Origin of the sequence: Sutcliffiella deserti (assembly GCF_020037475.1) — a bacterium.
Lineage (GTDB): Bacteria > Bacillota > Bacilli > Bacillales > Bacillaceae_I > Sutcliffiella_A > Sutcliffiella_A deserti.
In genome coordinates, this window is the sequence record NZ_JAIQDB010000002.1 from 403701 (window position 1) to 519043 (window position 115343).

Here is a 115343-nt window from a genome sequence, read left to right on the forward strand (position 1 = left end):
CTGTGGATGAATTTGTGAAAAAGTCGAGTATTATTATGTACAGTCAACAGGCATTGAAGGATAATGTGGATAAGATTGCCGCCTTTGCCCGTCTTGAAGGACTTGAGGCACATGCACGAGCGGTAGAAGCCAGATTTAAAAAGGAGAAAGATTCCGATGACAAGAACAGCGAATATTGATAGAAATACCAATGAAACACAAATAAAATTAGGGTTCACAATTGATGGTGAAGGAGCGGCAAAGCTTGATACACCGGTGCCTTTTATGACTCATATGCTCGATCTCTTCACAAAGCATGGACAGTTCAATCTTAATCTAGAAGCAAAAGGTGATGTGGATATCGATGATCACCACACAACAGAGGATATCGGGATTTGCCTCGGAATGGCGCTCAAAGAAGCACTTGGGGATAAGATGGGGATAAAACGCTATGGAAATGCTTTTGTGCCAATGGATGAGGCGCTTGCACAAGTGGTTGTGGATTTAAGCAATCGGCCGCATCTGGAAATTAGAGCGGAGTTTCCAAGCCAAAAAGTAGGCACCTTTGATACAGAACTAGTACACGAGTTTTTATGGAAGCTAGCACTGGAAGCTCGAATGAACCTACATGTGATTGTTCATTACGGAAGCAACACCCACCATATAATAGAAGCTATTTTCAAAGCGCTTGGCAGGGCCTTAGACGAAGCGACGACCATTGATCCTCGTGTAAAAGGAGTGCCATCAACGAAAGGAATGTTATAGGATGATAGGCATCATTGATTATGGGATGGGCAATTTGTATAGTGTGAGCAAGGCGCTTGAGCGCATGGGAGTCGGTTATACTATTTCGAATAGCCGTGAAGTACTGGCACAAGCAGATGGATTAATTCTTCCAGGAGTCGGATCCTTCCGAGATGCCATGGCTATTTTGCAAGAAACAGGATTGGATGCTTTTATAAAAGAGGAAGTAAAAAGCGGAAAGCCTTTACTTGGAATATGTCTTGGAATGCAGCTATTGTATGAAAATAGTGAGGAAAACGGGCAAACAGAAGGATTAGGATTACTTGAGGGCAAAGTGGTTCGTTTTCGCGGTACTACGGCGGATGAAGAAAGCTATAAGGTGCCGCATATGGGATGGAATAAGCTCAGATTTACCAAAGACTCTCCTCTTTTAAAAGGGTTAGTTGAGGATTATGTTTATTTTGTGCATTCCTATTATGTTTCTTCCTTTTCGGAAAAAGAGCTGTTGGCAAGCAGCCTCTATGATGTAATTGTACCGGCTGTGGTCGGAAAAGAGAATGTCTTTGGGACGCAGTTTCACCCCGAAAAAAGCAGTGCGGCAGGGTTAGCGATATTAAAGAACTTTGTCAGCTTGGTAGAAAAGGGAGAGAGATAGGATGAGTTTTACAATATATCCAGCAATCGATATGCGTGGCGGAAAATGTGTCCGGTTGTTGCAAGGCGATTATACGAAGGAAACAGTATACGGTGATTCCCCGTTTGAGATGGCAAAAAGTTTTGCAGATCAGGGTGCAGAATGGATTCATATGGTGGACTTGGACGGTGCAAAGGCAGGTACTCCTGTTAATAGTGTGTATGTACTTCAGGTTGCGCATGAACTTCCTGTGAAAGTGCAAATAGGCGGCGGAATTCGTAATGAACAAGATGTAGAATTTTATCTTTCCCAGGGTGTGGACAGGGTTATTTTGGGCAGTGCTGCAATTCAGGATCCTGATTTTGTACGCAGAATGTTAGCGCAATATGGCGAGAAAATTGCCATCGGATTGGATGCGAAGGATGGGTATGTCGCAACAGAAGGCTGGGTTGAGACGTCCACGATAAAAGCGACCGTTTTAGGACGCGAGCTTGCAGATGCAGGAGCAAAAACCTTTATCTTTACAGACATTGCAACAGATGGCATGCTATCTGGCCCAAATGTGGAGGCAACAGTGGAATTGGCTAGTGAAACTGGTGCTTCTGTCATTGCATCTGGCGGAGTGAGCTCAATGGAGGACCTTGAAACACTTCGAAAGTATACAAACAGTGGAGTATCAGGTGCCATTGTCGGCAAAGCAATCTATACAAATAAAATATCCCTTGCACGTGCCTTAAATGAGGTGAAATAACGATGCTAACCAAGAGGATTATCCCATGCTTAGATGTCAAAGAGGGTCGTGTGGTAAAGGGGATACAATTTGTTGAACTAAGAGATGCTGGTGATCCAGTGGAACTGGCGGCATTTTACGATCAGGAAGGGGCAGATGAGCTAGTATTTCTTGATATATCTGCTTCCCATGAAGGCCGCGAGACAATGGTGGAAGTGGTAGAACAGGTCGCAGGTAAACTGGCGATTCCCTTTACCGTTGGAGGCGGAATCAATACAATTGAAGACATGAAGCGATTGCTTCGTGCAGGTGCAGATAAAGTTTCGTTAAATACAGCTGCCTTATTAAATCGTGAACTAATCAAATCAGGGGCAGATTATTTTGGCTCGCAATGTATTGTGGTGGCGATTGATGCAAAATACGATGAAACGCTTGGAAGCTGGCGCGTGTACACTCATGGTGGACGCCGGGAAACGGAATGGGAAGTTGTTGCATGGGCCAAAGAAGCGGTTCGTCTTGGAGCAGGGGAGATTTTGCTCACAAGCATGGACAGCGATGGGGAGAAAAAAGGCTTCAATCTGGCGCTAACCAAAGCAGTAAGCTCAAACGTGAGCGTTCCGGTTATCGCTTCTGGTGGAGCCGGCGAGGCCTCTCATTTTTTGGCTGCCTTTGAAGAAGGAATGGCAGATGCTGCACTTGCCGCGTCCATCTTTCATTATAAAGAAACGTCTGTGAGCGAAGTAAAAGCATTTTTAAAAGAAAAGGGGGTCCTTGTTCGATGAAGAAAGAAGCACTAATTGCAACGATTCGTTTTGACGAAAAAGGACTTGTACCTTGTATTGTTCAGGATAATGAGAGTAAGAAAGTTTTAACGCTTGCCTATATGAATGAAGAATCGCTGCTAAAAACAGTAGAAACGCGTGAAACCTGGTTTTGGAGTCGCTCGCGTGGGGAGCTATGGCATAAAGGTGCAACAAGCGGAAATACCCAGAGAGTGGTCGAAATGCGTTATGACTGCGATCAGGATGCTGTGCTATTGCTGGTTACGCCTTCTGGACCCGCATGTCATAAAGGAAAAGATTCCTGTTTCCATGAGGTGATCCTTGAGGGAGACAAAAGCAGCTCTCCTCTTTCCATACTCGCCACGTTAGAAACACTAATTCAAACACGACAGAAAGAAATGCCAGAAGGCTCTTACACCACCTACCTATTTGAAAAGGGTGTAGACAAAATACTGAAAAAGGTTGGGGAAGAAGCTTCCGAAGTAATCATTGCTGCCAAAAATCGTGACAAAGAAGAGCTAACATGGGAGGTCGCCGATCTACTTTTCCATACGATGGTTCTGCTACGTGAACAGAATGTTACGATGGCAGACGTGCTTGCGGTGTTAGAGGAAAGACATACAAAGCAAGGCAAGGAATAGAAGAAAAGTGTTTTTCTAGTGGAGTGATCGTTCTAGAGAGACACTTTTCTTATTTTATTAAAAATGAAGGATCTGTTAAAGATGAGAGTTGGTTATTAGAGCTTCTCTAGCTGCTGATTGGAGCAAAAGACGTAGACTCCTGCGGGAGGTAGCGGCAGGCTGGAGACCCCGCAGGCATGGCCGAGGAGGCTCCAGCACCGCCCCGCGGAAAGCGAAGTCTTTTGCGGAAATCAGCAGCGGTGTATAAAATGCCTACTTACAAGCATTCTTTTAACATAGGAATTTTCAATCAAACGTTTGATTAAACGCAAAGCAAAATATAAGCGCCACATGGCTTGAAGAGGTTAGAAAAAAAATCAACTTTATAAAAAACTATCCTAATAGATTTTCAGGCCGATTGTTTCTATTTGTCGCAAAAAGGGAGGGTAGGAAGGTTTCTGTCACGAAGAGTTATAGAGACATAGAAAATTTCAAACAAACGTTTGTTTAAGAGACAAACGAAATGTAGGAGTAAGAAGAGGTTGCGGCACTATGTTTAAAATTAACTTTTTGAAAAGCTATTCTAATAAAAGACGCTAGGTTGGCGTTGGTTGAGTTTCATTATTTCCCATCTGTTCTTCGTGTGCGGAACTGTGTTATACTACGAACGGTAAAGAATGTTTTGATGGAGGCTATAATGGGAAAGAATCCGAATTTAAAGAAGGAAGTTACTAAGGTGATCCCATTTGCGCAGAATGGGGATTATTTTTTTCAGAAGGGTATCCGCGCTTATCGGAAGCGGGATCTATATAAAGCGAGAAAGTGGCTGCAGCGAGCAGAAGAGATGAAGCCGAGTGATGCTGCTGTTTTAAGTCAGCTTGCCATTGTCTTGACGGAGCTTGGTGACTACCAGCGTTCCAATGAATTATTTATGGAAATACTAGATAAATTAGAGCCTGACATGCATGATTGTCATTATTTTATAGCAAATAATTTTGCCTACCTAGGATTATTTCAGGAATCAAGAAAGCACGCTGAGGAATATTTAACGATGGATCCTGAAGGTGAATTTGTAGATGATACAGAAGATCTCCTCGATTTGTTGGAACTTGATGCGGACGAAGCGGAAGATTATGTATTAGGTCAGGATCAGCTGATTGTCATGCAGGAGGAGGCTCGGAATCTTCTCGAAAATGGGGAATTGGATGAAGCGCTGGCTCTGTTGGAAGAAATTATTGAAGAGTATCCGCATTTTTGGTCCGCTTACAATAACTTAGCTCTCGCTTATTTTTATAAAGGTAATCTGGCAAAGGCACGTGATGTACTGGAGGATGTATTGGACAAAAATCCAGGAAACTTGCATGCATTATGTAATTTACTCGTATTTTACCATTATGAAAACAATCAAGCGGAGATGCTGGTGCTTGCGGCAAGACTGGAAAAAGTTACGCCTATCCTTGTGGAGCACCGTTATAAACTTGGTGCGACATTTGGTCTGATTGGGCGTCAGGATCTCGCTTTCAAATGGATGCGTTCCTTACAGCGCAACGGTTTTCAAGGAGACAGTACCTTTTATTACTGGCTTGCTAATGCTGCGTATCACACGTCACACTTTACGGTAGCAGAACAGGCGTGGGCAAAAGTACTGGAACTTAGTCCAGATAAAGTTGGTACGGAACCTTGGAAGACAACTACGGATGCAGATGTAGAGCTAGAAGAGGCTAATCAGTTTTATAAGATATTTAATTTGCGCTTTTCCAAGAGTACGACTGTAAAAAGTGTGTTAGACCAGCCATATGCAAGTGAGTTTGTACGAGAGTTTGCCATGTTCACCTTGTTAAATAAAAAAGATGTTTCATCAATCATTGCCAAAGGCTCTGAAATCGCCCACCTGTTGAAACAAAATGCGACTGAACAAACGGTAAAAGAGTGGTTTGTGGTATTTTCGAAAGCGATAAAAGAGTCCTTAACTCTTACCAATGCATCAGCTTGGGCAAGTGCCTTCCATTATGCTTGGAGCAAAAATAATGGCTATGCGGTTTCGCAAAAAGAAATATCGGAGCAATATAATGTCTCCGTCAGCACAATAAGGAAATATGTTCAGAAAATAGAAGAGATCATAGCCAAGCTATAGGAAAAAGCCGAAACTGTTGTTAAATGTTTCGGCTTTTTGAATGGTTAAATTAATGTATCATTGTTGTGAGCAAAAAGTTGGACGCAGAACTAGTCTGTTATATAGGATAGTAACTGGGAATACTTTTATTTAGATGTATTCTTATTAACAAGGCTCTTTTCAATATCATTGTTGCTTTTAAATTATGCTTTCTTAAAAATAGGATGAAGGAAGTTTTTGAAAACTTTTTATTAAATAGTGACGTAAAGTCTTAAAGGAGTGGACAACATGACAGAAGAAAAAATCTATGATGTAGTAATTATTGGAGCAGGACCTGCAGGAATGACTGCGGCAGTGTATACTTCACGTGCAAACTTAAGTACGTTAATGATTGAACGTGGAATGCCTGGTGGGCAAATGGCCAATACAGAAGAGGTAGAAAACTATCCTGGCTTTGATCATATTTTAGGACCTGAACTTTCCACGAAAATGTTTGATCATGCGAAAAAATTTGGTGCGGAGTATGCGTACGGTGATGTAAAAGAAGTGGTAGACGGCAAAGAATATAAGACCATTCATGCAGGAAGTAAATCGTACAAAGCCCGTTCTGTCATTATTTCAAGTGGAGCGGAATATAAAAAAATCGGTGTTCCTGGTGAAAAAGAATTGAGCGGCCGAGGCGTTTCTTATTGTGCGGTATGTGATGGAGCATTTTTCAAAGGAAAAGAGCTTGTTGTTGTTGGTGGAGGAGACTCTGCAGTAGAAGAGGGAGTCTACTTGACTCGTTTTGCTTCAAAAGTTACGATTGTTCATCGCCGTGATGAGCTTCGCGCACAAAAGATATTGCAAGATCGTGCCTTTGATAATGACAAGATCGATTTTATCTGGAATCATACAGTAAAAGAAATCAATGAAACAGATGGCAAGGTTGGAAGTGCAACGCTTGTAAGCACAGAGAACGGGGAAGAGCAAGAATTCAAGACAGATGGTGTCTTCATTTATGTAGGAATGCTGCCATTGACAAAACCATTCCTGAACCTTGGCATCACGAATGATATGGGCTATATTGAAACAAATGACCGCATGGAGACGAAAGTTCCTGGTATCTATGCTGCAGGAGATATTCGCGAGAAAACATTGCGCCAAATTGTTACTGCCACAGGCGATGGAAGTATTGCCGCCCAAAGCGCCCAACATTATGTGGAAGAGCTTGTTGAAGAATTAAAAACACAAAAAGCAGAGAATAGTTAAAGCTAGTGTTGAGGATTTAGGAATAATGGACTATTTTGTCGAATTATAGAAATATCCTCTTAACAAAACCGTAACTATGCCTTAACGTCACTGTAACAGCACTGCAACAATAATGGGTTATTATATAAGTAGTAATTGACCCCCTTTTATAAATATATTTGATGGCACGGGTACCCTTTTCCCGTGTCCTTTTTTTGTCCTTATTCCCGATCCATTCGATTGATAGGTTTTCTTACATGAGTGTTCTATATGAGGTTCTTGCTATGCTATACTAGAAATGTAAAGCGTTTACATACTAATTGTGGAATCGATACCTATATCCTGAATTAAGATGTTCGGTAATTTGTAGAACTTAACAGTGTCTTATTGTAACTATTTAAAGTAAAATAGAAATGATACACTTGGCTAATTTTATTTTTTAGGCTTTTAAAAGAAAGTCAGCTAAGAGATTGAGGTGAACAAATCGTCATGCAGAGAGTTACGAACTGTGTGTTAGTGCGTGATAACAATGTGTTATTACTGCAAAAACCTAGACGGGGCTGGTGGGTAGCACCCGGAGGTAAAATGGAACACGGGGAATCCGTTAAAGATTCCGTTGTCCGTGAATATCGTGAAGAAACAGGCATATATTTAAAAAATCCTACACTTAAAGGTATTTTTACTTTTTTAATACAAGAAGGCGATCAAATTGTTTCAGAGTGGATGATGTTCACATTTTTGGCTACCGAATTTGATGGTCAAAATGTGAAAGAGTCTGAAGAAGGAACGGTTGAATGGCATAAGGCCGACGCGATTTCAGAGTTGCCGATGGCTCCTGGAGATTATCATATTTTAGATTATTTGATAAAGGGAACCGGGATGCTATACGGAACCTTTACGTATACACCAGATTTTGAATTATTGTCCTACCGTCTTGATCCCAATTAGTAAGGAGTGGTAATAGCATGAGTTCAGGTACGAGCAGTGAAGTGGAATTAGTCATTATAACTGGGATGAGTGGGGCTGGTAAAACGGTTGCTATTCAAAGCTTAGAGGATTTAGGCTTTTTCTGTGTAGACAATCTTCCCCCTACCCTGCTTCCAAAGTTTTTAGAACTGATGGAGGAATCCGGGAGCAAGATGAATAAGGTTGCCCTTGTCATGGACTTACGTGGCCGCGAGTTTTTTGATAGCTTGTTTGAAGCACTCGATGATATCTCTGAACTATCCTGGGTAACACCACAGATATTGTTCTTGGATGCAAAGGATTCCGTTCTTGTTACTCGATACAAAGAAACGAGAAGGTCCCATCCTTTAGCAAAAACAGGATTGCCGCTTGAAGGGATTGAGCACGAGCGTGAGTTGTTGGAAGAATTAAAGGGCCGAGCTCAACTGATTCTTGATACATCCAACTTAAAGCCGCGGGAGCTAAGAGAGAAGATCCTCAAACAATTTGCAACACACTCCAAACAAACTTTCAAGGTGAATGTACTATCTTTCGGGTTCAAATATGGAATTCCCATCGATGCCGATTTAGTCTTTGATGTGCGTTTTCTCCCGAATCCACACTATATTGACCATATGAGACCAATGACGGGATTGGATGGAGAAGTGTCATCCTATGTACTGAAATGGTCCGAAACGCAAAAGTTTATTGAAAAGCTTACAGACTTACTAAATTTTATGCTTCCTTATTATAAGCGAGAAGGAAAAAGCCAATTGGTTATTGCCATCGGGTGTACGGGAGGTCAGCACCGATCGGTCACACTGGCAGAACACTTCGCAAAGCATTATAAGGCTGATTATGATACGGTCATTACACATCGAGATATTGAAAGACGAAAGGATAAGCATTGATGAATCACAAAAAGCCTCCAAAAGTCGTGATTATCGGCGGTGGCACAGGCTTACCTGTGCTGCTGCGTGGATTAAAACATTATGATGTAGACATAACAGCTGTCGTGACTGTAGCAGATGATGGAGGTAGTTCGGGAAGATTGCGGGATGAGTTGCATATTCCTCCCCCGGGTGATGTCCGGAATGTATTAGCTGCTTTATCTGATGTCGAACCATTAATCGAGGACCTTTTTCAGCATCGCTTTAATTCTGGAAATGGATTATCCGGGCATTCACTTGGTAACCTTCTATTAGCTGCAATGACAACGATTACCGGGGACTTTGTCCATGCAATTCGTGAGATGAGCAAAGTGCTGAATGTCAGAGGAAAGGTTTTGCCTGCTGCAAATCAGAGTGTTGTTCTTCATGCAGAGCTTGAGGATGGCACCGCTGTTTCCGGCGAATCCAAAATTCCCTCTCATGGGAAAAGGATAAAGCGAGTTTTTCTAACACCGGAGAACGTGGAACCCTTACAAGAATCAGTAGACGAAATTAATCGTGCGGATTTGATTATTATAGGTCCAGGCAGTTTGTATACGAGCATCCTCCCTAATCTACTTGTTCCTAAAATTGGGGAAGCTGTTTGTCAATCGACTGCAAGGAAGGTTTATATTTGCAACGTAATGACACAGCCGGGTGAAACCTTGAATTATACAGCAAGTGATCATGTAAGAGCTTTAAACGATCATCTGGGAAAAAGCTTTATTGACACTATTTTAGTGAACGAAGAGGACATTCCAGATGAAATAAAAGATCGCTATAAAAAAGAATCTGCGACACCTGTTGTGTATGATATCCCTACCCTCAAAAGCCTGGGCTTAGAAATTGTCCATGATAAAATCATTCGCTATGAGGACGGATATATAAGGCATGATACTCAAAAAGTAGCAGCACTATTGTATAAAATGCTTGAGTCAAAAAAATAGAAAAAAATGCAAACGGATGCATGTATACGGTGGGTAGAAGTTGAGGAGTTTCCTAATGTAGATTTCTTCATCGCTCTCCATCTTATGTCGATTCACTAGGAGGTGATTAATCGTGTCCTATGCCTCTGAAACTAAAAAAGAGCTAACAACAATTGAAGTTAAAGATTGTTGTGTAAAAGCAGAGCTTGCTGCGCTTATTCGGATGAACGGTTCATTATCCTTCTCGAACAAGAAACTGATCCTCGACATTCAAACGGAAAACGCTGCAATTGCCAGAAGAATCTATACCTTAACGAAGAAATTGTACGATGTTCGTGTGGAGCTTTTAGTCAGAAAGAAAATGCGTTTGAAAAAAAATAATGTTTACATTGTTCGTTATGCAGAGCAGGCTCACTATATTTTGGATCAACTAAAGATCCTTAAGGATGGCTTTACTTTTGTACGCGATATTTCACCAGAACTGGTCTCCAAAAAATGTTGTAAACGTTCGTATTTAAGGGGTGCTTTTCTTGCTGGAGGTTCTGTCAATAATCCAGAAACCAGTTCCTATCATCTTGAGGTATTTTCGCTCTATCATGATCACAATGAATCTTTATGTGAATTAATGAATATGTTTCACTTAAACAGTAAAACATTGGAACGAAAAAAAGGATTCATTACCTATCTCAAAGAGGCGGAGAAGATTGCCGACTTTTTAAGTATTATTGGCGCTCATCAAGCTCTGCTGAAATTTGAAGACATTCGTATTGTCCGAGACATGAGGAATTCGGTGAATCGCCTTGTAAATTGTGAAACAGCTAATCTTAATAAAACAATTGGAGCAGCGATAAGGCAGGTTGAAAATATCCGCTTCATTGATGCAACGGTAGGACTTCATATTCTACCAGATAAATTAAGGGAAATTGCCGAACTTCGCGTCACTTATCAAGACGTAACATTAAAAGAACTAGGGGAAATGGTTTCTAGTGGAACGATTAGTAAATCCGGAATCAATCATCGCCTGCGTAAACTGGATGAAATCGCTGATAAGCTGCGATCTGGTGAAAAGGTTTAATTAAAAATAAATAATAGATAGAAAATAGAGGAGGAAATAATAATGGTACAAAAACAAGTAGATGTTCTATTGAAAACTGGATTACAAGCACGCCCAGCTGCCCTATTCGTTCAGGAAGCTAATCGCTTTTCTGCCGACGTATTTTTAGAAAAAGACGGCAAAAAGGTGAATGCGAAAAGTATAATGGGTCTCATGAGTTTAGCGATTAGCTCTGGTACAACGATTACGTTAATTGCGGAAGGTCATGATGAAGAAGATGCCATTGCGGCGTTAACTAAATATGTTCAGCAGGAGAGCTGAGAGAAGAGTGAGGATGCCGTGGGGTGTCCTTTTTTTGTTGGGGTGTAGTTGTAACTTTGAATTATGTGAGGGGGAGTAGCGCTTAAGACCGGGGCGCAGACCCCTTTTTTGGTTGGTGGAGTTTGTGGGAGGAGGGCTTAGGTTGGTTTGGTTTTGGATGGAAATGGTAATTGGGGTCAGGCCCCATAGGTAGGGTGGGGTGTTTGTGGGGGAGGGTCGTTGGATACGGGGAGTGGTATTTATTTTGGGTTTTTGGTTCTTTGAATTTTGGTTTGGTTGGTAATTTAGGTTTAAAAAAGCCCTGACTTTTGTCAGGGCTTTGGGGTTGTTATTTGCTTTGGTTGGTGATTACTTTGTCTACTAGGCCGTATTCTAGGGCTCTTTCAGCTGTCATGAAGTTGTCGCGGTCTGTGTCGCGTGCGATTACTTCGATTGGCTGACCTGTTTGTTCGGAAAGAATTGTGTTTAGTTTATCACGTAGGAATAGGATGCGTTTTGCAGCAATTTCAATTTCAGTTGCTTGCCCTTGTGCTCCTCCTAGTGGTTGGTGAATCATGACTTCACTGCTTGGAAGTGCAAAACGTTTGCCTTTTTCACCAGCAGCAAGTAGAAATGCTCCCATGGAAGCGGCCATCCCTACACACATTGTACTTACATTAGGTTTAATGAAGTTCATTGTGTCATAGATTGCCATCCCTGCTGTAATAGAACCACCTGGGCTATTAATGTAAAGCGAGATATCCTTCTCTGGGTCTTCAGCAGCTAAGAATAGTAATTGAGCAACAATGGAATTGGAAACATTGTCATCAATCGCACTACCAAGCATAATAATACGGTCTTTTAAAAGTCTAGAATAAATGTCGTACGCACGCTCACCGCGGCTAGTTTGTTCAATAACTGTAGGAATTAAGTTCATCTCACTTTTCCTCCTCATAATTAGGTATTGGTTGGATCAGGTTCTTATGTATTAAATTCTGTAACATATCAAGTTGTTACAAGATTCAGTGCAAACCTAGTTCCATTCGGTAATAAGTCTAAATCTTTATGTACTTTTATCATACATATAAGGTCAATAATGGTCAAATAAAAACCATCGCAAAAAACCCTATTTTTCTCTATGTACTAATCATATCCATTCTACTTAAAATATAAACTTCTTCAACATTTTGAAGTCCGTTTTCAAGGAACGTAATAAACCAATAACAAATCAGCCTAAAAAAAAGCGGAAATAAAATAAAAACCCAGTGCGCATGACACTGGGTGAGTAATTGTGTTTTATGTAAATGTGGCGCGCTCGGAGGGATTCGAACCCCCGCATGACGCGGTACCGGAAACCACCGCTCTATCCCCTGAGCTACGAGCGCTAAATGACATATTATCTTATGTCCATAGGCTATTATAGCTTGTTATTATACGACAAGCAAGTATAAAAATAGATTACAAAGCTATATTTAGCACAATGTAAAATACTTAAAACAACTTGTGTCTAGGTAATCGAGCGAAAAACCCTAAAAATAGATATTATGTAATATTCAATAGTCTTATGAGACCTAAGTATAATCCATACCGTGCCCCAGCTGTTGATTGGAGCGCAAGTCGTAGACTCCTGCGGGGGAAGCGGAGTTAGGGAGACCCCGCAGGCAAAGCCGAGGAGGCTCCCAACCCGCCCGCGGAAAGCGAAGACTTGCGAGGAAATCAACAGCGGTCTACAAAGAAACTTCTAACAAAACAATGTTAAAGCATAACCCTAAAAAATGTAACCCCCCTGTAACATAAAATCTCCCAACTTCCTGCATTACCGCCCTAAAGCGAGCGTATATTGATAAAGGATATAGCTTCCAACATTTTTCGATTTAAAAAACCAGGATTCTCATGTACAATAAGAAGGCGCTTACATTCAAGAGTTGGAAAGGTTCCAGGTATTAAAACAGACAGCAAGATAGGGTGTTAGCGTCCGTTATCCGACAAAAAGTATGGTGGGATGTCGGACGGTTGCACCCAAAAGACCGGAGGGAGAATGAACATGAAGCAAACAGTTGGTTTGTATCAAGAGCAAACGCTCAAACTTGCGATGACACAGGAGTTAAAGCAAGCGATCACCCTGTTACAGTATTCTTCACTGGAATTACTCGACTTTTTACAAGAGCAATCTCTAGAAAATCCTCTTTTGGAACTAAAAGAGTGGGAATCACCAAGGGAGTTGGCTTCCTCCAGAGTACAAAGGGAGAAGCGCAGGAAAAGTGGAGCAAAACATCATCTCATCTCTATTGAAAACTACAGTAAATATGGGGAAACACTTCATCACCATATCCACCAGCAGCTATTAGACATTCCTGTCACACCGAGGGAGCGGCGGTTCATTAAGCGCATCGTTGATTATGTAGATGATAATGGATACATTCAGGAAGAAGTTCCGGCCATTGCTCAACAAGTTAAAGCATCGACAGAGAATGTCGAAAAAGCCATTTCCCATATCCAATCGTTGGAACCTGCTGGTCTTGGAGCGAAAGATTTAAAAGAATGTTTGTTGCTACAGCTAAAAAGGCTATCGGAACGTAAGCTCTTGGCAGAAAAGATAGTCACCGAGGACTTTCTCCTTTTTGCGGAAAAAGCGTGGAAAACTTTAGCGAAACGTCATCAAATCACCTTACAGGAAATCCAAGCTATTCATGATATCATTGTAAAATTAAACCCGCGACCAGGGAATCTTTATGAAACGACGGAAAAACCAAAATATATCATTCCTGATCTCATCGTTCACCAACTGCATCAGCAATTTGTTGTTTCTTTAAATGAAGAAATTGTTCCCCAACTAACCATCAACAAGGAATATAATGCTAAGCTAAAAGGGAAACATGAGGTAGAGAGTTATTTGCAGGAAAAACTTCAGCAGTGTCAGTGGATTGTGAAGAGCATGGAGCATCGAAAGCTTACCCTAGTCAAGGTCATGGAAAAGATTGTAGAAGCGCAGCGAGGTTTCTTTTTAAATGGTCCAGCATTTATGAAGCCACTAACATTAAGGGATATTGCAGAAAAGTTAGGAGTTCATGAATCAACGGTGAGTCGTGCTACAAAAGAAAAATACGTGCAAACGCCATATGGATTATATGAATTGAAGTATTTCTTTGGTCAAAGCTTGATAGGGCAATTTGAGGAAGAAACTTCAACAAAGCAGGTGCAGCAAATGGTAGAAGATTTGATTAAAGCCGAGGATAAACAAAAGCCTTTATCCGATCAAATGCTGACAAACCTGCTGCAAAAGCAGTATCATATATCTATCTCAAGAAGAACGGTTGCGAAATACCGTGACCTTTTGAACATTCCAACCTCTTCGATGAGAAAGCGGTTTGACTAGAAAGGGCTGTTGAAATGAAAGTAATATTCTACACAAAGGTGGATTGTCCTCTTTGTGATAAGGCGAAACGTGTGTTAAAGGAGCTGCAAGAAGAGGTAGCTTTTACAATAGAAGAAGTGGATATTTATCAGAATGATGCTCTTTTAGAAAAATACCAGATTATGATTCCAGTAGTGGAAGTAGAGGATGAAATTCTTGGATACGGAATCATTCATAAAGAAGAGATAAGAAAACGCTTACTTGAAAAAACCGTGTAACCCTAGTTGCATAAGGGTTTTACCTTTGTTACAATGAACTTGTAGCAAGGGGTGTTTTTTTTACCGCTACTGGGACATAATATGTCATAGCGGGACGTTTTTTGTCCATATAGGTAAAATTCACCTTTAAAGGGGAAGCTATTATGAAAAAAATCATGGAAGTACAAAAGAAATTGTTACCTGATCTTCTTTCGGTTATGCAAAAGCGCTACGAAATATTAAGATACATACGGCTAATGCAGCCCATTGGAAGAAGAAGTTTATCAGGAAGTCTTGGATTAAGCGAGCGTGTCTTAAGAAGCGAAGTTGACTTTCTTAAGAAACAGAACCTTCTGAACGTTAGTGTTGCCGGCATGACGTTAACACCTGAAGGGGAGGCGCTGACGAAGGAACTTGAGGAAATAATGAAAGAGGTTTCCGGTTTAACGGTTCTTGAAGCGGGAATAGAAGAAAAGTTAGGGATATCAAAGGTTGTAGTCGTTCCAGGTGATAGTGACCAATCCCCTTGGGTTAAAAAAGAAATGGGCCGAGCTTGTGTGAACACCATGAGAAGACGGTTCCATGAACAGAATATCATTGCCGTTGCAGGTGGGACAACAGTCTCCTGTGTAGCAGAAATGATGACACCGGACGCTAAAAACCGTAATCTCTTATTTGTTCCTGCTAGAGGCGGACTTGGAGAAAAAGTGCAAAACCAGTCAAACTCCATTTGTGCTTCAATGGCCGAGAAGGCATCCGGCGATTACCGCTTGCTTCATATTCCAGATCAACTGAGTCATGAATCCTACCAATCGATGATTGCGGAGCCATCTATAAAAGAAGTGATCTCTTTAATAAAAAATTCTAGTATGGTTATTCATGGTATTGGAGACGCTAAAATGATGGCAGAGCGCCGTAAAACAGCTCCTGAGGATATGGTGAAGATTGAAAGCGGCCTTGCAGTTGCAGAAGCTTTTGGCTATTACTTTGACCAGTCAGGCGCAGTTGTACACAAGGTTCAAACAGTAGGAATGCAATTGGCAGATTTGGAAAAAATAGAATGTGTAATTGCGGTAGCAGGTGGAGCGTCAAAGGCAAAAGCAATACGAGCTTATTTAAAAAAAGCACCCCATACGATCCTTATTACGGATGAGGGAGCGGCAAAAGAGTTAATTAGGGAGTAAAAACCCTTAATAAAATATACATTTATCTTTACCATTCTAAGGAGGAAATTAACATGACAGTAAAATTAGGTATTAACGGTTTTGGACGTATTGGACGTATGGTTTTCCGCGCAGCATTAAACAACTCTGAGGTAGAAGTAGTAGCGGTAAACGATCTAACAGATGCTAACATGTTAGCTCACCTTTTAAAATATGACAGTGTACATGGCAAACTTAACGCTGAAGTAAAAGTAGACGGCGACAACTTGGTTGTTGACGGCAAAACAATTCAAGTATCTGCAGAGCGTGACCCAGCTAAACTTTCTTGGGGCAAACTTGGAGTAGATATCGTTATCGAATCTACTGGTTTCTTCACAAAGCGTGCAGACGCTGCGAAGCATTTAGAAGCTGGTGCAAAGAAAGTAATCATCTCTGCTCCTGCATCTGATGAGGATATCACAATCGTAATGGGTGTAAACGAAGACAAGTACGATGCGGCTAACCACAACGTTATCTCTAATGCATCATGTACAACGAACTGTTTAGCTCCATTTGCAAAAGTGTTAAACGACAACTTTGGCATCAAGCGTGGAATGATGACAACTGTTCACTCTTACACAAATGACCAACAGATCTTAGACTTACCACATAAAGACTACCGTCGTGCTCGTGCAGCAGCGGAGAACATCATCCCAACTACTACAGGAGCTGCAAAAGCAGTATCTCTAGTATTACCTGAACTAAAAGGTAAATTAAATGGTGGAGCGATGCGTGTTCCAACACCTAACGTTTCCCTAGTTGACCTTGTAGCAGAGCTAGACAAGTCTGTAACAGCTGAAGAAGTAAACGCAGCGTTCAAATCAGCTTCTGAAGGTGACCTAAAAGGAATCCTTGGCTACTCTGAAGAGCCACTTGTTTCTGGTGACTATAATGGTAACCCAGATTCTTCTACTATTGATGCACTTTCTACAATGGTAATGGAAGGCAACATGGTAAAAGTAATTTCTTGGTATGACAACGAAAGTGGCTACTCTCACCGTGTTGTTGACTTAGCTGCATACGTTGCTGCTAAAGGACTATAATACTAAATTAGGTTTTAACTTGGAGAAACCAGCCAAGCAACATATAATAGTAAGTGAAAGAAAAGGGGAACGGGGAACATGCCCCTTTCCCTTTTCTCTTGTTTTACACAATTTCCTAAAAAGGGAGGCCGTTTAAGATGAACAAAAAAAGTATTCGTGACATCGATGTAAAAGGGAAACGCGTATTTTGCCGTGTGGACTTTAATGTACCGATGAAGGCTGGTACTGTTTCGGATGATACCCGTATTCGTGCTGCACTACCAACCATTCAGCATTTAGTTGACCAAGGAGCAAAGGTACTGCTTGCAAGCCATTTAGGCCGTCCAAAAGGTGAAGTGGTAGAAGAGCTGCGCTTAACTGCAGTGGCAACTCGTCTGCAAGAGCTTTTAGGTAAAAATGTGGTAAAAGTGGACGAAGCATACGGAGAGACTGTGAAAACGGCAGTGGACGCTCTAAATGAAGGAGACGTTCTTTTACTAGAAAACGTACGTTTCTATCCTGGTGAAGAGAAAAACGATCCGGAGCTTGCTGCATCTTTCGCAGAGCTTGCAGATGTGTATGTGAATGACGCATTCGGAGCGGCTCACCGTGCCCATGCTTCAACTGAGGGTATTGCCAAACATCTTCCGGCAGTGGCAGGTCTCCTTATGGAAAAAGAATTAGAAGTTCTAGGAAAAGCACTTTCCAATCCAGAACGCCCATTTACGGCAATTATCGGTGGAGCGAAAGTAAAAGATAAAATCGGTGTGATTGAAAACCTATTGAACAAGGTGGACAATATTATCATCGGTGGCGGACTTGCTTACACTTTTATCAAGGCAAAAGGCTATGATGTAGGGAAGTCTCTACTAGAAGAAGATAGAATCGATCTAGCGAAATCATTCATGGAAACAGCGAAAGAAAAAGGTGTTAACTTCTATATCCCAGTGGATGTAGTAGTAGCAGATGATTTTTCAAACGATGCAAACACAAAAATTGTTCCGATTGAAGAAATTCCAAGTGATTGGGAAGGCTTAGATGCTGGACCTAAATCTCGTGAGATTTATACTGAAGTTATTAAAAAATCAAAACTTGTTATCTGGAATGGACCAATGGGAGTATTCGAATTAGAAGCATTTGCTGGTGGAACAAAGGCGGTAGCACAAGCGCTGGCAGAAGCAACCGATACATACTCTGTCATCGGTGGAGGAGACTCAGCAGCTGCTGTTGAAAAATTCAACCTTGCAGACAAAATGAGCCACATCTCAACTGGTGGCGGCGCGTCACTTGAATTTATGGAAGGCAAAGAGCTTCCAGGTGTCGTGGCGTTGAACGATAAGTAAAATAAGTGGAAGCGCCAAATGGGGCGTGGACTCTTAGTAGAATAATCCTAACTTGAAAGGAAGGATCTTATGCGTAAACCAATCATTGCTGGTAACTGGAAAATGCACAAAGTACTTTCAGAAGCAACAAGCTTTGTGAAGGAAGTAAAAGGACTAGTTCCTTCTACAGACAAAGTAGATGCCGTTGTTTGTGCACCTGCTTTATTTTTAGAACGTCTAGTAACAAATGTGGAAGGCACAGATTTAAAAATCGGTGCACAAAACATGCATTTCGAGGAAAGTGGAGCTTTTACAGGCGAAACGAGCCCTGAAGCACTTAAAGACTTAGGTGTAACTTATGTTGTAATAGGTCACTCTGAGCGCCGTGAGATGTTTGCAGAAACAGATGACACGGTAAATAAAAAGGTATTAGCAGCCTTCAAGCACGACTTGTATCCAATCGTTTGCTGCGGTGAAACATTAGAAGAGCGTGAATCTGGTAAAACAAACGATATCGTTGGAGAGCAAGTGAAGAAAGCTTTAACCGGCTTAACAGCGGATCAAGTAAAATCAGTTGTTGTTGCCTATGAGCCTATCTGGGCAATTGGTACAGGTAAATCTTCTACAGCGGAAGATGCAAACGAAACGTGTGCACATATTCGTAGTGTCATCGCTTCTGAGTTTGACCAAGCAGCAGCAGATGCCGTTCGTATTCAATATGGCGGTAGCGTAAAACCTGCCAACATCTCAGAGTACATGGCACAATCTGATATCGATGGAGCGCTAGTAGGTGGAGCAAGCTTAGAGCCACAATCGTTCTTACAGCTTTTGGAGGCAGGTAAGAATGAGTAAAAAGCCAGTAGCGTTAATCATCTTAGACGGTTTTGCACTACGTGGAGAAAAAATGGGTAATGCCGTAGCGCAGGCGAAAAAACCGAACTTTGATCACTTCTGGGAGGCTTACCCTCATGCGCAGTTAACTGCCTCGGGTGAAGCGGTTGGTCTGCCGGAAGGACAAATGGGTAACTCCGAGGTTGGCCATTTGAACATCGGAGCCGGTCGAATCGTATACCAAAGCTTAACCCGAGTAAATGTATCGATTCGCGAAGGCGATTTTTATGAAAATCAAACCTTCGTTAATGCCATCAACCATGCAAAAGAAACAGGAAAAAATCTTCATATATTCGGTCTGCTTTCCGATGGTGGAGTGCACAGTCATATTCAACATCTTTTCGCGCTGTTAAGATTGGCAAAAAAAGAAGGTCTTGAACGAGTATACATTCACGGATTCCTTGATGGACGTGACGTAGGTCCGAAGACAGCTCCACAATTTGTGGAACAGTTAAATGAAGAGCTGCTCAACTTGGGTATCGGTGAAATTGCCACAATTTCTGGCCGTTACTATTCCATGGACCGTGACAAGCGTTGGGATCGAGTGGAAAAATCGTACCGCGCGATGGTATACGGTGATGGACCAGCATACTCCAATGCAATGGAATGTGTTAATGACTCTTATAACAACGGTATCTTTGATGAGTTCGTTCTTCCATCGGTTATGACAAAAGAGGATGGCAGTCCTGTTGCAACAATTCAGGATGACGATGCTGTCATTTTCTACAACTTCCGACCAGACCGGGCGATTCAGATTTCGAATACGTTCACAAACAAGGATTTTCGTTCCTTTGACCGTGGACCACATCATCCGAACAACTTGATGTTTGTATGTTTAACTCATTTCAGCGAAACCGTTGATGGCTACGTAGCCTTTGAACCGGTTGGATTGGACAATACTTTAGGTGAAGTGCTGTCACAAAACGGCTTAAGGCAATTACGTATTGCGGAAACGGAGAAATATCCACATGTTACCTTCTTTATGAGTGGAGGTCGTGAGGAAGCCTATCCAGGTGAGGAACGGATTCTTATCGATTCTCCTAAGGTAGCCACCTATGACCTGAAACCGGAAATGAGTGCCTATGAAGTAACAGAGGCGCTTGTCACCGAGATTGAAGCAGACAAGCATGATACGATTATTTTAAACCTTGCAAATCCTGATATGGTAGGGCATTCCGGAATGCTCGAGCCAACGATTCAGGCTGTGGAAGTGACAGATCAGTGCTTAGGAAAGATCGTAAGTGCAATTCTTAAAAAAGATGGTGTAGCCATCATCACAGCAGACCACGGTAACGCCGATGAAGTCGTAACGACAGAAGGTAACCCAATGACTGCTCATACTACGAACCCTGTACCTGTGATCGTAACGCGTAAAGGTGTAGAGCTTCGTGAAGACGGAATCTTAGGTGATCTTGCTCCAACAGTGTTAGACTTACTAGGAGTGGACAAACCAACAGAAATGACAGGTACTTCATTAATAAAAAAATAACTTTTAGATGAAAAGGAGAAACAAACATGCCAATTATCTCTGATATTTATGCACGCGAAGTCTTGGACTCCCGTGGTAACCCAACAATCGAAGTAGAAGTTTACACAGAATCAGGTGCATTTGGCCGCGCATTAGTGCCAAGTGGTGCATCAACTGGTGAATACGAAGCAGTAGAACTACGTGATGGCGACAAATCCCGTTACCTTGGAAAAGGTGTGCAAACGGCGGTTGACAACGTAAACGAGCAAATCGCTCCTGAACTTGTAGGAATTTTCGACGTACTTGAGCAAGTGGCAATTGATGAAGCATTAATCGAACTTGACGGTACAGAAAACAAAGGAAAACTAGGTGCAAACGCAATCCTTGGTGTATCCATCGCAGTTGCTCGCGCAGCAGCAGATTTCCTTGAAGTTCCTTTATACCAATACTTAGGTGGATTTAACGCAAAAACTCTTCCAGTACCAATGATGAACATCATCAACGGCGGAGAGCATGCAGACAACAACGTAGACATTCAGGAATTCATGGTAATGCCTGTTGGAGCAGAAAACTTCAAAGAAGCTCTACGTATGGGCGCTGAAATCTTCCACGCTCTTAAATCAGTATTAAGCGCAAAAGGTTTAAACACTGCTGTAGGTGACGAAGGTGGATTCGCTCCAAACCTAGGATCAAACGAAGAAGCACTTCAAACAATCATCGAAGCAATCGAAAAAGCTGGCTACAAACCAGGTGAGCAAGTAATGCTTGCAATGGACGCTGCAGCTTCTGAGTTCTACAACAAAGAAGACGGCAAATACCATCTAAAAGGTGAAGGCGTTGTCTACACATCTGCAGAAATGGTAGACTTCTACGAGAAGATGGCAGACAAGTACCCAATCATCTCCATTGAAGACGGCCTGGACGAAAACGACTGGGAAGGCTTCAAACTTCTAACAGAACGTATCGGAAACAAGGTCCAACTAGTAGGAGACGATCTTTTCGTAACAAACACGAAAAAATTAGCAGAAGGTATCGAACGCAAAATCGGTAACTCGATCCTAATCAAAGTAAACCAAATCGGTACACTTACTGAAACATTCGAAGCAATCGAAATGGCAAAACGCGCTGGCTACACTGCAGTAATCTCTCACCGCTCTGGTGAAACAGAAGACAGCACAATCGCCGACATCGCCGTAGCAACAAACTCCGGCCAAATCAAAACAGGTGCGCCATCCCGTACAGACCGCGTAGCAAAATACAACCAGCTTCTTCGTATCGAAGACCTGCTTGGAACTACCGCTCGCTATGATGGATTAGCATCTTTCTACAACTTGAAGAAGTAATAATTGCAGGGACCCGGCTTTGGCTGGGTTCTTTTTTCTTGGAAAAGAAAAAAACTAAAATAAAAATTACCTCAAGTAACTTTTATTAAAAGAAGTAAACCCAAAACCCAAACTACCTCAAAAAACTATCATCTAAAGCCTAAAAACCCGCACCAAAACTAAGAGCCAACGAGCCCCCAAGGCTCGTCGCTACCCCACCCCAAAATAAACCCCCGCCAAAAAAAAAACTTCCAAGTTATTCAAAACTACAAAATGCCTCAGAATTTATCAACTATCACTGCCTGGGGTCTGACCCTCCCAAAAAATAAACACAACACTGTACTACGCCCCAACCCAAACTAAGTACTACAAACAAAGCGAGGGTCTGACCCCGGTCTTGAGCATCCCCCAACCAAACCACAATACAATTTCCCAACCTCCCCCCTCGCATTTCCTCTTGTCCACCTTGTCATTTTGTGGTACATTTAATTTAATGATATTTGTGCGTTCGCAGGAGGTGTAGTTACATGACGATCTTATTAACTGTCTTACTTATTATCGTAGCATTGGCTCTTATTACAGTTGTTCTACTTCAATCAGGTAAAAGTGCAGGTCTTTCAGGAGCAATCTCCGGTGGAGCGGAAACACTTTTCGGAAAACAAAAAGCACGCGGCCTTGACCTGGTTCTACACCGTGCAACAGTTGTTCTTTCCGTGTTATTCTTTGTGCTAACACTGACAATTGCATATTTTGCTTAATAAATAAAACCACTTTTCCGTTTGGGAGAGTGGTTTTTTTATACAAAAAAAGCCCTGATCACTTACTAACCAAGGCTTCCTCATTTTTGCTCTGCATTTCCTGGAGGAAGAATTTAATCTCATCTACTGATAACCCATAATCTTGCGCCATAGCAATCAATTCAATCCACTCTACATCAAGTTCATTGTTCAAGCTCCTCTTCCTCCTTACCGGTATTACCTTGCTTTTTCATCCCTTTCCATTTCTGGAATTCCATGTAATCCTTAAAATGTATGAAATCCTCCTTGCTCATCCCCTCGGCAATCGCGCGCTGCACCAAACGCCTCCATTCATCATCAAGTGTATGCGAATGACGTCCCTCTAATTCCTTTGAAGGCCCCCTACCTAAAAGATACTCGATATCGGTTCCCAGGGTAGCAGAGATCTTATGTAAATATTGCATAGAAGGATTAGTTTGAAGATTTCGTTCCAAATAACTTAAATAAGACTTAGAAACTCCAGCCAACTCCGCCAACTCACTTAAAGAATAACCCTTACTCTTACGTAATTTCCTCAATCGCTCCCCAAGCATCATCTTCCCCTTTGTTCAACTATGACATATGTTCATTATATAGCACAATTAATTCTTTATAAAAAACGAAATAGTAAGATAATTGAAGATAATGGGAGATAAACTAACAATGATGTTCTTTATTAAGAAAATTTGGACGAATTTGAGGTTTTTCAATGTGAGATAGGTGTTTTATACTACGTATTGTAGAGTTCGTTAAAGAGAACGATAATAAACGCAAAAAACTTAGTTAAAGGAAGTGGAGTAAATGAACCATAAATTCTCCAACTTCGTTCTTAATAAAATACATAAAATTAAAAGTTTACTAAAGAGAACGGGTGAGGGAGGGATACTTATTAGATACTTGAGAATAAAGAGATTTAGAAATAAAGAGAAAAAACTGATGATTTTATCTCAGGTAATAGCAATCTGGTATTTCACCATACTCACTACTAATTATTTAACATCAGATACTGGTGCTCGTTTTAATGATGTAGAAGTTATTGAAAACCAACTACATGCAAAGTGGGATGTTGGAGAAGAACCTCCAGAAGATAATGATGAGTGGGATAAAAGCTCATTAGACTTTGATAATTCGGAAGCCTGGGCTGAAAGTTGTGATATATACACCACGATATTTAATGCAGGTGACAAAGCTAATACAACCTCAACTTGGCGATATTACGTTTATAAAGTAGTAGATGGTAGGGAGGTTGGAGAACCTGTTGCTACTGGTATTGTTCCTACAATACAAAGTGGGGAATCGGGGATAATTAAATCAGAGGTTACTGAAGACGGTGAGTACAAATTCAGAGTAAGAAGACCTCTAGATCATCCTGCGAAAAATAATCCAAATGAAGACGGATATACATTCATTGGTTGGAGTGAAAAAGTAGAGGTGTCTGGATGTGCGGCTCAACAAGAAGATGATGAAATTAACAATCCGCTTCCAGAAGAAGATATTACTTCACCATCTGAAGTAATTAATTTATCTACAAACGAGGCTAACGATATTATCACTTTAACTTGGGAAAATCCATCAGATGAAGATTTTAGTCACAATAAGGTGTATAGAAATAATGATACAAATCCAATAGAGGATAATATTTCAAATGGGATATTTCAAGATAGCGACATTATAGCAGGTACAGAGTATATCTATAAAATTACCTCGGTTGATTTAGCAGGTAATGAATCTAATGGAACGACTTTTACAATTACGACACAAAGTGATATTGAAACTGTGGAGCCTCTAAGCGAAGTTAGTGATTTTAAATGGATACAAAATGGAGAAAGTGCAAATGTAGATATTTCTTGGGTGAACCCAACCGATGAAGAATTTAGTCACACTATTTTATACAAAAATGGTGAAGGAGTAGTTGATGGTAACCAAAGCAGTTATAAGGACAAAGGATTGACAAAAAAACAGGACTATATTTATAAGATTGTAACAGTAGATAATGCTGGAAATGAATCAGAGGGCATTACAATAACTGTAAATCTAGAATAAGTAATAGGGGTGGTGGTTTTATGAAATCAAAGAAACTATTAAAAATAATGAGTAATGTTATCTCGACAGTATTATTTTTAACATTAATATTTATGGTGTTTGTAGTAATATCATCAAAAGCGTCAGGTGGAGAACCACATGTATTTGGTTATCAGCTCAAAACCGTACTATCAGGATCCATGGAACCAGAGTTTAATACGGGATCAATTATCTCAATTAAACCGGTAGAGGATGCTGTTAGCTTAAAAGAAAATGATGTTATTACTTACATGCAAGCAGATGGATCGGTCGTTACCCATAGAATTATTGAAGTTGTAAACAACGGGGAACAAACGATGTATCAAACTAAAGGGGATAATAACGCTGACTTAGATGGTCAACTAGTATTACCTCAAAATGTAGTAGGTATATATACAGGATTCACTATTCCATTCTTGGGATATTTTATAGAATTTGCTAAATCAAGTAAAGGAACTGCGACACTCTTAATAGTTCCTGGTCTACTACTCCTTGTTTATTCAACATTCTCAATAACAAGTGCTATCAAAGATCTTGATAAATTAAGTAAAAAGGCAACGAAGGAAGAAGAGCTAAACAAACCAGCTTAAATTGGTTGTTCCCCTTTGAATAATTATTCGAAGGGTTCAATATAAAAAACTACATACCTCATAAAATATGAGGGGGAAACGGGAGGACGAATAAAAATGAGTATTAAAAAGAAAATTGGTATGGGTGTTGCATCCGCAGCACTAGGTTTATCATTAGTCGGTGGGGGAACTTGGGCAGCATTTAATGATACTGCTACTATTAATAACCATTTCGCAGCAGGCACTTTAGATTTGGAAGTTGGGAAAAATCATCCTAGTCACAAAATGAACTTTGATTTAGCTAATATGAAACCTGGAGATAGTGTACAAAGAATCTTCAAATTAAATAATGCTGGAAGTATTGCAATCAAAGAAGTGTTGTTAAACGTTACAGCAGATAGCTTTATCGATGGTAATGATGGAGCTTTAAACGGTGATAACACTGCTATGATGGAATATCTTTCTCAATTTGTTATCGATTTTGCATCTGTTGATGGAGAATCTACAAGTTGGGAACCAAGAAATAACGTATTTAATGGGGAAGTTACATTAGCTGATCTTGTAAATGGTGATATGAGTAAAGTCAGAGCCGCCTATCATGCTACAGATGGAACAGATCGAATTAACTTAGCTTCTTTAGTTACTGCTGATGCTGATTATAGAGGGATTCCTGTAACTCCTGAAGATTCTGATGCAGTATTTATCCAAATTACATTTAAGAATGACCTAACCCGAGTTGGTGGGGATTACTCAGAATTTGTTCAAAACAAATTCCAGGGCGACAGTGTTAACTTCTACTTTAACCTTGAGGCTACTCAATGGGCGGGTGTGGAAGTAGATACTAATGATCCAAACGGTTCTGTAAACAATGGAATTCAAGGTTCAGCTGATGACACAACAACACCAACAACTCAGCCAACAAATCCTTCAACTGGAACGCCAGCTCCTGTACATCAAGGGAATGAAGTAGTGGACGAGAATAACAGAGACTAACTATTGAATGATTTTTACAGAAAAGGTGGGACTCCCCACCTTTTCTATATTAAATATATAATTCTAAGGAGTTTTCAATATGAGAGTAATAACTCTTTTACTCATTCTATTATTGGTTCTTTCAACCAATGCGTTTGCTGAACCTAATTCTAATCTTGAAATAGACTTGTCGACGGAACCTTATAGTATTCTTTTTCACTTAAATAATATTAAACCTGGAGACTCAGTTACAAGGGAACTTATTGTTGAAAATAATGGAAGTAAGGATTTTAAATATTTGTTTACAAATCGGTTTATGAATGGATCGGAGAAACTTTATAATGAACTACTTTTAAATGTTTCAGTTTCAAAGAGTGTCCTGTTTGAGGGAAAACTAAAGGACTTTGAAAAGCTAGATTCTAGACCTTTAAAAACTGGCTCATCTGAAGAACTAACCTTTAGAATTGAAATCCCCTACGAACTAGGAAACGAGTTCCAAGGTTTAAATAGTGAATTCCAGTTTAAGCTATATGTAGAAGGAACACTAGGCGGTGTCCTCCCGGTTGATAATAAGCTGCCAAATACAGCAACAGAAATATTCAATTTTATAGTTATTGGTGCTGGAATGTTCTCTTTAGGTACTTTGATCTTTTTCTACCAAAAGAGAAAGAAGCGTGTTGTGAAAACCAAAACTTTCAAAGAGAAAGTAATTGGACCTTGAATGTTCAATTTGGATATCAAGGTCTTTTTATTAAATGCTATCAAATTTTAAAGGAGAGATATTAAATGTACACTAAAACCTGCCCCATCTGCACTCGAAATTCCTACAGCTCCTGCGAAATCCACCATTGGTCCTGCCCAACTTGCTCCGAAGATCTCACTATTAAAAAGGCATTCATCCCTACAAACATCATTTATCAACCCAAAATCTTGAAAAGTAAAAAAATTACTCTAACAGTTACAAACTATAAATTCGATAAAGTAATATAAAAAAGCGCCGATGCATCCGCACCAGCGCTTATTTCTTTTCATCTTGATTTATCTTCCACTTATTGAACTCAAGAAATTCACGAAACTGATCCTTCGTAACCCCAGAATCCATGGCTTCTCTTACCAAAGTAGTCCATTCTCTATCCATGTTTTCTTTATATTCGTTATCATCTTCGTCATGCAGAAGGGTATTCACCGATACTCCTAGGACTGATGAAACTTTTTCTAGAAATTGTACAGATGGGTTGGATTGTAAGTTTCGTTCGATTGAGCTTAAGTAGGATTTTGCTACTCCAGCGCGTTCTGCTAGTTCTGACATTGATAATTTTCTTTGTTCTCTATATTTTTTAATTCGTTCACCAATCATGGCTTTCACCTTCCTATCATGCATTATTATAGCATATAACGAAGGGGTTGTTAGCTATTTAGAACAAAATTACATATGATAATTGAAAAAATCAGAGGTTTTTATATGTAGAGTTTGAAAAGTTATGTAAGAACTCTCTAATTTCATCTGAACTTATACCCATATCAAGGGCATCACCAATTAATTCCATCCACTCCTTATCTAAATTTTCAGTTAAATTAGTCAACGTTTTCTCCATCCTTTTCCCTCCTAAAATACTTTGGTATTTCAGGCAGCCCAGCCATCCTGGTAGATTATCTAATATCCTACTACGTTAGATCTGTAGACTTTGCGTCCTTGTTTTTCAACAAGTTTGCCTTTTACTGTTGTGGATACATACAACTTTGGTATTACTACCAACGACCTTCCTATACTCCAAATTTATTATAATTTAACTATTTATGGAATGTTGCAGATTGATGTCGAATCCCTTAAGTTATTTTAAAAAAGTTCTTTGAGGCATATGACACATGTTAGTAAAGGAGAAAAGTCGTATAAATTAGTTATTGGTATAGATATTTTCGGGCAGAATAAACAATATTATTTTTTACAAAAAATTTATTTTTGTCGATATCTGTGGCCAAACCAACAAAGTGTAAAGTTCAACCTAGATCGAAAAAAATAAGTAGTTAAAGCAATAAAGAGACCTAGTATAAAGATAGACAGCCATGCTAAATAATATGATCTTTTGATTTGAATAAATGGCAACTTATGTTTTCACTGCCCACCCTGTGTATTGAAGTGGAAGGTGATTGACTCCAGCGGGAGATAGCGGTAGACGGGAGACCCCACAGGCGCAGCCGAGGGATCCCGCCCCGCCCCGCGGAAAGCAATCACCTGAAACGGAAAGCAACAGGGAGTTCAAAGGTAACCTTCGATACTAAGGGTTGTATTTAAGCAGGATAAAACCTTCAACAACCTCTCCACCTACTCTTTATGGTAAAATGTTCTTTTCTAGTCTAATTGTAGCTGATAATGAAAAAGGCTATTTTCACACAGCTTGATGTTTTTATATAAGCTATTGAAAAGAAGCCCTATAAAAAGAGTAACATACTATAAATAGCATACATAGAAAGGATAGGTTTAAATGAATGTGAAGTTGCCAAAGCCATTTACCTTTGAAGGAGGAGATCGTGCAGTGCTGATGCTGCATGGATTTACCGGGAACTCTGCGGATGTGAGGATGATGGGCCGTTATTTAGAAAAGCGCGGATATACGTGTCATGCACCTCAATATAAGGGGCATGGTGTACCGCCAGAAGAATTAGTTCATACGGGGCCTGAGGACTGGTGGAAAGATGTAATGGGAGCTTATCAATTCCTGAAGGGTAAGGGGCATGAAAGCATTGCTGTCGTAGGACTTTCGCTTGGAGGCGTATTTTCCTTGAAATTGGGTTACACTGTACCTGTCAAGGGTATTGTGCCTATGTGTGCACCAATGTATATAAAAAGTGAAGAAATAATGTATCAGGGTGTACTCGAATACGCGAAAGAATGGAAGAGGCGTGAAGGAAAAGACCCTGAGCAAGTCGAAAAAGAAATGAAAGAGTTTGAAAAATCACCGATGGGTACGTTAAAGGCACTTCAAGGATTGATTGCAGAAGTCCGCGACAATGTCGATATGATATATTCCCCGACGTTTGTGGTACAGGCAAGACATGACAATATGATTAATACCGATAGTGCCAATATTATCTATAATGAGGTAGAGTCAGAGGGGAAAAAAATCAAGTGGTATGAAGAGTCCGGTCATGTGATTACGCTTGATAAAGAGCGGGACCAATTGCATGAAGATGTTTATGAGTTTTTAGAGGGACTGGATTGGTAATTATATAGTTAAATATGCAATAAATTTTAATTTACTGTCTAGCTACAGCGGCTAGCTCCTAGTGTGATAAACTGTTTTCTTCAAGAGGTCAAAGCCGACCACATGCAGATATCATCTTATACCTATCGGAGCTGAACAAGCCGCTATCGCTTTTCAACTAAGGAGGGTTATTTAATGGAAGAAATCGTTCAGCAACATGTACAAAAGCTTCTATCCTATATGAAGGAAGAGGCATACAAACCGTTGACTACCAAGGAGCTTGAAGAGGCTTTTGGAATTAAGGATTCGGAGGAATTTAAGGATTTTGTAAAAGCGCTCGTTCATATGGAAGACCAAGGGCTTATCGTTCGAACTCGCAGTAATCGCTATGGGTTACCGGAGAAAATGAATTTAATCAGAGGGAAAGTGATTGGCCACTCGAAAGGCTTTGCTTTTGTTATGCCTGAGGAAGCGAATATGGATGACGTGTTCATCCCACCGAACGAATTAAACAATGCGATGCATGGTGATATCGTTTTGGTTCGAGTAAACCAAAAAGCTTCCGGAGACTCGCGCCAGGAAGGTACAATTATCAGAATTGTCGAACGTGGGGTAAAGCAAGTTGTAGGTACATATACCGAAAGCAAGAGCTTTGGCTTCGTAATACCTGATGATAAGAAAATGGCCAATGACATTTTTATTCCGAAGGCTGCGAGCAATGGAGCGGTGGAAGGTCATAAGGTAGTAGTGAAGCTTGTTACGTATCCAGAGGGGCGTTTAAGTGCTGAAGGGGAAGTTATCGAAATTCTTGGTCATAAAAATGATCCTGGAGTAGACATTCTTTCTGTTATTCATAAGCATGGACTGCCACAGGAGTTTCCAAAAGAAGTGTTAGATCAGGCGAATGCTGCTCCAGATGAAATTGATGAAAAAGACCTTGCAGGAAGACGTGACCTTCGTGATCAGGTGATCGTGACGATTGATGGCGCAGATGCAAAGGATCTTGATGATGCGGTTACAGTAACAAAACTGGACAACGGCAATTACAAGCTTGGTGTTCATATCGCCGATGTAACGCACTATGTAACAGAAGGTTCTCCACTAGACCAAGAGGCGCAGGAACGCGGAACAAGTGTCTATTTAGTAGACCGAGTGATTCCGATGATTCCACACCGTCTGTCCAATGGAATCTGCTCGTTAAACCCTAAAGTGAATCGTTTAACGATGTCTTGTGAAATGGAAATCAACACTGCTGGGGAAGTTGTAAAGCACGAAATTTTCCATAGTGTTATCAAAACAGCAGAGCGAATGACTTATACCGATGTGAAAAAAATCTTGGTTGATAAGGACGAAGAGGTAATCGCGCGTTATGAGCCATTGGTTCCAATGTTTCAGTTAATGGAAGAACTAGCAGGGGTGCTTCGTCAAAAGCGGATGACACGTGGTGCGATTGATTTTGATTTTAAAGAATCAAAGGTAATTGTGGACGAAGAAGGAGCACCAACGGATGTAGTTCTGAGAGAACGTTCCGTTGCCGAGCGTCTCATAGAAGAGTTTATGCTTGTTGCCAACGAAACGGTTGCCGAACATTTCCACTGGATGAATGTACCGTTCATCTATCGTGTGCATGAAGATCCTAAGGAAGAAAAGCTGCAGCGCTTTTTTGAATTTATAACAAACTTCGGATATGTTGTAAAAGGGAAAGGAAATGCTATTCATCCTCGTGCCCTTCAAGAGGTTATTGAGGCGGTTCAAGGAAAGCCGGAGGAAATGGTTGTTTCCACTGTCATGCTTCGCTCCATGAAGCAGGCAAAATATGACGAGGAAAGCCTAGGACACTTTGGACTTTCTACAGATTATTACACCCATTTTACATCACCAATCCGACGTTACCCGGATTTAATTGTCCATCGTCTAATTCGAACGTATTTGATTGAAGGCAAGCTGGATCATACCACAAAGGAAAAATGGAATGAAAAATTACCAGCCATTGCTGAGCACTCCTCCAATATGGAGCGTCGAGCGGTAGATGCCGAGCGGGAAACAGACGATCTGAAGAAATCCGAGTATATGCTTGATAAAATCGGTGAAGAGTACGATGGTATCATCAGCTCTGTCACGAATTTCGGAATGTTCGTTGAGCTTCCAAATACAATTGAAGGACTTGTCCATGTCAGCTATCTAACAGATGATTATTATCGTTATGACGAGCGCAATTACGCGATGATCGGAGAAAGAACAGCAAAAATTTATCGTATTGGTGACGAAATTACGATTCGTGTAGTGAACGTCAACAAGGATGAGCGTTCGATTGATTTTGAAGTGGTCGGCATGAAAGGTACGCGCAGACCCGATACAAAAACAGCTCCACGTGTGATTCAAAGCGATCGTAAGAAGCCTGCCAAGGGACGTAGTCAAAAACGCAAACAGGAAAGCGACATTGACGACATCCAAATCGGCTGGAGCACACAAGGACCTGACAAGAAAAAGAAAAAATCAAAGCAGTTTTTCGAAAATGCGCCAAAGCAAAAACGCACCAAAAAGAAAAAGAGATAAAGTCACAAGAAGAAGAGGGCTAGTGTTAAAGCTCTCTTTTCTTGTAGAACCCTCGTAAATTTGGTAAAATATTCACTACTGCAAGAAGGGGGAGATACAGCATGCCAAAAGGGGAAGGCAAAGTCATAAGCCAGAATAAAAAAGCAAATCATGACTATGCAATCGAACAAACCTATGAAACGGGAATGGTCCTGCAGGGTACAGAAATAAAGTCCCTTCGTAAAGGCCGGGCCAATCTAAAGGATTCCTTTGCACGCGTCCAAAACGGTGAAGTGTTCCTGCATAATCTTCATATAAGCCCATATGAACAAGGAAACCGTTATAACCATGATCCGTTACGTACAAGAAAACTGCTTCTTCATCGCAAACAGATTAATCAATTGATTGGGCTAACGAAAGAAGAAGGCTACGCGCTCGTACCTTTAAAAATCTATTTAAAAAATGGCTATGCCAAACTATTAATTGGATTAGGTAAAGGGAAAAAGAAATACGACAAGCGTGAAGATCTTAAAAAGAAAGAAGCAAAGCGTGATGTGGAAAGAGCATTCCGCGAGCGTCAAAAGGAATAGTTCTTCTCTTTTTACAATAACTTACAATTGCAAAGTTAGACAGATATGCTATAATGAAGTTGTCGCTGATAGCCGGTGGCACTTTGATAATTGAATAGCTAACTTATTAGCCTAATTATCTTTCCCGTTAACACCTCGAAAAGTGCTTGTTGATTTAAACTTCAACAGGGACATTTACAATCGAGGGGACGTTACGGATTCGACAGGGATAGTTCGAGCTTGGGTTGCGAGTCGAGGGGATCGTCCTCGTCAAAACGTCAAAGCCAATAATAACTGGCAAACAAAACAACAACTTCGCTTTAGCTGCGTAACAACAGACTATAGCGGTTCCTCCCTCCATCGCCCATGTGGTAGGATCAGGGACTCACTCTAAGTGGGCTACGCCGGAGATCACCGTCTGAGGTCAAAGGAAGAGAACAACCAGACTAGCTGCTAAAAAGCCCGTTGATAGGCTGATTAGTTAGCGAAATACTAATATATCAACTACACTCGTAGACGCTTAAGTGGCGATGTTTCTGGACGTGGGTTCGATTAATTATTAGTCGCCTTGTATGGCAACATACAAGTGAAAATCTGGCTTTATCGGTGAAACCTAAGTCGCGCATATTGTAGCGATAAGGCAATGCCGAGCGGTATGTGGAGTAATCCAACAGCCGTGTATCGACTCATAGGTTGCCACATCTGTGGTAATACTAGGATGCGAAATCTCTGGTTGCAATAGCAACTAAAAAATACGGTTCGCATAATACGCCAGAGGGCCTCCTTACCGAGGTTCAAGATATAGTCAGTGCCATGACGAAAGCATGGAACAGCATGTCCCACCGTCTCCATTTTAAAAGTAAAAGACCGCACATCATGTGTGGTCTTTTTTATTTAGAGTTTAAAAAAGTGATCTTCAAAAGAAAGTTTCAGCTTTAAGTCACAAGCATTATATTTTCCGTTCCTTTTTGTAACCTTATTATAGTTCTCTAAAATAAATTTAGCCCTCTCCCTTTTTACATTAACCCTCAAAAAAGGGTAAATATGTTCTAACAATAAGAATACTTCACTCTTAATCTTAACGTTTAGAGTAAAAGAGTCTTTGTGTTTTTCTGGATTATAATTCTTTTTATTTATTATTGTTCCGCCTGCTAAGGATCTTATATATTCTAGTAGTTCGTAATCAGTGGAAGATATGGTAATACAAGGCCTTCTGAATTCACTTATATGCATCCTTGATAAAGTAATACTTCCTTCTCCATCAATAATCCCAGCAATATAAGCAGCTTCCAATCTTGCATAACATCTCCTCCTAATTTTAATTAAGCACCAACATATTCATTAAAACCGTTATACTACTTCCAATTAATATACACAAAAAGGGGGCCCTTCCCAATGAATTTCTAAAACAAAACCGTCACCCTCACTGGTGCAGCTAACGGCATCGGGAAAAACATTGCTAAGACATACATCAAAATCTTCTATTTTGCAAAAGAATAGGACGATATCGTTTAAATAACCGTTGCTTGGGGTTAAATGCAGGATTCACATTGTTTTTTGAGAAAGGGGGATTTGAGTTGCTTGTGAGGAAAAAATTTCTAAGCGCTACAAGAACAAAATTCTTGGAGCGCTTTCTTCAATTGTTATTGTGGTTTCGTGTAGTTCAAATCCCACTTCACACCAAAGGGATCTTGTACGCCTCCATACTTTGCACCCCAGAATGTATCTTGAAGCTCCATCAGTACATTGCCGTTTTCACTTAGGCGTGCGTATAGCGTATTGATTTGTTCTTCGCTTTCCATTTCCAGCATAAGAGAAACGTTGCTGCCTACTTCGACTGTTTGTCCTGGGAAGCAGTCGGAAGCCATCAAAGTCAGGTTTCCTTTTTCAAAACGAGCATGCATGACTAGGTTGTCGACTTCAGGTGGAGTAGGGAAGTCTGCTTCGCCAAAGGTCTGGATCCCCACAATTTCACCTTTAAACACCTCTTTATAAAATTCAAGGGCTTCTCTTGCATTTCCGTTAAACGATAAATAAGGTACGGCTTGATGCTTCAAGTTCAACACTCCTTCAATTGAATATGTACTGACTCTTTCATTATATTTTGGTGCTGATAAAAAGTAAAGAACATACGTTCGACAAATAATAATAAGTTTTTAATTACTCTTAAAGTTTAATGTAGAAGTTGTGATGGTTTCTAGCAGTTGAATGGAGCCAAAAGGCGTAGACTCCAGTGTGAGGTAGTGGTAGACCGCAGTCGAAGCCTGAGGTCGCTGAAGGTCTCCTCCGGGAAAGGAACAGGAGTTTCCAAAAGAACCAACCTATTCCCATAGTAGAGTAGTAAAAGTCTTCCCCTAAGGATTGGAATGGCAGGTTAGAGGGTCCCTTTTACCGCTCATGGATAAGCGAACAACTAAAACAGAATGAAACAGGGAGTTCAACCAGTAATCGAATATTTTTCACCATCTAGGTTTAACCTCATTTACTTTGTGGTAACTAGATTTTATGACTTAATTTATTACATACATAGGAGGAAAGTTAATTGAAAAAGCTATCATTCTTTATTACTTGCATGCTTATTATTTCAATGATTACTGGTTGTAGTTCTTCTAGCAATAGCGCCGCTGAGGCGGAAGCGCAGGAAGGTAAAGTGGTTTTGGACTTTTGGACCTTTTGGGGGTCTGAAACAAGAAGACCTATTATTGAAAAAATTATTACCGATTATAACGAGTCCCAGGATGAAGTGTATGTAAAGCATACTTTCCTGCCATGGGGAGATATATGGACGAAAAACCTGGTTTCCATTGCATCTGGAAAGCCAGCAGACGTGATTGTTAATGACATCAATTCGGTTGCACATCGTGCGGAAAATAATCAGGCATCTGAACTGACTGATTATGTGGATGATGAGTTCAAAGAGCAATTTTACCCTCATTTATGGGATATGGTAGAGACGGATGGGAAAACTTTTGCTGTACCGTTTACTACAGATACGCGAGTACTTTTTTATAATAAGAAAGCATTCGAGGAAGTAGGATTAGATCCTGATTCTCCTCCAGCTACTTGGGAAGAACTGGAGGAATATGCGAAAAAGCTTGATGTAAAAGAAGGAGACCGCTATGAGCGAATCGGTTTCTATCCTCTATGGGGAGGCATGGGAGCAGACTCATGGATGATTAATGCAGATGATGGACAAGGCCTGATCGAAGATGGAGAAGTTTTCATTAACACCGAGAATAAAGCAAAAGGGCTGCAGTGGGTGTTAGACTGGCGTAATCATTATGGCAGTAAAAATGTTGATGCTTTTAGTGCCGAATTCGGAAGTGAGCAAGCGAATCCGTTCATCTCAGGTAAAGTAGCGATGTGGGTAGATGTTGGAACGTTCTATACACAAATTCGTGATTATGGACAAGACATGGAAATCGGTGTTGCGCCAATTCCGGCAGCAGAGGAATCGACAGGCAATTGGAGTGCCGGCGGTGGATTTGTGGTGGAAGTTCCTGAAGGTTCCGATAATCCAGAGGAAGCGATGGATTTTATAAAATATTTAACGGGTCCTGAGGCACAGAAGTATTGGGCAGAGAAAAACTACGACAATGTAGCAAACATTGAAGGATCTGAAGCGGCATTAGAAGAGCTTGATGGCCAGGAAAAAGAAGTGTACGGTTTTATGATTGAGAACCTCGAATATACACAGCTATTCCCGGTTCCTGTTGATTATCCGGACTATTTGGACCAAGTTAATCCGGTCATTGATCAGGTGTTATTAGGTGAAGTAGAGCCTGAGGATGGCCTGGAAAAAGCGGAAGAGTCTGTGGAAAAAATAAAAAGAAATTAATAATAAAGCTAAAAAAGAAAGTGGGGCTAGGCCTTGCTTTCTCTCTTTTGTTTTTTCTATAGGGGATATGAGGAGTGAAGCTGGATGAGGGTGAATCAAACAGGAGCCGCAGGAAAATCCATTACAACCGAGATGAATCACGAAAAAAAAGGAATTATCAGAGCGAGAAGAGGGAAGGTTTCCAGAAGCAAAAAGGAAAATCTGATGGGCTACTTGTTTATTAGTCCTTGGTTGATCGGTTTTTTTGGTTTAACTCTTGGACCAATGCTTTTTTCGCTATACGCAAGTTTCACAGATTATAATATAACATCCAAAATGAATTTTATCGGATTGGCAAACTATAAAAAGATGTTTACGTTTGATGATCTCTTTACGGTGTCTTTATGGAATACATTGTATTATGTGGCATTCACTGTTCCGCTAACGACCATGGGGGCAATTTTGATTGCAGTATTACTTAACCAGAGGGTAAAAGGGATTAATGTGTATCGCACAATCTTCTATTTACCTGCAGTTCTTTCTGGTGTAGGTGTATATTTTCTGTGGATGCAAATGCTCAGCCCTTCCACTGGTCTTGTGAATACAGTGCTTGCCTGGTTTGGCATTGCAGGTCCGGCCTGGTTATTTGATCCTGAATGGACAAAACCTGCCTTGGTACTGATGAAAATGTGGAGTGTTGGCGGCGGAATGCTGTTGTACCTTGCAAGCTTACAGGGAGTATCGAATCAAATGTATGAGGCTGCTACACTAGACGGAGCAAATGTTTGGCATCGGTTTCGTTACATTACAATCCCAATGATCAGTCCCATCATTTTCTTTGACATTGTAACAAGCACAATTGGGTCTTTCCAGGTTTTTCAAGAAGCATACGTGATGAGTGAGAGCGGTAATGGTGGTCCTGCAAATTCATTATTGTTCTATAATTTACATATGTGGAAGAATGCCTTTGAAATATTTGATATGGGGTATGCATCTGCGATGGCTTGGGTATTATTCTTAATTGTTCTTATACTAACTGTGTTCCATCTTTATATCAGTAAAAAATGGGTGCATTATGAAGGGGGGCATGGGAGATGAGTGAGGCAGTTAAGCCAAAATGGTACAAAACAACTACCTTCACTTCCTCGCTTAAAAAGTGGGTAGTGTCACTTATTTTAATAGCAGGAAGCATCCTGTTTTTATTGCCGCTTTGGTGGATGATCTCCACTTCTTTAAAGTCTCCACAGGAAATTGCGCAATACCCGCCAAGTTTTTGGCCGGATGAATTTTTATTTTCAAACTACCTTGAAGCTTGGCAGACTGCCCCATTCACAAGGTGGGCGTTGAATACTTTGTTTGTTGCAGTAGTTGGAACGATAGGTGCGGTACTAGTTAATTCTTTGGTTGCCTATGGTTTTGCGAAGATTCGTTTTAAAGGAAGAAATGTTTTATTCGTCATTATCCTTGCTACCATGCTGATTCCAGGCTTTGTGACCATGGTACCGCAGTACATGTTATTTTCAAAATTAGGCTGGGTGAATACCTATTTACCTTTAATTGTTCCTGCCTTTTTCGGTAGTGCTTTTTTTATTTTTCTTTTACGACAATTTATGATGACAATCCCGAATGAGTTGATGGAGGCCGCAATTCTGGATGGAGCAGGCCATCTCCAAATTTGGTGGCATATAATGATTCCGCTAACAAAGCCTGCCCTTATCACTGTAGCAATCTTTTCGTTTAATGGCGCCTGGAATGACCTGCTTGGGCCATTGCTCTATTTGAATGATGAAAATTTGTACACCTTACAGATTGGTTTACAAACGTTCAAAGGATCGGTTCAGACGCAGTGGCATTACCTGATGGCCATGTCTGTCACGGTACTTATGCCTGTTGTCGCGTTATTCTTTTTCTTCCAGCGTTATTTTATCGAAGGATCGAATCTTTCTTCAGGTACAAAAGGGTAAAGATACTGAAAAGGGCAATCTCCTAGGAGGCTGCCCTTTGTTAGATTATTCTTTTTCTGGAACTTTCAAATGAAGTGGTGGAGGAATTAACCAGGCTTTATTTTTATTAAGCTTTAACATTTTTGCCCCAAATTGGGCTTTGGTCATGTGAAACTGCCCGAACATAAGGGCAACATCTTCTCTTATTGACTGTCCGATAATGCCGCTGCATGTCACTAGAGCTTTAGCGACATCCATTGAGACTGTTGCACTAATTTCAGGGTCATTGAATCTTGCACCGACTGGAATATCCTCGAGCTTTGCAACGGGACGTTCCGGTGGAGCTGGTGGAAGACCAATTCCGTTCGCTTTTAATAATTCTGCAATCTGTTGCGATTCATTTTTCATTCCTTGAATTGCCTCTTCTAATAATTTCTTCAAATCCTCATCACCAGTATGGTTAATGAATGTTTGATAGCCAGCTACTAGACCATTGTTGGTGGAAAGGTAGGTCCAAATTCCAAAGACTTCCCCATAATGTAACGGCTCATCTTGAGGATTACCATTTAAAATTCCCATAACGACACTCCTTATATCAGATAGATTCATGTGTATCTCCCCGGGTTAGTTGATATCTAACATTTATTAGGATGTGAAAATTTCGTAATAAAATACATGTTTGTAATGAAGCTGAATTTAGTTTTAACCAAAAAGTACTTTATATGCCTGAATACCGAAATACAGGCCAAAGCCAATCATCGAGACGGAGGATAAAATGGAGATGATAACAAGCAGATTAGTGCTTAAAAGTTTTCGTGCTAGGCTGGATATGGTTGCCATCGTAAAGTCCCACAAAAGAATTCCTGCTATAATGGCGAGGCTATAGATAATTAGCTGTGATTCCGAAAAGGTTGCTGCTGTTTTTGCGAGCACAGAACCATAAATTCCTAGCCAAAAAAGAATGGTTAATGGATTGGAAATCGACATGAGAAAACCGGTAGAAAAGGATTTGATCAGAGATGCTTTTCCTAGCGAGCCTTTGATGATGTTGGTTTTTCCTGTCGAAAGTAAGCTTTCGATTCCAGTATAAGAGAGAACAAAGAACCCAAATAGCCATAGAAAGGTCTTGATAAAGGGGGAATCAATAAAATTAATCAGACCTAAATAGACCATTGCCATATAGAGGACATCGGCAATTAATGCTCCAACGCCAAATATCCATGCATGAAAAAAACCATATCGTATCCCCTTGTCCAATTGTGCCGCATTCACCGGTCCTATAGGAGCAGCAAGCGAAACTCCTAACAGTACATAAGTAAAAATAGAGTTCATAGTCTACCTCCAAATTTGTATCTCCTACATCTTATTCAGAGGGGCCAGCTTGTACGACAACTATCTAAAAAAAGAAAACCCTGCTCTTTTTAGCAGGGTTAATTGTTTAGTCCTTGCTTAATGCAGTTATTGCTGCCTGTGTTTCTTGTAGGTTTCGTAGCATTTCTCGCGCGTGCTGCAACTGTATTGTCTCTTCCTTACTATAGTTGCTATTAGCCGACCATACATTCGTGAACCAAGGCTTGGGCGTTAGCTAGCAGCACATGGGCATGCTGTAATTCCTGGGGACCATTATGTGATTGAGCGTGGTAAACGGCATCTTGCGCGTGGGTTACTGCCTCTTTAACTTGAATAACATTTGCGTCCATATTCTTCCCTCCATAACTGCTATTGGTATTATTGTGAATGCTAGGGGTTTTTTTATTCATGTAATCAATCTATATATAATGAGCATTCTAAAGATGAGTAGTGAAAAAAATTAAGAAAAGGTAGGGAGGTGGAAAGAATGGCCAACCGTAAAAAAGAAACGAATAGCACTGAAATTGCAGGAAGAATATACGAAGTAGAGGATTATAAGCGCCAAGATCAACTGTCCCAAGGATTAGCAGAAACACATGAACAGGTGAGTGATGCCTATATGGCAGGAGAAACATTCCAGGAACCGAAAAATAAAAAATAGGCTCTGTAAAAGACGAGGGTTGATAATAAGAGCTTCTCCAGCAACGCCCCGCGGATAGTGTAGTCTTTTGAGCAAAATCAACAGCGATGTTTAACTTAGCCTAAAAATAAAAGTAGAGGGAACCATCTCTCTGCTTTTTTCTCATTTTTTTAGTACGGTACTCTATTTTTGTAAACGGGTAAGAAAAAAGCTATAATTCTTTAAAACCGTTACAAAGGAGAGGAGCATTATATGGACTTTCAAGACAAAGTAGTAATCATAACAGGTGCTGCAAATGGTATTGGTAGGGGGATAGCACAAGAGTACGCCAAAAAAAGCGCCATCATCGTGTTGGCTGACCTGGATATAGAAGCTGGTAAAGAAGTTGAAAAGGAGCTTAAGGAGAAAGGAACAAAAGCACTCTTTGTGCAGACGGATGTAAGTAAGGACGTGGATATTGTCCATCTCATTAGCAAAACAATGGAACAATTTCAACGGCTTGATATTCTAATTAACAATGCAGGGATAACGAAATTCCAGTCTCCTTATGATTTGAGTATCGAGGATTGGGATCTTGTGATAAATACGAACCTCCGTAGCGTATTCTTAGGGTCAAGAGAAGCTGCAAAACACATGAGGGAAAATGGCGGCGGTGCAATTGTGAATATCGCTTCTACACGTTCGGCCATGTCAGAGCCCAACTCAGAAGCCTATGCAGCCTCAAAAGGCGGAATCGTAGCAATCACGCATGCGCTTGCAGCCTCCTTAAGTGAAGACATGATAACCGTGAATGCTATTTCACCTGGATGGATTGAAACAGGAGACTATTCAAGCTTAAGAGAAAAAGACCATGAACAGCATCTCTCAAAAAGGGTCGGCAAGCCATCGGATATTGCCAAAGCATGCTTATATTTAACAGACAGTGAAAATGATTTTGTTACAGGAACCAACCTGATTATTGATGGGGGAATGACCCGTAAGATGATATATGAGGGATAAGATGAATAAAAAAAGAAGCTCATCTTGTATAAAATGAGCTTCTTATTTTTCTGGCTTTAGAACTGTTCTTTGCAACGCTTCACCAGTAGCTTCGTTTTCCATAAACATATATCGCTTTTCATCCACTATAAACCGTCCATTTTCCATATACTTGACGGATCTTCCTTGGCTTTCCAATCTTTTTAGAATTGCATTTATATAGTCATCCTGATTAACATTACTTTCTTCAAAGTCTAAAATTATATGGTCTTGTTTATAGCCCATCCACCAATTAAAAAAGAAGAGGAATCCTATCCCGAATATTAATGCAATGATAAACTCCATATTCCAGCACCCCCACTTACAATGTATCTTTTTTAAATAGCTTTTACTAAAGGATGTTTTTTTAAACTAGCAAAACGAAGAAATCTTTCACCTGTGATGAAAAATTAGGGGCAGTTTAACGCCGCAGTTGATCTCCACGAAAGGCTTCGCGTCCGCGGGGTGCTTGGGAAGCCTCTTCGGCTGCGCCAGCGGGGTCTTTTTCCTAACCACTACCTCCCTGCAGGAGTCTCCGTTTTCTTACCGATCCACAGCTGGGAACTTAAAATTGCATGTTGCTTATTTAAAACAGAAATCCATCGGCTGGCAAAGGAATACCTATCTACTCATGGGATCTTCATAAGATAACAGGCACTTTATACACCGCTGTTCCTCTTCACGAAAGGCTTCGCGTCCGGCGGGGTGCTTGGGAAGCCTCCTCGGCTAAACGCCTGCGGGGTCTTCCCAAAGCACTACCTCCCGCTGGAGTCTCCGCCTTTCGTTCCGATCCACAGCTGGGAACCAAAAGTTCAATAGGTGGTCATTAAGGTCCTTTAAACCGACTCACATATATAAAACTTAGAATTCTATATAAAAACTGATTACTATAATCAAGGGGGGAAATGACCTAATATCTAAAGTGTTTTCCCCTGTGTATTGAAGTGGAGGGTGATCGACTCCAGCGGGAGATAGCGGTAGACGGGAGACCCCACAGGCGACGCCGAGGAGGCTGCCGCACCGCCCCGCGGAAAGCGATCACCTGAAGCGGAAAGGAACAGGGAGTATCAGATCCACCCTACCTATTACCAAGACAGTATTTAAAGATGCCGCGATATATTCAAATAAGAGTAGGGCCTAATATCTAAAGTGCTCCACCCTGTGTATTGAAGTGGAGGGTGATCGACTCCTGCGGGAGATAGCGGTAGACGGGAGACCCCGCTGGCAACGCCGAGGAGGCTCCCGCACCGCCCCGCGGACAGCGAGCACCTGAAACGGCAAGGAACAGGGAGATTCAGAAGTAACCGACCTAATATCAGGAAGTGTTTAAAGATGTCGCAACATAATCAAAATAAGAAAAAGTCCTAATATATAAGGTGCACCGCCCCGCGGAAAGCGAGCACCTGAAACGGAAAGGAACAGGGAGATTCAGAAGTAACCTACCTAATATCAGGAAGTGTTTAAAGATTTCGCAACATAATCAAAATAAGAAAAAGTCCTAATATATAAGGTGCACCGCCCCGCGGAAAGCGAGCACCTGAAACGGAAAGGAACAGGGAGATTCAGACGTAACCTACCTAATATCAGGAAGTGATTAAAGATTTCGCAACATAATCTAAATAAGAAAAAGTCCTAATATATAAGGTGCACCGCCCCGCGGAAAGCGAGCACCTAGAACGAAAAGGAACAGGTAGTCAAACTAGCACTAAACTTTTAACAGAGTTGAGCTAGCCGAAACAAAGTCGGAATATTTCAATCTAGTTCGGACATAAACATTGTAAACGCTTTACTCTCGTTTTATAATAGAGGGGTATTGAAGCACAATTAAAACCTGAGCTCCTTTATGGGAACGTTCCCATATATGGACAAGCCGTTAAAGTGGTTAAAAAATAATTTAGAAATATTTTATTGAACCCTTGTGTTTCTTGACCTTTATTTAATAGAACATTAAAGGGTCCTTAGGTGCCCATGGATAAGTGAACACCTGAAACAGAAAGCAATAGGGAGTAAGACGAGAATCTAATTTTATTTTGAGTATACATGAAGGGAGAAATATAAAATGATAAAAGTTACAGTGTGGAACGAAAACCGTCACGAACAAACAAACGAAAAAGTTAGAGAGGTCTACCCGGAAGGAATACATGGTGCCGTCTCTTCATTTTTAAAGGAAAATGGCTTTGATGCAGGTACAGCGACATTGGACGAAGCGGAGCATGGTTTAACGAAAGAAGTGCTGGATAATACGGATGTATTGGTATGGTGGGGCCATGTGGCACACGACGAAGTAAGCGATGAAATCGTTAACCGTGTAAAAAATAGAGTATTAGATGGTATGGGCTTGATTGTTCTGCATTCTGGACACTTCTCAAAGATCTTCAAAACATTGATGGGTACGACATGTGACTTGAAATGGAGAGAGGCTGACGAAAAAGAAAGAATCTGGGTTGTTTCTCCAGGTCACCCGATTGCTGAAGGCATTGGCGAGCATATCGACCTTGAAAGAGAAGAAATGTATGGCGAGCATTTTGATATTCCAGATCCAGATGAGCTTGTTTTCATTAGCTGGTTTGAAGGCGGAGAAGTGTTCCGCAGCGGCTGCACCTATAAAAGAGGAAAGGGAAAAGTGTTTTATTTCCGTCCAGGACATGAAACCTATCCAACTTATTATAACGAAAAAGTGCAAAAAGTTATCTGCAATGCAGTAAACTGGGCAAAACCGACAGAATCTGGACCAGTATATTACGGAAATGCAAAACAATTAGAAGAAATTAAAAGTAAATAATAAGGGGGACTTACAAATGAAAAAATTACGAGTTGGAGTTGTAGGATGCGGAAGCATCGCGAAACACCGTCATATTCCAGAATACCATGCGAATAAAAACGTTGAACTTGTGGCTTTCTGTGATGTCGTAAAAGGGCGTGCAGTAGAAGCATCAGAGCAATATGGTGGAACTGCCTATGAAGATTATAAAGAGATGATTGACCGCGAAGAACTGGACATCGTAAGTGTTTGTACACCGAACTATTTACATGCACCAGTTTCCATTTACGCATCAAAAGCAGGAAAGCATGTGTTATGTGAAAAGCCGATGGCGACTTCAAAAGAAGAAGCGGACGAAATGATTGCAGCGGCAAAGGCTTCAGGTAAAAAGCTGATGATTGCCCACAACCAACGTTTTGTTCCTTCGCATCAGAAAGCCAAACAACTTCTTGAGAGTGGCGAAGTAGGAAAAATCTACAGCTTCCGAACAGCTTTTGGCCATCCAGGACCTGAACGATGGAGTGTGGATGGTAAAGATAGCTGGTTTTTCCGTAAAGAACAGGCATTTATTGGAGCAATGGGGGACCTTGGTGTACATAAATCCGACCTTTTGCGTTATTTATTAGGAGAAGAAATCGTTGAGGTTGGAGCTTTTATCGAAACTTCTGCGAAGGAAAATACGGATGTGGACGATACTGCGGTATGTGTATTAAAAACAGAAAGCGGTATTATCGGGACGCTTGCTGCAAGTTGGTCTTATAAGCGTGAAGATAACTCGACGATTATTTATACTGAAAAAGCGGTATTACGCTTAGAGGATGATCCGACCCATTCATTGGTCGTTCAATATGCAACAGGCGAAACGGTTCGCTATGAATTAGGGAAGATTCAAAGCAATGACAGTGATGGACAAACTGGCTCTCACGTGATTGATCATTTTGTTTCTAGTATTATTGATGATACGGAAGTATTAGTAGATGGAAACGAGGGCAAAAACTCGTTAGTAGTAATTTTGGGAGCGCTAGAGTCCAACGAAACAAAACAAATTGTTAACTTAAAAAATGAATTGAACTAAAGATTTAGTTAGAGTAAAAGAGGAGTGTGAAAACTGATGAAACTTGGCGTATTTACCGTTCTTTTTGCAAATAAATCCTTTACTGAAATGCTTGACTATGTGAAAAGTGCTGGTCTGGATGCAGTAGAAATTGGTACTGGAGGATATCCAGGAAACAGTCATTGTCCGATAGATTCTTTATTGGAGGATGAAAGTAACCGAAATCTTTATATGGAAGAAATTCATTCGCGTGGCTTACAGGTAAGTGCATTTAGTTGTCACGGTAATCCTATTGCCCCTGATAAAAAGTTTGCTCAAGAGTCTCACGAAGCATTAATAAAATCGATTGACCTTGCTCATTTGACGGGTGTTCCGGTTGTGAATTGTTTTTCTGGTGTCCCAGGTGACCATGAAGAGGCAAAAGCTCCGAACTGGCCTGTAGCACCTTGGCCCAATGAATTTAGTGATGTTCTGAAATGGCAGTGGGAGAATAAGCTTATTCCATACTGGAAAGAGGTTGGGAAGTACGCAGAAGAACGTAATGTGAAAATCGGTATCGAGCTTCACGGTGGTTTTCTCGTACACACCCCACATACCCTCTTGAAATTAAGAGAATTGACTTCGGATGCCATTGGTGCAAACTTAGATCCAAGTCATCTTTGGTGGCAGGGAATCGATCCTGTGGCAGCAATAAAAATCTTAGGTTCCAAGGGTGCAATTCATCATTTTCATGCAAAAGATACCTATATCGATCAGGATAATGTTAACATGTACGGTCTGACGGATATGCAGCCTTATGGAGAAATCCAAAAGCGTGCATGGAGCTTCCGTTCGGTTGGATGTGGCCACAATGTACAAGAGTGGTCGGATATGATGAGTGCATTGCGTACCTACGGATATGATTATGTTGTTAGCATTGAGCATGAAGATCCAATCATGTCGATTGAGGAAGGGTTTTCCCGCGCAGTTTCCAACTTGCAATCGGTATTAATCAAAGAACAACCATCTGAAATGTGGTGGGTTTAAACTTTTAAGAGTTAATCAAAGGAAGCTTCTTTTGGTTAGCTCTTTTTTGCTAGATTCGTTAAAATGTTACTATAAAAACAAGAATGGCTTATGAAAATATTGGAGGAGTGGTATTCATGAAGCATAAAATTGCAGCACAGCTATACACAGTGCGAGAACTATTAGAGGCGGATTTTCCTGGAGTATTAAAAGAAATTAAAGAAATGGGTTATGCAGCGGTGGAATTAGCAGGAATGCACGGGCATGATCCTAGAGAAATCGCTTCCGTACTAAGGGAATTAGATTTACAAGTTGCGGGAATGCATGTGAGTCTTGAAAGTTTCCGCAAAGAGCTCTCTAGAGTTTTAGAAGAAGCAGAAATTTTTCAAACAAAAAATTTAATCTTACCGTATTTAGAGGAAGAAGATCGAACGGTGGAAAGTTATACTGCTATAAAGGCAGAGTTTAATGCGCTGGCAGAGGAACTAAAAAATCAAGGCTACCGTATATGCTATCATCATCATGATTTTGAATTTGAGACAAAGATTGAAGGAAAGAGCGCCCTGGAATATTTATTGGAGCCTACGCAAGACAATCTTATCTTAGCAGAATTAGACGTGTACTGGTTAGAAAAAAGTGGAAAGGAAATTCTTCCTTTTCTCGAACGTTATGCCAATAGAATACCAAATATTCACTTGAAGGATATGGCAAAGGGTAAGGATAAATCCTTTGCGGAAGTTGGTACAGGGATTATTGCCTTTGAACCTATTTTGCAATGGGGAGAGAAGAACGGGGTGGAATGGTATGTTGTGGAACAAGATATATGTGCAGGAAACCCGCTTGACAGCCTAAGGACTAGTATTAAATATCTGCATTATTTAATTGATCAACAAAACTAAATCTTCAATATAAAAGAGGTTCGTTTCATCGAACCTCTTAAATTTAATCTTGTGAAGACAAGAGGCGATGGTTTTTTTGAAATTCTTTTAGGGCAAAGATAATTTGTTCCTCAAATGCGTCCGAAATCAATGCTACTCCGTAATGATAGGAAGGATAGACTTTCTTTTGCCACATAATATTCCCTATCAATGGTATTTCTCTGCTGCCGATGATAATCTTCATAGAAATTTCGACAAGCTGATTGGAAGGGATGTTCAGGTCACACTGCATCCTTAATCCGCTGGGGCTGATATCTAACACCTGTGCTTCCCCCTCAGAGGAGGCAATGGTCTTTCCATTCATTCTACTTATAAAAAAGACACCTTTCACAGGTATTCCAAATTCATAACGAAACGGCTCATTCCGCTTATACTTCATCTATACTCCTCCATACATATACATAAAACAACCTAATAAAAACAAACTAACAAGATAACTTCGACGTAATTGTTGAAATTCCTGCTGGGGTCTGGCCCCTCAGGAAAGTTTTTTATACAAGAGTTGACAAAATACCTAAGGGGGTATATTATAGGGTACATAGTGATTAGCCGCGGGGCCAGACGCTGCGGTAGATGATGGTTGGAGGTTAGATGTTTATGGAGTATAACAATCAGGTGAAGAACCGTTTGAAGCGAGCGGAAGGACAGATTCGTGGTGTGCTTCATATGATGGAGCAGGGTGAAGATTGCCGTGATGTGGTGATGCAATTGAATGCTGCGAAAACAGCCATTGATCGTGCAATTGGAGTCATCGTTAGCACAAATCTTGAAGAATGCGTCCGTCAGAATGTACTCAATGGAGAAGATACGAGCGATGTTGTGAAACAAGCGGTGGATCTTCTTATCAAAAGCAGATAAATGAAGAGGTTGACAAATTCATAGATGCTTGTTAATATACCGGTATGGGTATATTAACGCTTTGAAAAATACCCACACAGGTATCGAGTGAAAGTATATTTTTTTATTCAATTAAATACCCCTGTAGGTATAAAATGAATCCTGATATTTTTTTAAATAATTTAATACCCTGTAAGGTATATAAAGCAACCAAATTTTTTTACCCAATTATATACCCCTATGGGTATATAAGGTTATAAATAATAATAAAACTAAAACACTCAAGGAGGAAATTAACATGAACGTAAACAAAGTATTAGATGCCAAAGGATTGGCTTGTCCAATGCCATTAGTAAAAACGAAGAAGGCTTTAAACGACCTAAATCCAGGTGAAATATTAGAAGTAATTACAACAGACAAAGGTGCGAAATCAGATCTTACAGCATGGACTAAAGCTACGGGCAATGAACTAATCGACACAAAAGAAGAGCAAGACGTATTTACTTTTTATATAAAAAAAGGTTAAGGGGGAAATGAATGATGACAACAGAAAAAAAGAAAACGACGATCGTATTATTCAGTGGAGATTATGATAAGGCAATGGCTGCTTATATTATCGCAAACGGTGCTGCAGCGTATGATCATGAAGTGACGATCTTCCATACTTTCTGGGGATTGAATGCCTTACGTAAAGAAGAATTAGTTCCGGTGAAGAAGAATTTTATTGAAAAAATGTTTGGAAAAATGATGCCGCGTGGTGCAAATAAGTTACCTTTATCAACGATGAACATGGCCGGAATGGGTCCTAAAATGATTAAAGGCATCATGAAAAAGCATAATGTACAGTCTTTACCAAACTTAATTGAAATGGCAAAAGAGCAGGATATTAAGTTAGTTGGGTGTCAAATGACGGTTGACTTGCTAGGTTTAAAGCATGAAGAAATGCTCGATGGAATTGAGTACGCAGGAGTAGGCGCATATTTAGGCGATGCATCCGAAGGTAATGTTAACTTATTCATATAGGATGTGAAAGTATCGATGGAACTGATTCAATATGTTCTAATTGGCGCAATAATAGTATTTGCCATTTTAAAAATTAAACCGACAGCTGGAGTACGACAGCTTACAACGACAGATTTGAAACAAGAATTAAGCGACAACAGCAAGCAGTTTATTGATGTTCGAACGCCAGGGGAATACAAGGGACGTCATATAAAACAATTCAGGAACTTACCTTTGGCAACGTTACACACAGAGGCGGGTAAGCTTTCAAAGGAAAAAGAGGTCGTTGTTATCTGCCAAAGTGGTATGCGCAGTAATGCTGCCGTTAAGAAATTGAAAAAGCTCGGTTTCACTAAAGTAGCAAACGTGAAGGGCGGCATGAATGCCTGGTAATTGTAGAAGAAGGGGGAATTGGTGATGAAGCAAATCTCAACAAAAGAACTAGAAGCGATGTTAGCGAGTGAGGCTGACGTATCTATTATTGATGTAAGAGAAGCGGAAGAAGTAGCAGAGGGTAAAATTCCGGCAGCAAAGAATATTCCTCTGAGCTTACTCGAATTTCGCACTCAAGATATTAATAGGAAGAAAGAGCATATTATCGTATGTCGCTCTGGTGCGAGAAGCGGTCAAGCAACGATGTTTTTAGAAGAAAAGGGATTCAATGTAACCAATATGGTTGGTGGAATGCTGGAGTGGGAAGGCGAAGTAAAATAATACTGTCAAGGGAGTTGTTATAAATGAAGGTAGATTTAACGCTTGATGCAAAAGGATTAGCTTGCCCGATGCCCATCGTACGTACGAAAAAGTCAATGGAACAGATTGAGGCTGGCGAAGTGCTAGAGGTCATAGCAACAGACAAGGGTTCGAAAGCTGATATAGCTGCATGGGCTGAAAAAGTAGGTCACCAGTATTTAGGTACAAAGGAAGAGGACGATCTTTTAAAGCATTACATCCGAAAAGCACGTTCTGATGAAGAAAAAGCAGAACAAATGCATCCGCACGTAACAAGTAATGAAGAACTACAAGCAAGATTACAGGATGAGGTTACGATAATTGATGTTCGTGAGCCAGCAGAATATGCATTTGGCCACATTCCTGGTGCTATCTCAATTCCACTTGGAGAATTAGAAGAGCATGTAGAAGGTTTGGATAAAACGAGAGAAACGTTTATTGTTTGCCGAACTGGCAGCCGTAGTGATCTTGCTGCACAAAAGTTAACGGAAAAAGGATTTAGCAGTGTATTCAATGTGATTCCTGGGATGTCTCAATGGAACGGTCCGACTGCCTAAATTTTTTTAACTAAAATTATACTATAGGGGGTATTTTACATGTTGAACGCAATGACTGCTAAAGAAATCACGAAGAAAGTTTTAAATAACGACCCATTATTTATTTTAGATGTCCGGAATGAAGATGCATACGCTGATTGGAAGATTGAAGGCGCATCTGTTGAGCATAAAAATATTCCGTATTTTGATTTAATGGAAGGTGTAGAAGAGATTCTTGGGGATATACCTTCCGAAAATGTCCTTGTGGTTTGTGCAAAAGAAGGCTCTTCCATCTTTGTTGGAGAGATGCTAGATGAAGCAGGTGTGAAAAATGTGTCCTATTTACAAGGCGGGATGAAAGCTTGGAGTGAATACCTAGAGCCGGTAAAAGTAGCTGATCTAGCTGATGGCGGTACGTTATATCAATTCGTTCGTATCGGAAAAGGCTGTTTGTCCTACCTTGTTGAGTCGGACGGCGAAGCAATGATTATTGATTCCACACGTATGGTTGATCAGTATATCTCTTTTGTAGAAGCTAACGGGTTAAAGGTAGTGCATGTGGCTGACACACACTTGCATGCCGATCATATTTCAGGCGGCCGTATGCTGCGTGAAGCAACGAATGCTACCTACTGGCTACCACCAAAGGATGCAGAAGAGGTAACCTTTGCTTATGAAAAGCTTGAAGATGGAGTGGAAATTACGGTTGGTTCTACAAAAGTAGCCGTTCAGGCAATCTACTCCCCAGGTCATACCATTGGAAGTACTTCCTTTGTTGTCGACAATCGCTTCTTATTAAGCGGGGACATCTTGTTTGTTGAGTCAATTGGTCGTCCAGATTTAGCTGGAAAAGCAGAGGACTGGGTAGCAGATCTTCGTGAAACACTGTATGCACGTTATAAAGAGCTATCTGATGAATTGATTGTTCTACCAGCACACTTCGGAACAATGTCTGAAGTTGGGGAAGGCGGATTAGTTGCTGCTCGTTTAGGTGACTTGTTCAAGAATAATGCGGGATTAAACATCGAGGACGAAGAAGAGTTCCGTAAGCTAGTATCCGAAAACCTACCGCCCCAACCAAACGCATACCAACAAATCCGTGAAATGAACATGGGTAAAATCAACCCAACAGACGACGAACAACGCGACATGGAAATCGGCCCCAACCGCTGTGCCGTCCACGGATAACAACATTACAAGAGTATGACTGGGAGATTAAATTCCTGTTTGGGGCCAGACCCCGGCAGGAATTTCTTCCTTCATGCCGAACGGAGGAGGGGATTGGATGATGGAGTTTGATTTTATGTGGGTTTTGACGTTGTTTATGATTGGTTTTGTGGGGTCGTTTGTTTCTGGAATGGTCGGGATTGGAGGATCAATCATTAAGTATCCGATGTTATTGTATATCCCGCCATTGCTTGGTTTAACGGCTTTAACAGCTCATGAGGTTTCAGGAGTCAGTGCAGTGCAAGTGTTTTTCGCAACTATCTCAGGAGTTTGGGCATACCGGAAAGGCGGATTTCTTAACAAGGAGCTTATCCTATATATGGGGGTAAGCATTTTAATTGGTAGCTTTATCGGAGGGTATGGATCTCAATTTATGAATGAGGATTCTATTAACCTTGTGTATGGCGTGTTGGCTCTAATTGCTGTTGTGATGATGTTTGTACCCAAAAAGGGTATAGATACTATTCCATTTGATCAAGTAACCTTTAACAAACCGCTTGCAGCTACTTTGGCATTTATCGTAGGTATTGGCTCAGGTATTGTGGGAGCGGCAGGGGCTTTTCTACTTGTACCTATTATGCTGGTTGTGCTTAAAATACCTACGAGAATGACAATAGCTACCTCATTAGCAATTACCTTTATCTCATCAATAGGTAGTACAGTCGGTAAGATTACAACAGGGCAGGTTTTACTGGTCCCAGCGATCGTAATGGTGATTGCCAGTATAATAGCGGCACCAATTGGAGCAAAGCTCGGACAAAAGCTAAACACCAAAGTATTGCAGTGGAGTTTAGCATTGCTGATCTTGGCAACGACCATTAAGATCTGGACAGATATCCTTTAAAATGTGTTTAACCTGTTTAATATTCGGTGTATAGGAAAAAACTCCTGCCGGGGTCTGGCCCCGGCAGGAGTTTTTTTCTCCTTAAAACAGGGATTCTAAATATTCATATAAATTTACCTGTTACCCTATCTGATAGTTTCCATTATGTGTATAATGAAGACAAAAGATTGAAGGGCAAAGGTTGTCATATATTATGTGGGATATATTGTTTTTTTTCTTCATTGTAGTGCCGCTTGTTCACCTTATTCATGAAAGTGGCCATGTTTTAGTAGCGAAGCTTTTTAGGGTCTCTGGCACACAAATTGTTATTGGAGTGGGAAGAAGCATTGGGAACATAACCATCTCTGATACGATAATTAAGTGTAACCTCATTCCGTTCCTGGGTGGATATTCAACAAACGATAAAGAGGGTCATCTTACATATGGGCAGCAGGCATGCATCTCAATAGGTGGTCCAATGCTTAACTTTCTTTCCATAATCGTCGTACTTCCTTTTTTAAATGTTTTTACCCACTTTCTAATAGATTTTTTTATATATTTTAGCTTATGGATCGGTATTGTAAACCTTATTCCTTTTAAAGTAGGGGATAAAAAGTCAGATGGCTGGCAAATTGCCGCTTCGGTTATTAAACTAGTAAGAAGAAATTAGATTAGGAGTGTGAGTATGAAATATTTTATTATAACGGGAGCTTCTAAAGGGTTAGGCGAAGCTACTGTCAAACAATTATTAAAGGAAAATCATCATGTGGTTTGTATTGCACGCAGTGAGAACAAAGAACTGGAGGCAGAAGCAGCAAGAAGAGGTGGAGAAATTACCTTTCTGCAAGAGGACTTGAGCAAGCATGAACGAGTGACAGGAATAGTACAATATCTTTTAGCGAAGATTGAAAATGATGAGAATGTCGAAGAGCTTTATTTTATCAACAATGCAGGAATGGTAGATCCGATAAAGCCTGCGGGGAAGGCCGATGAGCAACTTATTACAACGAGCATTCATTTAAACTTATTAGCCCCTATGCTGATTACCAATGAGTTTCTTCGCCTAACAGAAGAGTGGGCGTGCAAGAAGGTCATTGTCAATATTAGCTCGGGTGCAGCAAATCGACCGATCTATGGGTGGAGTACATATGGCACCACAAAAGCAGGCCTTGATATGTTTACCAAATCTGTCGGTCATGAGCAAACAACAGCGAACCACCCTACAATGGTTCTCTCTTTCTCTCCAGGAGTAATGGATACAGAAATGCAAGGGAAAATTCGACAATCAGATAAAGCGGACTTCACGAATGTCGATGTTTTTCAAAATTATTATGAAAATGGAGAACTGCGGTCACCAGAATTTGTAGCCGAAAAATTGCTAGAGTTGATTTTAACTGATCGAATTGAGAATGGCAGAGTTTATGATATTAAAGAGTTTGTTTAAAAGAAGGCCCCCAATCGAGGGTCTTTTTTTTATGAAAACCTCACAACAACATTTTCCTGTTTTCAACAGAGTATTACAAATTATATAAAAAATATGAAAAAAAGTAGAAACTTACCTTTACTTATACGCTCACATTCAAGCATAATATAAGTGGAATTGTTCGACTATAGCGAATTTTTACAATTACTTTACAGTCTAACAACAATGCATTTACAAAATTCGCGTATATTTGATAAGTGCAGGACATGTTCCAAACAATTTTAAGGGGGAATTAAGAATGAGGCAAAGCAATAAGAGATTCATGATGATTCTATTAGCTTTTACTTTAGTATTCTCAAATCTACTAGCTACAGCTAATATTCCGACAGCTGCTGCTGAAGAGCAATCTTCTGCTATCAGTGTGGCGGAGGCTATAGCAAATAATAGCGGTACGGCAACCGTGGAAGGGTATATAGTGGGGACAGTAGGGAAGTATGAAGGTCCGTTCACTGTAAAAACCAACTTAGAAATTGCTGACTCTCCGGATGAGACTGACCCAAATAAAATTTTGCCAGTCCAAATTCCGAATACTAATATAAGAGCAGAAATGAACTTAGTGGATAATCCAGAAAATCTGCATGCGAAAGTTCACATTACGGGATCCCTAGAAACATACTTCAGTCGACCAGGGCTGAAGAACTCTAATACATTCACCATCATCGAAGGCGGGACAGAACCTGAACCTCAACCAGAACCAGAACTTATTACTATAGAAGCAGCAAGACAACAGAGTGTTGGAGCAGAAGTAATCGTTGAAGGTGTTGTTACGGCAGACAACTCAGCAATCGGTGGTGGAAAGCTTTCAACATACATACAAGATGAAACCGCTGGTATTAACGTTTTTGCCAATTCAATCGGCTCACATCCGGATTTAAAAGAAGGGCAAAAAATTGAAATCAGAGGGAAAATTGCTGTATACAATGGCTTACTCGAAGTAATGCCAAATACAGGCGGCATTACAATTAAAGGGGAAAATCAAGCGTTACCAGAACCAAAGTCTATTACTATAGAAGGTCTACAATCTGCAACTATTGCAGAACCTCTTGAAGGACAACTTGTCACAGTAACCGGCTATGTATCCAACAAACCTTCTTCTCCAGCAGGTGGCGGATATAATGTAACATTGACAGATAGTGATTTTAATTCAACAACGTTACGCGTTATGGAAGGTACTAATTCGATTGATGCATTGGAAACTGGTAAGTGGTATGAGATTACCGCTATACTTAGCCAGTACAACACGTATCAAATCTTGCCAAGAAAAGCGTCCGATATTGTTTTAGCCACAGAGCAGCCGGAGCCTCCTTCTGCAGCGGGTGAATATCCTGCAATTGTGGAAAGAGTAACAGATGGTGACACAATTCGTATTACAACACCTTTATTTGGTTCTCAGAGCGTCCGTTACGTAAACATCGATACACCTGAAACCTATCACAGTATTAAAGATAGTGAAGGTCTTGATCAAAACCAAATGGACCATGGAAAAAGAGCGACAGAATATATGCAAACCCTATTAAAAGCAGGCGATGAAGTTATCTTGAAAGTGGGAGAAGAGCCTACCGATAATTATGGTAGATTACTAGCCCAAGTATTACGTAAAGAAGATAGATTAAACACGAACCTTGAAATGGTAAAAGAAGGTTTTGCTGTTACGTACTTTATCTGGCCAGTAGGAGATGAAGGGGAATATAACGAGTTCCAGGCAGCGGTTAAATCTGCTAAAGATGCTGGCAAAGGAATCTGGAATGAAGCAGATCCATTATTGGAACTTCCGACTTTCTTCCGTGCCCGTTATGAAGGAAATGCTTTAAACAAACCTGTAGGAAATTCAGATACAAAGCAATACGTAGAACCAACTGCTTGGGAAGACGTTCCTGTGGAAAAACGAGTATTTTTCTGGAATGAAGCAGAAGCGTTAGCTGCAGGATATACACCTGTAGAAGACAGTGGCGAAGAGCCTATCCCTGGTGATTTGGTATCTGTACAATTGCTAGGACTAAATGACCTTCACGGCAAAATCGATCAAACTTATGACCTTTCTAGAGATTTTGGAATAGCTGCTGCAGGTCGTATGGACTATGTTGCAACCTATTTAAAAGACCGTAGATTAGCAAATCCAAATACCCTTATCGTCCATGCAGGGGACATGATTGGTGGAAGTTCCCCTGTTGCTGCACTACTCCAGGATGAGCCTGTTGTTGAAATCATGAATGAAATCGGTTTTGATATTGGTACAGTCGGAAATCATGAATTTGATGAAGGAACGGCAGAATTCTTACGTATGGTAAATGGCGGAGATCATCCAAATGGTACGGAAAACTACCAAGGAATGAACTTCCCGAACGTTTGTGCAAACTGCGTCTATAAAGAATCGGGAGAAACAATCTTACCTCCTTTTGAAATTCTAGAAGTCGGCGGAGAAGAAATTGGATTTATTGGTGTAAACACAACAGCTACTTTAAACATGGTTATGCCAGAAGTTATTAAAGACATTACTTTTACAAATGAAGTTGCTGCAGTAAATAAAGCAACAGAAGAACTAAAAGCACAAGGTGTTAAAGCGATTGTCGTTCTGGCGCATATGCCTGCATCTCAATCAGGTGAAACAGCAACAGGTGATGCTGCAAACCTTGCTAATAATGTAGATGATGAAGTAGATATCATTTTTGCTGCTCACAACCATGAAATTGTGGATGCAATAGTTGATGGTAAATTAATCGTACAAGCATTAGATTATGGAAAAGCTTTTTCTTCTGTTGACATTGAGATTGATCCTGCTACAGGTGACATAGTAACAAAAGAAGCGGAAATCGTATTTGTTGACCAAAGCAAAGTGGATCCAGATCCTGCTGTATCTGCAATTCTAGAAAAATATGAAAATAGAATTGCACCAATTTTAAATGAAGTCATTGGATATGCTGCTACAGCTATTGAAGGCGGATACTCCACGATGGGGGAAATTGGTGATAATGCACTTGGTAACCTACTTGCTGATGGCATGAACGCAGCAATGGGCAGTGACTTTGCCTTAATGAACGGCGGGGGGATCCGTGATAACTTAAATCAAGGTGAAATTACTTGGGGTGAGCTATTTAATATCCAGCCATTTAACAATGTATTGATGACTGTGGACATTAAGGGTGCAGATCTATTTACGATCATGAATGCACAACTACAGGCTCCATATGGTCCGGATTATAGTATTGGCGGATTTAAGTACACTTGGGACTCTTCTACTTTCAAAGTAGTGGACATTATGTTACCAGATGGAACTCCAATTGATAAAGATGCAACGTATAAACTGACAGTAAACAATTTCATGGGAACTTCTACAGGAAGCAAGTACCGTCCAATCGGCGAACTTGGTAAAAATCCTGTAACAGGTCCTGAAGATTTAGAAGCGACAGTAGAATTCATTAAAAGCTTTAACATGGATCCAATCAATTATGAAGCAGAAGGACGCATTTCTGAAATTCAAACTGAACCTGGTGATGAACTTGGAACAGTAACAATTGCAGAAGCAAGAGCTGCAGCAAAGGGAACAGAAGTTACGATTGAAGGTGTAGTTACAACTACTTCAGGAGCTTTTGGATCTAAAGGATTCTATGTACAAGATGAAACAGCAGGTACGTATGTATTCCAGAATAGCGAAGATGTAGTGCCAGGTGATGTTGTTAAAATCACTGGTGTGGTAGGGGAGTATAATGGAGAATTCCAAATAACTTCTTTAACATCTTTCGAAAAGGCGGGTACAGAAGAAGTACCAGTACCATTAAAAGTATTAGTAGAAGAAGTAAATTCATCTAATGAAGGTCAACTTGTTAGAGTTGAAGGTGTAGAAATATCAGACCTGACAAGCGTTAATAGTTTTGGAACTTTTGAATTTGTAGCAAGTAAAGATGGTGAATCTGTGGTGGTTCGAGTGGATAACCGTACAGGTCTAAACTTTGAAAACTTTGCATTTGAAAATGGAGACATTGTTTCTATAACTGGGGTATCTAGTATCTTTAATGATGTTATTCAACTTAAGCCACGTGGTATGGCTGATATTGTTGAATACGTGGAAGACTCTACTATCACTTCCAATAACTTTGAAAACTTCTTAACAGAAGCCGGTGATATTCTCATCGAACTAGTGGAAGAGGAAGAAGGATTCTCCATCTCTACCGAAGCATTACAATTAATGGTTGAATTGAATCCTGAAGCAATGATTCTGATTGAAAAAGGCGATGTATTCCTTTCTATCCCACTCGCTTCTCTTACTCTGGATCAGGAATTGACTTTCTGGGTGGAAGATGTAACGGCATGGTTTGAAGACTCTATTAGCGGTGTTTACGATTTAACCATTGTAAAAGAAAATGGAGACACCATTTCCGAGTTTGAGGTACCTGTTACCATAACTTTTGCGGTTGATCCTGAATTAGTCGAGAACAAGGAAAACATTACAGTCCTATATTTAAACGAAGAAGACGAATATGAAATCGTAGAATCGGCTTTGGAAGAATACGAGGGTATGTACTTTGTTTCTACTGATCTTTACCACTTTAGTATCTACGGTGTATTCGAACTGGAGGAGGTCGAAGATGGCAATCCGATCACTCCAATCCCTCCAGTAGTGGATGAGGAAGATAAGAAAGAAGACAAAGAAGACAAAGAAGACAAAGAAGAAAAAGAGACTGTAAAAGAAGATAAAAAGACTGATAAAGGTAACAAACTTCCAAATACAGCAACATCCACTTATTCCTTTATGTTAATGGGAGCAATTTTATTAATTGCTGGTGCTGCAGGAGTAGTGTTGTTTAGAAGAAGAAAGATCGCTTAATTGAGTAGAGACAGGGTTTTGTGCCCTGTCTCTTTTTTTGTGTGCTGGGGTTTTTTAGCTCATTACATTCTGGTTTAGGGTAATAGCGCTTAAGACCGGGCACAGACCCCTTTGGTGGTGAGTGGTGGAGTTGGTGAGGAGCGCTTAGTTTGAAGGTTGTGGATAAATATGGTAATCGGGGTCTGGCCCCAGAGGAGGGTGTTTGTCTTTGGGGGAAGGATCGATGATTTTGGCGGGTTGTACTTTGTTTGGGGAAGTAATGAGTGAGCGGTGGAAATAGTGGGAGCTTTTTTAACATGTATAAAAAAAGACAGCCTTGGCTGTCTTTTTCTCTTTTGCTCCTATTCTTCGTTTACAACATACTCTTCAATGTCATCTAACATTAAGTTAGCAGCAAGGACGCCGCCAGCTGTGTTCCAGATTGCGTCACTTACTCCGTATACGTTACCGGATTTTGCAACTTCAAGGTTTTGGAACAGTGGGTCTTCTAACCATTCTTCTTGAAGTGCTGTTGCATCTCCTTCACCTGTTTCGAAAGAGAAGTAGAAAAGGATGTCTCCGTCCATTGCTGGGATTCTTTCTTTTGTAGCATTCATTTCAGCAAAATCATCAACGTCTTGAGATTCAGGTCTTGCAAAGCCCAGTTGCTCTAAAATTACGCCGGAGAAGGAATCTTTATGGTAAATTCGAACATCTCCTGCTGTGAATCGGATAATGGAAACTTCTTGCTCTAATTTGTCGCCAAGCTCTTCACTCATGCTTGCTACACGTGCATCATAGTCGTCCATTACTTTTTGTCCTTCTTCTTCTTTATTTAATGCTTTTGCATATAATTTAAAGTTTTCTTTCCAGTCACCTTTTAGTGTTTCTGCAAATACAGTTGGTGCGATAGCATTAAGCTGCTCGTACACATCTTCTTGTCGCAGTTTATTTCCGATGATTAAGTCAGGATCTAAGGCAGCAATTGCTTCTAAATTAACAGCACTTTCTGTACCTACTACTTCGACGCCTTCCATTTCACTAGCAATATGATCATACCAAGTATCGCCTAACCAGGATTGAACAGCTCCAACCGGTTTTACCCCCATTGCAAGTAAAGCTTCGGTACCTTCATTAGTAAGTATTACCACTTTTTGAGGAGTGCCTTCGAGTTCAGCAGTACCCATTGCATGTTCTACTGTATAGGATGTTTCTTCCGTTGGTGTTTCTCCGTTATCTTCCGCATCGCTTGCATTGTTACTAGTATTACCGTTGTTGCTAGCACAACCCGCTAATACTAGAGAAGTGATGATTGATAATAAAAATAAAGTAAACATTCTTTTGTTCTTTAACATATATGTAGCCCCCATCAATTCTTGATAATGATTTTCAATCACAATTAAGATAGTATCTCGATTAAAAAAAATTGTCAATAGAATTATGAGAATGATTTTCAAAGTCATTGACACAAAGCTTCAATTCTCCTAAACTTATAGGTGGTAGAAAAATGTATATATAGATAGAAGGTACACATTATGTTATTACGCTCAACTGGCCAGAAAATATTAGGGCTCTTCGTTGGATCCGTTCTATTATTTCTATGCTTCATTGCAAGCATAATATATGGCTATACAGATACAAACCTCGCTATGGCAGTAGATGCTTTTAGAAATTTTGATGGATCAAATGAACATATTATCATTCAATCTGTGCGTCTGCCACGTGCCGTAATTGCATCGATGGTTGGGGCAAGCTTAGCAATAGCGGGACTATGGATGCAGGCACTAACGAAAAATCCTCTGGCGTCTCCGGGAATTTTTGGTATTAACGCCGGAGCGAGCTTTTTCGTTGTCGTTGCTGTTTCTTTCTTCTCTGTTACTTCTTTACAAACGTACGCATGGCTTGCTTTTTCAGGAGCAGCCGTTGCCGCCTTTGCCGTTTATTTTATCGGTTCTATTGGAAGAGAAGGCTTAACTCCAATGAAGCTGACACTCGCTGGAGCTGCTTTTGCGGCAATGTTCTCCTCTCTAACACAAGGCCTGTTAGTGGTAAATGAAACAGCGTTGGATCAGGTGCTATTTTGGTTGGCGGGATCGGTTCAGGGACGGAGCCTTGATATTGTCTATGCCGTTCTCCCCTATATTGCAATAGCCGGGATAGGATCTCTTTTTATAGGAACGAAAATGAATCTCTTAGCGATGGGTGACGATGTTGCCACTAGTTTAGGAGTAAAAACAGGACTAGTGAAACTGGCTGCGGCTGTTATTATTATTCTTTTGGCTGGTGGAGCAGTAGCAATTGCAGGGCCAATCGTGTTTATCGGAATTGTTATCCCTCATGTGGCAAGGTTTTTTGTCGGGAATGACCACCGCTGGCTTGCTCCTTATTGTGCGGTTTTAGGTGGAATCCTGCTGCTTGTTGCAGATATTGGTGCACGCTACGTTATTATGCCCCAGGAAGTACCTGTTGGTGTGATGACGGCTGTTATTGGAACTCCATTCTTCATATATATTGCGCGAAGGGGGTTCCACGGTAAATGAGAAAATACAAAACTCTTCGCTTAGGTAAAGAAGCAATTTCTTTTTTTGTTGATAAAAAGTCCATCTTGACGATGATCGGTTTAGCACTATCCGTTCTCATCCTATTTATTGTAAGTACAGGAATGGGAGATATGAAAATTTCTCCTTGGAATGTGATAAAAGTTCTTTTCGGAGAAGGGGACCGCATGGAAACACTTGTGGTACAATCCTTCCGGTTACCGCGTATAATAATAGCATTACTAGTAGGAATTTCCTTGGCAGTGGCAGGAGCCATTTTACAAGGAATCATACGTAATCCGCTAGCGTCGCCGGACATTATTGGGTTAACTGGTGGTGCTTCTGCAGCGGTTGTCCTATTTTTAGCTCTATTTAGTGACAGTAATCACTCTCTCACTGTCAGCATACAATGGTTGCCATTAAGTGCCTTTATTGGGGCAACGGTTATTGCTATTGTTGTTTATACTTTATCGTGGAAAAATGGACTATCTCCAGTCCGCTTGGTCTTGATCGGAATTGGAATAGCAACGTTGATGCAGGCATTAACCACGTTATTCATGATCTTGGGGCCTATCTATCGCGCAAGTCAGGCGAATATCTGGATCACTGGTACTGTTTATGGCTCAAACTGGAGTCATGTAAAGATTTTATTGCCATGGGTGTTACTTCTTCTCCTCGTGAGTTTCATGGTAGTTAGACACCTTAACATTCAAGAGCTTGGGGATGAAATTGCCACAGGTGTTGGGGGAGCTGTTCATAAGCATCGGATTGGCCTGTTATTCTTAAGCACAGCTCTTACTGGTGGAGCCGTTGCTTTTGCAGGGGGAATCGGGTTTGTTGGATTGATGGCACCTCACATTGCTAGAAGGCTTGTTGGGTCGTCGTTTGGCGTTTTGATTCCAACCGCAGCCTTTATCGGTGCCTTCCTCGTGATGCTTGCTGATTTAATAGGAAGAACGTTATTCTCTCCTTTGGAAATACCGGCTGGAGTTTTTACTGCATCTATCGGAGCACCATACTTTATTTACCTGCTTTATAAAACGAGAAATGCCTGAAGAAAGGTGGAAGTAAAATGAATGCACTTGAAACCCAATCCCTTACATTATCATACGGTGATTCAATCATCATCGAGGAATTAGATTTACAGATCCCTAAAGGGGAAATTACCGTTTTCATCGGAGGGAATGGTTGCGGAAAGTCAACACTTCTTCGTTCTTTAGCTCGTTTATTAAAGCCTAAGGATGGTAACGTACTACTTGAAGGTAAAGCAATTTCCCATCAATCAACAAAAGAAATTGCCAAGCAACTAGCAATTCTCCCACAAGGACCGACTGCACCTGAAGGCTTGTCTGTTCTACAGCTTGTTAAACAAGGTAGATATCCATATCAATCATGGCTAAAGCAGTGGTCGGAGCATGATGAAAAAGTGGTAAGGGATGCATTAAAAGCAACAAGAATGGAAGAGTTTGCAGAGCGTACAGTGGACTCCCTGTCCGGCGGGCAAAGACAACGTGCCTGGATTGCGATGACACTTGCCCAGGAAACGGACGTTATCCTATTGGATGAGCCTACCACTTACTTGGATTTAACTCACCAAATTGAAATACTTGACCTACTTTTTGAACTAAATGAAAAAGAAAACCGTACAATTATTATGGTCCTTCACGATTTGAACTTGGCATGCCGCTATGCCCATCATATTGTAGCGATTCGCGACAAACAGATTTTTGCTCAAGGAAAGCCTGAGGAAGTAATCAACTGTGATTTAGTCAAAAATGTATTTGATATGAGCTGCCAAGTAACAACCGACCCACTATTTGGAACTCCTTTATGTATTCCGCATGGTAGAGGAAGATGTATTGTACCAAACATTGAAGGGTTAAGGGCATGAGCAGGGAAATAAACTTAACAATCACAGAACAGGACTTCCTAAAGGATAATTGTCGACTTACGGTTGGAGAACAGGTAAACAAGCCCACTATTTCACTATCCTCTCTAATCGAACATGGAACTAAGGATTATTTGTCTAGTATCCAAGGTGCATTAGGAGCAAATCAGTTGGATGTGGCGGCTTCATTACTAATGAAGAGACTGGGATTTATCGCGGTGAACTGTTTTTATAGCATGACAGCATTTGATAAAGCATTAAAAGTGGCGCCTGAAAACATTTGGATTGATTCTTCTTTTGAGAAAAAAGTATGGCTGCCGAAAATCCGCTTCTATCAACTAAAGGCGGTCGAGCCAATGTTTGGGGAACGAGATAAATGGAGAGAAGCTACTTTTAAGCAGCTCTTTCAGACGGTATATGCCCCTTTAATTGAACAACTGGCTAAAGACGCAAAGGTTTCGAGACAAACTCTGTGGGAAAATGTGATGTTGTATATTTATTGGTTATATGAAACGGTGCTTCCAAAGATGAATGTTACGACCAATCTTCAAGAAGATTTTCAATCTTTATTACAGGCACCACCATCGATTTTTAACATGAATCGCAACCCTGCTGCCTTTTTTTATAAGGAAAAGACTTTTGTGAAAAAACACCAAACAGACTTAAGAGTCAGAACAACCTGTTGTTTTTATTATAAAGCAAATAAGGAAGGGTCTCACTGCTCCACATGTCCACTTGAGTGCAAGGGGAACTAATGTATGTAAGAAAGGTGGCAAACTTAGAATGAATGATAAATTGGAAAGTCAACTGGATGGCTTACTAGAAAAATATTCAGAGTTGCTGCTAGGCGAAGGAACAGAGGACTATAAGGAAAAGGTGAAAGCCTGGGTTCTCTATACATATATTGCAAAATCGATGCCACCATTAGTAAAGCATTGGAATGAGCAATACCCTGATGCCAAGCAGGAAATGATGACGTTGATAAAAGAAATCAAAAAATTAAATGAAGCACATCGCGCCTCAAGCACAGATGTGAAGAAGTAGGTCTATCTTATCGGGTAGGCCTTTTTTAACTGATTTTTTCTGAAGTCTACATGAAACTCTAGTTGATGTGGCAGAAAAGATGATTTAGAAATGTCCATTAGGGTAACTAAATAAAGGAAGGCTACGCACACTTTAGTAAGCTTTTGCGTATCTTGTAGAGAACGTAAGTTGTGGTCCATTATTTTTATACCTACAAAAAGGTACAAGCAATTGCGAGTCGTTGTTGAAATCTTGCTTAATACAATCATTATCTTTGTCAGAGCCTAAATAAAAAAGCAGCGGAATTTTTCCTAACTGCTTTTTTACTATTAAACGATTATTGTGACATTCCGTTATTGCTGTAAGGAAATTGAGACGAGTACCCTTGGAATTGTTGATATTCTTGTTGTAACTTTTGCTGTTCCGCAGCTTCTAAACTGTACCAACCCTTTTGGAACATAACGTTATACAGATCACGCTGGCAGTTTTGTGTTTCATTAAAAATTGCTAGTAAGTCAGTATAGATCTGTTGGTTACTTGCTTCATTTAAAGCGGTGCTATAGGATGCAGTCATGTATTTTTCTGATGCAAGCATATCGTTTATGAAATCTCGATCATTCATTTGCGGAGTTTTTGCTACCGGCGTTTCTGGATTTTGAATTTTTTGCTGGTTCATCATAGTTCCCCTCGCTTATTGAAGTGGCTGCTGTTGCTGTTGCATTGTATTTTGCCCTTGAATATGAGTCAAGATTTTCTGGTAATGACGCTGATGCATTTGCCCTGCTTTTTCAATTGCTTGTTTGACACCCTGGTCTTGACATTGTCCGGCAAAAAAATGCGCCTTTTTCATGGCAAGTAAATTCCAAGATAACATATCGGCTAGGTATAAAGAGTCTTTAGTTGTAACAACCGCCGGAGGCTGAGGATAATAGCCAGGCTGTTGAGAAATGCTTTGCTGTGGTTGTTGCTGTTGCATACAACGACCTCCTTAATTTTACTATCCTTTGTAGAATATCCCTTGTATTGAAAACTATGTATGAAGGAGTGAATGGTAACTCGAATAAACGACAGATAAAACTATTTCCCGACAAATAATTTGTATTCAAATATAAAAAATGATGATAAAATAATGTTGTGATTTTAGTGGTTTTTTCCATAAAAACTGAAAGCGTTTGCTAGATTTTTTCAGAAAAATTACAAGAAGCAGACAGTTTATATAGAGAGAACATCTTAGAAGTGTGGGAGGAATAACGTCATGGAGCAAGTAATGCGAAATACTTTCTTGTTTTTATCTAAAAATAAAGCGTTAACTAAAGTGGCGAGAAAATATGGGCTGCGTTTTGGAGCGGGCAGATTTGTAGCAGGGGAACGAATTGATCAAGCTCTAAAGTCAATACATGAATTAAATGAAAAAAATCTATGTGTAACACTTGATTACTTAGGTGAATTCATCGATACCGAGGAAGAAGCTAAAATAATGGCAGACAACTCAATTGAGGCAATCCGGGCAATCGGCCGTGATGAGCATGATTCACAGCTCTCTCTAAAGATGACATCAATGGGACTAGATATCTCTGAAGAAGTTGTTATGTACAATATGCGCAGAATTCTAGACGTTGCAAAAGAATATGACGTATTCGTAACCATTGACATGGAAGATTACTCCCGCTGTGGGAAGACCATTGAAGTATTCAAGGAACTTCGTAAAGATTACGATAACGTAGGAACGGTAATCCAAGCATATCTTTATCGCACACTAGAAGATATCGAAGACTTGAATCAATATAAACCTAACTTACGTTTAGTAAAAGGTGCTTATAAAGAATCACCACAAGTGGCATTTCCGGATAAAAAAGATGTAGATGAGAATTTCAAAAAAATCATTAAAATGCACCTGCTTAACGGCAACTATGCAGCAATTGCGACACATGATGACGCCATGATTGAGTATACAAAGGACTTGGTGAAAAAACACGGCATTTCCAATGATCAATTTGAATTTCAAATGCTTTATGGAATTCGCCCAGAACGCCAGCTCGAGCTCGTAAACGAAGGCTACAAAATGCGCGTTTATGTTCCATACGGTACAGATTGGTACGGCTACTTCATGCGAAGACTAGCAGAACGCCCAGCAAATGTGGCATTCGTTCTAAAAGGTATCGTAAAAAAATAAACCCAACACAAACAAGAGAGTGCCAATGCACTCTCTTTTATAATCCCGAAAATATATCCAAAGCCTTTCAATCCAACGTTTTTTTCTTTTATAAACTGAACAAACCTACTTAGGGGCCAGGCCTCAAATACCAATTTAATCCAAATAAATTCAATCTAAGCTTTCCTCTCCCGATCCTTCGTAAACAATAAAAGGGGGTTGCGCGCCGGTCTTGTGCGCTTGCCCCCCCACTCTAAATTCAGAGTCAAAAGGAGGCTACACTTGTCTTAAGTGCTCCCACCTCAACTAATCCAAAGTGTTATATCAAACTAGTCTTGCATGTTCGCTTTTCCATATTGCTGATTATTACTTGTTCGCTTTCCGCTATGATCCATTTCAACTGTTGGACCAGCATTTCCTTTCACGCTTGCAGCACTTTTTGCTCTTTGTGAAGGTTGCTTTTTCATTTTCGCCATCCTGTATCACCTCCGTCTTTGTTATTTTTACCTTCAACGATAAGGAAATACCGATCTTGGTGAAAATAATATAGAAAACTCTTATTTATATATTGCGAAAATTCGTTAAATCCATTATAGTTAAAACAAAGGAACTCTTGTAAAGGAGATATTTTTTTGCGACAAAAATGAATGAGTGTTCATTCAAAAACTTAAATTCGACTATCAAGGGGGAGGAAGAATGAAACAAACTATTAAAAAGGCTGCCGTTATCGGTTCTGGTGTAATGGGGTCTGGAATAGCAGCACATTTAGCGAACGTAGGTATACCGACAATCTTGTTGGATATTGTACCGAACAAATTAACGAGTGAAGAAGAGCAAAAAGGTCTTACACTTTCAGATAAAGCGATAAGAAATAAATTTGCTGCCACAGCATTGCAAAAGCTGTTAAAGCAAAAACCTGCACCATTGACAACGAAGTCTAATCTTCAATTAATTGAAGCAGGGAACATTGAGGATGATCTGGAAAAAATAGCGGATTGTGATTGGGTTATTGAAGTAATTGTCGAAAACCTGGAAATTAAAAAGCAGCTATTTGAAAAAGTGGATCAGTACCGCAAGCCAGGTAGCATTGTGAGTTCCAACACTTCTGGAATCTCGATTGAAGCGATGGCAGAAGAGCGCTCGGAAGATTTTCAAAAGAATTTCCTTGGGACGCACTTTTTTAATCCACCGCGTTATTTAAAATTATTAGAAGTAATTCCTACAAACGCTACAAATCCATCTGTAGTAAATTTCATTAAACAATTCGGTGAAGATGTTCTTGGGAAAGGCATCGTTCTTGCTAAAGATACTCCCAATTTTATCGCCAACAGAATTGGAACGTATGGCTTATTAGTAACAGTCAAGCAAATGCTTGAAGGTGGTTATAGTGTTGGAGAGGTAGACTCAGTAACCGGTCCAGTTATTGGGCGTCCTAAAAGTGCTACATTCCGCACGTTGGATGTTGTTGGTTTAGATACATTCATCCATGTTGCAAACAATGTGTTCGAAAAAGTGGAAGGCGCGGAAAAAGAAGTATTCCAAGTGCCGGATTTTATGAAGAAGATGCAAGAAAACGGTTGGCTTGGCAGTAAATCAGGTCAAGGCTTCTATCTTAAACAAGGCAAAGAGATTCTTGAATTAAATGCAGAAGCTTTCGAATATCAGCCAAGAAAGAAATTAAAAACCCAAGCACTCGAGATGAGCAAACAGGCTAAGGGATATAGCAACAAAATGAAAGCGCTTGTATATGCAGATGATCGAGCAGGTAATCTTTTGTGGAGCATACTGGCGCCAGTGTTAAGCTATTCAGCACAGCTTCTTGGAGAAATTGCCGATGATATTGTGGCGATTGACCAGGCAATGAAGTGGGGCTTCGGCTGGGATCACGGTCCATTTGAAACATGGGATGCAATTGGTCTAGAAGAATCCGTAATGAAAATGAAAGAGGATGGAATCCTTGTTCCAAAATGGGTAGATGAACTACTTGCGGATGGCCACCGCTCTTTCTATAAAAAAGATAACGGAACAACTTCTTTCTATGATAATGGCAACTATAAAGCGATGGAAGTTAACGAAAAAAATATTAACCTAAAAGCACTGAAGGAAACAAACGGTGTTATTAAGAAGAACGCGGGTGCAAGTCTTGTTGACATCGGTGACGGTATTGCACTTTTAGAGTTCCATTCGCCTAACAACTCAATTGGATTAGATGTCATTCAAATGATTAATTTTGCGATTGATGAAGTGGATAAGAATTATAAAGGGCTTGTAATTGGAAACCAAGGCAAGAACTTCTGCGTTGGTGCCAACCTTGCAATGATCCTTATGGAAGCACAGGATGACAATTATTTTGAAATTGATATGGTTGTTAAGCACTTCCAACAAGCAATGATGAAAATTAAATATAGTCCAAAACCAGTGGTTGCAGCACCTTTTGGCATGACACTAGGTGGAGGAACGGAAATCTGCTTACCTGCTAGCCAGATTCAAGCTTCAAGCGAATCCTATATGGGACTTGTAGAAGTTGGTGTCGGTCTTATCCCTGGAGGCGGAGGAAATAAAGAGCTTTATATTAAGCACTTAGATAGTATGCCTAAAGGATTGGATTTTGATCTTCAACAGGTTGCAAACAAAGTATTTGAACAAATAGCTACTGCAAAAGTATCAACAGCTGCTGCGGAAGCTAGAGACCTGCAGATTCTAAATAACCAAGACAGAATCAGCTTTAATGGGGACCACTTAATTTATGATGCGAAACAAGCGGCATTGAGCCTATTTGAAAGAGGCTACACACCACCTGTTCGCAAAAAAATTCCAGTAGTTGGGGAAACAGGTTATGCAACACTGATGCTAGGTGCACACAATATGCAATATTCTGGCTTTATTTCTGAGCATGATCTAAAGATTGCTAAAAAGTTAGCCTATGTTATCGCAGGCGGCAACCTGCCATTCGGAACAGAGGTAGATGAACAATACCTTCTTGATTTAGAGCGGGAAGCATTCTTAAGCCTCGTTGGGGAAGCAAAATCTCAACAACGTATGCAGCATATGCTCGTTAAGGGAAAACCATTACGCAACTAATCTACTAGTGATAAGCACTTGGACCTAGATGCGAACTATACTATTTTACAAATCTACTAGAAAAGCGAGGGGAACACTTTGAAAGAAGCGGTTATTGTTGCTGGTGCAAGAACACCAGTAGGTAGAGCGAAAAAAGGATCATTAGCTACAGTACGACCAGACGATCTTGGAGCACTAGTAGTTAGAGAGACGTTAAGAAGAGCCGGTAACTATGATGGGCCAATCGATGATCTAATCTTTGGTTGTGCGATGCCAGAAGCAGAACAAGGGTTGAACATGGCAAGAAATATCGGTGGATTAGCAGGCCTGCCTTCAAGTGTACCTGCTATCACCATTAATAGATATTGCTCATCAGGGTTACAAACGATTGCCTATGCTGCAGAGAGAATCATGCTTGGACATTCTGAATCTGTCATAGCAGGTGGAGCAGAATCAATGAGTATGATACCAATGACAGGCCATACTGTCCGTCCGAATGCAAGACTTGTAGATTCTGCACCAGAATATTATATGGGAATGGGGCATACAGCAGAGCAGGTTGCTAATAAGTATGGTGTAAGCCGACAAGACCAGGATGCATTCGCTGTAAGAAGCCATGAGCGTGCAGCAAGAGCAATTCAAGAGGGTAAATTTTCGGATGAGATCGTTCCGGTTGATGTGTCAGTGAAAAGAGTCGGAGCAAACAATAAGTTAGAAGAATCAACATTTACCTTTAGTCAGGATGAAGGGGTAAGAGCTGGCACAACACTGGATGTGCTTGGTAAATTAAGACCAGCATTTAATGTGAAAGGTTCTGTAACAGCAGGTAACTCTTCTCAAACAAGTGATGGAGCTGCATCTGTCTTAGTGATGGAAAGAGAACGTGCAGAAGCACTTGGACTAAAGCCAATCGCGAAATTCCGTTCCTTTGCAGTTGGTGGCGTACCACCGGAAGTGATGGGAATCGGACCAGTTGTAGCAATTCCAAAAGCTTTAAAACTAGCTGGATTAGAGCTATCAGATATTGGATTAATTGAACTAAATGAAGCCTTTGCGTCCCAAGCGATTCAAGTTATGCGGGAGCTAGGCCTGAATGAAGACATAGTGAATGTCAACGGAGGAGCAATCGCCCTCGGTCATCCACTTGGATGTACAGGTTCCAAATTAACCTTGACCTTGCTTCACGAAATGCAGCGCCGGAATCAACAGTTCGGTATGGTGAGCATGTGTATCGGCGGGGGTATGGGAGCAGCAGGAGTATTCGAATTATTAGCTTAAAAATAGGCTTTTTTAAAGTTGGAGTGTTGATAATAACGGCAATCTAGCGATGATTGGAGCAAAAGGCGGAGACTCCACGTCCAGCAGCGGAATACTTGCGACCCCGCAGGCTTGCTGAGGAGGCTCCAGCACCGCCCCGTGGAACGCGTAGCCTTTTGCGGAAATCAATAGCGGAGTTTAACATAGCCTAAAAATAAAGCTAGACTATAAAAGGAGGAAAATAGAATGTCAAATACGTTAGAGAATATTGTAAAAGGCGGAAGTTTTTTACTGGAAGATATCGCAGCTGAAAAAGTTTTCACACCGGAAGATTTTTCAGATGAGCATAAATTAATCGCAAAAACAACAGAGGACTTTGTTGTGAACGAAGTAGGTCCGAATTTGGAGCAAATTGAGCATCACAACTTTGATATTTCTGTAAAGCTTTTAAAAGAAGCGGGCGAGTTAGGTCTTCTTGGCGCAGATGTGCCAGAAGAGTTTGGTGGAATTGGATTAGATAAAATAAGCTCTTCTCTTATAACAGAGAAATTTTCAAGAGCTGGTGGCTTCTCCCTGTCATACGGCGCGCATGTAGGAATAGGATCCCTGCCAATCGTGCTATTCGGGAATAAAGAACAAAAACAAAAGTATTTACCAAAGCTCTCTTCTGGTGAATTACTGGCAGCATACGCTCTAACTGAGCCAGGTTCTGGTTCGGATGCACTTGGAGCAAAGACAACCGCAAAATTAAATGAGGAAGGTACTCATTATATTTTAAATGGTGAAAAGCAATGGATAACTAACGCAGGCTTTGCTGATGTATTTGTTGTTTACGCCAAAATTGATGGGGAGCATTTCTCCGCATTTATCGTTGAACGTGGCTATGAGGGAGTATCCACAGGCCCGGAAGAAAAGAAGATGGGTATAAAAGGATCTTCGACTCGTACGTTAATCTTAGAGGATGCTAAGGTTCCAAAGGAAAACCTACTAGGTGAGGTTGGTCGTGGGCACGTTATTGCCTTTAATATCTTGAATATTGGCCGATACAAGTTGGCAGTAGGTACTGTAGGTGGATCAAAGCGCGGAATTGAATTAGCAGCAACTTATGCTAATCAACGTCAGCAATTTAAAACGCCTATAGCAAAATTCTCGCTTATACAAGAAAAGCTTGCGAATATGGCTACAAAAACATACGCATCAGAAAGCTCTGTATATCGTACAGTCGGACTTTTTGAAGACAGCCAGGGTAGTTTAACGAAAGAAGAAGAGAATGATCCAAATGCCGTTGCGAAGGCAATTTCTGAATACGCAATCGAGTGTTCCCTGAATAAAGTATCTGGATCTGAAACGCTTGATTACGTTGTGGATGAAGCAGTTCAAATTCATGGCGGTTACGGATTTATGGCGGAATACGAAGTAGAAAGAATGTACCGTGATTCCCGTATCAACCGTATATTTGAAGGAACAAATGAAATAAACCGCTTGTTAGTGCCAGGAACATTTTTACGAAAAGCCCTTAAAGGAGAACTTCCATTAATTCAAAAAGCACAAAGCCTTCAAGAAGAATTAATGATGTTAATGCCGGAAGAAGTGGGCGACGGTGTCTTAGAGCAAGAGAAATATTTAGTGAAAAATGCAAAGAAAATTGCCATACTTATGACAGGATTAGCGGCACAAAAGTACGGCAAAGCCCTAGAAAAAGAGCAGGAACTTCTAGTAAACATCGCAGATATCATTAGCAATGTGTACTCCATGGAATCCGCTGTGCTACGTACTGAAAAGGCTATTGCTAAATCTGGTGAAGAGAAAAGCAAACAAAAGATTCTTTATACTCAAGTATTCTGCCAAGAAGCGTTCAACCAAATCGAAGCAGATGCTAAAGAAACACTTGTAGCAGCAGAGACTGGTGATTCACTTCGTATGATGATTTCAGCACTACGTAAATTCACACGCCACACTCCAATCAATGTGATTGCGAAAAAGCGTGAGATTGCGGCAGCGATATTAGATGCGGAGAAGTATGTAGTGTAAGTCTTTAAGCTGTGCTAGCTTAAGCTAAAGCAACATAGTAAGTGAAAGACGATAATTGTAAGTGAAAAACCAGGCCCCTTTATTAAAGGGCCTGGTTTTTTATAAGGGATAGATATCTAAAGCTATTAATCAATTCTGCACAAATCCACTGGACACTCTTCGCAATTAATCTCCAATTTTAAGAACTCAAGATTATGAATTGTAATTTTCCCTTTTTCGATAGATAAGATATCATTTTTCTTTAAGTCACTCAGCATGCGATTTATTACTTCCCGTGAGGTTCCGCAGTAGTTTGCTAAATCTTGATTAGTTAACATGGTATTAATTAATATTCCGTTTTCTTTCATCACTCCATAACTGTTGGACATCCGAATAAGAGTAGAGTACAAAGCCCCTTTTTTTCCATTCAAAACGAGATCTCTGAATTTAGTTTGTGTTTTTCGAAAATGAAGACTCATCCATTTCATAAACTCAATAGCATGTTGACCATTTTCAGAGAGCTTTTGTTCAAGCACTTCTTTTGAGAGAACAAGTACTTTTCCGTCTTCCACTACCTTGGCATTTAACATATAGTGTGCGTCAGAACAAAATAAAGTAAGTTCACCGACAATATCATCTTTGCTGCAAAGCCTTAACGTTAATTCTTGTCCATCAGGTGTGATCTTGCTGATCTGAATTTTACCGTTCAAAATTATATAAATTTCTTTGGCTTCCATTCCCTCTTGAAAAAGATAAGCCCCTTTATTAATAACAAGCTTTGTGTCAAAGGAAGAGAAGAGAAAATCCCTTAATTCTTTAGCGATCTTATCTGGCATAGAAATATGCCCCCCTCCTTGTAATTTAAAGAGTAATTTATAATTTATGTAGGCTATTTTCTTAAAGATAGTTGCGATAAGACCGTAAAAAATCGGCACTTGGATTTTTTACTGCCCTTTTCACAGCAACGATTGTAACGAGTGGTATAGGTGCTCCTATTGTACCTCTAAAAACTGGAAAAATCTATGAATTATTCTCATCCTGGCACGATTATTTCAGTTGATTGTAATCTCCATTTAATTATAGGGCTGTGTTAAACACCGCTGTTGATTTCCGCAAAAGGCTACGCGTTCCACGGGGCGGTGCTGGAGCCTCCTCGGCAAGCCTGCGGGGTCGCAAGTATTCCGCTATCTCCCGTTGGAGTCTCCGCCTTTTGCTCCAATCATCGTTAGAATAGCCTTATTATCAACACTCAACTTTAACAGAGCCAATTATATAAAGGAAAACAAAGAAAAGTGTCGAATTATAAAAATAGCGAGTTGAAAATTAGGAGTAGCTTCCTTCTTTATGCTACAATAAATGAGTAAATTCTTGTATGTAAGGTGGTGCAAAACGTAATGGCAGTGACATTCTATTGGTATCCTAAATGCGGCACTTGCAGGAACGCAAAAAAATGGCTTGAACAGCATGATGTAGCACTAAAAGAAGTACATATTGTAGATAATCCGCCAACACGAACAGAATTAGAAGAGCTCTATAAAAAAAGCGGATTGGAATTAAAGAAGTTCTTTAACACAAGCGGAATGAAATATCGGGAGCTTGGGTTAAAAGACAAGGTGAAAACCGCCTCTGAAGATGAATTGCTTGATCTCTTAGCGACCGATGGGATGCTGATAAAGCGACCAATCACAACAGATGGCAGCAAGGTAACAGTAGGATTCAATGAAAAGCAATTCGAAGACACATGGAAATAAGAAAAGCTCTCTATCATCGCAATATTGCGATGTGAGTTCTTAAATAATATACACTTTGATGGAGGTAATGAATGATGAACACACCAAAAGAATTACGTTATTCCGAAGAACACGAATGGGTAAAAGTAGAAGATAACACGGTACGCATAGGTATCACTGATTTCGCACAGTCTGAACTAGGAGACATTGTGTTTGTAGAATTGCCGGAAGTTGGAGATGAAATCTCTGCAGATGAGCCATTTGGAAGTGTAGAATCTGTTAAAACGGTATCTGAGCTATATGCGCCAATTAGTGGGAAAGTGGTAGCAATAAATGAAGATCTAAGTGACAGCCCGGAATTTGTAAATGAATCTCCATATGAAAAAGCTTGGATGGTGGTAGTTGAACCTTCTGATGCTAGTGAAGTTGAGAAGCTTATGACTGCTGAGCAGTACGTGGAAATGACAAAAGAAGACTAATAACAAAATTATTTTTAGGACACCCTAAATTTAGTATAACTTATGCTGAAAAAGGGTGATTACGATATGACATTAGAAAACAAACGACTGGACATAACAGACCGAGTGGTTGGAAAACTTTCTGATTCTGGTTTTACCTTATTTGTAGAAGAGGAATCCATTGGACAGGTTACACTATCTGAACAGGGAAACCAATATTCATTAAAGAATGGGTATGAACAAGAAGGTAGCAAAATCTTTCAACAGGTTCAAGTTCCATCAGCTAAAGATGCTAAATATGTAGACTGCGACTACGAAAATGGATGGTGCTAGCCATCGGTGGGGTTGGGACTGTAATAAGTCCTGGCCCTTTTTCTATTATAGGTTGAAAATAGTCACATCTAAAGGGGAATATTATTGCCAAGTAGAATATGATTAGTATAAAGGTAAATTGCTTTATACACTTAAAAGAACAGGTGATGCGTATGGAACTATACGAGGTAGATAAAATCATCATTGTCGAAGGTAAATCTGATAAAAAAAGAATTGAGCAAATTATTACCGAACCAGTTCATATCATATGTACAAATGGAACAATCAGTGTGACGCGATTAGACGAGTTAATAGAGGACGTTTTCGATAAAGAAGTCTATATTTTAGTGGATGCAGATGACTCGGGTGAAAAACTGCGAAGGCTATTTAAACGGGAATTCCCTGAAGCAGAGCATCTTTATATTGACAGAATGTATCGAGAGGTTGCAACAGCACCTTTTCATCATATTGCGACGGTACTTTTAAGCGCAAATATTAATATAAATACACAATATCTGCAATAAGCTTTTCAAAGAGGATGAGGAAATGAAGGATTGGACAAAGAGTTTATTATTAGAGGAAATAGAGAAAGACCAAATAACAGTTATTTATTTTTATACCCCTATGTGCGGTACCTGTCAGGTGGCAAAAAAAATGCTCGAGGTTACCAAGGAGCTTTTTCCATCCTTCCAATTTGGGATGCTGGATGTAAACTATATTCCTGATATTAGTGTAAAGTGGGAGATCGAAAGTGTTCCATGCTTGATGGTTTTTCAGAATGGAGAAATACTGGAGAAAATTTATGCTTTTCACTCAGTAGAATATCTTTATAATCTCTTTAAGAGTATTCAGACTACCTGAAGAAAGACACATGATAAGTTGTTTCATAATACTGTAGACAAACTCGAGGGAATTTCGAGGTTGTCTACAGTTTTTTTATGCCCCTTAATAAGTTCATTAATATTTGCCTCAAGCGTTTTAACTAGAAATAAAAGAGTCTGTAAATAACCCATCAGCAAACGAAACGCTTCCTATCTCTTAGAGCTATCGCCCTCTATATTCTGTAAACTCATGATATTTTCTATTTTTTTAACAATTATTCTCTTGCCATTTTTCTGAAAAAGGAGTAAATTTGTTTAGGGAAGCGAAATAAAAAACAAGGGGAAAATAATGAAAAAATGGAAATGGCTACAGTCATTTAAACAATACAATCGTAATATTAAATTGCTTTTTATGGTCAATATCCTAACTCAAATCGGCTTAGGTATATTTATGATTGTTTATAATTTTTATATTAGAGAGCTTGGATATGCTGAAACGGTCAACGGAAGTATTATTGCAATGGGGGCTCTCGCGGCAGCAATCATTTTAATTCCTGCAGGGATCTTGAGTGATAAAATCGGTAGAAGAAAAATGATGATTGCAGGATTGGTGTTTACAGGTATCTTCATGCTCTTTCGAAGTACGTTCGAACTACAATCCTTGCTTATGCTTTCTGCTTTTGTAGCAGGAGTTTCCATGGCGTTTATACAGGTTACCGCTGTGCCTTGGTTAGCGGAAAACTCTACTGGAGAGCAACGAGTGAAACTTTTTAGCTATCATTTTGCCGTCATGATGGGCGCGAATGTAGTAGGAAACATGCTTGGAGGAACATTAACGGATGCGTTTTTATATTTCGGAGGATTTAGTGCAGTCTGGAGTATTAGACTGACTCTAATTATAGGAAGTGTTATCTTCCTGTTGGGGATATTTCCCTTGTTGAAAACGAGAGAAACTCCTAGAAAAATAGAAAAATCACCCTTTAACTTTAAAAATCTCTTTCAAAATATGCCTGCAGGTCAACTTAAGTTGATTATCGTATTTGCTGTGGCACAACTGCTGATAGGTTTTGGGTCAGGTCTTGTTATACCATACTTAAATCTATACTTCGCAGATCGCTTTCAAACGACCAATTCTACAGTGGGAATTGTCTTATCGCTAGGTCAAGCAGTGACTGCAATTGCTATGATTATTGGACCGGCAGTTGTTAGTAGAGTAGGTGAAATTCGTGCGGTTGTGATACTGCAGCTACTCTCCCTCCCATTTATGCTTATTACAGCGTTTACACATAGCTTCTGGTTGGCAGCCTTAGGTTTTTTATTCAGGCAAGCGCTGATGAATGCAGCGAATCCTATTATCTCTTCCTTAATGATGGAAAAGGTGGATGATTCACTAAAAGGCTTTGCTAACTCCATTAGCCAAATGGTTTTCTCCATAGGATGGGCAAGCATGGGGCCGGTATCCATGTCGATTGTCTTAATATATGGGGAATATTGGGGATATGCGCTAGTCTTCTCCATAACCGCAGTCCTCTATTTGACAAGTTCTATTTATTTTTATTTTGCTTTTAGAGGAAAATCGACAGATACTTATCAAAATGCAATGATTAAATCCTCTTAGTACGACATATTTCTTGGGAAATGAATATTTTCGCATATTTCCTCGATATTTGCTCAAATATATTTGCAGGACTCTACCCTTTTATCATGAATTTAGTTTAATAGAGTGGAGGGGGATTGTTTGATGCAAAGCGTCTTAGAAGGATTTCTTGATAGAGTCAAAGCGAAAATACATGTTTTGGAAATATTGCCGATGTGCTCTCTTAACTGCTGCTTTCGTACAGAAGATGAAAGTGTGTACATTCTTATCAGTAAAGAGAGATTGGAAATTGTTGAGTGGGTTGCAGTACCGGATGTTAACTTGGAGGGGCCGAAAGATTTAATTTTCGGGATTTTGGCAGGTTCCACCCCTCTTAAGAATGATAAGCTAGTTTTTCGGGGTAGTTTCAGACAATGGTTGCTTCTGGATTCTCTTTTTATTTTAGCGAAAAGAGAATGAAGATTATCGTTCATCCAAGGTTATTTTTTTATCGAATAAGTAGGCGTGTTGAAGATCTAATAGGAAAAGTGAAGGTGTAAATGTGTATTACTTTATTGTTAATAAAACTTCTGGCAACGGCAAAGGGTGGGAAATTTGGACTAGTGTTAAGGAAATGCTGGAAAAGGAAAACATTCCATTTTACGTGGCTTTCACAAAAGGAACAGAAGAGGATTTACATATAGTAGATGCTCTAACTCTATCCTCGATTAAAGCAATTGTGGTAGTAGGGGGAGATGGAACTATCCATTCTGTTGCAAATAGTATAGTGAAAAAAAGCGTACCGCTTGGGATCATTCCAGCTGGTTCAGGAAATGATTTTGCAAGAAGTTTGAATATCCCTATGAACTATAAATCAGCTTGGAACAGAATCTTGTCTGAGTCAGTGAAAAAGATAGATATGGGAAAAATCGGAGATAAGTACTACCTAACCATCGCAGGCATAGGATTTGATGGGAAAGTGGCTCAAGTAACAAACCAATCTAAAATGAAAAAGTGGTTTAATAGAATGAATCTCGGCAAATTGTCATATGTATATAGCATTATTAAGGTTTTACTCACCTATCGACCGACATCTGTTACTTTACATGTAGATGGGTTAGAGAAAAAGTTTGAAAAAGTGTGGTTGGTTTCTGTAGCTAATCTTCCCTTTTATGGTGGTGGCATTAAAATTTGTCCTGATGCTAAAGCAAACGATGGATATTTGGATCTTTGCATTGTTCATGGGGTGGGAAGGTGGGAGCTACTGATGGTGTTTCCACGCGCTTTTTCAGGGGGACATACTACACACAAGAATGTTACGATGTTAAGAGGAAAAGAAGTGAGGATTGCCTCTGATGAAAAGATGGAAGTCCAATGTGATGGGGAAATATTAAATCAAATACAGGTCACAATTTCGATAGAAAAAGACGCACTAATTATTTTTTGAAATTTTTGTTTGACAGTTTATAAATGCCATGATACGATTACTTTCGTTGTTCGCAAAGAAATTTTTGAAATGATACTTAACTTAACTTTATATGTAATCTCTTATCAAGAGAGGTGGAGGGACGTGCCCTATGAAACCCGGCAACCGTCAACAAGGAATTGTTGAAATGGTGCCAATTCACACAAAGCAAGATTTTGCTTTGGTAGATGAGAGAAAGGACTTTTTATAATATTTAATCCTTTCTGCTCATTTATGCGGAAAGGATTTTTTTCTTTCTCAAGACTCTCATCTAAGAAGGTTTTTCCCAAATAGGATTTGAAAAGGAAGGTGTTTGTATGATTTCGTTACAGGGTGTGAAAAAGGTTTTCCATACAAAAAATGGAAAAGTTATCGCTGTAGATGATATAGATTTGTCCATTAATCAAGGGGAGATTTATGGAATTATTGGGTATAGTGGTGCTGGTAAGAGCACATTAATACGCATGTTAAATGGCTTAGAATCCCCATCAAGTGGTGAAATCAATGTTGCTGGTCGGAATCTGGCAAAAACGACAGGGAAAGAACTCCGCGAGGCGCGTCAAGAGATTAGCATGATTTTTCAACATTTTAATCTGTTATGGTCAAGGACGGTAAAAGAGAATATTGCATTTCCTTTAGAAATAGCTGGTGTGAAAAGAGAGGAAAAAAATAAAAGAGTAGCCGAACTTGTCAGATTAGTCGGGTTAGAAGGTCGAGAAGACTCCTATCCTGCACAGCTGAGTGGGGGTCAAAAGCAAAGAGTGGGCATTGCAAGAGCTTTAGCCAACAACCCGAAGGTCTTACTTTGCGATGAAGCGACATCTGCACTTGACCCGCAAACAACGGATTCAATATTGGAGCTTTTGGTTGATATTAATAAACGGTTAAAATTGACCATCGTTTTAATTACACATGAAATGCATGTCATCCGGAAGATTTGTCACCGTGTTGCGGTAATGGAGGAGGGCCGGATTGTCGAGGAGGGGAATGTGCTAGAGGTTTTCCGCAAACCAGAACAGCCCATTACCAAACGTTTTGTTATGCAAGTAACAGAGCCTGAAGAAACCCAGGAAACAATTGAGCATCTGTTAGCTGAATTTCCTAAGGGCAAAGTTATCCAGTTAACATTTGTCGGAGCATCCGCAGAAAAACCTATTATTACAGAGCTCATTAGAAAATTTAAAATAAACGTAAATATTCTGCAAGGGAAAATTTCTCAAACGCAAAATGGAGCCTATGGAACGTTGTTTATCCATCTTGATGGGGAAACTGCTGAAGTAGATCTTGCATTAACATATATTCGACAACAGCAGGTGGGGTTGGAGGTGATGACGAATGTTTGATCGCGTGAATTGGGATCGAGTACAAGAGGCAACTCTAGAAACCCTTTATATGAGTAGTATCTCTGTTGTAATAACCTTTATTTTAGGTATCATTCTAGGTCTTGTATTATTTTTAACTTCTAAAGGTAACATATGGGAGAGTAAATTGGTTAACGGAGTGGTTGCAGCGGTAGTAAATATTTTTCGTTCCATTCCATTTGTCATACTAATTGTGCTACTAATACCTTTTACAAGAGCAATAATGGATACGATCATCGGAGCCAATGCTGCTTTGCCGGCTCTAATTATTGGAGCGGCACCCTTCTACGCTCGTATGGTAGAGATTGCTTTAAGAGAGATTGATAAAGGGGTTCTCGAGGCTGCCAGGTCAATGGGGGCAAAAACCTCGGAAATTATCTGGAAGGTCTTACTTCCGGAATCGATGCCAGCCCTAGTATCTGGAATAACAGTGACGGCTATTGCCGTTGTAAGTTACACAGCAATGGCGGGGTTTGTAGGAGCAGGAGGCCTTGGTAACCTGGCTTTCCTTGATGGGTTTCAGCGGAACAATTGGCAGGTAACCTTCGTTTCTACCATTGTTATTTTAATCATTGTGTTTGTTATCCAAATTATTGGTGACTATATAACGGCAAAGCTAGACAAACGATAATGGTTTTCCGTAAAGGTTTTTACTAATCTCTATATACAAAATTAAGCACAAAAAAGCGCGACAGGAACAAAATATTCGAATACAAAAGAAGATAAAGAAAGCGGGGATTTAAAGATGAAAAAATTATTAAGTGTTGCAGTGTTTTCTCTAGTTGTACTTGTATTAGCAGCTTGTGGGTCAAATGAAAAAGGAATAGGTGAAGGTAAACTAGTGATAGGAGCTTCAAATGTGCCACACGCAGAAATTTTAGAAGAAGCTGCTCTTATTTTAGAAGAACAAGGAATTGAATTAGAAATAAAAACATTCTCAGATTACATTATTCCGAACCAAGCATTAAAAGGTAAAGATTTAGATGCTAACTATTTCCAACACCAGCCGTATCTGGAGTCCCAAATTGCTGAAAATGATTATGATTTCCAAAGTGCTGGCGGCGTTCATATTGAGCCGATAGGGGTTTATTCTCAAGAATTCACTAGCCTTGAGGACCTTCCAGAAGGTGCAGAAATCCTGATGAGCAACTCTGTAGCAGACCATGGCCGTATTCTTTCCATGTTACAAGAAAAAGGACTAATTACATTAAAAGAAGGCGTGGAACGTACTACCGCAACTGTGGATGATATTGAAGAAAATCCGAAAAATTTGCAGTTCAATACACAATTTGAAGCTTCATTCTTACCACAAGCTTACCTGAATGGCGATGGGGACGCAGTTCTTATCAACGGAAACTATGCTCTAGGTGCTGAAATAGATCCAGCGTCAGAGGCTATAGCATTGGAGTCACCTGAAAATAACCCGTATGTAAACTTAGTGGTCGTTCGTTCAGAGGATGTAGACAACGAGCAGATCCAAGCTTTAGTGAAAGTTCTTCAGTCAGAAGAAATTGCTACATTTATTGAAGAAAAATACCAAGGGACAGTTATTCCTGCAGCAGGAGAATAATTTGGGTAGAAGAGGCTGGGACATACCAAATAAACCACAGCTAAAAGATTAACAATTTTAATGAATACATTCTTCCCACCTAAACAAATACTAACATTGTGCAAAATTAGGATGGGAGATGACACGTATGGAACAAGAATATGAACCACAAAATTATGCAGAAGCTGCACTACATGATTATAAAGCAGGTTTAGGTATATTCTCAGAGAAAATGCCTGAACTGGCACATCATTATAATGAATTTACACAAGCATGTTTTAAAGAGGGAGTCCTTGATAAGAAGCAAAAACAATTGGTTGCTTTAGGTGTGAGTGTATTTTCCCAAGATGAGTATTGTATTGTCTATCATACAAAGGGATGTCTTGATCAAGGAGCAACAGAGCAGGAGATCCTGGAGGTATGCGGTGTCACCGCAGCTTTTGGCGGAGGAGCTGCAATGAGTCAATCAGTTACACTTGTGCAATCTTGTATCGCTGATTTTAGTGAATTAAAGCAATAAGAGCTTGACTTAGGTCAGGCTTTTTTTTGTGATTTCTTACTAGGACTATGTAATAGAGGAAGGAAGAGAGAGCAATTCTAAGTTATATAATTGATTTAGCAAGCTAACGAGGGGGCAGAGGTGGATACTAGGGGATACGGATGTTTTTGCTTGTTGGATATATTAGCCATTCTTGTTATGCTTATAAAGTGTTTAGAGATAATTTGTAAAGGGTATCAAAAAACTGATTGTACAAATCTAAAACACACAAAATAAGAAGGGATTGGTTTATTATCCATCATCAAGTACAAGTAAAGTACACTGGTAACATGGAAAAGGCAATGTTTCAAGCTTATGGTTTTGGTTACGAGGAATATACGACAAAGCTTTCTAGGCGACTTGAAGTAGAAAAGCGTCGAGAGGAAGAATACCAGAAGAGCTTAAATATTGTTGCTGAATTAGACCGTAAATTCCACTCACACACGTAAATTGAAGAAGGTAAAACTTTGTTTATAAGAGCAGAACAATAAGAAGAAAAGGGGGTGCAGAAACTCATCTAGGTGAGTTTCTGCCCTCCTTTTTTAATGTTGAGATGCTGGCTCTTACGCCTTTGCGCCAATCATCAGCTAAAGCAATATTATTCATGTTTCTCTTTATAAGATCCTAACTTAAAAATAAGGTAATTTAGCGGCAAACCTAAAACTAAGCCACCTGCTGCAAACACTAAGAAAACTGAAAAATAAGATAATAATTGTATATTATTCCCTAAAATGAAATCTTTAAAAACATGAAGAAGTGTAATCGTGGTAGGAGTAACGAGTAACCAAAATATCAACATCTTTAACCCTATTCGCAAGCTATCCATACCCCCATTAAAAGTTAACTTATAATTAAATTGAAAAATATCTACCTTTCTATTTTAACATAATATACCATTAATTTTCTATCTATATCTGATAACTAACAGGTATAAGTCCTATCTAATCTCAGGGAAGCTCTTAATGCTAAGACTTCTCACCTAGTAATCGTGGTTTGGATCAACATATATAATACTCCACACTCTTGATTGTAATCCGTAGTATTTAAACATTTCCCAAAATTATCAAGTTTGGAAAATCCCTATTATATAAAGTGCTCTCCCCTGTAGCTTGAAGGAGGCCACTGAAGAAGTACATAATTTTAGGTTTTGGTTAAACACCGCTGTTACTTTCCGCAAATGGCTTCGCTTATCCAGAGGGCGACCTTGAGCCTCCTCAGGCTATGCCCTGCGGGGTCTCAAGCTTGTCGCTACTCCCCCGCTGGAGTCTACGCCATTTGCTCCAATCCACAGCTAGAAGCCACCAAAAACTATATGTTTTCAGTTTTTCAGTGGCCTCAGCTTGAAGTAGCAGGAGCTAAACACCAGCGGGAGAAAGTGTAGACGGGAAAACGCTTAGCCACTGACCTGGAAGGGAACCACACCGACCAAGCAAGCACATAAACGGTACACTACCTATCTCCACAATTAGCTTAATCCCCTAAAAATCCCACACTATGGATGTTTTCTTTTAAAAAGCGCAACATAAAGAGGTCCCGCAAAAAAAGACAAAATCAGTGAAACTTCATTAATAATCGATGATATTTTCAATTAATCTGAAAAGGTTGCTAACAGGTACTATTTGTTATAAGATTGGAATGAGAATAAAATGAGAATTAAAACAACAGTGTGTTTTTATACATGAACACAAGAACATTGGAGGTATAGTAATGGGTTCAACTTTAACAATTAAGGATTTACATGTATCTATTAATGATAAAGAGATTTTAAAGGGTGTAAATCTTGAAGTAAAAGGCGGAGAAATTCACGCAATCATGGGTCCTAACGGAACAGGGAAATCTACTCTTTCTTCTGCAATTATGGGTCACCCTAAATATGAAGTAACAAGTGGAACAATCACTTTTGATGGTGAAGATGTGCTTGAAATGGAAGTGGATGAGCGTGCGAAGGCTGGCTTATTCCTTGCAATGCAATATCCAAGTGAAATTAGTGGAGTTACAAATGCAGATTTTCTACGTTCTGCAATTAATGCCCGTCGTGAAGAAGGCGATGAAATTTCACTAATGAAGTTTATCCGTAAGATGGACAAAAACATGGATTACTTAGAGATGGACCAAGCAATGGCACAACGCTATCTTAACGAAGGTTTTTCCGGTGGAGAGAAAAAGCGTAATGAAATATTGCAATTAATGATGATCGAGCCTAAGATTGCGATCTTGGACGAAATCGATTCTGGTTTAGATATTGATGCTTTAAAAGTTGTTTCTAAAGGAATCAACGAAATGCGTGGAGATGATTTCGGTTGCTTAATTATCACTCACTACCAACGTCTATTGAACTACATCACACCTGACCATGTTCACGTAATGATGCAAGGTCGCATTGTGAAGTCCGGTGGCAAGGAATTAGCACAGCGTTTAGAAGCAGAAGGTTATGATTGGATTAAGCAAGAACTAGGTATCGAAGACGAAACAGTCGGGCAAGAAGCGTAAGCAAGGAGGATTATCATGACGTTAGAGACAAAATTACCGTTTGATCAAGACTACCTCAGCAACTACTCCAAAGAATCAGGAGAGCCTCAGTGGCTGTTGGATCTTCGCTTAAAAGCTCTTGCACTGGCAGAAGAACTGCCATTACCAAAGCCAGACAAGACGAAGATTACAAATTGGAATTTCACGAAATTCCAACAACACACGGTTGAAGCATCCATGAATTCTTTAGAGCAATTGCCTGCAGAGGTGAAAGCTCTTGTAGATGTTGAGAATATATATGTTCAAGTTGATAACACACCAGTTGTTTCTTCCATAAGTGAAGAATTGACTTCAAAAGGTGTTATCTTTACCGATATTGTAACAGCTGCTAAGAACCATAGTGATCTTGTACAGAAATACTTCATGAAAGATGGAGTGAAAGTAGATGAGCACAAATTAACGGCGTTGCATGCTGCATTAATGAATGGTGGGGCATTCTTATATATCCCGAAGAATGTAGTAATTGAAGAACCATTCCAAGCTGTATACCTACACGATAAAGCTCAAGCTGTTTTTAACCATGTACTTATCGTGGCGGAAGACAATAGTTCTGTTACGTATGTAGAAAATTATCTATCCACTTCTGACGGTGAAGGATCTATTTTTAACATCGTGACAGAAGTTATTGCTAACAATAACTCTAAAATTCTTTATGGTACAGTAGATAACTTAGGTAAGGGTGTTACTACTTATGTGAACCGTCGTGGAGTGGTGGGAAGAGATGCTACATTGGAATGGGCACTTGGACTAATGAACGATGGTGATACGATTTCTGAAAACGTAACTAAATTAATTGGGGACGGTTCTACTGGTGATACAAAAACCGTAGTGGTTGGACGCGGAGTCCAAAAGCAAAACTTCACAACGATGGTTGTACATTTTGGGAAAAACTCAGAAGGCCAGATTTTAAAGCATGGTGTCATGAAGGATAGTGCGAGCTCTGTATTTAACGGAATCGGGAAAATTGAGCATGGAGCGTCTAAATCCAATGCAGAACAAGAATCCCGTGTGTTAATGCTTAGTGAAAAAGCCCGTGGAGATGCAAATCCTATTCTTTTAATTGATGAAGATGATGTTACAGCAGGTCACGCTGCCTCTGCTGGTCGCGTTGATCCTCTTCAACTTTATTACTTGATGAGTCGTGGAATTTCCAAGCAAGAAGCCGAACGCCTTGTGATACATGGTTTCTTGGCTCCTGTAGTAAATCAGTTACCAATCGAAAAGGTGAAAAACCTATTGATTGAAGTAATTGAAAGGAAAGTTAAGTAATGAATATTAAGGAAATTCGTCAGCAGTTTCCTATTTTGCATCAAGAAGTCAATGGAAATCCGCTTGTCTATCTTGATAGTGCCGCTACTTCTCAAAAGCCCTTAGCTGTTATCGAGGCAATAGAAAAGTACTATAAAGGGTATAACTCTAATGTACACCGTGGTGTTCATACTTTAGGCACGATGGCAACAGACGGTTATGAGGGTGCAAGAGATAAAGTGAAAAACTTTATTAATGCATCTTTTAGAGGAGAGATAGTTTTTACTCGCGGTACTACAACAGCACTGAATCTTGTTGCAGGCAGCTATGCTCGTTCAAATCTTAAAGAGGGTGACGAGATTGTAATTACCTATATGGAGCATCATAGTAATATCATTCCATGGCAGCAGGTGGCAAAAGTAACAGGTGCAACGTTGAAGTATATTCCCCTGACAGAAGATGGATCCATCTCTTTAAAAGATGCAGAAGAAACGATCACTTCTAACACCAAGATTGTTTCGGTGATGCAGGTTTCCAACGTGTTAGGCTCTATTAATCCTATAAAAGAAATCACTGCAATTGCTCATAAGCATGGAGCAATTATGGTGGTGGATGGTGCGCAGAGTACTCCGCATATGAAAGTGGATGTACAGGACTTGGATTGTGATTTCTTCGCATTATCCGGTCATAAAATGGGTGGCCCAACCGGGATTGGCGCTTTATACGGTAAGAAACATCTACTAGAGGAAATGGAACCAATTGAATTTGGTGGAGAAATGATTGATTTTGTCGGCTTGCAGGAATCCACTTGGAAGGAGCTTCCTTGGAAGTTCGAGGGTGGTACACCTATTATCGCTGGCGCTATCGGTCTAGGAGCGGCTATTGATTTTCTTGAACAAGTGGGAATGGACAATATTCTTGCACATGAGCACAAACTTGCAGAATATGCCATGGAACGCATGTCAGAAATAGAAGGCCTCACCATTTATGGCCCTAAAAAACGTGCAGGACTAGTAACATTTAATATAGATGATGTACATCCTCATGATGTCGCTACAGTGTTGGATACAGAAGGAATTGCTGTTCGTGCAGGACACCACTGTGCACAGCCTTTAATGAAATACCTTAATGTATCTTCTACCGCCCGTGCAAGTTTTTACCTGTATAATACGGAAGAAGAAATTGATAAACTTGTAGCAGCATTAGTTAAAACAAAGGAGTACTTTAGCAATGGCTTTTAATAACTTAGATACCCTATATCGCCAAGTGATTATGGACCATTATAAGAATCCACGAAATAAGGGTCAGCTTGAAGAAGATGGTATTACGATTGAAATGAACAATCCAACATGTGGAGACCGCATTCACTTGACGTTGAAAGTAGAAGACGGCAAAGTTGTAGATGCGAAGTTTGACGGAGAAGGCTGTTCCATTTCAATGGCATCCGCATCCATGATGACCCAGGCAGTAAAAGGATTAGAAGTAGAAAAGGCCGTAGAGCTTTCTCACATCTTTTATGATATGATGCTTGGTAAAGAATATGATGATGAAAGTTTGGACTTAGGGGACCTTGAAGCACTTCAAGGTGTTGCAAAATTTCCTGCTCGCATTAAATGTGCGACACTCGCTTGGAAAGCAATGGAAAAGGGAGTAAGTTCTGAATAAGCTTATGGATAGGGAGCTTTAGAAGCATATGTTTCTAAAGCTCACCTCTTGAATGGAGGGACAAATAAAATGGCAAAAAAAATGCCTGAAATCGGCGATTACAAGTATGGTTTTAAGGATAAAGACGTATCAATTTTCCGTTCTGGCCGTGGACTTACGAAAGAAATCGTAGAAGAGATCTCTCGCATGAAAAATGAACCAAAATGGATGTTAGATTTTCGTTTAAAATCTTTAGAGCACTTCTATAACATGCCAATGCCTCAATGGGGCGGCGATTTAAATAACTTGAACTTTGATGAGATTACGTATTACGTAAAACCATCTGAAAAGTCTGAACGTTCTTGGGATGAAGTTCCTGAAGAAATCAAACAAACTTTTGATAAACTAGGAATTCCTGAAGCGGAACAAAAATACCTTGCAGGTGTTTCAGCACAGTATGAATCTGAGGTTGTTTACCACAACATGCAAGAAGATTTAGAAGATCTAGGTGTGGTTTTTAAAGATACAGGTACAGCATTAATGGAAAACGAAGATTTGTTCCGTGAACATTTTGCGAAAACAATCCCACCTACTGATAACAAATTCGCTGCATTGAATTCTGCAGTATGGTCTGGTGGTTCTTTCATCTATGTACCAAAAGGCATAAAAGTGGAGACGCCACTTCAAGCATACTTCCGTATTAACTCAGAAAATATGGGTCAATTCGAGCGTACGCTTATCATTGTAGACGAAGGCGCACATGTACACTATGTAGAAGGCTGTACAGCACCGGTTTACACAACAAACTCCCTTCACAGTGCAGTTGTTGAAATCGTCATTAAAAAGGATGCTTACTGTCGTTACACCACCATCCAGAACTGGGCGAACAATGTATACAATCTTGTTACAAAGCGTGCAGTATGTGATGCGAATGCGACAATGGAATGGATTGATGGTAACATCGGTTCTAAATTAACGATGAAATACCCAGCGGTTATCCTCAAAGGAGAAGGCGCACGTGGTATGACCCTTTCTATCGCAATTGCTGGTAAAGGCCAACATCAAGATGCAGGTGCAAAAATGATTCATTTAGCACCAAACACTTCTTCTACCATTGTTTCTAAATCCATCTCTAAACAAGGTGGAAAAGTAACATACCGTGGAATTGTTCATTTTGGTAAAAAAGCTACTGGTGCTCGTTCTAACATTGAGTGCGATACGCTAATCATGGATAACCAATCTACTTCTGATACCATTCCTTACAACGAAGTGTTCAACGATAATGTATCTCTTGAGCATGAAGCAAAGGTATCCAAAGTATCGGAAGAGCAATTGTTCTATCTGATGAGCCGCGGACTTTCAGAAGAAGAAGCAACTGAAATGATCGTAATGGGCTTCATCGAGCCATTCACAAAAGAACTTCCAATGGAATATGCAGTTGAGATGAACCGTCTGATCAAGTTTGAGATGGAAGGTTCGATCGGGTAAACCATAAAGAAAAACCGTCATACTAATATATGGCGGTTTTTGTTTGCTCGTTTGATTTTCTTTTCAAGGTATAGAATCCAGCATTATCTAAAAATTTCAATGTCATCAACGAAACCAACAGCGCTGTTTTTTTAACGGCAATGAAAAATAGACGTTTGATTCTGAGATTACACTAATTCCTCATCCAACTTCTCATCCTTACTCGCTTCTTTTTTCTGCTTTTCTAAATAATCATTTACTTTCAAACTAGTGTAGATAAATCCAGCGGCAAGTAGGGCAGAAAACACCCATCCATTTACTTTCATAAAAAACAAAATACGATCATAGCCCTGTACACCATATAGCCCAATTAAATATTGCTTCAAGCCTGCTCCAAATAATCCTCGAAGCGCAAATATTGCGGTAAGGATATAAAAAGCAGGTTTCAACGTTTTTTGCCGGTACAAACGAAGGCTATCTTCTCGTTTATGCCCTTGTAGGAATGCAATATCCGCTGCAAAATAGAGGGCAAGTGGTTTTCGAATGAACATGGAAAGAATGAACAATAGTCCAAAGCCTCCACTAACGTAAACAGAGTTTTGTAACATGTTAAAGGCGTTGCCTGATAGAATATCGACGATGGTACTTATAAGCAGGGAGGCTAAAATGAACATCCCTGTTATATTAAATTGTCTTTCTAGCCAAAAACGAATAATCGTATACACAAAGCCAGGGGCGGTAGATAGTAGAATGGCGTAATAATCGCCGATATAATCTTGTCCAAATTTCCAGATCACATAAGGCAATATTAAATAGAATAGTAAATCAAAAAAGACAATCTTGTTTTTCATATTTCCCCCACCTTAAAAGCTGATTCTTGTACTACTTCATTGTACCAATTTGTTCCAAAATCACCACTGTTTTTTATGCCTCAGATTTAAATTATGTTAAAATGAAAAAAATGAGGTGAGACGGATGATTTATATTGGTGTAACAGGCTGGGGAGATCATGATACCCTGTATACCGCAGGCGTTGCTTCTAGAGATAAATTAAAGGAATATGCTGCACACTTTCCGATTGTAGAGGTGGATTCCTCTTTTTACGCAATTCAACCACAGAAAAACGTAGAAAAGTGGGTGTCTGATACCCCCACGTCTTTTCGTTTTATCGTAAAAGCCTATCAAGGAATGACAGGTCACCAAAGAGGAGAAATTCCTTTTGAATCAAAAGAGACTATGTTCACTGCCTTCCAAGATTCTATAAAATCTTTCGAGAGTTCTGGAAAGCTTGCGATGGTTTTATTTCAGTTCCCACCATGGTTTGAATGTAATCAAGATAATGTAAAATATTTGCGTTGGTGTAAAGAAAAGATGGGAGATACGAAGGTGGCCCTGGAATTCAGAAACCAATCGTGGTTTTCCGATGCTTTTCGGGAACAGACCTTAACGTTTATGAAAGAAGAAGGATGGATTCATAGTATTTGTGATGAGCCACAAGCAGGGAGCGGCTCTATTCCAACAGTTTTACATCCAACTGACAAAAATAAGACGCTCGTTCGATTGCATGGGAGAAATGTTCATGGATGGACAAAGCCTGCTTCAGGAAAGGATTGGAGAGAAGTCAGGTATTTGTACGATTATAATGAGCAGGAATTGAATGAGTGGCGGGAAAATATAACGCAACTGAATAAACAGACTAAAGATATCTACATACTTTTTAATAATAATTCCGGTGGCCACGCCGCTGACAATGCCAAACAGTTTATTGATATGCTAAATTTAGAATACGATGGTCTAGCTCCAAGGCAGTTAGACTTATTTAGTTGAGAAATATATAAAAGAGGAGAACGACGTTTTGGAGATACGGATTTTACATACAAATGATATACATAGTCATTTTGACGCATATCCCAAGTTAGCGACTTTTTTAGCGGAGACACCTAAGAATGTCCCATCCGTGTTAGTGGATATTGGAGATAATATGGATCGCTTCCACCCCATCACAGAAGCCACAAATGGGAAAGCCAATACCAAGCTCCTAAATGCGCTAAATTATGATTATGCGACAATCGGCAATAATGAAGGCATTACATTGGATTATGATGCCTTGTCTGGGTTGTATCAGGAGGCAGATTTTCATGTTCTGGTAGGTAATTTATTTGAAAAAGATGGACAATATCCGCAGTGGCTAAAGCCTTATGAATACAAGCAAATGGGGAATCTTAAGGTATGCTTTATTGGAATAACCGTATATTTTAAGCATTTTTATACATTGTTAGGCTGGGAGATGGAGGATCCTTTTCTAACTTTAGAAAAATACATGCCGGAAATTAGACAAAAAGCAGATGTTGTAGTGGTACTCTCTCATCTTGGAATTACAGATGATGAAGAGCTTGCCAGAAGGTTTCCTGAGGTGGATGTGATTTTAGGCGGTCATACCCATCATGTATTACCTGAAGGAAAATGGATTGGCAATACACTTTTATGTGGCGGTGGCAAGCATGGCCAATATATTGGACAGGTTGACCTTGTTTATAATAAAGAGAATAAAATTGTTCAAAAATCAGCTAAACTTCATTCGCTTAAGGAAGTTAACGAGTGTCCAGTTATAAAAAATACCATAGCTAAGATGCAAGCGGAAGCTACAGTAGTGCTCAACAAAAAGGTTGCAGATATACCTAATACAATTAACGTAGAGTGGTTTGCAGCATCTCCCTTAGCAGACTTGTTGGCAGAGTCTTTAAAAGAATGGTGTGAGGCTGATATTGGAATGGTCAATGCTGGGGTGCTCTTAGAGTCTATTCCAGCTGGAGAGGTCACGAGAGAAGCGCTGCACCGCATCTGCCCCCACCCGATAAATCCTTGCAAGATCACGTTAACCGGAGAAGAATTACGGGAAGTGGTTCAACAAGCCCTTCAACCGGAAATGGAAGGCCTTTTGGTAAAAGGCCTTGGATTTCGCGGAAAAGTTATGGGGAAAATGGTCTTTAGTGGCCTAGAACTTGAAACCGAATCATTGGAAGGTAACAAGCTACAAGTAACAGCAGTACTAGTGCATGGAAAAAAGATAGGAGCTCAGGAAAAAGTGAAAATAGGTACAATCGACATGTTCACTTTTGGCAGAATGTATCCGAGTATAAGTCGCGCAAAAGAAAAAACTTTTTATATGCCTGAACTTCTCCGAGATGTGCTAGCACAAAAACTCGCACGCTTATAAACTGATAGTATTGAAAAACCCATTTTTCACACGCTTTTCTTTCCATAAACATAAATTGTTAAGGGAAGGGAGCGTGACAACTATCTATGATTGAAATGGCACCTATAAAGATTAATGATGTAACGTTTACGGCGATTACGGTAAAATTACCTAAAACAAATTTCATGGCTGTAACGAGTGACAAAGGCTATATTATGTGCGGAGCCCTTGACGTTGGCTTATTAAATGAAAAGCTGAAAGACCGCAAAATCATTGCAGGGCGAGCTGTTGGTGTTCGTACAATTGAGCAATTAATAGAGGCCCCTTTGGAGTCCGTTACGTATGAAGCTGAGAATCTAGGTATAACAGTGGGAATGTCCGGTAGGGATGCATTGCTTAAGATGATATAAAACAAGAAGGACCAATCCAGTGGGGTTGGTCTTTTCTGTTTGGTTTTGTGTATACGCCGGAACTGTCGCGAACCCCATGTGGTGAATGAATCATGAATCCGTGCGCAAATTCCGAGAAGTGGTGCAAATAATTTATTTACCGTGCGCAAATCATTCGAAGTGTTACATAAAAGGAATTTCCCGCACCCCCTCGTTCCCCCCGTCCCTCTCCCGTTGCTAAATTCCCGTTGCATTTACGAAAAAGTATTTACTTTTTCAAGTCAATTGGTCAGGGCTACACCCAATTGCCGCCCATTTAACGAAATTACAGCTGAATTCCTGACGAAAAGAGTCTTTTTTTAAAAAAATTCACGATTATTGAAGTTTTATTTGTTACTTTTTACTATAATGGAATTAATAAAAGATTTTGTCGAAACGAGAAGAAGATAGGAGAAACTATGAGATTAATACCCACAAAGTCCATGAAGCCGGGAATGAAGCTAGCAAAAACGATCTATAATGATCACGGAAGAGTTTTGTTAAGTGAGGGTGTACCTGTGACGGCGCGGATGATCTCGCGTTTACAGCAGTTACACGTAACCTTTGTTTATATAGAGGACTCACGGACCAAGGATATTCATGTTCCAAATATGATATCTGATAAAGTAAGGAAAAAAGCGATAACCACCATTACTGACACTTTTAAACAGCTCGAGAAAGAAGATACAATTAGTAAATGGTTTGTTATGGATCAATCATCAAAAAAACTGAAGAATCTTATTAACCACCTTCTTAGTGACATGAAATCAAATGATGAGGTATCTTCCCTCCTAACGGATGTATATGTGCACGATAATTATGTGTTTACTCATTCCTTAAATGTGACATTGTACGCACTGTCGATTGGCCTAAAGTTAGGTTTATCACAAAATGATCTCGAAATATTAGGATTGGGTGGTATTCTTCATGACATAGGAAAGATGCAGATTCCAGCTGAGATATTATTCAAGCCAGGAAAGCTTTCCAGTGAGGAATACACGGAGATGAAAAAGCATACAACATATGGCTATGATATTTTGCGCAATATGCACACCATTCCTTTACTAGTGGCTCATTGTGCATATCAGCATCATGAACGACTTAATGGGAGTGGGTATCCAAGAGGCGTGAAAGCTCCGGATATTCATCTTTTTGGAAAAATTCTCGCGGTCGCGGACGTTTTTGATGCCGTTACCTCTCACCGTATCTATCGAAGCGCGATGCTCCCGCATGAAGGGTTAGAGATTCTTTATGCCGGTTCGGATACATTGTTTGAGCCATCCATTATTGAAGCCTTCAGAAAATCTGTTGCCATCTATCCTTTTGGACTGACAGTCACATTAAACGATGGAAGAAAAGGTCTGGTGGTTGGCCAAAACAAAGACTTAACAGAACGCCCCATCATAAGAATCATAGAAGAAGAAGGGACCGAAATAGAGGAACCGTATGATATAAATCTGAAAGACTATCTTGATGTGGGGATTGTTGATTGTGATATTAAGAACCATATGTCTGCTGTTAGCTAGAACAGAAGAAATTTCCTTTGTCGTTTGCAGGAAAGATGTGTTATAGTGAAAAAAGAAATTTTATATACTTCCCTTATCATACGATGAGGTAGAGGATGCATAGCATAAAAGTAGCTACTTGAGGATGACTCCTAAGACGGTAGTAAAAGGATGCTGTGCCGAAGTGAAACAAGTCGTCAAGCTTGTTTTGCTGGGGTTATCTTGAAGAAGGATAACACTGCCATTATGACCGGTACGGACGGCTTCATAATGGAGGGCTACTGATCGGATGGAGGATAACATCCATTACAAAAGTAATGATAGTTATTTTCTATCGTTACTTTTTTTATTATTCTTTCAGAACCCCTCCTTTATTGTTGCTGTTTGATATTGGTCAAACTATTACAATTTATTGGGGGTTTTTTTGTTGGAAGGAACAATTTATTCTTTAATTCCGCCAGTGCTTGCAATCTTGATGGTTATTTTAACTAGAAGAGTATTGCTATCGCTTGGAGCGGGTATTCTAGCTGCGGCTCTATTATTGGCGGACTTTAATCCGCTAACGATGATTGTCTTGATTTGGGATACGGTGGTAGGTTTATTTTATTCTGTAGAGGATAAAGAGTTGAACTTATGGAATATTTATATTTTACTTTTCTTAATTATCCTAGGAATAATCACAGCCTTTATCTCGATAACAGGCGGCAGCCGGGCGTTTGGAGATTGGGCGCAAGCAAGAATAAAGTCAAGAAGAGGGTCAAAGCTATTAACGGCAGTCTTGGGTATTATTATTTTCATTGATGATTATTTTAATGCTTTGGCAGTAGGTCAAATTAGTAGACCTCTTACAGATCGTCATAAGGTTTCACGTGCAAAGCTATCCTATTTAATTGATTCTACGTCTGCTCCTATCTGTGTGGTTTCTCCTGTTTCAAGTTGGGGAGCTGTAATTATAGGAATAATTGGGACAGAGGTATTGTTAGAGCAAGGTATCACTGATATCACTGCTTTTAGTGCATTTCTGCAAATCATTCCGATGAATTTATATGTATTTTCAGCACTTATCATGGTATTTTTAGTGAGCTATTTTAATATCAATATTGGTCCAATGAGAAAGCATGAAGACCGGGCGATGAAAACCGGCCAACTCTATGACCCAGATAAAGAAGTTCCTGGTGAATTATCAGAAGATCTTCCCTCAAGTTCAAAAGGGAAAATTGGCAATCTTGTTTGGCCGATTGTAGCTTTATTTGCAGGAGTTATTGGTGCAATGCTATGGACAGGTTACACGGCAATTGAAGGAGACGTTTCTTTACTGGCAATTTTTGAAAATACCGATCCGTCCGCGTCTCTTTTTTATGGTGGTATTTTTGCATTAGTAGTTTCCTTCTACTTCTTATTCCGCCAAATTTCTCTTGGAGGAATAACAGGGAATGTTGTTGGAAAAGGAGTAGCAGCCGGGACAAAATCCATGTTGCCTGCTATTTATATTCTATTGTTTGCTTGGACAATCGGCGGGTTGATTGGTTCTTTAGGCACAGGTGATTATCTTGCTGGAATTGTCGCAGATTCTAATATGAATATCGCATTCTTGCCTGTCATTATCTTCATTATTGCAGGATTCACGGCACTAGCAACTGGAACTTCATGGGGCACATTCGGATTGTTGCTTCCAATCGCTGGCCAAATTGCTGCAGCAACGGACATCTCTTTACTTTTACCAGTATTAGCTGCTGTTTTAGCAGGGGCAGTATTTGGAGATCACTGCTCTCCAATTTCTGATACAACGATTTTATCGTCAACAGGTGCTGGGTGTAACCATATCGACCACGTACTTACACAATTGCCATATGCGCTAATTAGTGCAGGTGTTGCGATAGTAGGATACATTGTATTAGGTCTAACAGGCAGTACACTATTAGGATTACTTGTTGTTGCAATCGCATTTACTATTATCGGATTTAGCTTTAAAGCTAAAGCTAGAAGTACGGTATAAAAGGAAAAGAAAAACACGTTATTTCATTCATCTAACTTTATTTAGAAGAATGAGATGCGTGTTTTTGTTTGGCTCTTTAAAGCTTGTTGCTATAAGTCCATAAAAAATAGTGTATAACACAATTTCAAATTTAATATTTATGCAATTTTTACTGCGAAACATGTGATATTAACCTTTTCTTCCTCGGTGTATGAATAATTATTCAAAACATTTATTTAACATAAATCTTTCATCGGTATTGGACAAAATAATTTTTGACATAGTCATAAAGTCTAGTTATACTATGTATAATTTAAATAGTCAGAAAAAATAAAAGATTTAGATTCTTTTATCTATTTTCTGGAAATTTTAAAAGTTTTAGGAGAAAGGATTGATATTAGAATGGAAAATCGACCGCAATGGGGAACAAGGGCAGGATTTATTTTAGCGGCGGTTGGATCAGCCATCGGTTTAGGTAATATTTGGCGTTTTCCAGCAACTGCGTATGAAAATGGAGGAGGAGCATTCTTTTTACCATATTTATTTGCGCTTCTCACAGCAGGTATTCCTTTGTTAATTTTAGAATTTACTTTAGGTCATAAGTACCGTGGCTCTGCTCCACTTTCTTATGCAAGAATGAGCAAAAAATATGAGTGGCTTGGCTGGTGGCAAGTTGGTATTGCATTTATCATTTCTACTTATTATGCCGTTATTATTGCTTGGGCGATGTCTTACTCCGTGTTTTCCTTTAATTTAAGCTGGGGAGATGATACGGTTGGATTCTTAGTTTCAGACTATTTACAGCTAGCAGCTCCCGGTGAATTCGGAAGTTTGGTACCATCGGTTCTTATTCCATTATTATTAGTTTGGATTATTACGTTAGGCGTACTGTTTAAAGGTGTTAAAAAGGGTATTGAAAAAGCGAACAAAATTTTCATTCCAGCATTGGTTATCTTATTCTTAATCATTGTTGTTCGTGCACTAACACTTGATGGTGCAGTGGATGGGTTAAATGCTTTCTTTAAACCAGACTGGGGAGCACTTTCAAGTGGTAAGGTTTGGGTGGCGGCCTACGGGCAGATTTTCTTTAGTTTATCGATTGCTTTTGCCATCATGATCACCTATTCGAGTTATTTGCCGAAGAAATCGGATATTACAAACAACGCCTTTATTACCGGTTTTAGTAATTCCGGTTTTGAATTGCTAGCCGGTATCGGGGTTTTCAGTATCTTAGGATTTATGGCTGCCCAACAAGGTGTAGGTGTGGATGAGGTAGTAAAAGGCGGCGTCGCTTTAGCGTTTATGGTGTTTCCACAGGTAATTAATGAATTTCCTGCCTTTAATCAGTTTTTTGGATTCCTATTCTTTGGATCATTGGTTCTCGCAGGACTATCTTCTTTAATTTCTATTGTTGAAACGTTTGTAGCAGGTGTACAGGATAAATTCAAAATTTCCCGAACAAAAGCCGTTGCATACGGTGGTGGACTTTCTGCGGTCCTATCATTAGCATTTGCAACCCAAGGCGGATTGAATTTACTAGATGTGGTTGATTACTTTATCAATCAATTTGGTGTTGCGTTGGCAGGACTTGTTCAAGTCATCGTAGTAGTCTGGCTCGTAAAAGCTTTAAAACCACTACAGCATCATGCAAACGAGGTATCAGACGTTAAGTTGACAGGGTTCCTTGGTTCTTGGTGGAAGATATCCCTAACATTTATCACTCCACTTGTCTTAGGATATATGATGGTTGACTTGATCCGGACAAATATTTCAGAAGTTTACGGTGCAGCGGACGGCTATTCTCGTGCCTTTACGGTTCAATATGGGTGGATCGTTGCATTACTTGCGATACTTGTTGGAGTCGCTCTTTCCTTCATTAAATGGAACAAGGGAGAAGTGGAAATTTCTTCGTCTTCTTCAAAGGAGGTTAATAAATAATGGATGCAAGTGCAATTATTATGATGGTTCTTGGAATTGTAATTCTTTGGGGTGGACTCGGAGTTAGTATCTACTCGGCTGTGAAAAAAAGTAAGCAAGAAGCATAATAGAACACAAAAAGCTGCGGGTATCGTGCCCGCAGCTTTTTTGAATCTATCTTTTACGGCGCTCTCCACGTTCCCATGATTTTAGGTGTGGGAAAGGATCAAAGGACCACTCGGAATAGCCATTGTCCTTGTACATACCGTAATGTAGATGAGGAGGGAATTTACCTGCTGTTCCAGGTGGTCCATACCCAGAGCTTCCAACAGAACCAACTACCTGTCCAGGCTCCACTACCTGACCAACTTCCAAATCTTTTGCAAAACCATTTAGATGGGCAAAATAATGGTAAGTGTTATTAATGTCCCGAATGCCTATCCGCCAGCCACCGAACTTATTCCATCCTTTAATCTCGATGATGCCATAGCAAGTGGAACGAACTGGAATGCCATAACCGGCAAAAATATCCGTCCCTTCATGGATTCTTCGGCCTCCCCAACCTCTTGCATCTCCCCAAGTATTCTTATAGCTAAATGTAGAGCGAATAGGAAGAGGGAAAGCATGTTTATCAAGCTTAAGGGTATCGTAGGTTTGATATAATTTTAAATGGCCCATGATAAGTCCTACTGTTTTATCTCGTTGATAATAATCCCATAAGGCTATTTTTAAATTCTCTTTATCAATTCCATATGATTGTAGATAGGTGGCAAAGGTATATAATACATCCTCATCATCTGTAGAATCTGCGATGCCATCTCCATTTCCATCCAACCCAACCCCTGCAAACAGTTGAAGACTTACAGGATTAGTATCCTGGGAATTTGGATTTAAAGGACCTGCCCAAATTTCCGGTTTGTAATAGATACCGGTAACTCCCGTTGCCTTGGGGATATCCCTTCTCACTCTCCTGACATTTCGTTCATACTGATCAACTGCAGCAAAATACTGCCAAGGGATCTGCGTGAGGGATTGCATTTTAACATACAATTCTTGGCGCTTCGCATAAATCTGATCCTCCGTCAATTCTGCAGCAGATGCTTTACTCTCTATAGATGGTATAAAACCTATTATTAACATGACACATAAAAGTAGACGAACCATTCTATTTCTCCTTTCCGCTCTTGAAAAAATTCCTGCTAACTAACACTTATCTCCTAATGTTAGTTTGGTGTTTTTTTCTTATTTAATAATTACTAATTACTGGAAGGGTGTGACTGGGAGCTTTTGCACTTGTTTCTTTGAAAGATGTTTGGTAAAGTGACATGTGAGAAACATGTCATTTTCCCTATGGGTTTAATATTAGTATATGCTTTATTTTTTGATGAAAAAATGTTGGAGTTGAGGATATGGCAAAGAAAGAAGAATACATAAGAAAGCCTGATTGGCTGAAGATTAAGTTAAACACTAATGAAAATTACACTGGTTTGAAGAAGATGATGAGAGAGCGGAACTTAAATACAGTATGTGAAGAAGCCAAATGTCCTAATATTCATGAGTGTTGGGCTGTTAGACGTACAGCCACTTTTATGATTTTAGGGGCAGTTTGTACTCGTGCATGTCGATTCTGTGCGGTGAAAACCGGCTTACCTACGGAGCTTGATCACCAAGAACCAGAACGTGTCGCAGAGTCAGTTAAACTAATGAATTTAAAGCATGCTGTTATCACGGCAGTGGCCCGTGATGATCTAAAAGACGGTGGGGCAGCAATTTTTGCAGAAACCGTAAGAGCAGTTCGCAGAGAAAACCCGTTTACTACAATTGAAGTACTGCCTTCAGATATGGGTGGAGTGTTCGAGAACCTAAAAATGTTAATGGATGCAAAACCAGATATTTTGAATCATAATATCGAAACGGTACGATCTCTCACACCACGTGTTCGAGCTAGAGCAACATACGACCGTTCTTTAGAGGTCCTTAAACGCGCCAAAGAGTTGCAACCGGAAATCCCTACTAAATCCAGTTTGATGATTGGTCTAGGGGAAACAAAAGAAGAGATTATTGAAACAATGGATGATCTACGGGCAAACGATGTAGACATTATGACGATCGGACAATATTTACAGCCTTCTAAAAAGCATATTAAAGTGCAAAAATATTACCACCCAGATGAGTTTGAAGAGCTACGCCAAATCGCCATGACCAAAGGATTCAGTCATGTTCAATCTGGTCCAATGGTTCGTTCCTCCTACCATGCGGATGAACAGGTAAATGAAGCGGCAAAAGCAAGACAAGCGCAAGCATAAGATAAGGGTCAGCCTCCTATTAGGATGCTGACCCTTTTTCCATTAACTATTTGTGTGTCTTCTTTGCATCCAGTACTATTAGTTATTTCTGTTGTTGCTCATGTTTTCTGTGTGTTCACTGTATTCATCTTCAAGTTCTTCGTTTCTTTCCCCTTTTCCTTCACCGTTGCCATTTTCGCCCTCTGTCAGATCATACCCTTGTGGAGATTGAAGCATATCATCAATGGTAGTTTCTAGAATTTTATCGACATTTGGGCTTGAAACGGTTAAGTTGCTAAAACGTTCAATATCCTTAATCATTCTAGGTTCATCAGAGACATATACATGGTAGAACCTTGGGACAACAGACAATGCAGATTTACTAACCTGATCTGCAGATTCTTTACGATCGTCATTACTTGTCCTATAGGCAATTAACACTTCTTCATCTGTCACAAGAGTAGCAACGTCCTCAATATTAGGCAGTTGGGCAACCATTGTAGAGATGATATTCGCCACCTCTTCATAATTAATCCCCGTCACATTATCATTATTTTGCTGTGACGTTGCAAGAGGTGAAGCTTGGGTTCTTTTGAAACCGAATTGTTTTTGATGTTGACGTTGTCTGTCGCTGTTATCATACATCTGATACATATTGTTACTAGTTCTAGTGTTAAGAGCCTGATCTTGATGGTTGTACATTTCACTGCGGGCCTGACGCTCTTCAGGTGTGGCATCAAATTGACAGCCAGTAGTAAAAATGGCAGATAACCCGCAAATTCCAATAATCGCTAGAGATTTCTTCATTGTTTAACACCCCCTTAGTTATAGCATGACCCTTTTGAAAAATTTTTGTCTTAGAAATTGATGGAGAATGGTCTATAATGTAGGTAACAGATGAATTGGAGGAGCCGAAAATGATTTGTATAGGTAACCATTGCTACGAACTCGTAGAAGAAAATAGAAATGGCTTTAATGAAGAAGCTTTTAAAGGCAGATATATCGAAGTCCTGAATAAATACGATTATATCGTTGGCGACTGGGGATATAACCAGCTGAGGTTGCGTGGATTTTTCGAAGATCAAAATCAAAAATCGACTCATGACACAAAAATAAGTACACTTCCTGACTATATTTATGAATATTGTAATTTCGGCTGTGCATTTTTCGTTTTGAAAAAAGTAAAAAAAGCTTGATTAAAAACGCTAAACTAAAAGCCTCCACTAACAGTTACATCACTGCTAGAGGAGGCTTTTTCATTCGGAATTTTGATAAGGTTCGTCTTTTTCGCCCTTTTTATCATGAGTAGGATGTGCACCAGGGAACTGCCTTGGCAGGTCATCATGAAGAGATTTATTTTCATAATTAAATGCGCTGTAATACCGCTGCTCCTCTTCCCAAGGTGTACTTTTATTTTCAACAGGACTGTCTTTTCCTCGTGGTGAACCGTAAGGGCCTTCCGGCAGTTGTTCCGGCGTTAAATAGTGATGCATATTTTCAACATTTGCAAAATCACTATATTCTTCTTTGTCTTTCCTGCTCAAAATCATCCAACCCCTTTATATGAAGTTTGTGTTAGGTTCTCCATACACAAAAGGGATTATTAATAATTTTGCTAAGTGAATTTAGGAGCTATAAGAAAAGTGTTTTAAACAACCTCATACAAGAACAACCGTAGTTCCTCTGCTTCTTCCTCTGATAACTGGTACGCATGCTCAATATAGCCAGGCTCATCAAGATCATCACTGCCAATGATAGCAAACCGGTTACTTTGAATGTTAAGTACAAGACTTTTACCATAATAGCGATCTGATTTTACAATCGCTAAATCAAAGCGAGTACTATCCCCCATAAAACTGATAAAACGTGTTTTTGTATCAACTGTATCGTCATAAAGAAAAAATCTATCTCCCATCATTATTTCCTCCTAATAATCTAGCGTAGTTGTCTTCTTTTTTTAGTATAACAAAAAAATTCTTTAGTTTCGGTTATTTTATAACGACCAAGGATAATTTAGACAAAGTTCCCTATTGTTGTGGTAAAATAAAGAAAATAATACATAATTTACGTTGTAGTATGCTTTTCATATAAAAGGTTTCCAAAGGTCAACTACCGATGGAAGAAGGGAGCCACTTCATGGGGCGAAGCTTAAAAAGCATAAAAGATACCTACATAAAACATGGTTCACAGCTTGTAAAATTAGTGCTTCCATCCAAATATTTACGGTATTATCCTCCTGTTTATACCCTGAGAGATCCCATTGAACAACGGGTAAAATATACACTAAAGGCTGGATATCATATAGCTGTCATTTCTTTTTATTTTCCTGGGTTAGATGAAATTATCAAGAGAATTGGCAGGCGTAAGTTTTTAAGTTACCGAGAAAAGGTGAAAGTGCATCTTAGAAATGCAGTAGATGAATCTTTTGAAAACAAAGAAATAGTCTGTCTGCATGACCAATACAGTGATGGAATCTCCCTATTGGTTTGTGTAGAGGAAAGTCAGCGCAGTGCGTTAAATTTAGAGAATAAATTAGCAAAAGTAAAAAGCACAATGGAAATGAAAAAATACAGCAAGTTGATTCAACAGCCACTTCTATGTGATTATGGATATGTGTTTTTGGAATCAAATCGATACTCTTTATCAGAGTGTATGCTAAAAGCCCATATACAAGCGATGGCAATGGCAGAAAAATACGATAAGCATCAATATCATCAATTATTATTTGAAATAAATCAAATCGTTGCATTTAAACAAATTACATTATTGGCCCAACCTATTATGGATGTTTCAAATGGTGGCATTAGAGCTTGGGAGTTCCTAACAAGGGGACCGAAAAACTCCATAATGGAAAACCCGCTTCAATTATTTTCAATCGCAAAGCAAACTAATAGGCTTTTTGATTTAGAGAAGCTTGTATTAGAAAAAGCTTTTCAGTTAATATATCAATGTAAGATGAAAGAATCGGTTTTTATAAACTTCACTCCTACCACATTAAACGAGGTGGAGCTCCTACAGGAAGTGAAAGCACTTATTAATAAATATCCACAAATCGATCCAAAAAATATTGCGATCGAAATTACAGAACAGGATTCTACTGATGGTTTAAATCATTTTGAAGACAATATTAAAGAACTGCGAAAATTAGGATTTAGAATTGCTGTTGATGATACGGGGGCTGGATATGCTAGCCTGCATACTATAAGCAAGATCATGCCTGACATCATAAAAATAGATCGTTCTGTTATAAAAGATATTGATACGAGCAAGGTAAAAGAGAAAATGCTACAGGGTCTTTTAATGATAGCAAATGAAACAGGATCATTGGTTGTAGCAGAAGGAATAGAAAAAGTGGAAGAAGTGCATATACTTTCAAAGCACAAAGTGGACTTAGCGCAAGGTTATTTTTACGCAAGACCAAGGATTTTACATCCAATAACATAAAATGTATGCAGCAAAGGGGATGTACAAATGTATTTTGTAGATCGAGAAAAGATTGATAAAACGTTAGTATATATCCAAGAAAACATCGATATTTATCAGAAGCATCCACAATGGGAAACAGAAGTGGAGCATAAAGCGCTGGAAAGAATCGTGATATCCATCATCGAAGGGATTTTAGATGTTGGAAATGCGATGATAGACGGATTTATCATGCGTGATCCAGGTAGCTATGAAGACATTATTGACATATTAGAAGATGAAAAAGTCGTCACAAACGAAAGAGCAATGCAATTGAAGACACTGGTACGGATGAGAAAAACACTCGTACAGGAATACCTCGAGATTGACCATCAATATCTTTTAAACAAACTTGAAGAAGTAAAAGTAGCCGTATTAAATTTTTGCGATGCTGTGCGAGATTACCTGGAAAACGAACTAGGTCCTGTCTCAGCATTTAAAAATTAAATACAGATAACCCTTGTGTTTTCTGCGCAGGATTCGCTTCTCCTGATACTAACACCGAGGCCACTGAAAAACTGAAAACATACAGTTTTTGGTGGCTTCTAGCTGTGGATTGGAGCAAATGGCGTAGATCCAGCGGGTGAGTAGCGACAAACTTGAGACCCCGCAGGGCATAGCCCGAGGAGGCTCAAGGTCGCCCCGTGGAAAGCGAAGCCATTTGCGGAAAGTAACAGCGGTGTTTAAACCAAACCCAACATTATGTACTTTTTCAGTGGCTTGCTAACACCGCCTCAGGTAGGTGAAATCTGAAACAAAAACAACAGGGAGTTCCACTAAAATCCAAACTTATTTTCAAAGCAGCCAGAAAGAAAATATGCTAACATGAACTAATCAATATTGTCGAAAAACATATTGTAAGATAATAAGTGGAGTGTGAAAACAGATGAAAAACTACCAGGGGTACCTGATCGATTTAGATGGTACAATGTATCGAGGCAAAGAGAAAATAGAAGAAGCAAGTGTATTTGTAAAACATCTTTATGAGAAAAAAATTCCTTACTTGTTTGTTACCAATAACTCATCTAGAACGCCAGAACAAGTTGCACAAAAGCTGAGGGATTTTGATATTCCCACACTGGACGAGCAGGTTTTTACAACTAGTAATGCGACAGCAAATTATATATATGATTATAATCCGAATGCAAAGATCTATGTAATCGGTGAAGAGGGAATTCGCACCGCCCTAACAGAAAAGGGATTTGAAATCGTTGAAGAAAATGCCGATGTGGTGGTTAGTGGAATTGATCGAACCATCTCCTATGAAAAGCTAGCGCTAGGTTGTATCAATATCCGAAATGGGGCAAGGTTTATCTCTACCAATGGAGATATCGCAATTCCGACAGAACGTGGCTTATTACCTGGAAACGGCTCCTTGACTTCGGTATTGACTGTTTCAACGGAAACCCAGCCAACCTTCATCGGAAAACCGGAAAAGGTTATAATGGAGCAAGCGCTAAAGGTATTAGGAGTCCCTAGAGAAGAAACATTAATGATTGGGGACAACTACCTTACAGACATTAAAGCAGGAATGAATGCAGGGATAGATACGCTTCTTGTGCATACCGGAGTAACTACGATCGAACATTTGGAATCCTATTTAGTGAAGCCGACCTACACAGTCAACTCTTTAGAGGAATGGCTAAAGTACTTATAAAAGAGGCTCTGTTAAGCACCGTGTTGGTTGTAAATATCATTAGCAGATTTACCAAATTAAAATGCCATGAATCCATTTTAACAGGATTCATGGCATTTATTTTACTCCGTATTTGCTGCCCTATGTGCAAGCCTGCTTGATGCAGCAGCAGCGATGGCACCAACAATGTCGTCAAGAAAAGTATGAACTTTTCCTGAGCTTTTGTCATTAAGTGTTTCAAGAATTCCCGGCTTTTGCTTATCAATATAACCGTAATTAGTAAAACCGATGGATCCATAAACATTTACGATAGATAAGGCAAGAACTTCGTCTACACCATATAAACCTTCATCGTCTTGGAGAATTTTCAGCAAGGGCTCCTGAATTTTTCCTTGCTCCGCTAAAATATCAAGCTCTATTCCAGTAAGAATTGTATTTTGAACTTCCCGCTTAGAAAGTACTCGATCCACATTTTCTAAACAATCCGATTTTTCTAATGCTTCATGATACTTTGATTGCAGATAGTATACTAAATCTGCAATATCATTCATCGTTACTCCACGCTCTTCTAAAAGCTTTCTTGCTTTTCTTTCTACTTCATCCATTTCCTTAAAGTTTTTCATATGCTCACCCATCTTTTATAATATAGTAAAAAATAATAACATATACTGTCCCTTTTGCTTAAGCATAATACAATCACAAAGGTAGAACAATATTCATCTCTTTACAGTACCCTTAATCAATCGAATAATATACATATTCTCCTAGAATATTAAATATATACTGTATTTAATGAATAGGCTGTGTAGCTTATAATCATAACATTATAACAAGTTTTCATACTTCCCCTCATATATTTGTTATAGACAGAGGGAGGGGACTTAGTTTGAAGCAGACAATTTATGAACAGTATGAATTAAGAGTGGAAAGAAAACAAAAGATTCGTCATTATGAAGCGTTTTGGGCTAATAGGGTGTTGTACATTTTAGTACCGGTTGGTCATCTTGAGGATGCGGAACTAGTGGAGCTGCAAAAGTTAAGTGACTATATGATACGCACTCATCAGGATTTATATGTTAGTTCTTTTGTTAAAAATAAAAATGATTCATACGTCACTGAAATAGATGATAGAAAAATGGCCTTATTTCGTATGCCATATGATTATAGCTCAAGAAAATTGGTAATCGGTAAAGAGCTTGCATTATTTCATCACAACGGAAGAGCATTTCCGGAAAAAGTGTCGTCCATTAATAGGGTTGGTCAGTGGAAAAGTTTATGGGTAAAAAGAATTGATCAAATGGAACACTTCTTTCGTGAGAAAATAAGAAACAATCCGGTGGATGTTTTTGATACTCTATTTGTCGAATCCTTCCCTTATTACTTGGGTTTGACAGAGAATGCTATTCAGTACTTAGTTGATACAGAATTGGACGATACTCCTATGATGAATGACGCCGCGACAATTTGTCATCATCGCTTTACAGATTTATCTTGGCAACAATCCCAGTGGATGAAGCTCCCGACAGACTGGATTTTTGATCATGCCTCAAGAGATCTTTCCGAATGGATACGATCTGAGTGCAGAAAAGGTCCGGACATGGATCCAATGAAAATCCAATCTTTTATGAAGGACTATGAAAGAGTATCCTCACTTTCAAGCTTTTCCTGGAGGTTGCTGTACGCCCGCCTTGTCTTTCCAGTGCACTATTTTGAATGTGTAGAGGAATACTATACTAGTGGTCCTATTGCAGATAAGAAGTGGCACGAAGACCGTTTAAAGGCTATTTTAAATTCCTCTGATTTGTATGAGAAAACATTAAGTGATTTTTATGACATTGTTGGTGTGCCAGCAAAAACGTATGGAATTCCTGTTTTGGATTGGGTCAAATGATATTCTTAAGCGTTTCTTATTATAGTTATGTGGGAAGCAGAGGTTCAGTGTCAGTTTCTACGCTTTTCCTTTTTCAATAGAATTGAATAAAAGGCCGCTGTTGGTTTCCGTTCCCATTTTCTTTACATTGCTTTTTTGAGGTTTTCGCTTTAAGGGCTAGCCTGTGAATAGGTGGGTACTGTATTAACTCCCTGTTCCTTTCCGTTTCAGGTGCTCGCTTTCCGCGGGGCGGTGCAGGAGCCTCCTCGGCTGCGCCTGTGGGGTCTCCTGTCTACCGCTATCGCCCGCAGGAGTCGAGCACCTTCCACTTCAATCCACAGGGGGGGGAGGACTTTATATGTGAGGACCTTCTTACATTATTAATGATTGGATGGTTTCATATGAAGGTTTCTGTTCATTTGTATACCATCTGCTTCTTGTTAACCCAGCTGTGGATCGGAACGAAAGGCGGAGACTCCTGCGGGAGGTAGTGCTTTGGGAAGACCCCGCAGGCGATTAGCCGAGGAGGCTTCCCAAGCACCCCGCGGACGCGAAGCCTTTCGTGGAGAGTAGCAGCAGTTTATAGCACAACCCTTAATCCACTAGGTAGAGCATTATTACTTATAATATAGACGTTCTAACATTCAAAACCATAATAGAGCACCACTTAATCCTCGGTGCACAGCTGTGGATCGGAACGAAAGGCGGAGATCACACAATTCCATACAAACGGGTGAGCTGCCTAGAAACATTTTCGATTAATAAACAAAATCGAGAGCGGCTAGGCCACTCCCGATTTTAGTATTGTTTGAAATTAGAATACTTGCTCTACTTCTACAACGCCTGGAACTTCTTCTAATAATGCACGTTCAATACCAGCTTTTAGCGTGATAGTTGAACTTGGACAAGAACCGCATGCTCCTAGTAGACGAAGCTTAACAATTCCATCCTCAATATCTACAAGTTCGCAGTCTCCTCCGTCACGAAGAAGAAACGGACGTAATTTATCTAGAACTTCTTGTACTTGCTCATTCATTTCTGGGCTAGACATATTTATCGCTCCTTTCCTTACATATTTCTATTATATAGGGAAATGTATAAAAAATCTATTGCCTTGCTCTGGGTGTTTTTAGGAAATTTTATTTCTTTTGTGAAAAATATCGTTGCATACGGTAAAATGAAAGAAAATAAACATTCTGAGGTGAAAACATGTCAACTAAGAAGGTGGAAATTAATGTTTATGGGGCAGAGGTTCTATGCCCAAGCTGCGTAAACCTTCCTTCATCAAAAGAAACATATGAGTGGCTCCAGGCTGCTGTAGCAAGGAAATATCCGAATCAGCCTTTTACTATCTCCTATATTGATATTTTTCAAGCTGCAAATTGTGAAGAGGAGAAGAAAGAATTTGCTAGCCGAGTGGTGGAAGAGGAAATGTTCTACCCAGTCGTGGTTATTAATGGCGAAATCGTGGGTGAAGGAAATCCTAGACTAAAAACAGTATATGCAGAAATGGAAAAGTACGGTTATTTTGCTATATAAAAGGCTGTTTTCGCATTGATTGTTGCTTCTACGTAAAGTGGTACCACCCGTTACAATCGTTGCTGTCGTGCTCTTTTCCTACTAAAATAAAAAATCACTCTTAATCTTGAGTGAACGGGACAGTAAAAAATTCAAATACCGATTTTTTACGGGCTTGTAGCATCAATCTATACGAAAAGAGCTATAAAAAAACAAACTCGTGAATGAGATAATGTCATTCGCGAGTTTGTTTATCGTTAACCTTTATGATACTTGTACATCCATAAGATCCCTGACTTCAAAAGACGGGCAACTCTTCCGGTAAGTGGACGATCATTTACCAACCCAAAACCATGCTTCTTTCCTAGAGATCCTAAAACCCCTTTTAATTTTATTTGCGGGAAGCTTTCTGGTGGTGTTTCATTGTTCCAGCGTTTTACAAGCACTTGAACAATTTGTTCTGCTTGGCCTTCCGCTAACTGGGCACTTGGGGCATGAGGTAAACTAGCACAGTCGCCCACAACATAGATATGGTCATAGCCTGGAATATTATGTTGTTTTGTTAATACCACACGTCCTTGATTATCCTTCTCTACCTCTAAGTCACGTACTATTTTGTTTGGCTGAATACCAGCTGTCCATACGATCGTATCACAATGGATAGGTTCATCATGATTATATAATGTATTTTCTTCAACACGTGTAATGTTGGAACTATTCACTACTTCTACACCATGGGTTTCAAACCAGTTTTGTACGTATTGACTTAATCTTTCTGGGAAGCTAGAAAGGATAATGTTCCCTCGATCAAAAAGTTTAATTGTTAAGTCAGGACGACTTTCTCGAAGTTCGCTTGCAATTTCTACGCCACTTAATCCACCGCCAACAATAGCGACCACTTTATTAGCTGCTAAATCATTTAAAGCTTGATAAGCTTTTCTGGAGTTATTGATAGATTGAATACTGAAGGTGTGCTCTTGTGCACCTGGAATATTGTGATATTTATCCTCACAGCCTAGGCCGATGACTAAATCATCGAAAGAAAGAGTACTATAGTCTTCAAAATGGATAGTATTATTTTCAATATCAATTTTTGTTACTTCCCCATATTTAACGGAAAGCTTGTGGTGTTCCGGGAAGGTCACACGTACATGATGGTCTGAAATTGTACCTGCAGCAAGTGCATAAAATTCTGTTTTTAAGCTATGGTAGGGAACTCTGTCCACTAACACTATTTCTATATCTTCTGGTAATTGGTTTGGAAGTAAACGATTTAAAATGCGCATCCCACCATAACCACCGCCAAGTACAACAAGTTTTTTCATAGCAGCTAAACCCCTTTTTGAGCTAGTAAAAATATAATCTAATAAGAAATTCCAATTTGATTTGTAAATTCTAGTAATCTAAGAAAATTATGTGAAAAAAAGCACATATGCGCATTCGATTGCGCTTTCAAAATTGAATGTGTATAACACGTTTAAATAAAATAACATTAAAAGTATATCGAAATTAAGGAAAAATAACAACAATCTTATGCAAAATACTTGCTTTTTCAGTCCTCTATCCAAAGTAACGGAAAGTAGGTTTCACTAATACCACGTATAAAGTAAAATGGAGTCATTTTAGGATGTTTTTTTGGTTAGAGGTTGAGTACGCTGCTAGGTTACATTTATTATTGCTTCAGCCAATCAAATAATTGACGTTCAGAGGAAAAAAAGGTAGCATAAAGGTGCATTAGAGAGGTGAAATAACTTGAAACCAATTATCGAATTTTGTATTAGTAATTTAGCAAGCGGATCTCAACAAGCGAGGGAAGCATTAGATAAAGATCCTAACCTGGATATAGTGGAATATGGTTGTTTAGGTTATTGTGGAAAGTGTTTTGACTCTTTATTCGCTCTAGTGAATGGAGACGTTGTAACTGGCAGTACACCAGAAGAATTAGTAGAAAATATCTATAAATACCTAGAAGAAAATCCTATGTTTTAAAAGGCTCTTTTCACAACAAGGATTGTACAGCAACGATTGTAAAGGGTTTTACCAAATTACGTTAAGGCAACAATCAGAGACAAAAAGAGCCTATTAAAAAGATCAGCACATGAAGTTCATGTGCTGATCTTTTTTTGTTTGGTAGGTTTTTAATGAAATACGGTGTTACTCGCCGCTGTAATTACCGTATGTCGGAGCTAATCATAGAGTTGCCCTATTCTTATGCTTGTAATTGTTTTTGCTTAGACCTCATATCGTACCAGCGGTTTCTTGATTTTTCAACGAGACTTCTTTCCTTATTCTTGTCTTTATGTTGAATAACAAGCTGAAAAAAACGGACTGCTTGTCTATTATTATCCAGGCGAGTGTGTAGTTCGCCAATCAAATAAAGGAGTTTAATTTCTGACATCTCTGTTTGTTCAAAATCACCAAGTGTATAGGAGAGTTCCAGCTGTTCAGCTGCTAGTTTAAGGAAGCGTTTTTCTTGAACAGTATTTTTTTCGACTGTTCGAAATATCCATGCCAAACGTAAATATAATCCGGACATGACGATAGGGGCTTCCTTTTTTAAAATTCCTGTATATATTGCTAACTTATAAGCATTTATCGCTGTGGCTACTGTTCTAATTTGGCCATAATCTTTTTTCTGCCAATGCTTTTGAATTTTATTTTTAATTGCTTCCTGTGTGCCTGGTGGAAAAGAAACACCAAACTGTTCCGTACTGGAGTAACCACAATCAGGACAAACACTTACATAGTAAAGCAAAGGATTGGTGTCGTTGGAATCGTACGTAGAACAAAAATCCGTATCATGTGATAGGGGACGAATGTATCTTGATTTTACCTTTTTTGTTTTATGTTCATGATTGCAAATAAGACATGTGATTTTTTGATCAAAAAACTTTTCCAAAATAAACACCACCTTGAATGAAGTATATCACCATTATAATACAAAAGTACCACAAACAAAAGACATCCAAACTTACCGTATGGTACTTTTTACTCATTTTAGCTAGATAAATAAAAATGAAACTTTTACATTTTTTTCTTAAAGTAGGGCAATTTATTTAGGAGGTCAATGAAAAATTAATCAAAAAGTTAGTGTGTCATTTATTTACAGGAAAAAAAGTCTTTTAAACGCTTACATTTCGTAGTAAAGTGTATAGGTGTTGGTAGGATGTCTGATGACATACCACTTATGAAAAATCTATTTTAGAGGTGAATCTTGTGAATAATATTATTTGGGGTTTATTAGGAATCGTAGCAATTTTCGCAATCGCATTCCTCCTTTCAGAGAATAAACGTAAAATTAGCATACGAACGATTCTAGGCGGTCTTGCTATTCAATTATTGTTTGCGTTTATCGTACTGAAATGGGAGTTTGGAAGAGAGGCGTTCCTAGGACTGACAAATGCGGTTCAAAATGTGATCAATTATGCAAATGAAGGGATAGCCTTCCTATTCGGGGGAGTACTGGGTAACCCAGGATCTGAGGTAACTGGATTTGTTTTCGCTTTTCATGTGTTAACAATTATCATATTCTTCTCTTCATTAATCTCAGTTCTTTATTACTTAGGTATTATGCAAATTATTATTAAGTTCCTTGGCGGTGGGCTTTCCAAGCTGTTAGGTACAAGCAGAACAGAGTCATTGTCCGCATCTGCAAACATTTTTGTTGGACAAACGGAGGCACCATTAGTTATCCGCCCATATATTAATACGATGACAAAATCCGAGCTGTTTGCGATTATGACCGGTGGATTAGCTTCAGTTGCTGGTTCTGTACTATTTGGTTATGCTGCATTAGGTATCCCGTTAGAGTATCTATTAGCAGCAAGTTTCATGGCTGCACCTGGTGGGTTGATTATGGCGAAGATGTTGATTCCAGAAACGGATGAACCTAAAACGCCTACCAAAGTGGAACTAGAAGAAGGAGAAGAAGAGAGAGCAACAAATGTAATCGATGCTGCAGCACGTGGAGCATCAGACGGGTTAAAGCTTGCTTTAAATGTTGGGGCAATGCTTCTGGCATTTATCGCATTGATCTCAATGATTAATGGATTACTGAGTTGGGCTGGAGGAGCGTTCGGTGCAGAAAACTTCACATTGGACTTTATCCTTGGCTACCTATTTTCTCCGTTAGCGTTCATTATAGGTATTCCTTGGAGCGAAGCCGTTGCAGCAGGAAATCTTATTGGCCAGAAACTTGTCTTAAATGAATTTGTCGCCTATTCCACTTTCTCAGAGCAAATTGACCTGTTCAGCGATAAATCAGTTGCGGTCATTTCCTTTGCTCTTTGTGGATTTGCTAACCTATCTTCTCTTGCAATTTTGCTTGGTGGATTAGGAAACTTAGCACCAAACCGTCGTCCGGACATAGCAAGATTAGGATTCCGTGCAATTGTAGCAGGTACCTTATCTAACCTACTAAGCGCAGCAATTGCTGGGATGTTCCTTTTTTAAACGAGCAATGTTAAAGAATTAAATTCATATGGCTTTCTAATAATTAGGCTCTGTTAAACGCCGCTGTTGATTTCCGCAAAAGGCTACGCGTTCCACGGGGCGGTGCTGGAGCCTCCTCGGCTGCGCCTGCGGGGTCTCCAGTCTACCGCTATCTCCCGTTGGAGTCTCCGCCTTTTGCTCCAATCATCGCTGGTGAAGTACTATTATCAACACTCATCTTTAACAGAGCCAATAATTAAATGTTGCAACAAAGAAGCCAACGTTAAAAGTCAAAAAAGAGGCTGGAACAAAAGTGTTTTAGCCAAAGAAAACCCGAACTAATTTGAGTTTGAGATCAAATTAGTTCGGGTTTTTAATGTGTTCAAATATACGCACAGTTTTTAGGTTACTCAAGCGGTTGATTGGAGTGCAAGACGGAGGCTCACGGGTCACCCGCGGAAAGCGAAGTCTTGCACGGAAATCAATAGCGTTTTTAGAGCCGGTACTTAAATTTGTTCGTCTTATGTAAGAGTTATTTTAGTTTTGTCCCATTCTCTTTTGCTCATTTTAATAGGAAAAAAACGGATAAAATCAAGAAAAACCCATGTTATCGTGTCTCTATTTAGAAACAGTCGATACATGAGTTTTTCATAAAAAACGGGGGATATTTCTATTGTGTTCTATCTTTTATGAATTTATACTTGTAAGAAATATTATTTTTTGGGAGATATGTAAAAATGCGTTCCTTTGAATTTACCAAGATGCACGGATTAGGAAATAATTATATATATGTCAATATGTTTGTGGAAAACCTATTAGAAGAGGAGATTGCTTCCATTGCAATCAATGCAGCCAATGTTCACACAGGGATTGGGTCAGACGGGTTAATTTTAATCTGCCCATCAGAGGTGGCTCCTGTAAAAATGAGAATATTTAACAACGATGGCTCGGAAGGAAAGAACTGTGGGAACGGACTGCGTTGTGTGGCCAAGTATGTACGGGAACATCGAATTGTAACAGAAGATACTTTTTTAATTGAAACCATGTCCGGTGTAGTGGAAGCGACAGTGGAATCGCTAGAAGAAAGAGAGGCAATCGTTACGGTTGATATGGGTGTACCTCAGCTCGCTACTGAAGCAATACCGATTCTTGTAGATAAAAAGAGCCGAGTCGTTAATGAGCCATTTAGTGTTGGGGAAACTATTTATCATGTAACGGCGGTTTCGATGGGAAACCCTCATGTCATCTTTTATCTTGACGATATTAACATGGCTCCACTTACAACACTTGGCCCTATTGTAGAAAGAGATTCACGCTTCCCTGAAGGTGTTAATGTGGAATTCGTTGAAGTGGTATCCGATCGGGAGCTTCATTTTCGTGTATGGGAACGCGGTTCAGGGATAACCCAGGCATGTGGAACAGGAGCATGTGCAGCAGTTGTGGCGTCGGTATTGAACAATAAAACGACTCGGAATGAAGAAACAATTGTTCATTTAGCTGGTGGAGACTTATTTATCACATGGACCAACGAAGGCACAGTGAAAATGAAAGGGCCGGCGGAAACTATTTGTACGGGTACTTTTTATTACAACTAGCACGATAGGAGTGGCCGAACGCATATAATAGAATAAGCTGTAAAATTGAGAATAGAACGCTTTAACGGTATACTAAATATAAGATAATGGTGAAATTAGATTAGGGGGTGTAAGAAATGAGCGATATTATTACGATTACAGAGGCGGCAGCTTTTCAAATAAAAGATATGATGACAGAACACGGTAGCGACTCCATATATTTACGTGTTGGAGTAAAAGGTGGCGGTTGTAGTGGCCTGTCCTATGGAATGGGTTTTGAAGAGGAAAAAGGAGAAAAGGATATCATACAAGAGCAACATGGAATCCAGATCCTAATAGATGAAGAAAGCAAACCAATCCTTCAAGACGTAAAGATTGACTTCAAACAATCCATGATGGGCGGCGGATTCACCATCGATAATCCGAACGCCATTGCCAACTGCGG

At 39.8% G+C, this 115343-nt stretch carries 119 protein-coding genes, 1 tRNA gene, 1 other RNA gene, 1 pseudogene and 3 riboswitches (2 of these 125 cut by a window edge); of the genes and pseudogenes, 95 read left to right on the plus strand and 27 right to left on the minus strand.

All coding sequences use genetic code 11. The features are described from left to right. The 13 genes from hisD to K9B36_RS07270 form a co-directional block, all read left to right on the plus strand. A protein-coding gene (gene hisD, locus K9B36_RS07210) for a histidinol dehydrogenase (protein ID WP_223701345.1) crosses the window boundary here: on the plus strand, positions 1-179 show its 3' end. 1123 nt of this gene lie to the left of the window's left edge; 179 of the gene's 1302 nt are visible here — the last part of the coding sequence; its start codon lies off the left edge, out of view; it ends in the stop codon at positions 177-179. After that, a complete protein-coding gene (gene hisB, locus K9B36_RS07215; protein ID WP_223701346.1) occupies positions 157-744 on the plus strand; it encodes an imidazoleglycerol-phosphate dehydratase HisB in 588 nt (195 codons plus the stop codon). The genes hisD and hisB overlap by 23 nt, the downstream gene beginning before the upstream one ends. Position 745: 1 nt before the next feature. Continuing rightward, positions 746-1378 (plus strand): imidazole glycerol phosphate synthase subunit HisH, encoded by a 633-nt coding sequence (gene hisH, locus K9B36_RS07220; RefSeq protein WP_223701347.1) that lies wholly within the window; start codon positions 746-748, stop codon positions 1376-1378. 1 nt (position 1379) lies between these two features. After that, positions 1380-2108, plus strand: coding sequence for a 1-(5-phosphoribosyl)-5-[(5-phosphoribosylamino)methylideneamino]imidazole-4-carboxamide isomerase (gene hisA / locus K9B36_RS07225; protein WP_223701348.1), 729 nt, complete (start codon positions 1380-1382; stop codon positions 2106-2108). A 2-nt stretch (positions 2109-2110) separates the two neighbouring features. After that, positions 2111-2869 (plus strand): imidazole glycerol phosphate synthase subunit HisF, encoded by a 759-nt coding sequence (gene hisF, locus K9B36_RS07230; RefSeq protein WP_223701349.1) that lies wholly within the window; start codon positions 2111-2113, stop codon positions 2867-2869. Next, positions 2866-3510, plus strand: coding sequence for a bifunctional phosphoribosyl-AMP cyclohydrolase/phosphoribosyl-ATP diphosphatase HisIE (gene hisIE, locus K9B36_RS07235; RefSeq protein ID WP_223701350.1), 645 nt, complete (start codon positions 2866-2868; stop codon positions 3508-3510). The genes hisF and hisIE overlap by 4 nt, the downstream gene beginning before the upstream one ends. A gap of 676 nt (positions 3511-4186) precedes the next feature. Beyond that, positions 4187-5623 carry a helix-turn-helix domain-containing protein gene (locus tag K9B36_RS07240; protein ID WP_223701351.1) on the plus strand — a complete coding sequence of 479 codons (1437 nt, stop codon included), beginning with the start codon at positions 4187-4189 and terminating at the stop codon, positions 5621-5623. 267 nt (positions 5624-5890) lie between these two features. Then, positions 5891-6853, plus strand: coding sequence for a thioredoxin-disulfide reductase (gene trxB, locus K9B36_RS07245; RefSeq protein ID WP_223701352.1), 963 nt, complete (start codon positions 5891-5893; stop codon positions 6851-6853). A gap of 468 nt (positions 6854-7321) precedes the next feature. Next, positions 7322-7780 carry an 8-oxo-dGTP diphosphatase gene (locus K9B36_RS07250; protein ID WP_223701353.1) on the plus strand — a complete coding sequence of 153 codons (459 nt, stop codon included), beginning with the start codon at positions 7322-7324 and terminating at the stop codon, positions 7778-7780. Positions 7781-7797: 17 nt separating this feature from the next. Continuing rightward, a complete protein-coding gene (gene rapZ / locus K9B36_RS07255; protein WP_223701354.1) occupies positions 7798-8688 on the plus strand; it encodes an RNase adapter RapZ in 891 nt (296 codons plus the stop codon). Then, positions 8688-9653 (plus strand): gluconeogenesis factor YvcK family protein, encoded by a 966-nt coding sequence (locus K9B36_RS07260; protein ID WP_223701355.1) that lies wholly within the window; start codon positions 8688-8690, stop codon positions 9651-9653. The genes rapZ and K9B36_RS07260 overlap by 1 nt, the downstream gene beginning before the upstream one ends. Positions 9654-9765: 112 nt before the next feature. Beyond that, positions 9766-10707, plus strand: a complete 942-nt coding sequence (gene whiA / locus K9B36_RS07265) for a DNA-binding protein WhiA (RefSeq protein WP_223701356.1) — start codon at positions 9766-9768, stop codon at positions 10705-10707. Between the two features lie 42 nt (positions 10708-10749). Then, a complete protein-coding gene (locus K9B36_RS07270) occupies positions 10750-11007 on the plus strand; it encodes an HPr family phosphocarrier protein (protein ID WP_223701357.1) in 258 nt (85 codons plus the stop codon). Between the two features lie 328 nt (positions 11008-11335). Here the strand turns inward: K9B36_RS07270 and clpP are convergent, their stop codons facing one another. Then, complete coding sequence (gene clpP / locus K9B36_RS07275; protein ID WP_223701358.1) at positions 11336-11923, minus strand: ATP-dependent Clp endopeptidase proteolytic subunit ClpP; 588 nt, start codon at positions 11921-11923, stop codon at positions 11336-11338. Between the two features lie 370 nt (positions 11924-12293). Then, positions 12294-12371: transfer RNA gene (locus tag K9B36_RS07280), tRNA-Arg, on the minus strand. A 659-nt stretch (positions 12372-13030) separates the two neighbouring features. Here K9B36_RS07280 and rpoN point away from each other — a divergent pair. The 9 genes from rpoN (at position 13031) to secG (ending at position 22583) form a co-directional block, all read left to right on the plus strand. Then, positions 13031-14362 carry an RNA polymerase factor sigma-54 gene (gene rpoN / locus K9B36_RS07285; protein ID WP_223701359.1) on the plus strand — a complete coding sequence of 444 codons (1332 nt, stop codon included), beginning with the start codon at positions 13031-13033 and terminating at the stop codon, positions 14360-14362. Between the two features lie 14 nt (positions 14363-14376). Next, the gene (locus tag K9B36_RS07290; RefSeq protein WP_223701360.1) at positions 14377-14619 is read left to right on the plus strand and encodes a glutaredoxin family protein; all 243 of its coding nucleotides are present in this window, start codon (positions 14377-14379) and stop codon (positions 14617-14619) included. A 143-nt stretch (positions 14620-14762) separates the two neighbouring features. Then, positions 14763-15782, plus strand: coding sequence for a sugar-binding transcriptional regulator (locus K9B36_RS07295; RefSeq protein ID WP_223701361.1), 1020 nt, complete (start codon positions 14763-14765; stop codon positions 15780-15782). 53 nt (positions 15783-15835) lie between these two features. Next, entirely contained in the window at positions 15836-16843 is a 1008-nt protein-coding gene (gap, locus tag K9B36_RS07300) for a type I glyceraldehyde-3-phosphate dehydrogenase (protein WP_223701362.1), read from the plus strand. Between the two features lie 137 nt (positions 16844-16980). Beyond that, positions 16981-18165, plus strand: a complete 1185-nt coding sequence (locus K9B36_RS07305) for a phosphoglycerate kinase (RefSeq protein ID WP_223701363.1) — start codon at positions 16981-16983, stop codon at positions 18163-18165. A 69-nt stretch (positions 18166-18234) separates the two neighbouring features. Then, positions 18235-18996: a triose-phosphate isomerase gene (gene tpiA, locus K9B36_RS07310; protein WP_223701364.1), complete on the plus strand. Its 762-nt coding sequence runs from the start codon at positions 18235-18237 to the stop codon at positions 18994-18996. Continuing rightward, positions 18989-20524: a 2,3-bisphosphoglycerate-independent phosphoglycerate mutase gene (gene gpmI / locus K9B36_RS07315; protein ID WP_223701365.1), complete on the plus strand. Its 1536-nt coding sequence runs from the start codon at positions 18989-18991 to the stop codon at positions 20522-20524. The genes tpiA and gpmI overlap by 8 nt, the downstream gene beginning before the upstream one ends. 26 nt (positions 20525-20550) lie before the next feature. Further along, positions 20551-21846, plus strand: a complete 1296-nt coding sequence (eno, locus tag K9B36_RS07320; protein WP_223701366.1) for a phosphopyruvate hydratase — start codon at positions 20551-20553, stop codon at positions 21844-21846. Between the two features lie 506 nt (positions 21847-22352). After that, positions 22353-22583: a preprotein translocase subunit SecG gene (gene secG / locus K9B36_RS07325; protein ID WP_223701367.1), complete on the plus strand. Its 231-nt coding sequence runs from the start codon at positions 22353-22355 to the stop codon at positions 22581-22583. Positions 22584-22641: 58 nt separating this feature from the next. Here secG and K9B36_RS07330 read toward each other — a convergent pair whose 3' ends face one another. Together K9B36_RS07330 and K9B36_RS07335 are read right to left on the minus strand one after the other, a co-directional pair. Next, positions 22642-22776, minus strand: a complete 135-nt coding sequence (locus K9B36_RS07330) for an anti-repressor SinI family protein (protein ID WP_223701368.1) — start codon at positions 22774-22776, stop codon at positions 22642-22644. Beyond that, positions 22766-23155 carry an XRE family transcriptional regulator gene (locus tag K9B36_RS07335; protein ID WP_223701369.1) on the minus strand — a complete coding sequence of 130 codons (390 nt, stop codon included), beginning with the start codon at positions 23153-23155 and terminating at the stop codon, positions 22766-22768. Before K9B36_RS07335 ends, K9B36_RS07330 begins: the two co-directional genes overlap by 11 nt. Positions 23156-23402: 247 nt before the next feature. On the opposite strand from K9B36_RS07335, the gene tapA reads away from it, so the two are divergent. The 4 genes from tapA to K9B36_RS07355 all read left to right on the plus strand — a co-directional run bounded on the left by tapA (position 23403) and on the right by K9B36_RS07355 (position 26924). Continuing rightward, positions 23403-24644, plus strand: coding sequence for an amyloid fiber anchoring/assembly protein TapA (gene tapA / locus K9B36_RS07340; protein WP_223701370.1), 1242 nt, complete (start codon positions 23403-23405; stop codon positions 24642-24644). Between the two features lie 20 nt (positions 24645-24664). Continuing rightward, positions 24665-25252 (plus strand): signal peptidase I SipW, encoded by a 588-nt coding sequence (gene sipW, locus K9B36_RS07345; RefSeq protein ID WP_223701371.1) that lies wholly within the window; start codon positions 24665-24667, stop codon positions 25250-25252. A 96-nt stretch (positions 25253-25348) separates the two neighbouring features. After that, entirely contained in the window at positions 25349-26224 is an 876-nt protein-coding gene (locus K9B36_RS07350) for a TasA family protein (protein ID WP_223701372.1), read from the plus strand. 79 nt (positions 26225-26303) lie between these two features. After that, complete coding sequence (locus K9B36_RS07355) at positions 26304-26924, plus strand: TasA family protein (protein WP_223701373.1); 621 nt, start codon at positions 26304-26306, stop codon at positions 26922-26924. A gap of 297 nt (positions 26925-27221) precedes the next feature. On the opposite strand, the gene K9B36_RS07360 is transcribed toward K9B36_RS07355, so the two are convergent. Together K9B36_RS07360 and K9B36_RS07365 are read right to left on the minus strand one after the other, a co-directional pair. Further along, the gene (locus tag K9B36_RS07360; protein ID WP_399201517.1) at positions 27222-27584 is read right to left on the minus strand and encodes a helix-turn-helix domain-containing protein; all 363 of its coding nucleotides are present in this window, start codon (positions 27582-27584) and stop codon (positions 27222-27224) included. A 67-nt stretch (positions 27585-27651) separates the two neighbouring features. Beyond that, on the minus strand, positions 27652-27798 hold the full coding sequence (locus K9B36_RS07365; RefSeq protein ID WP_223701375.1) for an anti-repressor SinI family protein: 147 nt from the start codon (positions 27796-27798) through the stop codon (positions 27652-27654). 29 nt (positions 27799-27827) lie between these two features. Continuing rightward, positions 27828-27927, minus strand: a riboswitch (cyclic di-GMP riboswitch). 759 nt (positions 27928-28686) lie between these two features. On the opposite strand from K9B36_RS07365, the gene K9B36_RS07370 reads away from it, so the two are divergent. The 4 genes from K9B36_RS07370 (at position 28687) to ssrA (ending at position 33065) form a co-directional block, all read left to right on the plus strand. Continuing rightward, a complete protein-coding gene (locus K9B36_RS07370; RefSeq protein ID WP_223701376.1) occupies positions 28687-29427 on the plus strand; it encodes an alpha/beta hydrolase in 741 nt (246 codons plus the stop codon). 174 nt (positions 29428-29601) lie between these two features. After that, the gene (rnr, locus tag K9B36_RS07375; protein ID WP_223701377.1) at positions 29602-31962 is read left to right on the plus strand and encodes a ribonuclease R; all 2361 of its coding nucleotides are present in this window, start codon (positions 29602-29604) and stop codon (positions 31960-31962) included. Positions 31963-32063: 101 nt separating this feature from the next. Continuing rightward, complete coding sequence (gene smpB / locus K9B36_RS07380) at positions 32064-32531, plus strand: SsrA-binding protein SmpB (protein ID WP_223701378.1); 468 nt, start codon at positions 32064-32066, stop codon at positions 32529-32531. Between the two features lie 192 nt (positions 32532-32723). Continuing rightward, positions 32724-33065: a transfer-messenger RNA gene (gene ssrA, locus K9B36_RS07385) on the plus strand. 339 nt (positions 33066-33404) lie between these two features. On the opposite strand, the gene K9B36_RS07390 is transcribed toward ssrA, so the two are convergent. After that, positions 33405-33803: an LAGLIDADG family homing endonuclease gene (locus K9B36_RS07390; protein WP_223701379.1), complete on the minus strand. Its 399-nt coding sequence runs from the start codon at positions 33801-33803 to the stop codon at positions 33405-33407. Positions 33804-34153: 350 nt separating this feature from the next. Continuing rightward, on the minus strand, positions 34154-34567 hold the full coding sequence (locus tag K9B36_RS07395; protein ID WP_223701380.1) for a VOC family protein: 414 nt from the start codon (positions 34565-34567) through the stop codon (positions 34154-34156). A gap of 485 nt (positions 34568-35052) precedes the next feature. Here K9B36_RS07395 and K9B36_RS07400 point away from each other — a divergent pair, with 485 nt between their 5' ends. The 3 genes from K9B36_RS07400 (at position 35053) to K9B36_RS07410 (ending at position 38291) form a co-directional block, all read left to right on the plus strand. Beyond that, positions 35053-36348, plus strand: coding sequence for an ABC transporter substrate-binding protein (locus K9B36_RS07400; protein WP_223701381.1), 1296 nt, complete (start codon positions 35053-35055; stop codon positions 36346-36348). Between the two features lie 84 nt (positions 36349-36432). Beyond that, positions 36433-37425 carry a carbohydrate ABC transporter permease gene (locus K9B36_RS07405; protein ID WP_317889864.1) on the plus strand — a complete coding sequence of 331 codons (993 nt, stop codon included), beginning with the start codon at positions 36433-36435 and terminating at the stop codon, positions 37423-37425. Continuing rightward, a complete protein-coding gene (locus K9B36_RS07410; RefSeq protein ID WP_223701382.1) occupies positions 37422-38291 on the plus strand; it encodes a carbohydrate ABC transporter permease in 870 nt (289 codons plus the stop codon). Before K9B36_RS07405 ends, K9B36_RS07410 begins: the two co-directional genes overlap by 4 nt. A 45-nt stretch (positions 38292-38336) precedes the next feature. On the opposite strand, the gene K9B36_RS07415 is transcribed toward K9B36_RS07410, so the two are convergent. The 3 genes from K9B36_RS07415 to K9B36_RS07425 all read right to left on the minus strand — a co-directional run bounded on the left by K9B36_RS07415 (position 38337) and on the right by K9B36_RS07425 (position 39970). After that, the gene (locus K9B36_RS07415) at positions 38337-38849 is read right to left on the minus strand and encodes a DUF3231 family protein (protein WP_223701383.1); all 513 of its coding nucleotides are present in this window, start codon (positions 38847-38849) and stop codon (positions 38337-38339) included. Between the two features lie 123 nt (positions 38850-38972). Beyond that, entirely contained in the window at positions 38973-39602 is a 630-nt protein-coding gene (locus K9B36_RS07420) for a LysE family transporter (RefSeq protein ID WP_223701384.1), read from the minus strand. A 212-nt stretch (positions 39603-39814) separates the two neighbouring features. Further along, positions 39815-39970 (minus strand): hypothetical protein, encoded by a 156-nt coding sequence (locus K9B36_RS07425; protein WP_223701385.1) that lies wholly within the window; start codon positions 39968-39970, stop codon positions 39815-39817. A 137-nt stretch (positions 39971-40107) separates the two neighbouring features. On the opposite strand from K9B36_RS07425, the gene K9B36_RS07430 reads away from it, so the two are divergent. Next, the gene (locus tag K9B36_RS07430) at positions 40108-40281 is read left to right on the plus strand and encodes a YozQ family protein (RefSeq protein ID WP_223701386.1); all 174 of its coding nucleotides are present in this window, start codon (positions 40108-40110) and stop codon (positions 40279-40281) included. Between the two features lie 231 nt (positions 40282-40512). Then, on the plus strand, positions 40513-41259 hold the full coding sequence (locus K9B36_RS07435; RefSeq protein ID WP_223701387.1) for a glucose 1-dehydrogenase: 747 nt from the start codon (positions 40513-40515) through the stop codon (positions 41257-41259). Positions 41260-41301: 42 nt separating this feature from the next. Here K9B36_RS07435 and K9B36_RS07440 read toward each other — a convergent pair whose 3' ends face one another. Beyond that, positions 41302-41583 (minus strand): hypothetical protein, encoded by a 282-nt coding sequence (locus K9B36_RS07440; RefSeq protein ID WP_223701388.1) that lies wholly within the window; start codon positions 41581-41583, stop codon positions 41302-41304. 1753 nt (positions 41584-43336) lie between these two features. On the opposite strand from K9B36_RS07440, the gene K9B36_RS07445 reads away from it, so the two are divergent. The 4 genes from K9B36_RS07445 (at position 43337) to K9B36_RS07460 (ending at position 46996) form a co-directional block, all read left to right on the plus strand. After that, positions 43337-44059, plus strand: a complete 723-nt coding sequence (locus K9B36_RS07445) for a ThuA domain-containing protein (protein ID WP_223701389.1) — start codon at positions 43337-43339, stop codon at positions 44057-44059. Positions 44060-44075: 16 nt separating this feature from the next. Continuing rightward, positions 44076-45113: a Gfo/Idh/MocA family protein gene (locus K9B36_RS07450; protein WP_223701390.1), complete on the plus strand. Its 1038-nt coding sequence runs from the start codon at positions 44076-44078 to the stop codon at positions 45111-45113. Positions 45114-45149: 36 nt separating this feature from the next. Further along, entirely contained in the window at positions 45150-46118 is a 969-nt protein-coding gene (locus K9B36_RS07455) for a sugar phosphate isomerase/epimerase family protein (protein ID WP_223701391.1), read from the plus strand. A 116-nt stretch (positions 46119-46234) separates the two neighbouring features. Next, positions 46235-46996, plus strand: coding sequence for a sugar phosphate isomerase/epimerase family protein (locus K9B36_RS07460; RefSeq protein WP_223701392.1), 762 nt, complete (start codon positions 46235-46237; stop codon positions 46994-46996). 43 nt (positions 46997-47039) lie between these two features. Here the strand turns inward: K9B36_RS07460 and K9B36_RS07465 are convergent, their stop codons facing one another. Further along, positions 47040-47414 carry a PilZ domain-containing protein gene (locus K9B36_RS07465; protein WP_223701393.1) on the minus strand — a complete coding sequence of 125 codons (375 nt, stop codon included), beginning with the start codon at positions 47412-47414 and terminating at the stop codon, positions 47040-47042. A gap of 218 nt (positions 47415-47632) precedes the next feature. Between K9B36_RS07465 and K9B36_RS07470 the strand changes: the two genes are divergently transcribed. The 11 genes from K9B36_RS07470 (at position 47633) to K9B36_RS07520 (ending at position 58497) form a co-directional block, all read left to right on the plus strand. Next, on the plus strand, positions 47633-47893 hold the full coding sequence (locus K9B36_RS07470; RefSeq protein WP_223701394.1) for a metal-sensitive transcriptional regulator: 261 nt from the start codon (positions 47633-47635) through the stop codon (positions 47891-47893). Positions 47894-48170: 277 nt separating this feature from the next. Then, positions 48171-48398: a sulfurtransferase TusA family protein gene (locus K9B36_RS07475; protein WP_223701395.1), complete on the plus strand. Its 228-nt coding sequence runs from the start codon at positions 48171-48173 to the stop codon at positions 48396-48398. Between the two features lie 14 nt (positions 48399-48412). After that, complete coding sequence (locus tag K9B36_RS07480; protein WP_223701586.1) at positions 48413-48895, plus strand: DsrE/DsrF/DrsH-like family protein; 483 nt, start codon at positions 48413-48415, stop codon at positions 48893-48895. 15 nt (positions 48896-48910) lie between these two features. Beyond that, on the plus strand, positions 48911-49267 hold the full coding sequence (locus tag K9B36_RS07485) for a rhodanese-like domain-containing protein (RefSeq protein ID WP_223701396.1): 357 nt from the start codon (positions 48911-48913) through the stop codon (positions 49265-49267). A gap of 24 nt (positions 49268-49291) precedes the next feature. Further along, complete coding sequence (locus K9B36_RS07490; protein ID WP_223701397.1) at positions 49292-49588, plus strand: rhodanese-like domain-containing protein; 297 nt, start codon at positions 49292-49294, stop codon at positions 49586-49588. Between the two features lie 23 nt (positions 49589-49611). Next, the gene (locus tag K9B36_RS07495; RefSeq protein WP_223701398.1) at positions 49612-50163 is read left to right on the plus strand and encodes a sulfurtransferase TusA family protein; all 552 of its coding nucleotides are present in this window, start codon (positions 49612-49614) and stop codon (positions 50161-50163) included. Positions 50164-50202: 39 nt separating this feature from the next. Next, the gene (locus tag K9B36_RS07500) at positions 50203-51330 is read left to right on the plus strand and encodes an MBL fold metallo-hydrolase (protein ID WP_223701399.1); all 1128 of its coding nucleotides are present in this window, start codon (positions 50203-50205) and stop codon (positions 51328-51330) included. Positions 51331-51430: 100 nt separating this feature from the next. Further along, entirely contained in the window at positions 51431-52213 is a 783-nt protein-coding gene (locus K9B36_RS07505; protein WP_223701587.1) for a sulfite exporter TauE/SafE family protein, read from the plus strand. A gap of 181 nt (positions 52214-52394) precedes the next feature. Further along, a complete protein-coding gene (locus tag K9B36_RS07510; protein WP_223701400.1) occupies positions 52395-52862 on the plus strand; it encodes a site-2 protease family protein in 468 nt (155 codons plus the stop codon). A 15-nt stretch (positions 52863-52877) separates the two neighbouring features. After that, a complete protein-coding gene (locus K9B36_RS07515) occupies positions 52878-53636 on the plus strand; it encodes a (S)-benzoin forming benzil reductase (protein ID WP_223701401.1) in 759 nt (252 codons plus the stop codon). A 277-nt stretch (positions 53637-53913) separates the two neighbouring features. After that, on the plus strand, positions 53914-58497 hold the full coding sequence (locus K9B36_RS07520) for a DUF6359 domain-containing protein (RefSeq protein ID WP_223701402.1): 4584 nt from the start codon (positions 53914-53916) through the stop codon (positions 58495-58497). 341 nt (positions 58498-58838) lie between these two features. Here the strand turns inward: K9B36_RS07520 and K9B36_RS07525 are convergent, their stop codons facing one another. Continuing rightward, positions 58839-59831 carry an ABC transporter substrate-binding protein gene (locus tag K9B36_RS07525; RefSeq protein ID WP_223701403.1) on the minus strand — a complete coding sequence of 331 codons (993 nt, stop codon included), beginning with the start codon at positions 59829-59831 and terminating at the stop codon, positions 58839-58841. Between the two features lie 180 nt (positions 59832-60011). Between K9B36_RS07525 and K9B36_RS07530 the strand changes: the two genes are divergently transcribed. The 5 genes from K9B36_RS07530 to K9B36_RS07550 are packed head-to-tail and all read left to right on the plus strand — an operon-like array spanning position 60012 to position 63945. Beyond that, positions 60012-61016: a FecCD family ABC transporter permease gene (locus K9B36_RS07530; RefSeq protein ID WP_223701404.1), complete on the plus strand. Its 1005-nt coding sequence runs from the start codon at positions 60012-60014 to the stop codon at positions 61014-61016. Continuing rightward, entirely contained in the window at positions 61013-62068 is a 1056-nt protein-coding gene (locus K9B36_RS07535) for a FecCD family ABC transporter permease (protein ID WP_223701405.1), read from the plus strand. The genes K9B36_RS07530 and K9B36_RS07535 overlap by 4 nt, the downstream gene beginning before the upstream one ends. Positions 62069-62085: 17 nt before the next feature. Beyond that, positions 62086-62904 (plus strand): ABC transporter ATP-binding protein, encoded by an 819-nt coding sequence (locus K9B36_RS07540; RefSeq protein WP_223701406.1) that lies wholly within the window; start codon positions 62086-62088, stop codon positions 62902-62904. After that, positions 62901-63656, plus strand: a complete 756-nt coding sequence (locus K9B36_RS07545) for an IucA/IucC family C-terminal-domain containing protein (RefSeq protein ID WP_223701407.1) — start codon at positions 62901-62903, stop codon at positions 63654-63656. Before K9B36_RS07540 ends, K9B36_RS07545 begins: the two co-directional genes overlap by 4 nt. A gap of 28 nt (positions 63657-63684) precedes the next feature. Further along, positions 63685-63945 carry a YusU family protein gene (locus K9B36_RS07550; protein WP_223701408.1) on the plus strand — a complete coding sequence of 87 codons (261 nt, stop codon included), beginning with the start codon at positions 63685-63687 and terminating at the stop codon, positions 63943-63945. A gap of 316 nt (positions 63946-64261) precedes the next feature. On the opposite strand, the gene K9B36_RS07555 is transcribed toward K9B36_RS07550, so the two are convergent. Next, on the minus strand, positions 64262-64600 hold the full coding sequence (locus tag K9B36_RS07555) for a spore coat protein (RefSeq protein WP_223701409.1): 339 nt from the start codon (positions 64598-64600) through the stop codon (positions 64262-64264). 15 nt (positions 64601-64615) lie between these two features. Further along, positions 64616-64900 (minus strand): hypothetical protein, encoded by a 285-nt coding sequence (locus tag K9B36_RS07560; protein ID WP_223701410.1) that lies wholly within the window; start codon positions 64898-64900, stop codon positions 64616-64618. Between the two features lie 279 nt (positions 64901-65179). Here K9B36_RS07560 and K9B36_RS07565 point away from each other — a divergent pair, with 279 nt between their 5' ends. Further along, positions 65180-66097: a proline dehydrogenase family protein gene (locus tag K9B36_RS07565; protein ID WP_223701411.1), complete on the plus strand. Its 918-nt coding sequence runs from the start codon at positions 65180-65182 to the stop codon at positions 66095-66097. Positions 66098-66405: 308 nt separating this feature from the next. On the opposite strand, the gene K9B36_RS07570 is transcribed toward K9B36_RS07565, so the two are convergent. Continuing rightward, entirely contained in the window at positions 66406-66552 is a 147-nt protein-coding gene (locus K9B36_RS07570; protein ID WP_223701412.1) for a YuzL family protein, read from the minus strand. Between the two features lie 220 nt (positions 66553-66772). On the opposite strand from K9B36_RS07570, the gene K9B36_RS07575 reads away from it, so the two are divergent. The 3 genes from K9B36_RS07575 to K9B36_RS07585 all read left to right on the plus strand — a co-directional run bounded on the left by K9B36_RS07575 (position 66773) and on the right by K9B36_RS07585 (position 72424). Next, positions 66773-69157, plus strand: a complete 2385-nt coding sequence (locus K9B36_RS07575; protein ID WP_223701413.1) for a 3-hydroxyacyl-CoA dehydrogenase/enoyl-CoA hydratase family protein — start codon at positions 66773-66775, stop codon at positions 69155-69157. 78 nt (positions 69158-69235) lie between these two features. Further along, positions 69236-70414: an acetyl-CoA C-acetyltransferase gene (locus K9B36_RS07580; RefSeq protein WP_223701414.1), complete on the plus strand. Its 1179-nt coding sequence runs from the start codon at positions 69236-69238 to the stop codon at positions 70412-70414. A 225-nt stretch (positions 70415-70639) separates the two neighbouring features. After that, positions 70640-72424 (plus strand): acyl-CoA dehydrogenase family protein, encoded by a 1785-nt coding sequence (locus K9B36_RS07585; RefSeq protein ID WP_223701415.1) that lies wholly within the window; start codon positions 70640-70642, stop codon positions 72422-72424. A 125-nt stretch (positions 72425-72549) separates the two neighbouring features. On the opposite strand, the gene K9B36_RS07590 is transcribed toward K9B36_RS07585, so the two are convergent. Next, positions 72550-73245, minus strand: coding sequence for a Crp/Fnr family transcriptional regulator (locus K9B36_RS07590; protein ID WP_399201591.1), 696 nt, complete (start codon positions 73243-73245; stop codon positions 72550-72552). A gap of 552 nt (positions 73246-73797) precedes the next feature. On the opposite strand from K9B36_RS07590, the gene K9B36_RS07595 reads away from it, so the two are divergent. The 18 genes from K9B36_RS07595 (at position 73798) to sufB (ending at position 89122) form a co-directional block, all read left to right on the plus strand. Then, complete coding sequence (locus tag K9B36_RS07595) at positions 73798-74154, plus strand: arsenate reductase family protein (RefSeq protein WP_223701417.1); 357 nt, start codon at positions 73798-73800, stop codon at positions 74152-74154. A gap of 74 nt (positions 74155-74228) precedes the next feature. Continuing rightward, entirely contained in the window at positions 74229-74612 is a 384-nt protein-coding gene (gcvH, locus tag K9B36_RS07600; RefSeq protein WP_223701588.1) for a glycine cleavage system protein GcvH, read from the plus strand. A 66-nt stretch (positions 74613-74678) separates the two neighbouring features. Continuing rightward, positions 74679-74924 (plus strand): YusG family protein, encoded by a 246-nt coding sequence (locus K9B36_RS07605; protein ID WP_223701418.1) that lies wholly within the window; start codon positions 74679-74681, stop codon positions 74922-74924. Positions 74925-75076: 152 nt separating this feature from the next. Continuing rightward, entirely contained in the window at positions 75077-75427 is a 351-nt protein-coding gene (locus tag K9B36_RS07610; protein ID WP_223701419.1) for a toprim domain-containing protein, read from the plus strand. Positions 75428-75449: 22 nt separating this feature from the next. After that, a complete protein-coding gene (locus K9B36_RS07615) occupies positions 75450-75764 on the plus strand; it encodes a thioredoxin family protein (RefSeq protein ID WP_223701420.1) in 315 nt (104 codons plus the stop codon). Positions 75765-76073: 309 nt separating this feature from the next. Then, on the plus strand, positions 76074-77342 hold the full coding sequence (locus K9B36_RS07620; RefSeq protein WP_223701421.1) for an MFS transporter: 1269 nt from the start codon (positions 76074-76076) through the stop codon (positions 77340-77342). Positions 77343-77465: 123 nt separating this feature from the next. Next, positions 77466-77780: a hypothetical protein gene (locus tag K9B36_RS07625; protein WP_223701422.1), complete on the plus strand. Its 315-nt coding sequence runs from the start codon at positions 77466-77468 to the stop codon at positions 77778-77780. Positions 77781-77862: 82 nt separating this feature from the next. Then, positions 77863-78747 (plus strand): diacylglycerol/lipid kinase family protein, encoded by an 885-nt coding sequence (locus K9B36_RS07630; protein WP_223701423.1) that lies wholly within the window; start codon positions 77863-77865, stop codon positions 78745-78747. Between the two features lie 98 nt (positions 78748-78845). Further along, a riboswitch (SAM riboswitch) is annotated at positions 78846-78960 on the plus strand. Between the two features lie 122 nt (positions 78961-79082). Beyond that, positions 79083-80108, plus strand: a complete 1026-nt coding sequence (locus K9B36_RS07635) for a methionine ABC transporter ATP-binding protein (RefSeq protein WP_223701424.1) — start codon at positions 79083-79085, stop codon at positions 80106-80108. Beyond that, a complete protein-coding gene (locus K9B36_RS07640) occupies positions 80101-80757 on the plus strand; it encodes a methionine ABC transporter permease (RefSeq protein WP_223701425.1) in 657 nt (218 codons plus the stop codon). Before K9B36_RS07635 ends, K9B36_RS07640 begins: the two co-directional genes overlap by 8 nt. Positions 80758-80871: 114 nt before the next feature. Further along, a complete protein-coding gene (locus tag K9B36_RS07645) occupies positions 80872-81696 on the plus strand; it encodes a MetQ/NlpA family ABC transporter substrate-binding protein (protein WP_223701426.1) in 825 nt (274 codons plus the stop codon). A gap of 127 nt (positions 81697-81823) precedes the next feature. Further along, on the plus strand, positions 81824-82195 hold the full coding sequence (locus K9B36_RS07650; RefSeq protein ID WP_223701427.1) for a carboxymuconolactone decarboxylase family protein: 372 nt from the start codon (positions 81824-81826) through the stop codon (positions 82193-82195). Between the two features lie 227 nt (positions 82196-82422). Continuing rightward, the gene (locus tag K9B36_RS07655; protein ID WP_223701592.1) at positions 82423-82662 is read left to right on the plus strand and encodes a hypothetical protein; all 240 of its coding nucleotides are present in this window, start codon (positions 82423-82425) and stop codon (positions 82660-82662) included. Positions 82663-83920: 1258 nt separating this feature from the next. After that, positions 83921-84703 (plus strand): Fe-S cluster assembly ATPase SufC, encoded by a 783-nt coding sequence (gene sufC / locus K9B36_RS07660; protein WP_223701428.1) that lies wholly within the window; start codon positions 83921-83923, stop codon positions 84701-84703. A 15-nt stretch (positions 84704-84718) separates the two neighbouring features. Then, positions 84719-86011, plus strand: a complete 1293-nt coding sequence (sufD, locus tag K9B36_RS07665) for a Fe-S cluster assembly protein SufD (protein ID WP_223701429.1) — start codon at positions 84719-84721, stop codon at positions 86009-86011. Continuing rightward, the gene (locus K9B36_RS07670; RefSeq protein ID WP_223701430.1) at positions 86011-87231 is read left to right on the plus strand and encodes a cysteine desulfurase; all 1221 of its coding nucleotides are present in this window, start codon (positions 86011-86013) and stop codon (positions 87229-87231) included. The genes sufD and K9B36_RS07670 overlap by 1 nt, the downstream gene beginning before the upstream one ends. Continuing rightward, positions 87221-87655, plus strand: a complete 435-nt coding sequence (sufU, locus tag K9B36_RS07675; protein WP_223701431.1) for a Fe-S cluster assembly sulfur transfer protein SufU — start codon at positions 87221-87223, stop codon at positions 87653-87655. Before K9B36_RS07670 ends, sufU begins: the two co-directional genes overlap by 11 nt. 69 nt (positions 87656-87724) lie before the next feature. Beyond that, positions 87725-89122: a Fe-S cluster assembly protein SufB gene (gene sufB / locus K9B36_RS07680; RefSeq protein ID WP_223701432.1), complete on the plus strand. Its 1398-nt coding sequence runs from the start codon at positions 87725-87727 to the stop codon at positions 89120-89122. A gap of 167 nt (positions 89123-89289) precedes the next feature. On the opposite strand, the gene K9B36_RS07685 is transcribed toward sufB, so the two are convergent. Next, a complete protein-coding gene (locus K9B36_RS07685) occupies positions 89290-89952 on the minus strand; it encodes a VC0807 family protein (protein ID WP_223701433.1) in 663 nt (220 codons plus the stop codon). A gap of 124 nt (positions 89953-90076) precedes the next feature. Between K9B36_RS07685 and K9B36_RS07690 the strand changes: the two genes are divergently transcribed. From K9B36_RS07690 to K9B36_RS07720, 7 genes are all read left to right on the plus strand, one after another. Next, complete coding sequence (locus tag K9B36_RS07690; protein WP_223701434.1) at positions 90077-90928, plus strand: DUF72 domain-containing protein; 852 nt, start codon at positions 90077-90079, stop codon at positions 90926-90928. 28 nt (positions 90929-90956) lie between these two features. Next, the gene (locus K9B36_RS07695) at positions 90957-92318 is read left to right on the plus strand and encodes a bifunctional metallophosphatase/5'-nucleotidase (protein ID WP_223701435.1); all 1362 of its coding nucleotides are present in this window, start codon (positions 90957-90959) and stop codon (positions 92316-92318) included. A gap of 86 nt (positions 92319-92404) precedes the next feature. Beyond that, the gene (locus K9B36_RS07700; RefSeq protein WP_223701436.1) at positions 92405-92707 is read left to right on the plus strand and encodes a YunC family protein; all 303 of its coding nucleotides are present in this window, start codon (positions 92405-92407) and stop codon (positions 92705-92707) included. Positions 92708-93144: 437 nt separating this feature from the next. Then, positions 93145-94251, plus strand: a complete 1107-nt coding sequence (locus K9B36_RS07705) for an HD-GYP domain-containing protein (RefSeq protein ID WP_223701437.1) — start codon at positions 93145-93147, stop codon at positions 94249-94251. An 81-nt stretch (positions 94252-94332) separates the two neighbouring features. Next, positions 94333-94519, plus strand: a riboswitch (Lysine riboswitch). 138 nt (positions 94520-94657) lie between these two features. After that, complete coding sequence (locus tag K9B36_RS07710) at positions 94658-96226, plus strand: Na+/H+ antiporter NhaC family protein (protein ID WP_223701438.1); 1569 nt, start codon at positions 94658-94660, stop codon at positions 96224-96226. A 381-nt stretch (positions 96227-96607) separates the two neighbouring features. Next, the gene (locus K9B36_RS07715; RefSeq protein WP_223701439.1) at positions 96608-98143 is read left to right on the plus strand and encodes a sodium-dependent transporter; all 1536 of its coding nucleotides are present in this window, start codon (positions 96608-96610) and stop codon (positions 98141-98143) included. Continuing rightward, positions 98143-98250 (plus strand): methionine/alanine import family NSS transporter small subunit, encoded by a 108-nt coding sequence (locus tag K9B36_RS07720; RefSeq protein ID WP_223701440.1) that lies wholly within the window; start codon positions 98143-98145, stop codon positions 98248-98250. The genes K9B36_RS07715 and K9B36_RS07720 overlap by 1 nt, the downstream gene beginning before the upstream one ends. Positions 98251-98296: 46 nt before the next feature. Here the strand turns inward: K9B36_RS07720 and K9B36_RS07725 are convergent, their stop codons facing one another. After that, positions 98297-99262 (minus strand): M23 family metallopeptidase, encoded by a 966-nt coding sequence (locus K9B36_RS07725; RefSeq protein WP_223701589.1) that lies wholly within the window; start codon positions 99260-99262, stop codon positions 98297-98299. A 269-nt stretch (positions 99263-99531) separates the two neighbouring features. Between K9B36_RS07725 and lipA the strand changes: the two genes are divergently transcribed. Beyond that, on the plus strand, positions 99532-100428 hold the full coding sequence (lipA, locus tag K9B36_RS07730) for a lipoyl synthase (protein WP_223701441.1): 897 nt from the start codon (positions 99532-99534) through the stop codon (positions 100426-100428). A gap of 78 nt (positions 100429-100506) precedes the next feature. Here lipA and K9B36_RS07735 read toward each other — a convergent pair whose 3' ends face one another. Next, on the minus strand, positions 100507-101214 hold the full coding sequence (locus tag K9B36_RS07735; protein ID WP_223701442.1) for a YhcN/YlaJ family sporulation lipoprotein: 708 nt from the start codon (positions 101212-101214) through the stop codon (positions 100507-100509). 110 nt (positions 101215-101324) lie between these two features. Here K9B36_RS07735 and K9B36_RS07740 point away from each other — a divergent pair, with 110 nt between their 5' ends. After that, positions 101325-101603: a YutD family protein gene (locus K9B36_RS07740; protein WP_223701443.1), complete on the plus strand. Its 279-nt coding sequence runs from the start codon at positions 101325-101327 to the stop codon at positions 101601-101603. A gap of 60 nt (positions 101604-101663) precedes the next feature. Here the strand turns inward: K9B36_RS07740 and K9B36_RS07745 are convergent, their stop codons facing one another. Together K9B36_RS07745 and K9B36_RS07750 are read right to left on the minus strand one after the other, a co-directional pair. Further along, positions 101664-101957 (minus strand): cytosolic protein, encoded by a 294-nt coding sequence (locus K9B36_RS07745; RefSeq protein ID WP_223701444.1) that lies wholly within the window; start codon positions 101955-101957, stop codon positions 101664-101666. A 98-nt stretch (positions 101958-102055) separates the two neighbouring features. Then, entirely contained in the window at positions 102056-102322 is a 267-nt protein-coding gene (locus K9B36_RS07750; protein ID WP_223701445.1) for a DUF3055 domain-containing protein, read from the minus strand. 221 nt (positions 102323-102543) lie between these two features. On the opposite strand from K9B36_RS07750, the gene K9B36_RS07755 reads away from it, so the two are divergent. From K9B36_RS07755 to K9B36_RS07765, 3 genes are all read left to right on the plus strand, one after another. Then, positions 102544-103851: an EAL domain-containing protein gene (locus tag K9B36_RS07755; protein ID WP_223701446.1), complete on the plus strand. Its 1308-nt coding sequence runs from the start codon at positions 102544-102546 to the stop codon at positions 103849-103851. A 27-nt stretch (positions 103852-103878) separates the two neighbouring features. Continuing rightward, complete coding sequence (locus K9B36_RS07760) at positions 103879-104316, plus strand: DUF86 domain-containing protein (protein ID WP_223701447.1); 438 nt, start codon at positions 103879-103881, stop codon at positions 104314-104316. Positions 104317-104755: 439 nt separating this feature from the next. Continuing rightward, positions 104756-105526 carry a TIGR01457 family HAD-type hydrolase gene (locus K9B36_RS07765; protein ID WP_223701448.1) on the plus strand — a complete coding sequence of 257 codons (771 nt, stop codon included), beginning with the start codon at positions 104756-104758 and terminating at the stop codon, positions 105524-105526. A gap of 101 nt (positions 105527-105627) precedes the next feature. Here K9B36_RS07765 and K9B36_RS07770 read toward each other — a convergent pair whose 3' ends face one another. Continuing rightward, positions 105628-106128 carry a phosphatidylglycerophosphatase A family protein gene (locus K9B36_RS07770; RefSeq protein ID WP_223701449.1) on the minus strand — a complete coding sequence of 167 codons (501 nt, stop codon included), beginning with the start codon at positions 106126-106128 and terminating at the stop codon, positions 105628-105630. Positions 106129-106391: 263 nt separating this feature from the next. Between K9B36_RS07770 and yutH the strand changes: the two genes are divergently transcribed. Next, on the plus strand, positions 106392-107396 hold the full coding sequence (yutH, locus tag K9B36_RS07775; protein ID WP_223701450.1) for a spore coat putative kinase YutH: 1005 nt from the start codon (positions 106392-106394) through the stop codon (positions 107394-107396). Between the two features lie 793 nt (positions 107397-108189). Here the strand turns inward: yutH and K9B36_RS07780 are convergent. After that, positions 108190-108461 (minus strand): annotated as a pseudogene (locus K9B36_RS07780) (NifU family protein); the annotation flags it as partial. A 123-nt stretch (positions 108462-108584) separates the two neighbouring features. On the opposite strand from K9B36_RS07780, the gene K9B36_RS07785 reads away from it, so the two are divergent. Beyond that, positions 108585-108914, plus strand: coding sequence for a YuzD family protein (locus tag K9B36_RS07785; protein ID WP_223701452.1), 330 nt, complete (start codon positions 108585-108587; stop codon positions 108912-108914). A gap of 236 nt (positions 108915-109150) precedes the next feature. Here the strand turns inward: K9B36_RS07785 and K9B36_RS07790 are convergent, their stop codons facing one another. Next, positions 109151-110218, minus strand: a complete 1068-nt coding sequence (locus K9B36_RS07790) for an NAD(P)/FAD-dependent oxidoreductase (protein WP_223701453.1) — start codon at positions 110216-110218, stop codon at positions 109151-109153. Positions 110219-110645: 427 nt separating this feature from the next. Between K9B36_RS07790 and K9B36_RS07795 the strand changes: the two genes are divergently transcribed. Continuing rightward, the gene (locus K9B36_RS07795; protein WP_223701454.1) at positions 110646-110882 is read left to right on the plus strand and encodes a YuzB family protein; all 237 of its coding nucleotides are present in this window, start codon (positions 110646-110648) and stop codon (positions 110880-110882) included. 220 nt (positions 110883-111102) lie between these two features. On the opposite strand, the gene K9B36_RS07800 is transcribed toward K9B36_RS07795, so the two are convergent. Next, positions 111103-111792 (minus strand): DUF2225 domain-containing protein, encoded by a 690-nt coding sequence (locus K9B36_RS07800; protein ID WP_223701455.1) that lies wholly within the window; start codon positions 111790-111792, stop codon positions 111103-111105. A gap of 317 nt (positions 111793-112109) precedes the next feature. Between K9B36_RS07800 and K9B36_RS07805 the strand changes: the two genes are divergently transcribed. The 3 genes from K9B36_RS07805 to K9B36_RS07815 all read left to right on the plus strand — a co-directional run. Next, positions 112110-113345 (plus strand): NupC/NupG family nucleoside CNT transporter, encoded by a 1236-nt coding sequence (locus K9B36_RS07805; protein ID WP_223701456.1) that lies wholly within the window; start codon positions 112110-112112, stop codon positions 113343-113345. Positions 113346-114061: 716 nt separating this feature from the next. Next, positions 114062-114919 carry a diaminopimelate epimerase gene (gene dapF / locus K9B36_RS07810; RefSeq protein ID WP_223701457.1) on the plus strand — a complete coding sequence of 286 codons (858 nt, stop codon included), beginning with the start codon at positions 114062-114064 and terminating at the stop codon, positions 114917-114919. A gap of 116 nt (positions 114920-115035) precedes the next feature. Then, a protein-coding gene (locus K9B36_RS07815; protein WP_223701458.1) for a HesB/IscA family protein crosses the window boundary here: on the plus strand, positions 115036-115343 show its 5' portion. Its footprint extends 55 nt past the window's final position; 308 of the gene's 363 nt are visible here — the first part of the coding sequence; it begins with the start codon at positions 115036-115038; its stop codon lies off the right edge, out of view.

Coding starts and splice junctions, on each gene's coding strand:
- rnr (WP_223701377.1), top strand. CDS start 29,602: ATGGAAGAAATCGTTCAGCAACATGTACAAAAGCTTCTATCCTATATG.
- K9B36_RS07430 (WP_223701386.1), top strand. CDS start 40,108: ATGGCCAACCGTAAAAAAGAAACGAATAGCACTGAAATTGCAGGAAGA.
- K9B36_RS07745 (WP_223701444.1), bottom strand. CDS start 101,957: ATGATTTTGAGCAGGAAAGACAAAGAAGAATATAGTGATTTTGCAAAT.
- K9B36_RS07305 (WP_223701363.1), top strand. CDS start 16,981: ATGAACAAAAAAAGTATTCGTGACATCGATGTAAAAGGGAAACGCGTA.
- K9B36_RS07465 (WP_223701393.1), bottom strand. CDS start 47,414: ATGAAGTATAAGCGGAATGAGCCGTTTCGTTATGAATTTGGAATACCT.
- K9B36_RS07535 (WP_223701405.1), top strand. CDS start 61,013: ATGAGAAAATACAAAACTCTTCGCTTAGGTAAAGAAGCAATTTCTTTT.
- K9B36_RS07480 (WP_223701586.1), top strand. CDS start 48,413: ATGACAACAGAAAAAAAGAAAACGACGATCGTATTATTCAGTGGAGAT.
- K9B36_RS07365 (WP_223701375.1), bottom strand. CDS start 27,798: ATGGAGAAAACGTTGACTAATTTAACTGAAAATTTAGATAAGGAGTGG.
- K9B36_RS07250 (WP_223701353.1), top strand. CDS start 7,322: ATGCAGAGAGTTACGAACTGTGTGTTAGTGCGTGATAACAATGTGTTA.
- K9B36_RS07725 (WP_223701589.1), bottom strand. CDS start 99,262: ATGTTAATAATAGGTTTTATACCATCTATAGAGAGTAAAGCATCTGCT.
- K9B36_RS07360 (WP_399201517.1), bottom strand. CDS start 27,584: ATGCATGATAGGAAGGTGAAAGCCATGATTGGTGAACGAATTAAAAAA.
- tapA (WP_223701370.1), top strand. CDS start 23,403: ATGAACCATAAATTCTCCAACTTCGTTCTTAATAAAATACATAAAATT.
- K9B36_RS07475 (WP_223701395.1), top strand. CDS start 48,171: ATGAACGTAAACAAAGTATTAGATGCCAAAGGATTGGCTTGTCCAATG.
- K9B36_RS07640 (WP_223701425.1), top strand. CDS start 80,101: ATGTTTGATCGCGTGAATTGGGATCGAGTACAAGAGGCAACTCTAGAA.
- K9B36_RS07410 (WP_223701382.1), top strand. CDS start 37,422: ATGAGTGAGGCAGTTAAGCCAAAATGGTACAAAACAACTACCTTCACT.
- K9B36_RS07750 (WP_223701445.1), bottom strand. CDS start 102,322: ATGGGAGATAGATTTTTTCTTTATGACGATACAGTTGATACAAAAACA.
- K9B36_RS07785 (WP_223701452.1), top strand. CDS start 108,585: ATGTCAACTAAGAAGGTGGAAATTAATGTTTATGGGGCAGAGGTTCTA.
- sipW (WP_223701371.1), top strand. CDS start 24,665: ATGAAATCAAAGAAACTATTAAAAATAATGAGTAATGTTATCTCGACA.
- K9B36_RS07555 (WP_223701409.1), bottom strand. CDS start 64,600: ATGAACCAGCAAAAAATTCAAAATCCAGAAACGCCGGTAGCAAAAACT.
- gap (WP_223701362.1), top strand. CDS start 15,836: ATGACAGTAAAATTAGGTATTAACGGTTTTGGACGTATTGGACGTATG.
- gpmI (WP_223701365.1), top strand. CDS start 18,989: ATGAGTAAAAAGCCAGTAGCGTTAATCATCTTAGACGGTTTTGCACTA.
- K9B36_RS07455 (WP_223701391.1), top strand. CDS start 45,150: ATGAAACTTGGCGTATTTACCGTTCTTTTTGCAAATAAATCCTTTACT.
- hisIE (WP_223701350.1), top strand. CDS start 2,866: ATGAAGAAAGAAGCACTAATTGCAACGATTCGTTTTGACGAAAAAGGA.
- K9B36_RS07420 (WP_223701384.1), bottom strand. CDS start 39,602: ATGAACTCTATTTTTACTTATGTACTGTTAGGAGTTTCGCTTGCTGCT.
- lipA (WP_223701441.1), top strand. CDS start 99,532: ATGGCAAAGAAAGAAGAATACATAAGAAAGCCTGATTGGCTGAAGATT.
- K9B36_RS07270 (WP_223701357.1), top strand. CDS start 10,750: ATGGTACAAAAACAAGTAGATGTTCTATTGAAAACTGGATTACAAGCA.
- K9B36_RS07550 (WP_223701408.1), top strand. CDS start 63,685: ATGAATGATAAATTGGAAAGTCAACTGGATGGCTTACTAGAAAAATAT.
- K9B36_RS07645 (WP_223701426.1), top strand. CDS start 80,872: ATGAAAAAATTATTAAGTGTTGCAGTGTTTTCTCTAGTTGTACTTGTA.
- K9B36_RS07450 (WP_223701390.1), top strand. CDS start 44,076: ATGAAAAAATTACGAGTTGGAGTTGTAGGATGCGGAAGCATCGCGAAA.
- K9B36_RS07260 (WP_223701355.1), top strand. CDS start 8,688: ATGAATCACAAAAAGCCTCCAAAAGTCGTGATTATCGGCGGTGGCACA.
- K9B36_RS07530 (WP_223701404.1), top strand. CDS start 60,012: ATGTTATTACGCTCAACTGGCCAGAAAATATTAGGGCTCTTCGTTGGA.
- K9B36_RS07405 (WP_317889864.1), top strand. CDS start 36,433: ATGAGGGTGAATCAAACAGGAGCCGCAGGAAAATCCATTACAACCGAG.
- K9B36_RS07620 (WP_223701421.1), top strand. CDS start 76,074: ATGAAAAAATGGAAATGGCTACAGTCATTTAAACAATACAATCGTAAT.
- K9B36_RS07435 (WP_223701387.1), top strand. CDS start 40,513: ATGGACTTTCAAGACAAAGTAGTAATCATAACAGGTGCTGCAAATGGT.
- K9B36_RS07520 (WP_223701402.1), top strand. CDS start 53,914: ATGAGGCAAAGCAATAAGAGATTCATGATGATTCTATTAGCTTTTACT.
- K9B36_RS07685 (WP_223701433.1), bottom strand. CDS start 89,952: ATGAAAAACAAGATTGTCTTTTTTGATTTACTATTCTATTTAATATTG.
- sufB (WP_223701432.1), top strand. CDS start 87,725: ATGGCAAAAAAAATGCCTGAAATCGGCGATTACAAGTATGGTTTTAAG.
- K9B36_RS07740 (WP_223701443.1), top strand. CDS start 101,325: ATGATTTGTATAGGTAACCATTGCTACGAACTCGTAGAAGAAAATAGA.
- eno (WP_223701366.1), top strand. CDS start 20,551: ATGCCAATTATCTCTGATATTTATGCACGCGAAGTCTTGGACTCCCGT.
- K9B36_RS07335 (WP_223701369.1), bottom strand. CDS start 23,155: ATGCTTGGGGAGCGATTGAGGAAATTACGTAAGAGTAAGGGTTATTCT.
- K9B36_RS07425 (WP_223701385.1), bottom strand. CDS start 39,970: ATGGACGCAAATGTTATTCAAGTTAAAGAGGCAGTAACCCACGCGCAA.
- smpB (WP_223701378.1), top strand. CDS start 32,064: ATGCCAAAAGGGGAAGGCAAAGTCATAAGCCAGAATAAAAAAGCAAAT.
- K9B36_RS07705 (WP_223701437.1), top strand. CDS start 93,145: ATGAGATTAATACCCACAAAGTCCATGAAGCCGGGAATGAAGCTAGCA.
- trxB (WP_223701352.1), top strand. CDS start 5,891: ATGACAGAAGAAAAAATCTATGATGTAGTAATTATTGGAGCAGGACCT.
- sufD (WP_223701429.1), top strand. CDS start 84,719: ATGACGTTAGAGACAAAATTACCGTTTGATCAAGACTACCTCAGCAAC.
- K9B36_RS07715 (WP_223701439.1), top strand. CDS start 96,608: ATGGAAAATCGACCGCAATGGGGAACAAGGGCAGGATTTATTTTAGCG.
- hisH (WP_223701347.1), top strand. CDS start 746: ATGATAGGCATCATTGATTATGGGATGGGCAATTTGTATAGTGTGAGC.
- K9B36_RS07470 (WP_223701394.1), top strand. CDS start 47,633: ATGGAGTATAACAATCAGGTGAAGAACCGTTTGAAGCGAGCGGAAGGA.
- K9B36_RS07240 (WP_223701351.1), top strand. CDS start 4,187: ATGGGAAAGAATCCGAATTTAAAGAAGGAAGTTACTAAGGTGATCCCA.
- K9B36_RS07605 (WP_223701418.1), top strand. CDS start 74,679: ATGACATTAGAAAACAAACGACTGGACATAACAGACCGAGTGGTTGGA.
- K9B36_RS07525 (WP_223701403.1), bottom strand. CDS start 59,831: ATGTTAAAGAACAAAAGAATGTTTACTTTATTTTTATTATCAATCATC.
- K9B36_RS07565 (WP_223701411.1), top strand. CDS start 65,180: ATGGAGCAAGTAATGCGAAATACTTTCTTGTTTTTATCTAAAAATAAA.
- K9B36_RS07355 (WP_223701373.1), top strand. CDS start 26,304: ATGAGAGTAATAACTCTTTTACTCATTCTATTATTGGTTCTTTCAACC.
- K9B36_RS07650 (WP_223701427.1), top strand. CDS start 81,824: ATGGAACAAGAATATGAACCACAAAATTATGCAGAAGCTGCACTACAT.
- rapZ (WP_223701354.1), top strand. CDS start 7,798: ATGAGTTCAGGTACGAGCAGTGAAGTGGAATTAGTCATTATAACTGGG.
- K9B36_RS07490 (WP_223701397.1), top strand. CDS start 49,292: ATGAAGCAAATCTCAACAAAAGAACTAGAAGCGATGTTAGCGAGTGAG.
- K9B36_RS07760 (WP_223701447.1), top strand. CDS start 103,879: ATGTATTTTGTAGATCGAGAAAAGATTGATAAAACGTTAGTATATATC.
- K9B36_RS07670 (WP_223701430.1), top strand. CDS start 86,011: ATGAATATTAAGGAAATTCGTCAGCAGTTTCCTATTTTGCATCAAGAA.
- K9B36_RS07460 (WP_223701392.1), top strand. CDS start 46,235: ATGAAGCATAAAATTGCAGCACAGCTATACACAGTGCGAGAACTATTA.
- hisF (WP_223701349.1), top strand. CDS start 2,111: ATGCTAACCAAGAGGATTATCCCATGCTTAGATGTCAAAGAGGGTCGT.
- clpP (WP_223701358.1), bottom strand. CDS start 11,923: ATGAACTTAATTCCTACAGTTATTGAACAAACTAGCCGCGGTGAGCGT.
- K9B36_RS07615 (WP_223701420.1), top strand. CDS start 75,450: ATGAAGGATTGGACAAAGAGTTTATTATTAGAGGAAATAGAGAAAGAC.
- gcvH (WP_223701588.1), top strand. CDS start 74,229: ATGAACACACCAAAAGAATTACGTTATTCCGAAGAACACGAATGGGTA.
- sufC (WP_223701428.1), top strand. CDS start 83,921: ATGGGTTCAACTTTAACAATTAAGGATTTACATGTATCTATTAATGAT.
- K9B36_RS07625 (WP_223701422.1), top strand. CDS start 77,466: ATGCAAAGCGTCTTAGAAGGATTTCTTGATAGAGTCAAAGCGAAAATA.
- secG (WP_223701367.1), top strand. CDS start 22,353: ATGACGATCTTATTAACTGTCTTACTTATTATCGTAGCATTGGCTCTT.
- K9B36_RS07560 (WP_223701410.1), bottom strand. CDS start 64,900: ATGCAACAGCAACAACCACAGCAAAGCATTTCTCAACAGCCTGGCTAT.
- K9B36_RS07540 (WP_223701406.1), top strand. CDS start 62,086: ATGAATGCACTTGAAACCCAATCCCTTACATTATCATACGGTGATTCA.
- K9B36_RS07690 (WP_223701434.1), top strand. CDS start 90,077: ATGATTTATATTGGTGTAACAGGCTGGGGAGATCATGATACCCTGTAT.
- rpoN (WP_223701359.1), top strand. CDS start 13,031: ATGAAGCAAACAGTTGGTTTGTATCAAGAGCAAACGCTCAAACTTGCG.
- K9B36_RS07415 (WP_223701383.1), bottom strand. CDS start 38,849: ATGGGAATTTTAAATGGTAATCCTCAAGATGAGCCGTTACATTATGGG.
- K9B36_RS07440 (WP_223701388.1), bottom strand. CDS start 41,583: ATGGAGTTTATCATTGCATTAATATTCGGGATAGGATTCCTCTTCTTT.
- K9B36_RS07545 (WP_223701407.1), top strand. CDS start 62,901: ATGAGCAGGGAAATAAACTTAACAATCACAGAACAGGACTTCCTAAAG.
- K9B36_RS07790 (WP_223701453.1), bottom strand. CDS start 110,218: ATGAAAAAACTTGTTGTACTTGGCGGTGGTTATGGTGGGATGCGCATT.
- dapF (WP_223701457.1), top strand. CDS start 114,062: ATGCGTTCCTTTGAATTTACCAAGATGCACGGATTAGGAAATAATTAT.
- K9B36_RS07765 (WP_223701448.1), top strand. CDS start 104,756: ATGAAAAACTACCAGGGGTACCTGATCGATTTAGATGGTACAATGTAT.
- K9B36_RS07585 (WP_223701415.1), top strand. CDS start 70,640: ATGTCAAATACGTTAGAGAATATTGTAAAAGGCGGAAGTTTTTTACTG.
- K9B36_RS07575 (WP_223701413.1), top strand. CDS start 66,773: ATGAAACAAACTATTAAAAAGGCTGCCGTTATCGGTTCTGGTGTAATG.
- K9B36_RS07755 (WP_223701446.1), top strand. CDS start 102,544: ATGGGGCGAAGCTTAAAAAGCATAAAAGATACCTACATAAAACATGGT.
- K9B36_RS07570 (WP_223701412.1), bottom strand. CDS start 66,552: ATGGCGAAAATGAAAAAGCAACCTTCACAAAGAGCAAAAAGTGCTGCA.
- sufU (WP_223701431.1), top strand. CDS start 87,221: ATGGCTTTTAATAACTTAGATACCCTATATCGCCAAGTGATTATGGAC.
- K9B36_RS07770 (WP_223701449.1), bottom strand. CDS start 106,128: ATGAAAAACTTTAAGGAAATGGATGAAGTAGAAAGAAAAGCAAGAAAG.
- K9B36_RS07485 (WP_223701396.1), top strand. CDS start 48,911: ATGGAACTGATTCAATATGTTCTAATTGGCGCAATAATAGTATTTGCC.
- K9B36_RS07610 (WP_223701419.1), top strand. CDS start 75,077: ATGGAACTATACGAGGTAGATAAAATCATCATTGTCGAAGGTAAATCT.
- hisB (WP_223701346.1), top strand. CDS start 157: ATGACAAGAACAGCGAATATTGATAGAAATACCAATGAAACACAAATA.
- K9B36_RS07290 (WP_223701360.1), top strand. CDS start 14,377: ATGAAAGTAATATTCTACACAAAGGTGGATTGTCCTCTTTGTGATAAG.
- K9B36_RS07495 (WP_223701398.1), top strand. CDS start 49,612: ATGAAGGTAGATTTAACGCTTGATGCAAAAGGATTAGCTTGCCCGATG.
- K9B36_RS07505 (WP_223701587.1), top strand. CDS start 51,431: ATGGAGTTTGATTTTATGTGGGTTTTGACGTTGTTTATGATTGGTTTT.
- K9B36_RS07720 (WP_223701440.1), top strand. CDS start 98,143: ATGGATGCAAGTGCAATTATTATGATGGTTCTTGGAATTGTAATTCTT.
- K9B36_RS07500 (WP_223701399.1), top strand. CDS start 50,203: ATGTTGAACGCAATGACTGCTAAAGAAATCACGAAGAAAGTTTTAAAT.
- hisA (WP_223701348.1), top strand. CDS start 1,380: ATGAGTTTTACAATATATCCAGCAATCGATATGCGTGGCGGAAAATGT.
- K9B36_RS07445 (WP_223701389.1), top strand. CDS start 43,337: ATGATAAAAGTTACAGTGTGGAACGAAAACCGTCACGAACAAACAAAC.
- K9B36_RS07515 (WP_223701401.1), top strand. CDS start 52,878: ATGAAATATTTTATTATAACGGGAGCTTCTAAAGGGTTAGGCGAAGCT.
- K9B36_RS07295 (WP_223701361.1), top strand. CDS start 14,763: ATGAAAAAAATCATGGAAGTACAAAAGAAATTGTTACCTGATCTTCTT.
- K9B36_RS07595 (WP_223701417.1), top strand. CDS start 73,798: ATGGCAGTGACATTCTATTGGTATCCTAAATGCGGCACTTGCAGGAAC.
- K9B36_RS07735 (WP_223701442.1), bottom strand. CDS start 101,214: ATGAAGAAATCTCTAGCGATTATTGGAATTTGCGGGTTATCTGCCATT.
- K9B36_RS07635 (WP_223701424.1), top strand. CDS start 79,083: ATGATTTCGTTACAGGGTGTGAAAAAGGTTTTCCATACAAAAAATGGA.
- K9B36_RS07370 (WP_223701376.1), top strand. CDS start 28,687: ATGAATGTGAAGTTGCCAAAGCCATTTACCTTTGAAGGAGGAGATCGT.
- K9B36_RS07350 (WP_223701372.1), top strand. CDS start 25,349: ATGAGTATTAAAAAGAAAATTGGTATGGGTGTTGCATCCGCAGCACTA.
- tpiA (WP_223701364.1), top strand. CDS start 18,235: ATGCGTAAACCAATCATTGCTGGTAACTGGAAAATGCACAAAGTACTT.
- K9B36_RS07700 (WP_223701436.1), top strand. CDS start 92,405: ATGATTGAAATGGCACCTATAAAGATTAATGATGTAACGTTTACGGCG.